This is a genomic window from Rhodoferax potami (assembly GCF_032193805.1).
Taxonomy (GTDB): Bacteria; Pseudomonadota; Gammaproteobacteria; order Burkholderiales; family Burkholderiaceae_C; genus Allorhodoferax; species Allorhodoferax potami_A.
Window position 1 is genome coordinate 2,625,040 of record NZ_JAVBIK010000001.1, and the last position, 111,734, is coordinate 2,736,773.

The following is a 111,734-nucleotide window of genomic DNA, read 5'->3' on the forward strand; positions in this document are numbered from 1 at the left end:
GTTCACCAGCACCCAGGATCTAGCTTTGCGCTGCGCCCTCGATGCAGGCGACCTCAAGGCGCTCGCCAGCGCCGATGCCCTCATCAGCCTCAGCGGTCACCGTCGCCAGCAGGTGTGGGACGCCTCCGCCCTGCGCCCCGCGCCCGTACTGCTGCAGGGCGTGCCGATTGAAGAAGATGTGTTGGCGCTGCCCCCGGCCGACGAGGGTGAAGAAGTGACCTTTGACTACGCCGCCACCGGCCTCACTTTGCGCTCCCACCCCTTGCAGCTATTGCGCGAGCAGCTATCAAAACAGAAGCTGCTCACTGCTGCTCAGATGCGCGATTACCCCAGCGGCCGGCTGGTGCGTGCCTGCGGCATCGTCACCGCGCGGCAGCAACCGGGCACCGCCAAAGGCGTGGTGTTTGTCACGCTGGAGGATGAGACGGGCAGCGTGAACGTCATCGTCTGGAAAGCGGTGAAAGAGCAGTTCCGCGACGCGGTTTACCGCGCCCGGCTGATGGCGGTCTACGGCGTGTGGCAGCGCGATGAGGCCACCGGCGGCCAAGTCCGCCATGTGATTGCCAAGCGCGTGGTGGACATGACGCACCTGCTGGGTGAACTGGCCACGACTAGCCGGGACTTTCATTGAGGGTGGGGGAGGGGTACAACGACATATCCACCCCGCAAGTGCCAGTGTCGGCCAGCCTGCGGCGGCTCCGATCAAGCCCAAGCTCTACAACCATCCCCACCCCGAGTGCACGCTGCTCTATCAAAACATGGCCAAGCACTTTGAGACTTGCTTGGAGTTGGCCAGCGCGGGCCAGTTCGACGGCCAAGGCAACCAGCGCACCCCCAAGCCCTACGTGCGCCAAGCATTCCGTAAATATCTGGACTGCGGCATTTTGCCAATGGCTTTGCCCGCGCCCGCTGTGGTGATTGCGGACACGACTACTTTGTCGCTTTCTCCTGCAAGGGCCGGGGAGTCTGCCCCGCGTGCAACACCCGGCGTATGGTGGAGGCGGCGCACCTGACGGATCACATTTTCCCGAGCCTGCCGGTGCGTCAGTGGGTGTTGTCAGTACCGAAGCGACTGCGTTGCTTAATGTAACGTGATGGGCCAGTACTCAATATGGTGCTGCGCCTCTTTGTAGGTCAGTTCGCCTTTTTCTACCTGATCAACCACACTGAGCTTAAAAGCCAGCGTGTAGTCGCGCTGCGTGCGCTTGATGCCTGATTCCATTTGTCTTGCCCTTTCTGAGATGAAAAGGTGTCAACTCATTTCAGGATGGGTCATGGACATAAAAAAAACCCGCTTCCGCGGGCATTTTTTTGCCGGATCGAAACGCGATCAGGCGGCTTGCTTCTGCTTGCGGTGACGGGCAGCAGCACCGAGCAGACCGAGTCCAGCCAGCATCATGGCGTAGGTTTCGGGTTCTGGAACCGGAGCGACATTGACCGAGAACACGACGTCGCCGCCATTGAACGACTGACCCTGCCAGTTGACATACAGGTTGTCGGCATCGAAGCTCAGGGTCGGCGTGCCACCGAGGCCGGTGTTGGAAACCAACGAGAAGGAGGTGAATGCGCCGATCGTCCCACTGATGTCAGTGATGCGGAAGCCGTTGAAGCTACCATTCGAAAAGCCCCCATCCCTCGTGAAGTGGGCGGTGAAACCGTCGTCCGAAATATCAAGCGTGCCGATGCCATCGACCACATTCGCAACTTCGACGCCTGCGCCGACGGCGAAAGTGCCGTTGCTGGCACCGCCATACGGGGTGGACAGATTCGGGTAGAAGTATTGGAACTCAACAGACTGGCCGGTAAATACGCCGGCATTGGCGGTCGATGCAAGGACAGCAAGGGCTGCGGCGATTGCGAGTTTCTTCATGATAGGACTCCCAGAAAAGTGGTTTTTAAATTGATTTTGCTTCGAGGCGCCGCTCGAGCATCCCTTGGTCGTGAACCTTTGGGTAAAGGCAATGTAGCGTAACGAATTGCACTGACCAATAGTCCAATCGGACTTTAGCGAGCAAATGATCTGTCCGGTGCTGTAGCAAGTAACCTGTCCGGTTTTAGGAGGTGCCATTGGAAGCACCGAACCTGAGCCGGGCGCACTTGATACAAGGAACCCGGATCATGCGATTTCAAAAAGTTTATGAAGGCTGGTGCAGCCGCCGTCTCAGTTAATCGGAGGCAGCAGAAATCCTGGGCGTGTGCGAGCGTAGTTTTCGTCGCTACAGCGCAAGCTATGAGGACAGCGAGGGCGACCTCAACAGTTTGGCCGACAGGCGCCTGAGCCAAGCCTCCAAACGCAAAGCAGCAAACACAGAGATAGATGAGCTCATCTCCTTGTACCAGCGCCGCTTTATCGGCTGGAACGTCAAGCACTTCTTCAACCACTACGCCCGCCACCAAGAATCAACGGGCCAGTCCGCGCGAAGCTACACCTGGGTCAAGAGCGCCTTGCAGGGTGCGGGCTTGGTGCCCAAGGTGGCAGGGCGTGGCAAACACCACAAGAAGCGCGACCCCAAACCGCTGGTGGGCATGATGATCCATCAAGATTCCTCCACCCACGCCTGGGTGCCTAGCGCGCACTGGGACTTGGTAGTCACCATGGAGGACGAGACGGGCAGTGTGAATATCTTCGTCTGGAAGGCGGTGAAAGAGCAGTTTCGTGACGCGGTCTACCGCGCCCGGCTGATGGCGGTGAACGGCGTGTCGCAGCGTGACGAGGCTACTGGCGGCCAGGTCCGCCATGTGATTGCCAAGCGGGTGGTGGATATGACGCACCTGCTGGGCGAGCTGGCGACGACTAGCCGGGACTTTCATTAGCAAATTTGATCCAGCGCAATGTGCCACAAGCTACAGGGCCTCTGGTGTACGAATCGCGCCGAAGTCGATAGCCTCGGGCTTTTGTACACCTTGAAAGGCGGCTGAAATGAAGATTCTCCTGGCGGTTGATGGAAGTGCTTACAGCAAGAAAATGTTGGCCTATCTGGTGAATCACGACACCTTGTTCACCCCTTCCAATGAGTACACCGTGCTCACCGTACCGTTTGCAGTACCCCCGAGGGCGCGTGCTGCAGTGGGCAAGGCGATCGTCGAAAAATACTATGCCGACGAGGCAGAGAAGGTTATTGCCCCGATCGACAAGTTCTTGCAACGCCACAACATAAGCGCCAAGAGCGTGTGGAAGGCGGGTTCGCCGGGCGAGGTGATTTCCAAGATCGCAACCGAGGGCAAATATGACCTCGTCATCATGGGTTCTCACGGCAATGGCGCGGTTGCCAGTTTGGTGATGGGTTCTGTCGCCACCCAGGTGCTGGCGCATTGCAAAGTGCCTGTGTTGTTGGTGCGCTGATACCGTCAAGCGGAAGCCGAATCCGGGGCTGAATCCAAAAGCCATTGGCGTGCGTATCCGGTGGATGAACCACCGGATCAGCCTCTTCTTTGCACTCTTGACCACCCTGGCGAACCCCGCAGCCCTGGCTGCCGGCTTTCGCCCGTGGATGTGTTGAATTTTTTAACCCCCTCACGGACCCACACCTTGCACGAGGGCGTGACTTACGGCCCATTGCACCGCCAACGCCTTGATGTGTATGTGCCACGCGCCGCACAGCCGCCCAAGGGGTGGCCTGTGGTTGTGTTCTATTACGGTGGCTCATGGAACCGCGGCGAGCGGGCGCAGTACCGATTTGTGGGGGAGGCGCTGGCCTCGCGCGGAATACTCACTCTGGTGGCCGACTACCGGCTGTACCCCGAGGTGCGCTACCCCGATTTTTTGCGGGACAGCGCGGCCGCCTTGTCATACGGGTTGGACCATGCCGCTGACTGGGGCGGCAACCCGGACAAGGTGTATGTGATGGGGCACAGTGCGGGCGCCTACAACGCCGCCATGATGGCGTTGGATCCCCGTTGGTTGGCAGCCCACGGGCGCTCACCCCAGCAATTGGCCGGCTGGATTGGCCTGGCCGGCCCGTATGACTTTTTGCCCCTGACCAATGTAGACGCGATGCCGGTGTTCCACCACCCGAACTACCCCGCGAACTCCCAGCCACTCGACCATGTACAGCCGGGCGCCCCTCGTGCCTTGCTGCTGGCCGCCCTGGAGGACGATTTGGTCAATCCCCAGCGCAATACCGCAGGTATTGCCGAGCGCCTGGGCGCTGCTCAGGTGCCAGTGCTGGTAAAAATGCACACCCGGGTGAACCACATCACGCTGGTGGCTGCTTTGTCACGCCCCTTGCGGTGGATGGCGCCGGTGCTGAACGATGTGGTGCAGTTCATTCAGGGGCCGGCCAGCCCTTAAAACTTGTGGCGGTAGCCAAAGCTCAGAAAGTCTTCGCCGTTGGCCCCGTAATTGTTGAGCAGGTCGTAAATCGCACAACGGTGGTGCAAGCGCACAAAAAACTCATGTGCGGTAGCCTTCGGGCTCGAGAAAGCCGCCTCTACAAACAAGTAGTTCAGGGTGCGGCTGCCGCGCCCGTCCGGCCCCGTCTCCATGGGGCCGACCCGGCTGGTGTACGACACGCCCAGGGGCGCCAGCCGGATGTCGGTGCGCAAAACATCCCGCCATGGAAAGCCACTCCAGCGCAAAGCGGGTGCAAAGGCAACCTCTGTCAGGTTGGCCAAGCCGCTTTGCTGGCCCGCCATCGCATCCAACTCGATAGCGATAGGCCACTCTTTGTGGCGCCATACGGTTTTGGTGCCGGTGACAGCGAGCATGTAATGCTCGGCGTAATTTGCGCGACCTGCCAAAGCACCTGCAGGCTCCGCGTCGTGGTATTTGCCAACATACGTGCCGATGCTCCAGTCGAACTCGTCAGCGTTTGCCGGGCTGATAGCCCCCACGCCGACAGCCAAGCTCCACATGAGCCAAGCGGCGGCGTGCTTAGCCCGCCTGAAGTGGGGCAGCCTTGTGGGAACAGGCAGGTGGAGGCGTGGCATGGGCTAGAAACTCGAAGGATTGGTTGGGCAGCTGCGAATGGTAGCCACCGCTCCCAGATTGCCGCAAGCACGACCGAAAATCCCTGAGAACGCAAAGTCTTCAGCAAGAGCCCGTGTGCTTCTAGCCCCGGGCATAGCCCGAATGGATAGCCACTGCGTACGGTGGCGCACCGAGTGGAATCGGCCCACGCAAAACAATGGCTTTGAGCGCTCAGGATGTCATCTTGATGCAGGCTCAACCAACCTATGCACGGGAGCTCCCATGAAACTAAAAGCCCTTTCCATTGCCACTTTGCTGTGCCTGTCTGCTGGCGCACAAGCTGGAACCATGAGTGTGTTTTTGAACGAAACTGCACCAGGCTACTGGCAAGCGGACTATGACTCCGACTTCCTCACCGGCCCCCTGCTGGGTGGCGCGGCCAATGTGGCCGGCACCGATACCATCACCTTTCAAAGCGCCAGTGGTCCCTGGGCAGAGGGCGCGTACTATGTAGAGCTGAACTTCATGGAACAGGCCAGCGGCAACGTTGGGACCCGTGACCCGATCACCGTCACATCCGCCACGCTGAACCAGATCCCGATCAGCTACATGGCCACGCGCTCTTTTGATATTGATGGCACCACCAACCCCACCTTTGTATTCAAGGTGAATGGTTACAGCAATATTGCCAGTACCGGTTATCACGGCTCCATTTCGGTGACAGCGGTTCCCGAGCCTGAGACCTACGCCATGTTGCTGGCCGGTTTGGGGCTGATGGGCGCCATTGCCCGCCGCCGCAAGGATAAGGCTGCCTGATCAAAGCCCCACAGGCCGGCGCATGCCGGTCTGTGGTCGGGGCGATCGCTGGAGCTACAACCCCCAATGGATGTACTTAGGCTTGCGTTTTTTTGCGGCGTGCCGCAGCGCCGAGCAAACCGAGCCCAGCCAACAGCATGGCGTAGGTTTCCGGTTCCGGTACGGCTGGGATCACAGGTGCACCACCCACGCCGGAGAATCCGAAAATGTAGGTAGCCGGGCTACCTGTCATTTCACCGCCCGAACTTGACTGGCCCAAAGAAAAAACCTCAGCACCCACAGTGCCCAGCGCGCTCAAAGCGGAGGCTTCTGAAGCTGTTGCGCCGTAAAAAATGTTGAAGGTCTTAGATTCGCCGGCTGCCAACGAGCCAAATCCGAAAGTAAAAAACGCGCCGTGGTCATTTGGGCCGGAATCTACAAAACTGACGTTGCGCGTACCGGAAGCGATATCACTTGGATTTTCCAAAGGGTTGGGTGTGCCAAAACCGTTGTCATTAGAAAAGATCAGGTTGCTGGATGTACCACGGTTGATGGTCACATACTCGCTGAAAGTGGTCGGAGGAATATCCCAATCCATCGAGCGCGAGTAGCGAACGTCCGACACTGTGGATCCGCCAGTGTTGGTGAGTGTGACGGTATTTTTGAACAAACCGGCGCTGGCAGAAGGCGCATAGGCTTGGGTCACGCTCAGGCTCGACCCCACAAGTACTGATGACACCGCAGTTGACGCTGTAGACGAGAAGCTCAATGCGGTCACATTGATGTCGCCGCCATTTTCGTTGCCGGAGTGGCCAAATACTGAGTCGTACGAGGCACCCCATCCCTCGCACAGGCAACCCGGCATGATGGCGTCGCCCACGCCGGCAAACGAAATACCTACCCCGTTGCCTCCTAGGGCTCCCAAGCTCTGCACACCAATTCGGACATCACCGAAGGTCAATGTGGCGTTGGCAGAGGCCTGTTGTGCGAATGACATGAGCGCCATGCTGGCAATAAGTGCGGATTTTTTAAAACTGACCATAAGACTCCCCTTGGTTGAAATGATTGGGCTACTAAGAAAGGCCCCAGAGGATCTTAGGGACCTGAGGTCTGATGCGCATTAGTCTCTTCAGACTAAGAACTGACCCTAGGCTCTCTCTGATTAGCTGCACGACGGCGTTTTGTGTAACTTCTTGCAACACGCCCGCTCTTGATGTACTTTTTCACTGCATTGCCCACAGTGCGGAGTCAGGTTTTTTTGACCCAAATAGCCTGAGCGACGGTGTAGGATGAAGTGCCGATAAAGCCCAAGCCAGAGTCCTATCCATGACAGAAACTACCCACCTGGAAGCCAAAGTACTGTTGCTGGAGCACGATGCCCACCAGTGCAAGTTGCTCTCTGATTTTTGCGATTCTGTAGGCTTGCTCCCCTTGCTGCGCACCTCCCATGACTCCTTGGGCTGCCTCGAACAAAACAAAGACTTGGCGGGTGTGCTGCTGGCAGAGGACTTGCCTTGCGGCACCCATGATGCGCTGCATCTTGCAGAGTCGATCCACCGCTTGCGCCCCGAGCTCCCGATTTTCTTGCGCAGGACCACCACCGGCGACTTGAACGCGCTGTACCGGGAGTTCATCCGGTACCCCTGGGCTACGGGGGAGATCGAGCAGTTGCGCCTCGGCGTCGAGCGCTCCATCTTTAGCCTCCGCTACCCTACGGCGTTGGTGGAGGGGATTGTGGATCTGACCTTGTCTTCCATGCGCTCCATGTTTCCTAACGCGACCGTGACGGCCGAGCCCCCGTATGTGGTGCACGACCGCATCATCCATGGCGAGGTCTCTACGATCATCCCGCTGGAGAGCTCATGGTGTCGCGGGTACATGATGCTGCAGACCGAAGAGAGCGCTCTGCGGCAGGGCATGCTCAAAGGCTTTAGTTATGACGGCGTGGGCGGTGAGCTCAACTTCCGGGATCTCAACAACATGTTGGGTGAGACCACCAACCTGATCTGGGGTGCGTTCAAGAACCGCTACATTGCCCCCATCAGCGTCTCGACCCAGTTGGCCCAAGTGCCGATCGTGATCAATCACGCCCACAAATACATCTCTTTCGGCTCACCCGATCCTCAGCTCTGTGTGCGTTACTCGCTCTGCGAGAGCACCCGCCGGGGCGGCCAGCCGCTGGTGATCGTGCAGCGGTTTATATTCAACCTCCATTGGTCACCGGAGCAATTTGCGGAATATGCAGCCTCCAACTCCAGCGAGGCGGGTGAACTTGATTTGTTTTAAATGGCGCCAAGCGCCACTGACAGTGCGGACAGGAAGTAGGTAGAGATGGCGAATGTTTTGGTAGTGGACGACTCCAGCACGATGCGGGAGATCGTCTCCAGCTACTTACAGCAACACGGATTCGAGGTCACACTGGCCACCGACGGGCGCGATGGGCTCTTGCAGCTAAAAGCAGACCCCGGCATCAAACTGGTCATCAGCGATGTGAACATGCCCAATATGGATGGCTTGGCCATGGCAGAAAAAATCCGGACCGAGCAAGGCAACAAGCAGGTGCACATCATCATGCTGACCACCGAGGACAACCCCGTGATGCGCGCGCGCGGCCGCGCCATTGGCGTGACCGGCTGGATCGTCAAACCCTTCCGCGGCGACGCGGTGCTCGGGCCCTTCAAGAAGTTTTGCGGCTTGGTGTGACCCGGTTTCAGGCTGCTACCAGCTTTTGGTAGCGCCGGTGGGTAAACCAGACTGCGGCACCCAAGGCCAAAGTGGCAGGTAGTGTCCACCAGGCGCCGTGGAGAGCCTCCAGCATCAAGAAGCGGATTTGGTGCCCGCCATCAGTGAACGACGTAATTTGACCCAGACCTGTGGCATCAAAAGAAGGTGTGCCTTTGGCCAGCTCTGTGTAAAGCGGCGCCATTTTGGATGAAATCAGGAGAAAGCTCACCACTACCGGGATACCTGCCAATACTGCGCGGATCACATTACCCCTGAACACCAGCACGGACATGGACATCACCGAGATGAGGTTGGACAGGTCCCCCAGCGGCAGAACCTGATTGCCCGGTAACACCAGTGCAATCACGATCGCCAGTGCCATCAGCAACAGCCCGGTGATAACGACTGATTTGTGGTGCATGAGAAACCCCGTATCCATGGCCACGACCAATTGACCACGCGATGGAAAACGCCTCTCCACCTGTTCCCGCAGCGCGGTCGTGATCGGGATCATGGCCTCGCCAATCAGACCCGCGCTCTTGGGCAATATGAACATCACAGCAGCAATGTGGACTGCCAGTTCCAGGGTATTTTTCACGTCATAGCCAGCGGCTAGGGCTAATGCAAGGCCCATCAGCAGCCCGATCATCATCGGTTCACCCGCAAACGCAAGGAAAACACTACCTTGCCCGTCGCGGGCAGCCTGGTGTTCTTTCTGCGGGTTATAGGTCCAGCGCTTGAGTCCGGGGACCTTATTCATCACAGCATCTGCACAAGCGAAATAGGGCAACAAGCCATTCACCGACACGGGCGACACCGCAATACCTTTGAGCCCGGTTTCGCGTTCAACCTCAGGTGCGTTCCATTCGGTCATTTTGAAGCAGTACACCGCCAGTGCCAGCGTTGCCGCAAGCCCTACCCACCACTGGTTGCTCACTGTCATGGCCAAGGCACCCATCAGTGCGAAGTGCCAGTAATTCCAGATGTCGATATAGATCGCCCGTGTCCAGCCCAAGCCCAGCATGGCGATATTGAGCGACAGCACGACCGGGATAGAAATAGCCGCCAAGGGAGATGCCCATGTGATCGCGGCCAAGGGTAACCAGCCGACGTCCAGCACTTGAAAATCAAGTCCGCGCGCTTGGGACAGTTGCTGTACGGCTGGGCTGATGTTGGCCACAAAAAAGTTAAAAGCAATAAACACCCCCGCAAAACCCGCAGCGAGGCTGACGGTGCTGAGCACCGCCCGCCGTGCGGGTACTCGCGCTACAAGCGCAATGACCAGCATCAGGATGGGCAGCATCACATACGCTTTGAAGCTGAAAAACGCGGCAATAGATGTTTGCAGGGTAGTCATGAGACGAGGGTAAAGAGCCGCCATCTGCTTTGGATGGGCAAGCAAAAATAAAGGATAAAACGACGATTTGCGATAGAACACCGCGCTGATTGCCTTAGCGCTATTGAGCCAGACGATAGCGCAATCCGGTTTCAGTCAAAAGGTGAAATTGTTGTGGGAGAGTTTGCGCCCAATTTCTGGGGCAAGTGGTTCTGTGGCTTGTCTGCCATCGGCATTGTGCGCGCCGATACGGCCTTTGTGCGTATCGACAACTGCCTTGCGAATTGGTAAGCCAATGGCCATACCGAGCATGAATAATTCGCTGCGGCAGCGGGTGAGTTTTTCAAGCAACGTACCCGCAGCTTCAAGGTGCTTACAGTCGCGATAACTGGGATCCCCACCAATGGGTTGTGGGGCAGAGTGCTGTCCCCGTGCTTGACGACGTTTTCCAGCTGATGGACAAACACCCTTTTCACTAGCCCGACATCAAATGTCACCACGGGAATCTCATGCCACATACGCGGGCCTCTGTTCACTGCGCACGAGGCGTGTCGCCCCAGGGGCTCTTGCTAGACTCGCGGCCCGGTTTTTATTCTTTGCCTTCATGTCTTCTACACCGCCCAAACATGCCTACGACTGGCGCACCATTACCGCGCTGAACGCGGTGTCTACCCTGGCCCAGATCGGTCAGTTCGGCATCATCTTTGTCATCGTGCCGGTGTGGCTGGCTCTGCAGGGCCTGAGTGCTGCGCAGCTTGGTTTTTTTGCGGCTTCGTTGTGGATGGGGCAAATGCCCGGCCTGGGCTTGGCGCCTTGGCTGTGCCGCCACTGGGGCGCACGCACCGTGGTGGTGGTGGGGCTGGCCTGCTCGGTGCTGGCGCTGCTGGGCATTGCATGGGTGCCTATGGCGGTTTTGCCGTGGCCCGCGTATTTGGCTTGCGGCCTGCTGGCCGGCCTGGGCATGGGCCTGCGCTGGGTGGGGCTGGAGCCCTGGCTCTACAACATTGCCCCCGCCCACGCGCGCGGGCGTCTGGTGGGTTTTCATGAAACGCTGATTGCCGCCGCCCCCGTGGTGGCCCCGGCCATTGCCGCTTGGGTGGGCGTGCAGGGCCACACCATTTTGTGGGTGGGCGTGGGCTTTACCGTGTCAGCCCTGGTGCCGTTGGCATTTGCCCGCACACCGCCGGTGGAGGAGGCACACCGCGTCAACAGTTGGCGCCAGTCCGCCCAAGCGGCGTGGCCGCACCGCATCTTCCGGCAGGGGCTGCTGATCGCGCTGTGCGGCGGCATGCTGGAGTCGGCGCTGGCCGGTTTGTTTGCCGTGTTCGCCGGCGACCGCGGGTTTGAGGCCGAAGGCATCGCCCATTTGCTCACGGCCTTCGGGCTGGGTGGCCTGCTGCTGCAATACCCCGTAGGCTGGATGGCCGACCACTGGGGCCTGCGCGCCGCCGGCGCACTGGCCGCGCTGGGCACCGCCTTGGCCGCGGCATTGCTGGCCTGCGTGCCCGGTGTGACTGTGGCGTTTGCCACCATGTTTGTGCTGGGCGGGCTGATCACCGCCTTCCTCACCCTGGCACTCATTGCCGCCACCAAGACCCCCACACCTGACATGGCCTGGAACGTCAGCAGCCTATCGATGGCCTATTCGCTCAGCGCCGTCGTCGGCCCGGTGGTGGCAGGTGGCGCCATGACCGCGACCAGCAGCGTGGCGCTGATGTGGTTTGCGGTGGCGGTGGGTGTGGTGATGATCGGGTTGCTATTGAAAAGATAGCTGGTTGCGCATGCTCTATGGGCGCTGGAGGTACGTCGCGATCCACTTTCGAAGAATTGTTTTCTATTCATTCGACTTGCTTCGTAGTTGCTCAATTGTTGCGCCCTCTTAGCAGTGCTTTCTCCGTCCGGTTCTGTCTTTCGTATAACTTGGCTTGTTTTCGTGCAACCTGAAATCGCATCTCATTTGCACTCATGGGCGAGCTACACTTTTCAAGATAAATAGACTGTCCAGAAAGTACAAATAAGGGGGTATCTATGCAATTGAGTCGGCCAGTAATCGCGTTTGCTCTTCTCCGACAGTGCAGTGAGCTCATTAGAACTGATCTTCTCAGCGGAGTTTCTGTTCTCATAAGGCCGCTTGTTTCTGACTTGGCGGGGCAACTTTTTGATTCCAGAGTTCTTTCTGAGCGATTGGCTGGAGCCTATGGTGTTTCTATTCCAGCTGCAGCTCTCGAAGGTATGACCGAGCGCCTTGCTGCAGCAAACGTCCTTTTGATCGAGAGGTTACCCTCAGGCTTACATAAAGTTGTTTATGCGGATACGTACGAAGCTTCACAGATAGAGCCAGATGCTGAAAGAGACTTTCAAGAGGTCCTTGATGAGTTTCTTCAACATGCACATCAACGGTTGGCCGCAGTAGGCAAGAACATTCAGGACGATGAACTAATTAAAGGATTTCTTCATCATTTAGCTACTCTTGACTTCTCGGCAATAAAGGCAAAGCCGCAAGTAGTTGCAGAAACTAAGCCAACTATTGTTGGACCTGCAGCGAGAGAGCAGTTGGCGCTAAGCGCTGAGCTAGAGAACCAAGCAGCCTTAGATTCACTTGTCGCTTCCTACATAGCTCTGCTTCAAGAACATCAACCGGCGAGGTTGAGTCTGTTGGCGAAAGTGGCGGATGGTGCATTGGCAGCAGAACTGGTCTTCGACCTCCAAGCACCGACAGCCGTAACGAGACTAAACAACACAATAGTCGTAGTTGATACACCTCTGGTACTTTCTTTTCTCGATTTGTCATCAAGCCAAGACACAACCGATACGAAAAACTTATTCGAACAGATAAGGGAGACAGGTGCGAAGATTGCGGCCCATCAACATTCAATTGAAGAGGCTGAAGGAGTACTACGTGCAATCCAGAACGCGAGGAATGCAGGTGAAGCCTATGGGCCATCCGTCCACCGACTTTCAAATTCAATGTTCCGAGCGTATTTCGACTCCATGATCGGTTCAATCGGTCGAGCATGGTCAACCATCAATCATTTGGAAATCATTCCTGAGACCTCTACGCACTTCTATAAAAACTTCACGCAAGTTGATGAGGAAGAGCTTTTGGGGGCCATTCGATTGAGTGCGGTTGACCGTGTTCTCACGAGAGAGCGCGATGCCAAATCAGTGGCCGAGACGATGCGCCGGTTGGGCGGTGCGCACATACCCATTGGCGGTGTTGCAAGCTGTCGTTATATCTTTGCAACCTCAAATTCGGCGCTTCAACGCCGAGCTGCCGCGTTTTTAACCCGAAAGAAGTACGTTCTGGAAGGTGAATTCACTCCCATTGTTACAAGTCGGTATTTGGCAGGCCTCTGTTGGTTGATGTGCGGGGGGCGGTCTGATCAAAGTCCCACTATGGCTAGACTTCTTGCGAACTGTGCAACTGCACTAAGGGTGAAGCCAGAGATCGCCGAACGGACCAAGCGATTTCTCGCTGATATTGATCCTGAGAAAGCAAAACATTTCGAAGCGTTGATGACAAACGAGCGCGCTTCTCAGTATTTGGTTGAGGCAACGTTGGGAGATATCAATGCAGTGACAGCAAACAATGCCGAAGACATATTCGAAGAAGTGCAACGCCGGGCAGCTGAGAAGGTCGCCATCGAGAAGGACCAACACTACTCTGGACAAATCGCTGCAATTCAGGAGTCCGCTCGAGCGGTCGAGGAAGAGGCGGAGCGTCTTAGAGCATCTCTACAAGAAACACAACATGATGTAGATGCTAGGAAGATGGAAAACCTCAATCTCGCACAAACGGCTTCGAAATTGCGCTCTAAACATGATGAAAATGAGGCAAAACTAGCGCAACAGAGCGAACAGTTAAAAGAGTTGACGGTAATTGCTACAGAGGCGACCGCTAAGGCGTCAGATGCACAGAGATTGCTCACGGAGCAATGGGCGCGAAGCCGAAATGTAGCGAGAGAATTCTCTGATCGCCGCATAAAGCAGATTCGTGGCTTGGGCGTGTTCCTGATGTTCTCTATTGCCCTCGGTTTAGGTTATGTTGACAAGTTCATCATTCCATCATTTCCAGCAGAACATCAAGCAACTGGAAACCTCGCCTTTGTTTTTTTTCAGGCGCTATTTGCGATTTCAGGTTTTGGTTTATTGGTAGACCGTTGGGTGAGTACACCATTGGAACTATGTCGCAAAAAGATATATCTCGGGCGGCTCACAGAGCTAGGGATACCGGAGGACCCAGTGGAGTGAACAAGTATTTCGAGTAAGCATAGTCCCTAGCTCAATTTGATCTAAATGAGTAACGGTATGGATTCCAACTTAAATCCCGTTGCAGTTTTTTAGTACCAGAGGTTGTCGACTGCTTTGGTGCGAGGTTTTTTCTTGACTATGCCTTAGCGGTTAAATAAGCAAAAGCCCCGCAGGCATTCACCTGCGGGGCCTTTGTCTTTCCGCTGTTTAGCGGCTCAACTCAGATGTAGCTGTTCAGCAAGTTCTCAACCCGCTCCTGGCGGCCGGAGACTGGTTGCACGTCCACGTTCTGGTCTAGCACGCGTTGGGCCACGGCGTCCAGGCCGAGCTTGCCGGTCAGCACGTCCTGGCCGAAGCTGCCTTTCCAGCCGGCGTAGCGGTCTTCGGTCACTTGGGCGAACTTGCCGTCGGTGATCATCTTCTCGGCAATCAGCAAGGCGCGGGCCGATACGTCCATGCCGCCGATGTGGCCGTGGAAGATGTCTTCGGGGTCGATGCTCTGGCGGCGCACTTTGGCGTCAAAGTTCAGGCCGCCGGTGGTGAAGCCGCCGCCCTTCAAGATCAGGTACATCGCCAGCGCGGTCTCGGGGATGTTGTTGGGGAACTGGTCGGTGTCCCAGCCGCACTGCATGTCGCCGCGGTTCATGTCGATCGAGCCGAAGATGCCCAAGTCAATGGCCGTGGCAATTTCGTGCTCAAAGCTGTGGCCCGACAGGGTGGCGTGGTTGGCTTCGATGTTGACCTTGATTTCTTTCTCCAGGCCGTAGCGGCACAGGAAGCCGTAGACGGTGGCGGTGTCAAAGTCGTACTGGTGCTTGGAGGGTTCGCGGGGCTTGGGTTCGAGCAGGATGGTGCCCTTGAAGCCGATCTTGTGCTTGTACTCCACCACCATGTTCAGGAAGCGGCCCATCTGGTCCAGCTCGTGGCCCATGCGGGTGTTGAGCAGGGTCTCATAGCCTTCGCGGCCACCCCACAGCACGTAGTTTTCGCCGCCCAGTCTCAGGGTGGCGTCCAAGGCTTCTTTCACCTGCAGGGCGCCCATGGCAAAAATTTCAGGGTTGGGGTTGGTGGCCGCGCCTGACATGAAACGGCGGTGTGAAAAGAGGTTGGCCGTGCCCCACAGCAGCTTCATGCCGGTGGCTTGCTGCTTGGCGCCCAGGATGTCCACCATCTCGCGCAGGTTGTTCACGCTCTCACGCGGGGTAGCGCCTTCGGGGGCGACGTCGCGGTCGTGGAAGCAGTAATAGGGCGCGCCCAGCTTGTTAAAAAATTCAAACGCCACATCGGCCTTGGCCTTGGCAGCAGCCATGGGGTCGGGCATGGCGTGCCAGGGGCGCTGGAAGGTGTCGCCACCAAACGGGTCCAGCCCGTTCCAGCAGAAGGTGTGCCAGTAGCAGCTGGCAAAGCGCAGGTGCTCTTCCATGCGCTTACCCAAGACCATGCGGTCTTTGTCATACCACTTGAAGGCCAGCGGGTTGGTGGATTGCGGGCCTTCATAGGCAATGGGCGCCGCGACAGTAGAGAAGTAGTTACTCATGGTGGTCTCCTGGGTGGTTTAGTTGTGTGGTCGAATTAAATAGGCGGCCCAACACGTGGTTAGGCACTGGTTTTTAGGTGGTGTGGTAGAGCCTGCGGAAGGTCGCGTAGCGTTCCAGCAGCAGGGGTTGATCGGCAGGGTCGGGGTGGTAGGTGGCGTCTACCTCGGGGGTCAGGCACACAGCAGCCATGTCGGCACCGGTGGCCAGCCAGCCCAGGCGCGCTGCGCCCAGCGCGCCGCCCACTGCCGAGCTGCCGTGGGTGACGATTTCCACATCCAGTGCGGTGGCCAGTTGCTGTGCCCAGAAGGTGCTGCGCGCACCGCCGCCCACGAGCGACAGGCGTTGCACGCTGCTGCCTGCGGCGTTGAGCGCGGCCAGGCCGTCCTTCAGGCCGAAGGTCACGCCTTCAATGACGGCGTAGCCCAGGCGGGCGGCGTCGGTGTCAAAGCTCAGGCCATGAAAGCTGCCGCGCACATTCGCGTCGTTATGCGGCGTACGTTCACCGCCCAAGTAGGGCAAAAACAGGGGAGACGCGGCGCGCTGTGCCGCGCTCAGGGCACCCGCTTTTTCGGCCACCACACCCGCGTTGGGCGCGCTTAGCAGGTCGGTCACCCACTGCAGGCTGCTGGCGGCAGACAGCATCACGCTCATTTGGTGCCAGCGGCCGGGCACCGCGTGGCAAAACGCGTGGGTAGCGCTGGCCGCGTTGGGCTGGTAGCTGGGGGTGACGACAAAGAGCACACCGCTGGTGCCTAGCGACAAAAAGCCTTGGCCGCTGTCCACCGCGCCCATACCCACGGCGCTTGCGGCGTTGTCGCCCGCGCCACCGGCCACTACGATGCCGGCTGTCAGGCCCAGCGCACTGGCCACATCTGCCTTGAGTGCGCCGCTCGGGGCACTGCCCTCTACCAAGCGGGGCATGTGGCTGCGGTTCAATCCGGTCAGCGCCAACAGGGCGTCTGACCAGTCGCGCTGCTGCACGTCCAGCCAGAGGGTGCCGCTGGCGTCCGACATGTCGCAAGCGTATTCACCGGTGAGCATCAGGCGCACATAGTCTTTGGGCAGCAGCACCTTGGCCACTTGCTTGAATATCTCGGGCTCGTGCTTGGCCACCCAGCGCAGCTTGGGCGCGGTAAAGCCGGGCATAGCCAGGCTGCCGGCCAGGTCGGTCAGGCCGGGCAAGTCAGCCATCATTTCGGTGCACTCGAGGGCGCAGCGGGTGTCGTTCCACAAAATGGCGGGGCGCAGCACGCGGTCTTGCGCGTCCAGCAGCACCGCGCCGTGCATCTGGCCCGACAGGCCAATGGCCCGGGCTGCTGCGTATTCGGTGGGGTGCGCGGCACGCAGCTTGCCCAAGGCGCTTTGGGTAGCGGCCCACCAGTCGGCGGGGGCTTGCTCGCTGTGGCCGGGGTGGGGGCGCTGCACCGTGAGTGCGGTGCCGGCCGAGCCGATGATGCGGTGGTCGTCCGAGAGCAGAAGTGCTTTGACTTCCGAAGTGCCGATATCAATACCTAAAAACATAGTTAAACCGTAGTGCTCGCTGTCATGGAAAGAGATTCATCCGGGGCTTCCAGCGCCTGGACAAGCGGTGCCTGCAAGCGGGTGTGCATCGGGCGCAATTCGTGGTGCAGTACCAAGGCCGCCGCGCCCACAGCAGAGGCCAGCAGGCCGTAGCGGGCTGCGCGGACCTGCGGGGGCGACATACCTGCGGCGTCTGCATAGGCTTGCAGGGTGGTTTGCGCGACTTTGACGATGCCGGGATAGGTGTCGCACGAGGGGCCGCCCACCACCAAGGTACTGGGGTTGAAGGTGGTCCACAGGTTTTGCAACACCACGCCCAAATAGCGGCCACCCTGGGCCGGGTCAGGCAACTTGGCCAGGGTGCGGGCACCAAAAAAGGTTTCTGCGCAGCCTTTGCGTCCACACGAGCACAGCGGCCCGTCGATCTGCAAAGTGCTGTGGCCGATTTCGCCGGCCATGCCCTGTTTGCCGGTGAACAAGCGGTCATTGATCACAATGCCTGCGCCCACACCGGCACCGCAGGTCACAAAAATCAGGGAGTCGTGGGCGTCGCCATCGGCAAACTCGTATTCGCTGAGCGCGGCCGTGTCGGCCTCGTTTTGCACATGCACCGGCACTTCGGGCACTTTGGCCTGGGCGAGTGCTTGGGTGATCATGGGCAAAAAGTCCACATTGCGCCAACCGAGGTTGGGGGCAAAGCGCAGCATGCCGGTGGCCTCGTCAAACGCGCCGGGCAGGCCCACGCCCACGCCGGTCAGGGCAATGCTGCGCTGCTGGAGCTGGGCATAAGTGCGGGCCACCAGCCGGGCCGTTTGGCGGCACACGTCTTCGGGTTTGGTGCCGATGAGCGCCTCTTCGGCCGCGCACAGCACCTGCCCGGTGAGCGAGACACCCACTAGCCGCAAGGCTTCGACCGCGACTTCCACCCCGATCAGTCCGCGCGAGCGGCCATCGATATGCAGGGGTGTGGAGGGGCGGCCCAGGCCTTGGGCGGCGGTGATGTCGGTTTCTGTGACCCAGCCTTCGTCAATGAGCTCGCGCACCAGCAGGCTCACGGTCGATTTGGTGAGCCCGCTGCCGGTGGCCAATTGGGCTCTGGAGTAACCCGGCTGTGCGCGCAACAACCGCAGCAGCACGCTGCGGTTGATACGTTTAACTAGCTGTTGATCGCCGGTGGTTTTCATGATGTCGCGGGTAAATGGCACAGGCCTACAGGGTGTGGGTCTGTGCTTTTCCTTCAGGTTGTTTGCCAGCGATGATCATGCCAAGAACTTCGTCCTCCGCCACGTCTGTCGTGCGATATGTACCTACTAATTTGCCGTTTTTCATGACCGAGAGGCGGTCGCTGAGCCCGAAAACGTCGGGCATGTCGTGGGTGATCAAAAAAATACCCACACCCTCGGCCTTGAGTTGGCGCACCAGGTTGCCCACCATCGCGGTTTCTTCAGGGCCCAGGGCGGCGGTGGGCTCGTCCATGATCAAAATCTTGGCGTTGAAATAAATCGCCCGCGAAATCGCCACCACCTGCCGTTGCCCGCCCGAGAGGCGGCGCACGGGTGTACGCACATTTTTGAAGTTTTTGTTGAGCCGGTGAAACACCTTGCGGGCGTCCGCGTCCATGCGGTGGTCGTCCAGGGTGTTCCAGCGGGTCAGCAGCTCACGACCCAAAAACAGGTTGGCAACGGCGTCCAGGTTGTCGGCCAGGGCCAGCGTTTGGTAGATCGACTCGATGCCGCAGTGCTGGGCGTCCACCGGGGTGCGGATGTTGGCTTTGTCGCCATTGATCAGCACTTCGCCGCTGTCAATCGGGTAGGCACCGGCCAGCATCTTCATGAGGGTTGATTTGCCTGCGCCGTTGTGGCCCAGCAGGGCCACCACTTCGCCGGGGTAGAGGTTGATGCTCACATCCTCGACCGCATGTACGCCACCAAAGGCTTTACGGATGTTGCGCATGGCAACCAAGGGAGTGCGTGGCTCGCTCATACGGTGTCTCCTGTCATGCGGCGATAAATCACATCAAACACCACCGCTGCAATCAGCACCTGCCCGATGATCACGTAACGCACCCCGATGGATACGTCCAGCAGCAGCATGCCGCTGTCAATGCTTTGCATGATGAGTGCCCCCAGCACCGAGCCCACGATGGACCCGCTGCCACCCGCAAGGGCGGTGCCCCCGATCACGGCAGCGGCAATCACATACAGCTCCATGCTGGTGCCCAGCGAGTTGGTGCCGGCATTCAGCCGTGCAATCGAGACCATGGCCGCAATCGTGATGAGCACACCCATCAGCGCAAACAGCATCAGCGTGACCTTGCGCACCGGGATACCCACCAGCGCCGCAGCCTCCGGGTTTCCACCCATGGCAAACACATAGCGCCCGAAGCGGGTACGGTGCACGATGAAAGACAGCACCAGCGCCACACTGGCCCAGATCAACACCGGAATCGGCACACCCTGGGGCGCGTCTTTGCTGGGGATCTGGTAGCTATTCATGGCGGCCACAAAGCCCACCACGAGGATGACCGGCACCAGCACCATGAGTGCGTCCAGCCACAGGGGGTTGTTGGGCACTTCGTAAGACGCTTTGGCGCGGCGCTTGGCCCACATCTGCAGTACCAGGGCCAACACAATCGCAACAGCCAGCGCCCAGCTGGCGCTCACACCGATGGCGCCATCAAAGCCGCCGCCCAAGCGCTGGAAGAACAAATCGTTCACTGGCTGGGTTTTGCCATCGGCCACCAGAAAGGCGGCGCCGCGAAACGACATCAGCCCGCCCAGCGTGACTACAAACGAGGGCACGCCCAGCTTGGCAGTCAGGGCGCCCTGGTACAGCGACACGGCAATGGCGACCGCCAGCCCGGCGAGCGAGGCCGGCACCCAGTGCCAGCCGCCGGTGTACATGAGGGTGGCAATCAGCACGCCCACAAAACCCATGACCGAGCCCACCGACAGGTCGATATGGCGCGCCACGATGACGAGCACCACCACGGTGGCGACCACGCCAACCACTGCGGTTTGCTGGGCAATGTTGTAAAGGTTCTCGGGGGACATAAACAGTCCGCCGGACAAGATGTTGAACACGATGGCAATCGCTGCCAACACGGTGCCCATCATCACCAGACGCCAATCGATGGACGCCTGTTTCAAGGAATTCATTACGGGGTTCACAACGCTTCTCCGCCAGACATAAAAAAACCGCAGGCTGCTACCAACCCGCGGTTGGGGGGCAAGTCAACTCCGCGCGCCAAGGTAGCGCTACCAGGGCGTCCGCGGAACTGGCTAAGCCAGGCCGCTGGGCGCGCCCCCCTTGAGGGGGGAGCCGCGTAGCGGCTCAGGGGGGGCCTACTATTTACAAGCTGCGGGAGCCTTGGCGGCGTCTACGCCCTTGCACAGGTCGTCCTTCTTGATCCAGCCGGCTTTCACCACCACATCGAGGTTCTTGGCGGTTATCGGCACGGGCTTCAAGAACTGGGCTTGCAGGGCCACTTTCTTCTCGCCACCGCTCCAGGTTTGGGCCGCTGCCACCTTCTGGCCCTTGGCCAAGACCACCGCAGCAGCGGCAGCGTCACGGCCCAGGTCGCGGGCGTCTTTCCAGACCGATACGGTCTGGCTGCCCAGAGCCACGCGGTTTAGCGCGGCATGGTCACCATCTTGGCCGGACACCGGAATGCCCTTGATGCCCTTGGCCGTCAAGGCCGCCACCACACCGCCGGCGGTGCCGTCGTTAGAGGCCACCACAGCGTCGATCTTGCCGCCGGTCTTGGTGATGATTTGCTCCATGTTTTTCTGGGCCACTTCGGGCTTCCAGCCGTCGGTGTATTCCTCGCCCACGATCTTGATGTCGCCTTTCTTCACCGCTGCATCAATGATTTCTTGCTGGCCACCGCGCAGGAAGTTGGCGTTGGGGTCGGTCGGCGAGCCCTTGATCATCACGTAGTTGCCCTTGGGCTTGGCTTCCAGAATGGCGCGGGCTTGCATGCGGCCCACTTCCACGTTATCGAAGGTGATGTAGAACACGCCGGGCGCTTCAATCAGGCGGTCATAGGCCACCACGGGGATCTTTTGCTGGGCCGCTTTGTTGATAGCGGGCAGGATGGCGTCTTTGTCCATCGCCAGAATGATCAGGGCCTTGGCGCCCTTGGCAATCAGGCTGTCGATGTCGGCCAATTGCTTCTCGGGGGAGCCACCAGCGTCTGCGCTGATGTAGCTGGCACCGTCTTTGGTGAGCTGGGCTTTGATCGCGGCTTCGTCCGTCTTCCAGCGCTCTTCCTGGAAGTTGGACCAGCTCACGCCCACCACTTGGGCAAAAGCACCCGCAGCGCCCAAGCTCAGGGCGAGTGCGGTCAGTGTTGTCTTCAATTTCATCGTTGTCTCCAGTGATTGGGTCTGTCCCAGACCTTTGGTTTTGGAAGGACTCTGCCGAGTCATCGCACCGATTTAAATGCGAAACCGGCATTTAGTAAGAGCGACAAACTAATTGTTTGAGACTTCGTTCTTTCCGCGAATAGGGATAAACCCGACATAGTTTATCGATCGAACTTAATAAGATTGGCTCGACTATTCATACTTCATAAAGGTTTGCGGCGTGCGACTTTCCCTCCCGTTTTTGCCCGGCTCGAGCCTGGGGCTGGCGCTCTTGTGTGGCGCGGCCGCTTGGGCTCAGGTGCCTGTGTCCGGCCCGCTGCCATCCATGCCCCGCTTTCAGGAAGAGACCGACACTGCCGGCCTGCAAAGCCGCTTTGAAGGCGAGGGCGAATACATGGTGGGTGGCGGTGTGGCCACCTTTGATTGCGATGGCGATGGCCTGCCCGAGGTGTATGTGACCGCTGGGGTCAACAAAGCCAAGTTTTACCGCAACCGCAGCGCGCGGGGCGGCGCACTCAAGCTGCAAGAAGACCGCTCGGGCTTGGAGCTCACCAATGCCGTGGGTGCCTACCCCCTCGATGTGGATGGCGATGGCCAAACTGATCTGGTGGTGCTGCGCGTGGGCGAGGTGCAGGTCTACAAAGGGCTGGGCCAGTGCAAGTTCGAGCGCGCTAACGAGGCCTGGAACATTCGCACCGACAACGGCTGGCACACCGCGTTCAGCGCTACATGGGAGGCGGGGCAACGCTGGCCCACACTGGCATTCGGCACGTACACCGACCGCAGCAAACCCGACTTTCCATGGGGTAGTTGCACGCCGGGCCTGTTGCTGCGCCCCCGCGAGGGAGGTGGCTATGGGGCGCCGCAGCCACTGCAACCGGGGCACTGCGCCTTGTCGATGTTGTTTTCGGACTGGAACCGCTCAGGCACCGCTGCACTGCGGGTGAGCAACGACCGCGAGTACTACAAAGGTGGGGAAGAGCAGCTGTGGCAACTGGCGCCGGGCCAGGCGCCTGCGCTGTACACCGCGGCCCAGGGCTGGAAGCCGCTGCAGATCTGGGGCATGGGTATTGCCAGCCATGACCTGACGGGCGATGGCTACCCCGAGGTGTTTTTGACCAGCATGTCCGACAACAAGCTGCAAACCCTGGAGGGCGGCGCTCAACAGCCCCGCTACACCGACATGGCTTACAAGCGCGGCGTCACTGCCCACCGCCCCTATGTGGGCGGCGATGTGCATCCCAGCACTGCGTGGCACGCCCAATTTGCCGACCTGAACAACGATGGCTTGGCGGACTTGTTCATCGTCAAAGGCAATGTCTCCACCATGCCCGACTTTGCCACCCTGGACCCCAACAACCTGCTGTTGCAAAAGGCCGATGGCAACTTTACTGAGGTGGGTAGCCAAGCGGGTCTGGCTAGCTTCAAGCGGGGCCGCGGCGGCATGGTGGTGGATTTGAATGGCGATGGCTTGCTCGATGTGTTGGTGGTCAACCGCTGGGACAAGGCCCAGGTCTGGCGCCAGTTGCCTGCTGCCACAGCAGGTAGCCCGGCCGTCGCGGGCCACTGGCTGCAGCTGCGCTTGCGCCAAGCTGCGGGCAACCGCGATGCGGTGGGCGCCTGGGTGGAACTGCGCTGGGGCGAGGGCGATGCGGCCCGCGTGATCCGGCAAGAGTTAACGGTGGGCGGCGGCCATGCCAGCGGCCACCTTGGGTGGATGCATTTCGGTGTGGGTGATGCCACCCGTGTGCAGGTCCGGGTGCAGTGGCCGCACAGCGCATGGAGCGAGTGGGCCAGTGCAGACACCAATGCGTTTTACCAATTCAGCGAGGCGGGCTTGCGCCCGGCAGGACAGCCATGAAAACCTTCTGGATTCGCTGGGTAGCTGCCATCTGCATCGCGTTGGCTGCGGTGCCGCTGGCAGCACAAGCACAGGTACAAGGGCAAGCACAAGCGACATTGCCTGCACCGGTGCAGCAACCGGCTGCGAGCTACGGCGCACAAGTGGCTACCGAATGGTTCAGCCTTGCCTTGCAACTGACACAGCAGACCCCGGGTTTCAGCCCGCCGGTGGCGTCGCGGGCTTTGGCCTATTTGGGCTTGACCCTGTACGAGTCGGTGGTGCCCGGTATGCCGCAGCACCGCAGCCTGGCGGGGCAGCTCAACGAGCTGCAATCGCTGCCATGGGTCCAGCCGGACGAGGTCTTGCACTGGCCTACCGTGGCCAATGCGGCGCTGGCCACCATGACGCGCATGATGTTTCCCAACGCGAGCGCTGAAAACAAAGCCCGGATCGACCTGCTGGAGCGCAGCCTGCCGCTCAAGCTGGCGCGGGACTTTGACCCGTCCCGCGTGACCCCCGAGATCACCAACCGCTCGGAGACTTTCGGCAAGCTCATGGCCATGGCGATCATGACCTGGGCGCGCACCGATGGCGGGCACGAGGCCTGGGGCCCCTTGCGCCGCCATCAGCTCAACTATGTGCCGCCCAGCGGCGAAGGCACCTGGAGTGCCACGCCCCCCGCATTTGCGCCGCCCCTGTTGCCGTGGTGGGGCGATGTGCGGCCGTTTGCGCTGCCCAGCGCCACCACCTGCCCGGCGCCGCCGATTCCGGCCTATTCCGAGGTGCCAGGCTCGGCGTTTTACAAGGAGGCGGAAGAGGTTTATCGCATCAGCAACCAGGCCACCCAGGCGCAGCGCCAGGTGGCGCTGTATTGGGCGGACGACCCGCTCAAAACCCCCACCCCCGCAGGCCACTGGGCCTTCATTGCGGGCGACCTGCTGCAGCAGCGCCAAGGCAACCTGGCACTGGCTGCGCAGACTTATGTGCAGCTCAACCTTGCGATGGCGGATGCCTTCATTGCCGGGTGGAAAACAAAATACACGGTAAACCTGCTGCGGCCTGTGACCTATGTGCAGCTGGTGCTGGACAGCAACTGGGTGCCGGGCTTGATGCACACGCCGCCGTTTCCCGAATACCCTTCGGGCCACTCGGTGCAGTCCAGCGCGGCAGCGGCGGTGCTGGACAAGGTATTTGGCGCGGGCCAACCCTTCACCGACAACACCCACAACGACAGGGGCTGGGGCCCGCGCACCTTCGCCAGCTTCCAGGCGGCTGCCAACGAGGCAGCCCTGTCCCGCCTGTATGCGGGTATCCATTTCCGAAGCGGCATCGAGGGTGGCAAAGTGCAGGGCCGCTGCGTAGCGCAGCAGGTGCTGGCGCTGAAGCTGCTGCGATAGCGCCTACGCGTCGCCTAAGCCTCGCCCACGCCGATTGGCGCAGGCGCTCGCATCACGATGCGGGTGAACAGCCGGTCGTACACCGGGTCGCGCCGGCCTTTTGTGGCCAGTGGGTCGCGGTTGGCCTCGAAGGCTGCGTCCAGCTCGGCCCAATCCTGGTCGGAGAGGGCGGTCTGGGCCACTGGCAGGATGGCGGTTTCTTCCAGCTGCATGTGGGCCATGTAAGACTGCACATAGCGGCGCACTGCGGTGTCAAAGGCGGCGCGCCGGCTCTCGCCAATCAGCTCCCAGCCCAGGAGCAGGTGCTGCAGGTCGCGTACCGCCGTCTCGCTGTGGGCGTGGTCGGCCTCAAGCTGGATGATGGCGTCCATCACCTGCGGTGCGACCCGAGCCACCCGGGGGAACAGCAGGTTGGACTCCTTGGGGTGGTGCAGTTTTTCAGGGAACTCATCGATATAAAACAGCATGGCGCGCACGACATCGAAAAACGACTCGGCCTCGTCGCCGGGGCCACGGTCCAGCATCATGGTGAGTGACTGCAGCATGGCCTTGAGCGCGGCATGCTCGTCCCTGATGATTTGCAGGCTGCTTTGTTTCACGGGTGTCTCCTCGGGTCTTTTGCCAGAGCTTCCCATGCCGGCGCGCTACAGGGGTTGATGCAAGTCAACAGAGGCGGCCATGGCTGCCGTGAATCGTGTGCTTGGGTACCATCAAGGGGCACGCTACTCCACGAATTCTTGTCATGACTCCACGCGCTCTTGTTTCTTCCCCCTGGTTTCGCCGTTTGGCGTGGGGGCTCGGTGCTTTGCTGGCCCTGTGGGCGCTGGCCTGGGCAGCGGTTCCGGCATTGGCCAAAAGCCAGGCCCAAAGCCGCCTGGGCGAGCTGCTGGGCCGGCAAGTCACTGTCGGGAGCATTGCGTTTTCACCCTGGTCGCTGGAGCTCACGGTGCGCGATCTTGCGGTGGCTACCGCGGATGGCAAGGGCGCACAGTTCTCGCTGGACCGGGTGTATGTGGATGCAGAGGCGCAGTCCCTGTTCCGGCTGGCGCCGGTGATTGATGCAGTCACGGTAGACGCGCCCAAAGTGCAGCTCACCCACCTGGGCGACGGCCGTTACGACATTGACGACATCCTCGAGCGACTGAGCAAACCCGACGACACCCCCGCCGGCCCCACCCCCAAATTTGCGGTCTACAACCTCACCCTGAACCAGGGCAGTGTGGATTACGCCGACCGCGCCGGTGGCGCAGAGCGCCAGCACACCCTGCGAGACTTGCAGATCAGCCTGCCGTTTTTGAGCAGCTTCGACTCCAAGCGCGATGTGCTGGTCGCGCCCCGCCTGGCCTTTGTGCTCAATGGCAGCCGCTTCGACTCCGAAGCCGAGGGCACGCCGTTTGCCCAAAGCCGTAAGGGCGATGCCGCACTCACCATCCGCCAGCTGGACTTGGCGCCTTATCTGCCCTACCTGCCCGCCAACTTGCAGGTCAAACCCCAAAGCGCAGTGGTAGATGCCGACATCCAACTGGGCTTTGTGCAGAGCCCGCAAACGGCGGTGACCTTGTCGGGCACGGTCACCGTGAGCCGCTTGGCAGTGCAAGACACCAAGGGCAAACCCCTCTTTTCTGCCGACAGCCTGCAAGTGGGGCTGGCCGATGTGCGCCCGCTGGAGCGCAGCGTGAAGCTCTCGGGCATCACGCTCAACGCGCCAGTGCTGAATCTGGTGCGCGCGGCCGATGGCAACTTGAACCTGCTGCCACCCGGCCCCGCCAAACCGAGTGCTCCTAAAAAGATAGCTGCTCGCGCAGATTCTGCGAGCGCTAGTGCCCCAAAAGATGCCGAAACATCAGCGCCTACCCCCTGGGCACTCCAGCTCGATACGCTGGCCCTGAAAGATGCATCGATAGACTGGACCGACCAAATCACCGCCCCCGCCACCCGCTTGGGGCTGCGGGATTTTCAGGCCACGGTCTCCAAGCTGCAGTGGCCCATGAAAGAAGCCGCTACCCTGGACTTGAAGGCCCGCTTGCAAAGCCTGGCTGCGGGCGCCAAGGCACCCGTGGCCCAACTCAGCCTGCAAGGCGAGGGTACGGTCGGTGCGGGCAAGGCCGAGGCTAGCGTGTCGGACTTTGGGCTGGGGCTGGTGTCGGGTTATGTGTCGCCCTACTTAGTGCCAACCTTGCGCGGGCAGGCGGACACCCGGGTGAACATCGCTTGGGATGGCGAGCGCCAGACTGCGGTCGTGCAAAAGTTGGCTTTGCGCGATGTAGCGCTGGTCGGCGACAAGCCGGCTGCGGAACCCCGCGTGAATGGCAACAACGACGGCCCCAGCTCAGGCGATATGCCGCAGTTCAAGCTGCTGGAGGTGAGCGATGTGCGGGTGGACACCCAAGCCCGCAGCGCGACGGTGGGCAAGGTACTGTTGCAAAAGCCCAGCACCGGCGTGCGCCGCGATGCAGAAGGCCGCTGGATGTTTGAAAGCTGGCTCAAACCCACCGAAGCTGCTGCACCGGTAGCCGATGTCATTGCCAACAAACCTGCAGCCCCGAAGGTCGCAGACACCAAAACCGTGGTGGTCAAGTCACCGGCCCCATGGAAACTGAGTCTGGGCGAACTCAAGCTCGAAGAGGGCCACGTGGTGTTCTCGGACCGCCTGCCCGCGCGCCCGGTGCGCCTGGAGCTCAGTGGCTTGCAAGTGCAAGCTAAAAACATCCAGCCCGACGGCAAAAAGCCCATGCCGCTGCAAGTGGCCGCCAAGCTCAAATCCGGCCAGGCCGATGCAGGCAGCCTGCGCTACACCGGCAATGTGATGTGGGACCCGGTAGTCGCCCAAGGCGAGGTGGATATTGCCGATCTGCCGGCCCATGCGCTGCTTGGCTATGCCGGCCTTGGTCTGAACCTGGACGTGCTGCGCGCCGACACTAGCTTCAAGGGGCAGGTGCGCTTTGCTGCGCTCGCCAACGGACCGCAGGTGAGCGTGAAAGGCGATGCCGCGCTGGAAGACTTTAGGGCCAACACGACCGGCAAAGGCGCAGAGAGCCTGGGCGAAGAGCTGCTGAGCTGGAAGGCCCTGAATGTGCCAGGCATCGACTTCACTATGGCCCCCGGCACTGCCACCCAGGTGCAGGTGCGTGAGGCGGCCCTGTCTGACTTTTATGCCCGCCTGATCGTGAACCCGCAAGGCCGTTTGAACCTGCAAGACCTGGGGCAGAGCGCACCGCCTGCGGCCGAAGGCGCCAAGCCGGCAACAACAGCTACAGCAGCAGCGGCCAGTGCCGCAGCACCTGCAGCAGTGGCGTCTGCCACCCGCTCCGCATCTGCGAGCCCGGCCGCCATCATCCAGATGGGGCCCGTCAGCATGGTCAATGGCCGGGTGCTGTTCTCCGACCGCTTCATTCAGCCCAACTACACCGCCAACCTTACTGATCTGACCGGCAAGCTCAGCCGCTTTTCCAACCAGCCCACCGGTGGCGTGGTGCAATTGGCCGACCTCGAGCTACGCGGCCGCGCAGAGGGCACAGCCTCTCTGGAAATTTTGGGCAAGCTCAACCCGCTGGCACAGCCACTGGCGTTGGATGTGAAAGGCCTGGTGCGCGACCTCGAGCTTTCGCCTCTGTCGCCCTACGCGGTCAAATACGCCGGCTACGGCATTGAGCGCGGCAAGCTGAGTGTGGACGTGCACTACACCGTACAGCCTGATGGGCAGCTCACCGCTGCCAACAAGCTTGTGCTCAACCAGCTGTCTTTCGGCGACAAGGTGGACGGTGCGCCCACCAGCCTGCCGGTCAAGCTGGCAGTGGCGCTGCTGGCCGACCGCAATGGCGTGATCAACCTTGACCTGCCGATCAGCGGCTCGCTCAACGACCCGCAGTTCCGTGTGGGACCTGTGATTTGGCAGGTGATTACCAACCTGGTGACCAAAGCCATTACCGCGCCTTTCAGCTTGCTGGCCAATGCCTTTGGGGGCGGTGGTGGCGCAGAGCTCAGCAGTGTGGTGTTTGCCCCGGGGAGTGCAGGCCTGAGCGATGCGGCCCGTGCTGGCTTGGACAAGGTGGCGCAGGCCCTGCAAGACCGGCCGGCCCTCAAGCTCACGGTAGTGGGGTCCGCCAACCTGGAAGCCGAGCGCGATGCGGCCAAGCGTGAAAAGCTCAAGGCGTTGCTGCTGGCCGAAAAGCGCCGCACCACCAGTGCGCAGGGCAAAGATGCCGCTACGGTCACCAGCTACAGCACTGAAGAAATGCCGGTGCTGTTGCGCGCGGTGTACCGCCGCTCTGACATCACCAAACCCCGCAATCTGGTAGGCCTGACCAAAGACATCGCAGTGGCCGACATGGAGTCCCTGTTGCTGGCCAACCTTAGCGCCAATGAAGACGACATCCGCAACCTTGCATTGCAGCGCGCAGTGGTGGTGAAAGAGTACCTGGCGGGCAAGAAGCTGGCCGCCGAGCGCCTGTTTTTGGGCGCGGTGAAAACCGGTGGCGCGGCGGCCGACGCCAAGCCGCAAGCCGAGTTGGAAATCGGGGGCTAAGCCGCCCGCATGAAAAAAGCCCCGGCAGCCGAAACTGCCGGGGCTTTTTTGCAAGTGCCTGTGAAGGGCTTACTTGGGCATGATCACGGAGTCGATCACGTGGATCACGCCGTTGTCGGCCACGATGTCGGTTTTGATCACGTTGGCGGCATCTACCTTCACGCCACCCATGGTGCTGACGGTGATGTCGCTGCCTTGCACGGTCTTGACCTTGCCGGCCTTCACATCTGCAGCCATGACTTTGCCGGGGACTACGTGGTAGGTCAGCACCGCTGTGAGCTTGGCTTTGTCTTTGAGCAGGGCTTCGAGGTCAGCCTTGGGAACCTTGGCGAATGCTTCGTCAGTCGGTGCGAAAACGGTGAACGGGCCCTTGCCCTTGAGTGTGTCGACCAGGCCGGCAGCGCCGAGCGCGGTAGCCAGGGTCTTGAAGTTGCCCGCGCCAACGGCGGTGTCCACGATGTCTTTGGCTTGTGCAGAAACAGCGACACCCAGTGCCAGAACGGAAGCAATCAACAATTTTTTCATCGGAATCTCCAAAGGGTTGAATTCGATAGTTCACACCGGAAAATACCGGCGCGAACGAAATATATCCGATTTAGTATCCCTTTGAATTGTGCGGTAATTAAATGAACTGATCGGTAACTTTTTTGATTCCGTTGGTTTTTCAATCGACCATGACCGGCCGCACCTGGCAGGTCAGCCGCTGCTACCGCTCTTCAATCTTGCCGTCCGCGTGCTTGGCGAAGCGGCCTTTGTCGCGCGGGTGCACGGGGTCATTGGCGCCCCAGGGCCAGCCGCCGAATTCGGTGCGACGGTAGTCGGCAAAGGCCTGGTGGATTTCAGCCTGGGTGTTCATCACAAACGGACCGTATTGCGCCACCGGCTCGCCGATGGGGCGGGCTTGCAGCACCAGCAACTCAGACTCCGCATCGCCATTCACCAAGGTGCAGTCGTGGTCGGCTTGCACCACCATCACCGACTTCACCGGCACGTCTTCCCCCGCTACTTGCAGGGCGCCACCTTTGAAGAAATACAGCACGCGGCGGGTGGCCGCACTCTCGGCTGCTGGCAGCGTCCACTGCGCGCCGGGACTGAGTTGGATGGTGTAAATCCCGAGGTCGCTGCCGGGCTCGCTGGCCCACGAATCCGGTGGCGGTGGCAGGCCTCGTTTGTCATTCAGCTTGCCGGCAATGCAGACCACTTCGGTGGTTTTGCCCTGCGCGTCGGTGGCCGTGATGCGAGGAATATCTTCGTGCCAGAACATGGTGAAGTGCGGCTCGGCCATTTTGTTTTTGGCCGGCAGGTTCACCCAGATCTGGAACAGCTCGGTAGGGTTGGGCGCGTCGGCGTGCAGCAGCGGAAACATCTCGCAGTGCACGATGCCTTTGCCGGCAGTGAGCCACTGCACATCACCACCGCCAAAGCGGGCAGTAGCACCCAGCGAGTCCGAGTGGTCGATGCGGCCGTTGCGCACGATGGTGACGGTCTCAAACCCCCGGTGCGGGTGCGAGGGAAAGCCCGGCACGGTGTCGCCGTGGTACATGCTCCAGCCGTCTTTACCCGCAAAGTCCTGGCCGATATTGCGGCCGGCCAGCAGGGCAGGGTCCGGCGCCATCTGCGCGTTGCCCGCGGGGTAGGCGTCGTTGTGGTGCACACAAAACAAAAACGGGTCCACGGTTTGCCAGGGGAAACCGAGGGGGGCAATGGAGAGCAGTGTTTTCATGGGCTCCATTGTCTTAGCTGTTTCAAGGCCTTGCTGGCGGCCACTAAGATCGCCCCATGTTGTTTTCTTCGTTATGGTCCCGGTGGGCAGTTGTGCTCGTGGGCGCGGCGGCAGTGCTGGCGCTGGATGATGTCGCCCGTCCGGCAGGGCCTCAGCCTGCCCAAGCCGTGTTGCCCGCAGTGTCGGTGCAGGGCAAGCCGGTGCAGGCCGCCAGCCTCCAGCGGGTTGCCATGGGCGACGTTCCGATGCCGCCCGGTACCGCAGCCGCCCATGCGAGCAGCTTGTTGCCGATGCCGGCCAGCAGCCCTGCGGCATTGAGTTTGTTTTGGTTCTCGGGCGAGCGCGAAAGCGGCCCGCTGGTGCAAATTGCGGCCACCCAATGGGACCGGGCGTCTGGCCGTTGGTTAGAGCCGCGCTTTGTGGTGAACCGCCACACCATGGGCGATCTGCTGGGCCACGGTATCCGCCGCTTGGGCAACCCGGTGGCGTGGGCCGATGCGAATGGCCGTATCCATTTGTTTGTGGTGGCGACCGGGTGGGGCGGCTGGGCGGCCAGCCGGGTGCTGCACTTGCGCCAGAGCGGCGCCTCTACCGACTTGCAGGATTTGGCGTTTGAACCGGTGCGGGTGCTGCCCTTGTCTTGGCTGTGGAACACCAGTTTTCTGGTGCGCAACGCGGTAGTGCCGCTGCAGGATGGTGGCACCGTGCTGCCGGTGCACTTTGAGTTGGGTTTGAAGTACCCCGCCGCGGTGCGCCTCGACGAGACCGGTGAGTTTGCGGGCTTGGTTCGCATGTCCAGCTTGGCCTATCAGTTGCAACCCAGTGTGGTGGTGCGCAGCCCCACTGATTGGGTCGCCCTGATGCGCGATGAACGGCACAACGGCAAGATCACCGCTGTCCGCACAAGCGATGGCGGTGCCCACTGGCAAGACCTGCCCGATTTGCCTTTGGGCAACCCGGATTCTGCGGTGGCTACCTTCGGTTTCGGGCCGGACCAGATACTGATGGCCCACAACCCCACGCCTGAAGGCCGGACCCGCCTCGACTTGAGCCGCAGCCGGGACGGGCTGGAGTGGACCTTGCAGCAAACCCTGCGCACCGGCGGAGGAGATGCCGAGTTTTCTTACCCCGCGATGGCGTGGGCAGACGATGCGCTGTGGTTGGCCTACACGGTAGACCGGGCCAGCTTGTCCTGGCAGCGCTTTACCCCCGGGGGTACACCATGAGCGCGCCCGCTTTGCCCGCCTTGGCGGTGATGCAGTGCTGGCTGCATATCGGCTGGGCCTTGGTGCTGGCTGGTGGCGCTGCGGGGCTGTTGGCCCGCCTGCCGGTGCCCCGGTGGGTCCGCCTGAGCGTGCCCGCGGTACTAGGTTTGTGGGCCTTGTGGCCCGGTGAACTGTCGGCCGCCTATGGGTTGGGGCTGGCGTTTCAGGCCCCTAGTGGCGTGCTGGCTTTGCTGAGCGCGTGGTGGGGTTGGACCGCACTGCGCCAGGTGCCGCCAGCAGGTGTTACTGCCCATGGCGCACGCGCTTTCCGTGGGGAAACCGCGCTGGTGCTGGCCGGCATTGTGGCGGGCTGGGTCTTGTTGCTGGATACGTTTGCGCAGCTGCCTTGGTCGGTGTATCCGCTGGGGTTTGGGCCGGCTGCACTGGCAGTGGTGCTGGCCATGGCTTTGGCTCCCTTGTTGCAAGCGGGTGCGATGCGCCGCGGCACGGCCTGGCTGGTTCCGGCAGCGCTGCTGTTGTTTGCGGTGTTTCGCATCCCGAGCGGCAATCTGTGGGACGCGGTGCTCGACCCGTGGCTCTGGCTTGTTTTGCACATCGTGGCAGTGCGCGGGTGGGTGCGCCGCAAGGGCGCGTGAAGCCTTAGAAGTATTAGGGTTAACCCTACTGTTGAACGCCACAGTAGGCGTTGCGGGGTGTGCGCCGTATCGTTGCGCCCTTTCGTAAATCATGGCGCGCACCGCGTGTCCATGGATTTGCGCTTTGCTTTTTTACGCACATTCCACACTCCACCATGTCTTTATCCACCGGGCGTACTCCGCTCTACAAGTCTCTTTACGTCCAAGTTTTGGCCGCCGTGATCTTCGGGGTGCTGCTCGGGCATTTCTTCCCGCAAACCGGCGCAGAGATGAAGCCCCTGGGCGACGCCTTCATCAAGTTGATCAAGATGATCATCGCCCCGATCATTTTCTGTACCGTGGTGGTCGGCATTGCCGGCATGGAGGACATGAAAAAGGTCGGCAAGACCGGCGGCTTGGCGCTGCTGTACTTTGAGATCGTGTCCACGCTGGCCTTGGTCATCGGTTTGGTGGTGGTGAACTTGTTGCAGCCGGGTGCCGGCATGCATGTGGATGCTGCTGCCTTGGACACCAAGAGCATTGCGGCCTACACCGCGCCCGGCAAGATGCAGGGCACGGTTGACTTCCTACTCAATGTGATTCCCAGCTCGGTGATTGATGCATTCGCCAAGGGGGAGATCCTGCAGGTGCTGTTGTTCTCGGTCTTGTTTGGCTTTGCGCTGCACAAGTTCGGCGGTCGCGGCACCATGGTGTTTGACATGATCGAAAAGACATCGCATGTGTTGTTCGACATCGTGGGCATCATCATGAAGGTCGCTCCCATCGGCGCATTCGGCGCGATGGCCTTCACCATCGGCAAATACGGTGTGGATTCGCTGTTCTCGCGGGCAAGCTGATGGGCGCGTTTTACGTGACCTGCCTGATTTTTGTGTTCGGCGTGTTGGGCTTGATCAGCCGCTTGCATGGCTTCAGCATTGTGAAGTTTGTGCGCTACATCAAGGAAGAGTTGCTGATCGTGTTGGGCACTTCGTCCTCGGAGTCGGTGCTGCCCCGCATGATGGAAAAGCTGGAGAACCTGGGCGCCCGCAAGTCGGTGGTTGGCTTGGTTATTCCCACCGGCTACTCGTTCAACCTGGACGGCACGTCGATCTACCTGACCATGGCGGCCGTGTTTATCGCCCAGGCGACCGACACCCCCATGGACCTGACCCAGCAGCTCACTTTGCTGGCGGTGTTGTTGCTCACCTCCAAGGGCGCGGCCGGTATCACCGGTAGCGGCTTCATCGTGTTAGCAGCGACTTTATCTGCCGTGGGCCATGTGCCGGTAGCCGGCTTGGCGCTGATTCTTGGTATTGACCGCTTCATGTCGGAAGCCCGCGCCCTGACCAATCTGGTGGGCAATGGTGTGGCGACCCTGGTGGTGGCCAAGTGGACGGGTGACCTGGATATGCAGCGCATGACTGAAGGCCTGAACAACCCCACGACCATCGAAGCCCAAGAGCCTGAAGTGCTGTTGGACCAGAAGGTGGCCACTATGGCAGTGTCTGCAGACGCGCGCTGAGTGCGATGCAACCCCCCAAAAAATAGGGCCTGCGGGCCCTTTTTTTATAGTGGTTTGCGGCCGTTGATTAGGTTCACCAGAACCATGATTACGGCAATGACCAGAAGGACGTGGATAAAGCCCCCCATCGTGTAGGTACTGACCAGCCCCAGGAGCCACAAGACAATAAGCACAAGTGCGATGGTGTAGAGCATGGGTAACTTTCAAAAAGGCGTGTGCTGGTGCACGGCATTCCAGTCTGCGTGCACCCGGGCTGCTTGGCTGTGTGGAAGGGCACACAGCTATTCGCTATGGGCCCTGCGCAATGGCGCAGGGCCGAACGAGACTTAAGACTGGGGCCGCGAGTTCGACACCGTGGTGCAGGACCAGATCAAAAAAGGCCAGCTCGACCAGCTGCCCAAGTTCCAGTCGCCAGGCGCGGTGCTGCCGGATGAGATGCCGCGCTTGTAACGGCGTTGCGCTCCCTCCTATACTGGCCGAATGAACGAGTTAGTGCATTCCAATAAAGAGACAGACAAACCCACCCGACGCAAAGCGGCCGCGGCCGGTAGCGCCAAGGCTGCGCCCACGCGCACCAACGACCCGGCCCGCACCATGGCCGGCATCCTGGAGGTGGCGACCAAAGAATTTGCCGACAAGGGTTTGAGCGGTGCACGCATCGACGCGATTGCCGAGGCCACCCACACCAGCAAGCGGATGATTTACTACTACTACGGCAGCAAAGAGGGCTTGTACCTCGCGGTGCTGGAGGAGTCGTACCGACGCATGCGGCAGATCGAGGGCGACTTGCACCTGGACGATCTGGAGCCCGAAGCCGCCTTGCGGCGCCTGGTGGAGTTCACCTTCGACCGCCATGCCGACAACGAAGATTTCATCCGCCTAGTGATGAACGAGAACATCCAGCAGGGCACTTTTCTGGCCCAGAGCACCTCGATCCAGCAGCTCAACGTGCCGGCGATCGAGTCGATACGCCGGCTCTACCAACGGGGCGTGGAGCAAGGCGTGTTCCGCGAGTGGCTGGACCCTGTGGACATTCACGCGTCCATTTCGGCGCTGACGTTTTTCAACGTGTCCAACCGCCACACCTTCGGGCTGATCTTCAAGGACAAGGCGCGCTCTGCCCAATCGGCCGACCGGCGCGCCAGCATCACCGACATGGTGGTGCGCTTCGTGCGCAAGTAATTCCTTTCCGGCATAACAGCTTTCCCGGTTATGCCCGGTTGCTTTAGAGAAAACCCGCAATATTAAAAACTAACTAGTTCGTACATTATTGGAAGTGAGACTTTCCGGAGATCTGTGTGCTCAAAAAATTTATCGATGGCTATTGCCGACTGCTGGGGTATGTCATCGCGGCCGCTCTTGCGCTGATGGTGGTGCTGGTGTTCGGCAACGTGTTCATGCGTTATGCCTTCAACTCGGGGCTGACCGTGTCGGAAGAGTTGTCCCGCTGGTTGTTTGTGTGGGTCACCTTCTTGGGCGCCGTGATCGCTTTGCGCGACAACGCCCATTTGGGTACCGACATGCTGGTCGGCAAGTTCGGCCCCAAGGGCAAGCGCTTTGCCATGGGCGTGTCTTTGCTCTTGATGATCTGGTGCCTGTGGCTGATCTTCAAAGGGACTTATGACCAATTCCTGGTCAACAAGGACTCCGACAGCCCGGTGATGGAGGTCTCCATGGGCTGGTTTTATGCCGGTGGCATGGTGTTCTCGGCCTTGAGTTTTCCGATCCTGGCGCTGGACCTGTTCCGCCTAGTGACCGGCCAAATTGCCGACAAGGACCTGATGCTGATTCAGGAATCCGAAGAAGCCCCCCACTAAGCCCCGGAGCCCATTGTCATGACGATCATTATTTTTCTGGGTTCTCTGCTGGCAGCCATGGCCATCGGTGTGCCCATCGCCTTTTCTTTGCTGTTGTGCGGTGCGGCCCTGATGTGGCACCTCAACATGTTCGATGCGCAAATCCTCGCGCAGAACCTGCTCGAGGGCTCCAACAGCTTCCCGCTGCTGGCAGTGCCTTTCTTCATGCTGGCCGGTGAAATCATGAATGCAGGCGGCTTGTCCCGCCGCATCGTGAACTTTGCGATGGCGCTGGTCGGCCACGTCAAAGGGGGTTTGGGCTATGTGACGATCGTGGCCGCGGTGATCATGGCCTCGCTATCCGGCTCTGCGGTGGCGGACGCCGCGGCCTTGACCGCCTTGCTACTGCCCATGATGGTGGCTGCGGGCCACGACAAAGGTCGCTCTGCGGGCCTGATTGCATCGGCCGGCATCATCGCGCCGGTCATACCGCCGAGCATCGGGTTTGTGATCTTCGGCGTGGCCGCCAACGTGTCCATTTCCAAGCTGTTCATGGCGGGTGTGTTTCCGGGCTTGATGCTGGCACTCTCGTTGGTGGTGACCTGGTGGTGGTTGGCTCGCAAAGAGCACATCACCCCGCCGCCTCGCAAAACCATGGCCGAAGTGCTGGACGCCATGCGCCTGGCCACCTGGGCGCTGGTGCTGCCCTTCATCATCGTGTTCGGGCTCAAGTTCGGCGTGTTCACCCCCACTGAGGCTGCGGTTGTGGCGGCGGTGTACTCCTTATTCATCTCGACGGTGATCTACCGCGAGCTGACCTTCGCCAAGCTAATTCCGCTGTTTATCTCTGCGGCCAAAACCAGCGCGGTGGTGATGTTCCTGGTGGCTGCTGCGATGGTCTCTGCCTGGCTGATTACCGTGGCAAACCTGCCGGCCCAGGTGGTGGAGTTGCTGCAGCCACTGCTGGACAGCCCGCGCCTGCTGATGTTCGCGATCATGGTGCTCGTCATTGTGGTGGGTACTGCCCTGGACATGACGCCCACCATCCTGCTGCTGACTCCGGTTTTGATGCCTGTCATCAAGGCTGCAGGCATTGACCCGGTGTACTTCGGTGTGCTGTTCATCATCAACAACGCGATCGGCCTGATCACACCGCCGGTAGGCACCGTGCTCAATGCCGTGGCCGGTGTGGGCAAGGTCCGGATGGATGAAGTCACCAAAGGCGTGGTGCCTTTCATGATTGCCCAGTTCGCCATCATGTTCTTGATGGTGCTGTTCCCGCAACTCGTGATGGTGCCGGCCCGCTGGTTCTATTGATGCGATTCCAAGCCTGTGCGTGATGGGTACGCCACGCACAGGATTCTTATTCACCGCGTACGCCTGCTTTTTATATTTCTAACTGTCCAGGAGACAACTCATGAAGCGACTGTTTATCAAATCCGTCTTGGCAACCGTGGCATTGGCCGCTTGTGGGCTGGCATCGGCCCAGGACATCAAAGAGCGCACCATCAAATTCGGCCTGAACAGCCCCGAAGGTCACCCCGCCGTGGCCGGTATGCGCAAATTCGCATCCGCGGTCGAAGCCAAGTCAGGTGGCAAGATCAAGGTGCAGTTGTTCTTGAACGGATCTTTGGGTAGCGACCAGGCCACCTTGTCCGCACTTAAGGGCGGCACCGTGGAAATGGCCGTGATGAACTCCGGCATTCTGGCCAGCGAAGTGAAAGCGCTGGAAATTTTTGACTTCCCCTTCCTGTTTGCCAACGAGAAAGAAGCGGACGCGATTGTGGACGGCCCCATTGGTCAGAAAATGCACGCCGCCTTGGCGGACCGTGGCATCGTTGGCCTGTCTTACTGGGAGCTGGGTTTCCGCAACATCACCACCGGTAAAAAGGTCATCACCAAGGTGGACGACATCGCCGGCCTGAAGCTGCGCGTGATCCCCAACGCCATCAACGTGGACTGGGTGAAGGCTTTGGGCGCGAACCCCACACCGCTGCCATTCCCTGAGGTGTATGCCGCCCTGGAGCAGGGCGCGATTGACGGCCAGGAAAACCCGATCGCCGTGATCGCCGCCAACAAGTTCTGGGAAGTGCAAAAGAACGTGGCCCTCACCAACCACCAGTACAACCCCCAGTCCGTGATCTTCAGCAAAAAGGTGTGGGACACCATGTCTGCTGTTGAAAAGAAAATCATCGACGAGTCCGCCGACGAAGCGGTGAAAGCCCAGCGTGAAGCCAACCGCGCCGCCTTGAACAACAACCTCGAGTTGCTCAAGAAAAACGGAATGAACGTGACGACTCTGCCAGCGGCAGAAATCGCCAAGCTGCGTGAGAAGATGAAGCCCGTGATCGACAAGCACAGCGCTGCCTTGGGCACCGTCGTGGCTGATGTGCAGGCCGAGTTGGCCAAGATGCGCAAGTAATCACGCCGTGCGGAGTGGCCTGCAAGGGCTGCTCCGCGTTTGATTCCATCTTCTCTAGAGGTTTGTATGAAAGTCCTGATGCTCCACGGCATTAACCACAACATGTTCGGCAAGCGCGATCCGGTGCAGTACGGCACCATCACGCTCGATGAAATCAACGCCGACCTGACGGCCTTGGGCCGCGAACTGGGTGTGGAGGTGGAGACCTTTCAAACCAACCATGAAGGCGCCATGTGCGAGCGCATTCACCAAGGTTTCATCGACGGTGTGGACGCAGTCCTCATCAACGCCGGCGCCTGGACGCACTACAGCTATGGCATCCGCGACGCGCTGGCCATCCTGACCTGCCCCATCGTCGAGTTGCACATGTCCAATATTCACGCCCGTGAGGAGTTCCGGCACAAATCCGTGTTCGCGGAAATCGTCAAGGGCCAGATCGCAGGCTTCGGCGCGGACAGCTACCTGCTGGCCCTGCGCGCCGGGGTGTCTGCGGCGAAAGCTGCGAAAAAATGATCATCAACGGCAATACAGAGCTCATTGTTCACCTCGGTTACCCGACCCACGCCTTCAAGGCGCCCATGATCTACAACCCCTGGTTTGAAAAAGCCGGGGTCAATGCGGTGGTGGTGCCCATGGGCTCCAAGCCAGAAGATTTCCCCGCCTTCTTGCGCAGCGTGTTCAAGCTCTCCAACATCCGGGGCGCCCTGATCACTATGCCGCACAAGGTGACCACCACCACGCTGGTGGACGAGCTCTCGCCCACCGCCCAGATTGCTGGTGCCTGCAACGCCGTGCGCCTAGGGCCTCAAGGCCAGTTGCAAGGCGACATGTTCGATGGCGCAGGCTTCGTGCGCGGGGTGCTGCGCAAAGGGCTGGTGCTCAAGGGCGCACGCGCTCTGGTAGTGGGGAGCGGTGGCGTGGGCTGTGCGATTGCCGCATCGCTGGCAGCCGAAGGCTTGTCGGCGTTGGCGCTGTTTGATGTGAATGCAGACGCCGCTGAGGGGCTGGCAGCACGGTTGCGCCAGCACTACCCGCAGATTGATGTCACCACCGGATCCACCGATCCGGCAGGTTTTGACCTGGTGGTGAACGCTACGCCGCTGGGCATGAACGAGGGTGACCCGATGCCCCTCGATGTGTCGCGCCTGTCAGCCCGCACCTTCGTGGGCGAAGTGGTCATGAAAACCGAGACCACCGCATTTCTGGCGGCAGCCATTGCACGTGGCTGCCAGGTGCAGGTGGGCTCGGACATGTTGTTTGAGCAGATTCCGGCGTATCTGGAGTACTTCGGCCTGCCCAGCACCCATGCCGACGAGCTACGCGCATTGGCTACTTTGCAGTACCAGTAAGCCTTTAACCAGGCCTTGTTCCGGGGCCTTTTACTAGGCGTTTACCGGGTGGCTGTGAGCAGCCACTCGCGACGGAACAGCCAGTCTTGCACCTGCCAGAGGTTGTCCAGCGTGACTTCGCCGTCCTTGTGGCGGCTCTTCACGTGCCAGCGCTGCGCCAACATAGTGCAATCAGGCAGGCAGGAGGGCAGCTCGTTCAAGTCCTCTTGTAGCCAGACCACGGCATCAAATTCATTCAGCAAGCGCGCTAGCCGTTCCTTGGGCGGCATCTCGGGGTAGAGCGCGCCGGTGTTGCGGCCTTCCGCGTCATAGGGCGTGATGCGCGCGCCATGTAGCTGGAAGTGATAGCGCTCATACTGCCCGGTAAAGCCGTTGGGCACGGCGACCCGCTGGCCCTTCATTTGCGCTTCAATGGCCGGGCTGTAGCCCGCTTCGTCTTTGGAGATCGGTTGCACCATGAGGGTGAAGCAGCCATACACCGCCAGCACTGCCACAAGGCTGGCATTGCCCGCCCATGATTTTCGGCAAAAACCGGCGATAGCCGCCGTAATGCCTGCGCCTGCAGCTATCAAAGTAATAGCGACTTCGCTGGTGGATGCCATCGACAAGTTCCCCATCACCCAGCTGATCCGACCGAGCATCACCAATGCCGGGACTGTGATCAGCAGGGTGAGCCAGAACCACAGACGGGGCAGCCGGTCCCACACCAGTGCCATGGCAATCGCCACCGCCGGCATGGCAGTAATCACATAGCGCTCCGAGCGCTGGTTGGGCACGGTGAACACCACCAGCCACACCACGATCCAGGCCAGCAAGACCCAGAGCGATGGGCTCAGGTTCGAGAGGCGGCGCAGCTGTCCCGTATGGCGCAGGGCCAGCAGGCAAAAACCCAGCACCGGCAGCGCCAACAAACCACCGTTTGACGGGTAGGCCAGCAGCTGCGTCCACATCGGGTAAGGGCCCGACAGCGCGGCCTGCCAGTAGCCCATGCTGCTGGACATCTTGCCCGCGTTTTCTGCCACCACGAACTCCTGCCAGACACTGGCGGGGTCCGGGTCCAACACAAACCACAGCGCAAAAATACCCAGGCCCAGCACAGCGCTCCAGCCGCAACCCAGCGTGGTGCGCAACGCGGTGCGCCAGCTCCAAGGCGTGTTCAGCAGCACCGCGCACCACAAGGCGGCAGCGGCCGGTGCCACCAGCGCAAAAGACTTGTAGGCCGCGCCCAGGCCCATGGCGATACCGAACAAGGTGTAGGCCACGGGGCCGGGAGTGGTGTCCGCACGGTGCATGCTGCCGTCGGCGCTTGCGCGCAGGCGCAGCCACAGCACCCACCACATGGGCAAGGCCAGCCAGAAGGTCTCAGGCGCAGAGGTGAGGTACACCCGCCCGTAACGGAAGGTAGAGAAAAACAACAGGTACAGCGCAGCGGCCACGCAAGCGGTGCGCACCCGGCTCGACGCTTCGCTCATCCGGTAAGCAAAAAACGCCAGCAGGGCGGTGGTGGCAAAGGTGTAGGCAATGCTGGGCAGGCGCAATGCGAACAAACTCCAGGTCTCCCCCCAACCGCCGGCCACCATGGCCTGCCAGATCAGCAGGGGCGGCTTGGTATTGCGGGTGCCCACCAGCTCGGACTGTAGCGGCAGCCAATGGTCGCTCTCGGCCGTCATGCGGGCGATATGGATGTAGACCATTTCGTCGCCATTGGTGGGGGCGTAGCTGCCGCCCAAACCCAAGAGATACAAAGCACTTGCTATAAAAACAAGAGCTAACCACGCAATATCGGCGGGGGCTATTTGCTTATTTGGCATAAAAAGAGCGGCGGGGTTGTAGGCCTGTGGATGCCGTGGGCACCCGAGCGGTCGTGCGCCGTGCCATGGCCTTGGCGCAGCGGATGGCCGTCAGTCGCGGTGACGCTTGAACGTCCACCGGTCGTTGGCCAGAAAGTTGCTGACACTGGCTGCCAGGATGGCAATGATGTTGGCCAGCCGGTAGTCCATGCTGCCGGACAGCAGCAAGGTCAATACATATTGCATGCCACTACCGAAAGCCGACGCAGTGACGTACTGCCCGAACTCCATGCCCAGCAAGCGCAGGCTGACGGGTTGCACTTCGCCGGCTTCCAGCGTTTTCACCCGGTCGGACCAAGTCCATAGCCGGTTCCAGGTGAAGTTGTTCAGGGTTGCCAGCGCAATCGCCAGCACCAATGAAAAGTAGGGCTTGTTGTAGCCGGATTCGATCTCGTTGAACAAAAACTCATGACCGAAATGCAGCACCGCCAGGTTCACCACGGTGCCGCTCGCACCCACAATGCCGAACTTGATGTACCGGTAGCGCTCCAGCAGCCCGAGGGCCCACAGCACGGTGCGTTGCAGCCCGTTCATGCAGCAGAGCTCTCGACAGCGGTGCCCAGGTACTGCAGGGCTTGCGCCAGCACCGGGTCAGGTGCAATCCGCTTGAGACACTGGTTGTCACCATCGCAGAAGGTGAGGCGGTGGTTGTAGGCTGTCAAACACGGCGAGCAGGCAATGCCGCTCTCCAGAATGATGGTTTTTTTGCCCAAGGGGCCGTACAGCTTGCCGGTCTCAGGGCCGAAAAACACCATGGTCTGGATGGGAGTGACCGTTGCAAAGTGGCTGGGGCCACCGTCGTTGGTGATCAGCAGGCGGCTGGCATGCATCAGCATCAGCAGCTCGCGGATGCTTTTGGTGTAGCCGGTCAGGTCAATACAGGCCTCGCTGCCGACCTGGGTTTTGAGGTCACGCGCCAGCACAGCATCGTCTTTCAAACCGATCAGGCCCACGGCGTATCCGGCATTGCACAAGCCCTGAACCACCCGGGCGTAATGGCTGGCAGGCCAAGCCCGCTCGGGCAGGATGCCGCCGCCCGCATAGACCAGCACCAAGGCGCGGTTTGCGGTCACGGGGTGATCCGCTTCCACCTTCTGGCGGTAGCTGCGCAGTTCATCGGCGCTGAACGGAACCGAGAGCTCGGGCTCGGAGGGAATCTCACGGATGGCACCTGCGCGGTTGCGGGGCATGGCCTCCGGCGACTGGAGTGCATCCACCAACGACAAAAACTGTTTGCTAATGTGCTGGTAGGGGTTGTAGGGAATGCTGTGGTTGATGAAGCTTCCGCGATACAGGCCCTCTTGGGTGTGCGGCGTGAAGCCCACCCGCACGGGGGCGCCGGTGCTGAACGACAGCAGGGCGCTTACCCGGGAAAATAGCTCGCAATCGATCACCGCGTCCAGCCCGATGCGGCGCATCTGCAGACTAACTCTGAGGATGTCGCTGATCAGCGATGCGCCCGAGCTGTCGTCCAAGGTGTGCATGTGGGCCACATCCGTCAATGACAGCAGCTTGGAGACTTCCTGGTTTTTTTTGAGTTGCAGGATGTGGATCGCAGCCCCAGGGTATTGGCGGCGCAATGCCGCAAACATCGGGCCTGCGAGCACGATGCTGCCCATCTCGGAGAGCAAGATCACCAGGATGTTTTTCGGTGCGGCCTGGCATGCGCGCCGGTGCACCGAACATGCCGGTCAACTTGACCCATCCTGACACCGCGCCGCACAGGAGCTGGCCTGCCCAGCGGTCAATGAAGCGTTGTGTCTGGATATTCATGGGTGCGGGGGATCGGGTTTACTTCAGGCCAGCGGCTGCGCGCAAAGCGGCGGCTTTGTCGGTGCGTTCCCAGGTGAATTCGGGCTCTTCGCGGCCGAAGTGGCCGTACGCCGCCGTCTTCTCGTAGATAGGGCGGAGCAGGTCCAGCATCTGGATGATGCCCTTGGGACGCAGGTCAAAATGTTCGTTCACCAGGGCGGCGATCTGCTCATCCGGGATCACGCCGGTACCTTCGGTGTACACGGTCACGTTCATCGGCTTGGCCACACCAATCGCATAGGCTACCTGGATCTGGCACTGCTTGGCCAGGCCGGCTTTCACAATGTTTTTCGCAACATAGCGGGCTGCATACGCCGCAGAGCGGTCCACTTTCGATGGGTCTTTGCCAGAGAACGCGCCACCACCGTGGGGGCAGGCGCCACCGTACGTGTCCACAATGATTTTGCGACCGGTCAGGCCGCAATCGCCTTGGGGGCCGCCGATCACAAAGCGGCCGGTGGGGTTGATCAGGTAGCGGGTGTTTTGCAGCCACTCTTTGGGCAGCACCGGCTTGATGATTTCTTCAATGATGGCTTCGGTGAACGAGGCCTTCATCTTGTGCTGGGTCTCCGACTGGTCAGGGCTGTGCTGGGTAGACAGCACCACGGTGTCGATGCTGTGGGGCTTGCCGTCTACATAGCGCATGGTCACCTGGCTCTTGGCGTCGGGGCGCAGGAAGGGCAGGCGGCCATCTTTGCGCAGCTGGGCTTGGCGCTCCACCAGGCGGTGCGCGTAGTAGATGGGTGCGGGCATCAGCTCGGGCGTTTCATCGCAGGCGTAACCGAACATCAAGCCTTGGTCACCGGCACCGATGTTGAGGTGATCGTCAGAGGCGTGGTCCACGCCCTGTGCGATGTCGTTGGACTGCTTGTCGTAGGCCACCAATACAGCGCAACCCTTGTAGTCGATGCCGTACTCGGTGTTGTCGTAGCCAATGCGCTTGATGGTGTCGCGCGCGACCTGGATGTAGTCCACATGTGCGTTGGTCGTGATTTCACCGGCCAAAACTACCAGACCGGTGTTGGTCAGCGTCTCAGCAGCTACGCGGGAGCGGGGGTCTTGTTTGAAAATTGCATCCAGGATCGCATCGGAAATCTGGTCTGCGACCTTGTCGGGGTGGCCTTCTGATACGGACTCAGAGGTAAAGAGGAAGTCGTTCGCCATAAAGTTTCTCCAAAAAAACATCAAGACGCGTTGCTTGAGCTTTGGGGCTTTCAGCGAACGCTTTAGCAGATCCGCCGGAATCGGCGAGGCACAATGGCTCCTTTTTGATCAGTTGCCCCTGTGAAGTCACCCTGCAAGTAGTTCTATAACTCGGTGACGTCGCGGATTTTAGCCCACCATGGCCTTTGTATTTCGATTCCTTTCCCGACAGCCGCTGGGTCTGTTACACCGCATCGGCTGGCTGTGTGGCTGGTTGGTGTATGGCTTGTCGCCGACCTATCGCCGTCGTTTGCAGGAGAACGCGCGTCTCGCCGGTGTGAAGCCGTCGTGTGTGCGCGCCTCGATCGAAGCGGCCGGGCAGATGGTGTTGGAGTTACCCCGTCTCTGGATTGGCCCTGAGGTGCCCGTGCAGTGGGATGGCGCGGAACTGATTGATACGGCCTTGGAGTCTCATCAAGGCGTGATTTTTTTGACGCCGCATTTGGGGAGTTTCGAAGTCACCGCCCGGGCCTATGCCCAGCGCTTCGGTGTTGCCCATGCTCCCATGACGGTGCTGTACCGGCCTGCGCGTCAGGTCTGGTTGCGAAGCATCATCGAAGCAAGCCGCCGGCGCCCGGGCTTGGCCACGGCCCCTGCCAATCTTGCGGGGGTAAAGCAGTTGATCAAAGCTTTGCGCTCGGGCCAAGCCGTGGGCTTACTGCCCGATCAGGTACCGCCCGAGGGGCAGGGCGCCTTGGTTTCGTTTTTTGGTAAACCGGCTTACACCATGACCTTGGCGGCACGCCTGGCCCAGCAGACCGGTGCCCGAGTGGTGCTGGCTTGGGGCGAACGATTGGAAGGTGGTAAGGGCTTTCGGGTGTGTGTCAGGCCGTTTGACGAAGCGCTTTCTGCAGATGTAGTGCAGGCCACTTTACAAATCAACCGCGCCATGGAGCGTGTCATCCACGAGCTGCCCGGTCAGTATTTGTGGGGCTATGCACGCTATAAACAACCGCGTCAGCCCGAAGGGGCCCCGGAACAAAAAGGTTGACAGGATGAGTCGTTGGATTTTGCGCGTGATGGAATGGCTGGGGCGGCTTCCGCTGCCTTGGCTGCGGGCGCTTGGCGTCGGGCTGGGAGTCGCCTTATTTTTGCTGGTAGGGTCCCGCCGCCGAGTGGTGCTGACCAACCTGCGGATCTGCTTCCCGAGACACACGCCTTGGCGGCGTGGGCGATTGGCCGTGGCAACTTTTGTGGCTTTCGCTCAGGCGTGGCTCGATCGCGGCTGGCTTTGGCACGCCTCTGACAAGATGTTGCGGACGCGATTGCAATTGACGGGTGCGCTCCATGAGCTGGCCGGTAATGCTCCGACGATTTTGTTCGCACCCCATTTCGTCGGGCTCGATGCGGGTTGGACCGCATTGACGCAGCAAGTTGATCGGTCTTTCACGACGATTTACACCGATCAGGCAAATAAAGTGGCCGACGATTGGATTCTGGCCGGGCGCAAACGCCTCGGTGGCCGATTGTTCGGGCGGATAGAGGGCGTCAAACCCATCATTGCCGGGTTGAAAGCGGGGGAGCCGTTGTACCTGTTGCCGGATATGAACTTTGGTCCGGAAGAGTCTGTTTACGTTCCGTTTTACGGGCGTCCTGCGGCTACGGTGCCTTCACTCTCACGGTTCGCGCGCCTGTCTCGCGCGAAGGTGGTCCCTATTGTTTGCAAGTTGGTGCCTTCCGGCTATGAAATCGAGGTATTGCCCGCTTGGACAGACTACCCCAGCACCGATTTACAGGCCGATACTGCCCGGATGAACCAGATGCTGGAGACTTACATCAATCGCATGCCGGCTCAATACTATTGGGTGCACAAGCGTTTCAAGGACCAGCCCGAGGGCTGGTATCCGCCTTATTGAGCAGCGGGGGCTTCGGCTGCGGTCGCGACGGGAGCTGGCAGATCGGGGTGTGCCCAGTCCCATAACAGGGTGGCAACGTCTTCAATCCCGGTGCGTTTGGTCGCCGAAAAGAGACGAACTTCGCCACCGCCCGCCTGAAGTTTGGTGATGGAGAGCACTTTGGCGCCCTCGCTGCGGGTGAGCTTGTCCGCTTTGGTCAGAATTACCAGGAATTTCAGGCCTTCCGCGACCCGGGGGCGGATGACGTCCAGCAAGATCTCGTCGAGCTCTGTCATGCCGTGACGCGGATCACACATCAGCACGATGGCTTTCAGGTTTTTGCGGGTAACCAAATAATTGGCCATGACTTGCTGCCAGCGGATTTTGTCCTGTTTGGGCACCGCGGCGTAGCCATATCCGGGCAAGTCGGTGAGAACTGCGTCAGTAACGCCTTGTTTACCCAGTGAAAACAGGTTGATGTGCTGGGTGCGGCCGGGCTTCTTGGAGGCGAAGGCCAGCTGTTTTTGCTGCGTCAGTGTGTTGATGCAGGTTGATTTGCCAGCGTTGGAGCGGCCAACGAAGGCGATTTCGGGTACATCCAATTCAGGAAGAAAGTGCAATTGCGGCGCGGTAGTCAGGAATCGCGCAGTGTGCAACCACCCCAAAGCAACCGCGGCGGCGCTTTTTTCCGGTGGGGTTGTTGGCTTTGGGGTTGGCGTTGTCGCCTTTGGGTTTTGTGTGTTGGTCATTGAAATTGAAGGTAAACCCAGACACGCATTGTAGAATGGCCCAGTTCCGGCTACCAGACACAACATTCCTATGAAGTTGATCGCTCAATTGATTATTGCGGCCTCCGTGGCCGTACTCGCCGTTTCTTCCCATGCGGAAGAGCCGAAAAAAGAGTCAGCCAAAGCTGCAAAGCCGGATCTGGCCAAGGGCGAGGCTGCCTTCGGTGCAGTTTGTGCTGCCTGCCACGGTGCAGACGGTAACTCTGCGATCGCGGGTAACCCCAAGCTTGCCCAGCAGCATCCTGAATACTTGGTGAAGCAGCTTCAAGAATTCAAGTCGGACAAGAGAAATAACGCCGTCATGAAAGGCTTCGCTGCAGGCCTGAGCGATGACGACATGAAAAACATCTCCTTCTGGTTGGCCACCAAGGCTGCAAAGCCCGGCTTTGCGAAGGACAAGGATCTGGTGAGCTTGGGTGAGCGGATTTATCGCGGTGGTATCGCGGATCGCCAAGTCCCAGCCTGTGCCGGATGCCACAGCCCAAATGGCGCAGGTATTCCTTCTCAATACCCACGCTTGAGTGGCCAGCACGCCGACTATTCGGTGGCGCAGCTGGTTGCCTTCCGTGATGGTGTTCGCAAAAACAGCCTGCAAATGACACAAGTGGCAGCCAAGCTGAATGACCGCGAAATCAAGGCGGTATCGGACTACATCGCTGGACTGCGCTGATTCGTCAGCTTTCGGAGGTTCAGGGGAACCAAAGAGAGCATTGACACCCCAACAGGCGGGACCATCCTCTAGATGGCCCGCTTTTTTTTCGATTGTTTTTCATGACCGTTTCCACCCAAGGTATTGAGGTAAAGGCAGGCTCCCGTGCATGGCGCACAAGCGTCGAGCTTTTGTCGTCCATGCGCTTTGCCATTTCTTTGCTGACGGTGATTTGTATTGCCTCAGTGATCGGTACGGTGCTGAAGCAGCACGAGCCGTTAGGGAATTACATCAATCAATTCGGTCCATTTTGGGCTGAAGTGTTCCAGCGTGCCAGTCTGTTCAATGTGTACAGCGCCTGGTGGTTTCTGCTGATCTTGGCATTCCTGGTGGTCAGTACTTCTTTGTGTGTGGCTAGAAACACGCCGAAAATTTTGGTGGATCTGCGCTCTTACAAGGAAAACATCCGCGAGCAAAGTTTGCGCGCCTTTGGGCACAAGGCGCAGGCTGAACTCGCAGAGTCGCCCGAGGCCGCAGCGCGACGACTGGGCGGGTTGCTGGCGGGCGGCGGCTGGAAGGTCAAGCTGCAGTCCCGCGAAACTACGCGGGGCACTGGTTGGATGCTGGCTGCTAAAACAGGTGCCAGCAATAAGCTGGGCTACATCGCTGCGCACAGCGCCATCGTGCTAGTGTGCTTGGGCGGGCTGCTGGATGGTGATTTGGTGGTGCGTGCCCAAATGCTGTTTGCTGATAAAACCCCCTTCAAGGGCGGCGGAATGATTGCCGATGTGCCCGCTCAGCACCGGCTTAGTGAACGCAATCCGACGTTCCGCGGCAACGTGATGGTGTCCGAAGGCACCCAATCCAGCACCGCGATTTTGAATCAGTCGGATGGCATTCTTTTGCAGGAACTGCCGTTTGCCATTGAGCTCAAGAAATTTATTGTGGAGTACTACTCCACGGGCATGCCCAAGCTATTTGCCAGTGATATCGTGATTCACGACAAAGCCACGGGAGAGCAGACTCCGGCCCGGGTGGAAGTGAATCATCCTGCCAGTTTCAAAGGGATTGAAATTTATCAATCTAGTTTTGATGATGGTGGCTCGACACTCAAGTTCAAAGGGGAGTCACTGCGCACCGCTGCGAAACCATTCGACGTGGACGGCGTAGTTGGCGGTAGCAGCGTTATTCAGGGTGACTCGTCTTCTGGTGCAGAGGCGCTGACCGTTGAGTTCACCGGTTTACGTGTCATCAATGTGGAGAATTTGACAGCCGATGCGGTTGGCAAGACTGATGTACGCGGGGTGGATTTGCGCACCTCCATCAATGCCCAACTCGGAGCTGCCAATAAATTGAAGGATGGCAAGACACTGCGCAACATCGGACCGAGCTACAGCTACAAACTCCGTGATAAGGCTGGGCAAGCCCGAGAGTTCAACAACTACATGTTGCCGGTAGATCTGGGTGATGGTCAGTCGGTGTTTTTGTTGGGCATGCGGGAAAGTCCTGCGGAGTCTTTCCGTTATTTGAGAGTGCCTGCTGACGCAGAGGGCAGTCTGGATGGGTTTTTGCGGGTGAGTCGTGCACTCGCGGACCCCGCGATGCGCCAGGAGGCCGTGCGACGTTACGCAAGCAAAGCGGTTGATAAGCAGCGAGATGATTTGATGGGGCAGTTGGCCGGGTCTGCGACTCGCGCGTTGACACTGTTTGCTGGTGCGGGGGGATCTGTGGCGGGTCTGCAAGCGATTTCTGACTTCATTGAGTCCAACGTGCCTGAAGCTGAGCGCAATAAAGCAGGTGAAGTGCTAGTCCGTATTTTGAATGGCGTTCTTTACGAACTGGTGCAGATGACCCGTGAGGCGGCGAAACTGAAGCCATTGCCAGCTGATGCAGAGACTCAACAATTTATGACGCAGTCGGTCTTGGCGCTGAGTGATTTGCCGCTTTATCCCGCCCCGTTTTTGTTGAATTTGACAGACTTCACGCAAGTGCAGGCCAGCGTTTTCCAGGTGGCTCGTGCTCCCGGAAAAACGGTGGTGTACCTCGGTTGTGCCTTGCTGATTCTGGGGATTTTCGCCATGTTGTATGTTCGAGAGCGTCGCTTGTGGATTTGGTTGGAGCCGTTAGATGGCAGATCAGATATCTCTGCGGCAACGATGGCTCTCTCTACCAACCGGAAAACGATGGACGGCGACAAAGAGTTCGAACATTTGAAGCGTCGACTGCTAGCTCTTGAGGAACAAGAAAAATGAGTGCTCTACCTGCCGAATCCGCGGTGATATCTGCCAAAAACATCACCCTGGAACTGAATGACAGCTATTTCCGCCGGACTTGGTGGGAATGGGTTTTTGCCGCTCTCGTGATAGCGGGTGGCGTTTTTGCCTTTACGCGTTATCACTCCGCGATGGATGTCTATGAAAAGGGCATCCTTTTGGGCGCAGTGCCTGCCGCGATCTGGTTGGGCTGGTTGTGGGCACCTTTGCAGCGTCTGATGCTGCTGGTGGCGGTGTTGTCGCTAACGGGCATTGCGGCGTACCAGGGCGATCTTGGCCGTGCTGAAACAGTGTTCGGGCTCAAGTATTTCTTATCCAGCCAGTCCGCGATTTTGTGGATGAGCATGCTGTTCTTTATGGCGACTGCTTTCTATTGGGTGGCTGTTTTCGCCAAGGGCCGCGCCGACGGTTTGGAGCTGGTCGCCTCGCGTTTGGTGTGGGTGGCCGTCACCATGGCGCTAACCGGAACGATGGTGCGCTGGTTTGAAAGCTACCTGCTGGGCGCAGATGTTGGGCACATCCCGGTCAGTAATCTGTATGAAGTGTTCATCATGTTTTGTTGGATGACGGCGCTTTTCTACCTGTATTTTGAAGCGCAGTACAAGACCAGATCGTTGGGCGCTTTTGTCATGCTGATCGTGAGCGCCGCAGTGGGTTTCTTGCTCTGGTACACCGTGGCGCGGCAAGCGCAGGAAATTCAACCTTTGGTGCCGGCGCTCAAAAGCTGGTGGATGAAGCTCCATGTACCCGCCAACTTCATCGGCTATGGCACTTTTGCTTTGGCTGCGATGGTGGCCTTTGCCTATTTGATTAAGCAGCAGGCCACCGAGACCAAGTGGTACCGTTTAGCGCCTCTCTGGTTGCTGGGTATTGTGTTGTGCTTCGAGCCGATTGTGTTTCGCAAGTCTTCGGCATCTGGCCTTAACGATTATTGGGCCGTCTATTTCGGCGTTTCGGCTTTGATCGTGGCTGGGATCCTTTTGGGGCGCCGTGCCATTGCTGAGAAACTACCCTCTTTCGAAGTCTTGGATGATGTGATGTACAAGTCCATCGCGGTGGGGTTCGCATTTTTCACGATCGCGACAGTGTTGGGCGCGCTATGGGCTGCCGAAGCGTGGGGTGGTTATTGGAGCTGGGATCCTAAGGAGACCTGGGCTTTGATCGTCTGGCTCAACTATGCAGCTTGGCTGCACATGCGTCTGATGAAAGGCCTGCGTGGCACGGTCGCCGCATGGTGGGCTTTGGCAGGCTTGGCGATCACCACTTTTGCCTTTATCGGCGTAAATATGTTTTTGAGCGGACTCCATAGCTACGGAACCCTGTAAGGAAACCCAAGCTCGACCGACCAAATCGGAAACAAGGAACACACTTATGCACTATCACTCCAAGTCTAGCGGTTTCCAGCATCCGGCGTCGAGCGAGATAACGCCGCAGGTGGTGTATCAAAACCGACGCAAGCTATTGCAAACCGTCGCGACGGGAGTGGCTGGTGCTGGCTTGGCAACCTGGGCTTCCAGGAATGCCATGGCGCAAGGTTCCGGCTGGGGCAGTCGCCCCGGCAAGTTGGCCGCCTTGACCACAAAGACCACGTCTGTCGATGGTGCCGTTACTGCGGAAAAAGTAACGCCCTACAAAGACGCCAGCACGTACAACAATTTTTACGAGTTCGGGACCGACAAAGCGGACCCGGCAGTGAATGCCCACACGCTCAAGACCTCGCCGTGGACAGTGGAAGTGGAAGGGCTCATCAAAAAGCCGGGCAAGTACGCGCTGGAAGACTTGCTGAAATTGAGTCCACTGGAAGAGCGCGTGTACAGGCTCCGCTGTGTGGAGGGGTGGTCGATGGTGATTCCGTGGGTGGGCTATTCCTTGTCGGAGCTCATCAAGCGAGTCGAGCCTCAGGGGAGTGCCAAGTATGTCGAATTCATCACCTTGGCAGACCCGAAGACGATGCCGTATGTTGGATCACGCGTCTTGGATTGGCCCTACGTGGAGGGCCTCCGGTTGGACGAGGCTCAGCATCCCTTGACCTTGTTAACTTTTGGCATGTATGGCGAGGTTTTGCCTAACCAAAGCGGTGCGCCTGTGAGACTGGTTGTTCCATGGAAATATGGATTCAAGAGTGGCAAGAGCGTTGTGAAAATCCGCTTTACTGAAAAGCCACCGGCCACAGCATGGAACAAAGCCGCAGCGAACGAGTACGGGTTTTATTCGAATGTGAATCCGAATGTGGACCATCCTCGCTGGAGTCAGGCTACGGAGCGCCGTATTGGTGAAGATGGCTTGTTTGCCAAGAAGCGCAAGACACTGATGTTCAACGGTTATGAGGCACAAGTGGGCCAGCTCTACGCAGGTATGGATTTGAAGAAGTTTTTCTAACTGCCCAGCCGATTCTTATGAACAAGTGGCTGCTGCATCGACTGGCCAAGCCATGCCTGTTGATTGTGTTGTGTCTTCCGCTAATTCATCTGGTGTTCTCTGCCTTTGCGGATCGCTTGGGGGCTAATCCTGCAGAGGCCCTGATACGGTCAACTGGCGATTGGACTTTGCGCTTGCTGTGCTTGACATTGGTCATCAGCCCTTTGCGGGAGATCAGCAAGTGGTCTGGCTTGGCACGATTCCGCCGCATGGTAGGGGTGTCCACCTTTTTTTACGGATTGCTGCATCTGCTCTCATACAGCTGGCTCGATATGGGCTTGGATGTGCCGGACATAGCCGCGGACTTTGTGAAGCGCCCCTTCATTCTGGTGGGCTTTGCGGCCATGTTGCTACTTAGCGCGTTGGCGGCTACCTCCTTTAACGTCGTGATCAAGGCTATGGGTGTCAAGCGGTGGCAAATGCTCCACCGTTCTGTGTACGCGATTGCCGTGCTCGCTATCTTGCATTTCTTCTGGATGCGCTCAGGCAAAAACGATTTCACCGAGGTTGGCGTTTACGCAGCCATCCTCGGAATTCTGTTGGGCTGGAGAGTCCGCAGGTATCTGCGGAAATAAGCCCTAAAGAAGCTTTTCGCCCCGAATCTGATCAGCAAACTCATCGCGCTGGCGAATGAGGTGGCTGTTTGTGCCATCTACCAAGATCTCTGCCGCTTTAGAGCGGGAGTTGTAATTGCTCGACATGCTCATGCAGTAGGCGCCGGCAGACAATACGGCCAACCGATCGCCCGCTTTGACCGCTAGTGCGCGGTCGTGTCCAATCCAGTCACCGCTCTCGCAAACTGGGCCAACAACATCAAAAACTTCAGTCGATGGTTGAGCTGGTGAATACTGAAGAGGGACGATCGTGTGAAAGGCTTGGTACATGGCCGGCCGGGGAAGGTCGTTCATCGCAGCGTCAACGATGCAGAAATTTTTCTGTTCACCTGGCTTCATGTACAAAACCTCGGTAACGCAGACTCCTGCGTTACCGACCAACGAACGCCCGGGCTCAATCATGAGCTGGCGCTGACCGAATCCTCGCGCATCCAGCTTGACCAGCAATTTGTGCCACAGAGCGTCTGCAGCGGGTGGTGTGTCACCGTTGTAGTTGATGCCCAAACCACCGCCAAAGTCGATGTGATGAATAGGTATGCCCGCTGCTTCGATGGACTCGACCAAGTCCAACATCCGGTCCATGGCGTCAAGGTACGGCGTTTCTTCAGTGATTTGAGATCCAATGTGGCAGTCTATGCCCACGACTTTCAATCCAGGCAAAGCAGCTGCACGTTGGTAAGTCATGAGCGTGCGCTCGTGTGCGATGCCGAATTTATTGCCTTTGAGTCCGGTCGAAATGTAGGGGTGCGTTTTGGGGTCTACATTCGGATTCACCCGGATGCTGATGGGCGCCTGCAAATTCAAACCGAGGGCGACTTCATTCAAGACATCGATTTCTGCCTCGCTTTCCACGTTGAAGCAGCCGATTCCGGCCTTGAGCGCTACGGCCATTTCTGTACGAGTTTTCCCGACACCAGAAAAAATGACTTTGTCCGCTTGCGCGCCTGCCGCAAGCACTCGTGCGAGCTCGCCGCCAGAGACGATGTCAAAACCACATCCGGCTTTGGCAAACAGTTGCAGGATGGCCAGCGAGGAGTTTGCTTTCATAGCGTAGCAAACGCGTGCATTACGGCCCGCAAAACCACGCTGATAAGCGGCCAGAGCGTCCAGCATGGAGGCTTTGGAATAGACAAACAAAGGTGTTCCGTGGAGCGAAGCCAATTCGCCTAAGTCGCATCCCTCAACCTGTAGTTGGTCTTGCTGGTAATGAACGTGGGGGTGTCCGGGGAGTTGGGGTGCGCTCATGGGGTAGAAATGTTGGGGCTGGCAATAGCAGCAGGTGCGGAGGGAGGAGCTTTGACACCTGCAGGAGGTACCGGGCGCTTAGGCAAATATAGCGCTCCGGTCTGGCCACAAGCGGTGAGTAACACACAAAGGCAAAGCGGGCTTAGGGTGCTGACTAGAATTCGGGTTCTATTGAACATGCGTAAATTGTAATGACCGACCCTGAATTCATGAGCCTTGCCGAATCTTTGTTGACGTCCATCGAACTCGCTTGTGACCGGATCAATGATGAGTCGGATGCCGATGTCGACAACCAAAGAGTGGGTAGCATGATCACTCTGACCTTTGCAAACCGCTCTCAGATCATCGTGAATCTTCAAAAACCACTCCACGAGGTTTGGCTCGCTGCGAAGTCAGGTGGGTATCACTACCGTTGGCATGAAGGTGCTTGGCAAGACACAAAGGGGGCCGGAGAGTTCTTTGCTGCACTCAGCGCGAACGCCAGCGCACAGGCCGGCTTTCCATTGACCTTCAGTGCTGCTTAGTTCTTAAAAAGATCCAAGATTTTTTGCTTCTCGTCAGCCGCAGTGCCATTTTCGTTTGCGCCCTCTGCTTTGTCGGCTAGGCCGAGATTACTGACGCCGGCGCCAGGGGTGAACTCTTCATAAAACCACTCGTTGCCTAGCCGTACGACCCCCTCTGGTGCTGTTGGTTCGCTTACGGGAATGCCTTTGAGTGCCGTCTCCATGAAGCTGATCCACACCGGCAGGCTGAGTCCTCCACCGGTCTCACGATCACCAAGTTTGCGGGGCGTGTCGTAGCCAATCCATGTCACTGCAGTGATGGTAGGTTGGTAGCCTGCAAACCAAGCATCCATTGAGTCATTGGTTGTACCTGTTTTGCCGTAAAGGTCCGGGCGTTTCAGCGTCGCTTGCGCGCGAGCGGCCGTGCCGGAGCGAGTGATCTCCTGAAGCAGGCTGCTCATCATGAACGCATTGCGCTCGTCGATAGCCCGTTCGGTGTTTTCAAGTGCGGGTGGCTTAGTCTCCACAAGTACTTTGCCCCTTTGTTCGCTGACCTTGGAAATAATCCACGGGTTGACGCGATAGCCTCCGTTTGCAAACACGGAGTAGGCGCTCGCCATTTGCAGCGGTGTTACCGCGCCTGCGCCCAGTGCCATCGTCAGGTAAGCGGGGTGTTTTTCGGCTTCAAAGCCGAAGCGAGTCACCCATTCCTGCGCGTATGGGGCGCCAATCGAGTTCAAGACCCGTATTGAAATCATATTTTTTGATTTGGCCAGACCCTTACGAAGGGTCATCGGTCCCTCAAAGGTGCCGTCGTAGTTCTTCGGCTCCCAAGGCTGCCCTCCCGTAACGCCGGCATCGAAAAACAACGGCGCGTCGTTCACCACGGTCGCTGGACCGAAGCCTTTTTCCAGGGCGGCTGAATAGATGAAGGGCTTGAAGCTTGAGCCGGGTTGGCGCCACGCCTGTGTTACGTGATTGAATTTGTTTTTTGCAAAGTCAAAGCCGCCTACGAGGGCCCGGATAGATCCGTCGCGCGGGTCCATGGCGACAAATGCGCCCTCGACTTCCGGCAGTTGGGTGACCTCCCACCCACCTTTGCCTGTTTTGGCCACCCGGATGACTGCGCCCTTTCGAAGCTTGATATTGGGTGGAGCCTTGTCTGACAGTCCGGATTGGGCAGGCTTCAAGCCGTCGCCGCTGATCTCTACCACCTCACCATTCTGGCGCTGGGCTTTGATTCGTTTGCTATCCGCTTGGAGAACGATGGCTGCCATGACATCTCCATTGTCCGGATGGTCGTCTAGCGCTTCGTCGATGGCGTCTTCCAGTTCCTGGCCTTTGGCGGGGAGCTCGACGAACTTTTCCGGTCCGCGATAAAACTGCCTGCGTTCGAAATCCATGATGCCGCGCCTAAGAGCGCGATATGCCGCGATCTGCTGGTCAGATTTGATCGTGGTGAACACGTTGAGGCCGCGCGTATATGTTTCGTCGCCGTACTGGCTGTACATCAATTGCCGCACCATTTCAGAAATGTATTCCGCATGGATCGGGTTGGCGTTGGGTCCCGTCTTGATGACCAACTGTTCAGCGTGTGCGGCTTCGGCTTCTTGCTCGGTAATGAATCCGTTTTCCAGCATGCGATCAATGATGTACCCCTGCCGCACTTTTGCACGCTTGGGGTTGCTGATCGGGTTGTAGGCGGAAGGCGCTTTTGGAAGGCCAGCCAACATCGCGGCTTCAGCGACCGAGACATCCTTCAAAGGCTTACCAAAGTAGATTTCTGAGGCAGCGGCGAAACCATACGCGCGGTTGCCCAAGAAAATCTGGTTCATATAGATTTCCAAGATCTGATCCTTGGAGAGCATGTGTTCCAGCTTGAAAGTGAGCAAAATTTCATAAATTTTGCGAGTGAACGTTTTCTCAGAAGTCAGGTAGACATTCCGCGCCACTTGCATGGTGATGGTCGAAGCACCTTGGCTTTTGGCTCGGCCGACATTTGCCAAACCGGCACGAATGACCCCGACATAGTCCACGCCGCCATGCTGGTAAAAACGCGCGTCTTCCACCGCAAGAATGGCGTTTGTCATGACCTTGGGTATTTCTCGAATAGGGGTGAGCTTTCGGCGCTCCTCCCCGAACTCCCCGATCAAATCACCGTCAGCAGAAAAGATCCGCAGCGGGAGCTTTGGGCGATAGTCAGCGATGTCGCTGATATCTGGCAAATTCGGATAAGCCAATGCAAGAGCCAATGCGACCAGGGTCAAAACCGAAAGAATGGCGGCAGCACTCAAGCCGGCTATCCAAGCCAGCGCGACCCATAACCAATGTGTTTGTTTTGAGGGGGAGTGCTTTGCAGTATCGGAGGATGTGGGCATGTAGGCGATCTGATGTTCATGCGATTATAAAAACGAGCGGCCCTATGCAGCTGACTGCGTTGATGGCGTTCTTAACGGACCTTTTGAAACGTCTTTTTAATGGGCTGCCAAAGCGCAAATAGGCTTTTCAAGCCACCTTCAGGCGTCGGGTTTTGACAACGTTATAAATTGTCAGAAAGTGAAAAATCCTTTGCCGCTCAATACCCTTGCTGATAGCATTGAAGTGATTTGTTAAGTCTGATCGACGCGTCGTCGTTCTGTTTCAGGGGACCATTTTGATATCAATAGGGGCGTTGTTTAGCCGTCAGCCAGCTCCAATGCTCGGGCTGGATATCAGCTCTTCGAGCGTGAAGCTGGTAGAGCTCGGCCGCGATAAGGCCGGTAATTTGGTGTTGGAGCGCTGTGCTATCGAGCCCTTGGAGCGAGGCTGGTTTGTTGACGGGAATGTTGAAAAGTTTGACGAAGTGGCTGAAGCTGTACGCAAACTGGTCAAGAAAAGCGGCACTAAAACCAAAAGCGTTGCGATGGCGCTTCCTCCCTCTGCAGTGATTACAAAAAAAATCATTTTGCAGGGCGGCATGTCGGACTTGGAGCTCGAGCAACAAGTAGAGGCCGAGGCCAACCAATACATTCCGTTTCCCTTGGATGAAGTAAGTTTGGACTTTTGCGTTGTCGGTCCCAGTGCTTCCAGTGTGGGGGATATAGAGGTGTTGATTGCAGCCTCCCGACGTGAGAAGGTGCAGGATATTCAAGGCTTGGCGGAAGCGGCTGGATTGACACCAGTAATTGTGGATGTGGAGTCCTATGCTGCTCGCTTGGCTGCCGGGCGGCTGATCGAGAATCTGCCCGGGCAAGGTGCAGGTTTGATCGTCGCGCTTTTTGAGATTGGCGCCATGACCACAAGTATGCAAGTCATGCGCGATGAAGAGGTTTTGTACGACCGTGATCAAGCGTTTGGCGGCGCGCAGCTAACCCAGCTCATTGTTCGCCAATATGGGTTCTCTCAAGAGGAGGCCGAGAGCAAGAAACGCAGCGGTGAGCTACCCGATGATTACGAGGCCACCGTACTTAAGCCGTTTATAGACACCATGGTGCAAGAGTTGGGTCGTGCCCTGCAGTTCTTTTTTACAAGTACGCCACACAACCGCGTGGATTACATCATGCTGGCAGGTGGTTCTGCTGCACTTCCTGCATTGACTAATGCAGTCACTCAGCACACATCTTTCCCTTGTAGCCTTCTTAATCCGTTTGATGGCATGGAGATTGGAGAAGGGGTTCGCTTGAAGCGAATGACGCGTGAAGCGCCTTCGTACCTGACCTCTTGTGGTCTTGCGTTGCGGAGGTTCTCCCAGTGATATTGATCAACCTTTTACCGCACCGAGAGGCGGCCCGAAAAAAGCGCAAAGACGTTTTCAACTTGGCACTTGCTGCCGCAGCTTTACTCGGTGGATTGATTGCCGGAACTGTTTATCTGTCGTATGAGGCTGCTATCTCTCAGCAGCAGAGCAACAACTTTGTGCTGGAAACAGAGATCAAAAAGCTCGAGGGCCAGATTAAAGACATCGCCGGACTGGAGACAGAGATTGCTGCTTTGCGCGCTCGGCAGCAGGCCGTTGAAGACTTGCAGTCTGATCGCAACTTGCCAGTGCATTTGCTTTCTGAACTAGTTCTCCAGTTGCCTGACGGTGTTTTTATTAACAAGATGGTTCAGCAGGACCAGCAAGTATTGATCACCGGAGTAGCGCAATCCAACGAGCGTGTATCGGAGTTACTGCGTAACTTGGCCAACAATACGCCTTGGTTTAGCAAGCCGGAATTGATTGAAATCAGCGCTGGATCAACAGCAATCTCACCGAAGGAGCAGCGTCGGACTTTTAACTTCAATGTAAAGGTCAAGCTAATGCGTGCTAGCGAGGCTGAGCAACTAGCCGCAAAACAGGCCGAGACGTCTGCCTCCAGTGCGAGCGCTTCCGCTGCAGTGGCCTCCGCCCCCAAGCTTTGATGTGAGCACACATGGCTAAAAATTTGAATCTTTCGATAAATTTTGCAGACTTACAAGAAAAGCTGACGTCGCAATTTCGTGATTTGGATCCAAAGGATCCATCGCTTTGGCCTTCCATTCCTCGATGTTTTTTGTTGATTGCAGTGGCCTCCTTCGTGGTGGGTCTCCTTTGGTTCGCTTGGTTGTCTGGATCTCAAGAGACCCTGCAAGCAGAGCAAGATAAAGAGATCGTGCTGCGCGAAGACTACAAAAAGAAGTTGACCAAGGCCGTGAATCTTGATGTGCTCCGGAAGCAGCGCGAGCAAGTTCAGCAATATGTGACACAACTTGAAAAGCAATTGCCAAGCAAGGCGGAAATGGATGCTTTGCTATCTGACATCAATCAAGCCGGCTTGGGTCGGAGTCTGCAGTTTGAACTTTTCAGGCCAGGACAGATTGCGGTTAAGGAATACTACGCAGAGTTACCCATAACGATCAAAGTTACTGGCAAATACCATGACATCGGGAGTTTCGCCTCTGACATAGCCAATCTGTCACGCATTGTGACGTTGAATAATTTATCGCTTTCCCCCCGTCCGGATGGTTCCTTGACCCTTGACGCTACAGCTAAGACTTTCAGGTATCTCGACCCAGATGAGGTCCTGGCACAGCGTGCTGCGACGGGAGCAAAGAAATGAAAGTTTTGCGAATTGCCGCCGTCGGAGCGCTTGGCTTGCTATTAGGTGCATGCGGCCCCAGTGGAGAGGATGATCTTCGAAATTGGATTGTCGAGGAACGCAATCAAACGCGACCTAAAGTGGCTCCGATTCCTGCTCCCAAGCAGTTCGTTCCAGAAAAATACGCCGATACCTCTGCCACAGAGCCCTTCAGCAGTGTGAAGTTGACACAGGCACTAAAGCGGGAGTCTTCTCAGGCGGTAACCAATGGAGCTTTGGTTGCACCTGAACTTGCGAGACGGAAAGAACCATTGGAGTCCTTTCCATTGGATACGATGTCGCTGGTCGGCAATCTGTCGAAATCAGGCCAGCCTGTGGCCTTGGTCCGTGTGGATAACCTGCTGTATCAGGTGCGGTCTGGGAACTATTTGGGGCAGAACTACGGGAAAGTCACCAAAATCACGGAAACCCAAGTCACCTTGCGTGAAATCGTTCAAGACGCTGCGGGCGAGTGGATTGAGCGTGTCGCAACACTTGAGTTGCAAGAGAGGGCGAGATGAGATGTCCGAACGATTTACTTGGAATGCGCATGTTTAAAAAAATTGCTTTTACCCTGTCTCTGTTGGTCGGACAGTTTGCGTTCGCGCAAGGAGCTATCGAGTCCGTGTCGGGGTCTCTGCAGGGCGGGAACGAGGTCGTCCGCATTGATTTGAGCGAGGCGCTTACCGCGTTGCCTACAGGCTTTGCTATTCAGTCGCCAGCGCGCATTGCGCTCGATTTTCCTGGTGTTGCAAATGCCATGGGGCGATCAACGGTCGAGATCAATCAAGGCAACTTGCGTTCCGTCAGCGTGGTTCAGGCGGGTGAACGTACTCGTGTGGTGCTCAACCTGAAACAAGCCGCCGCTTACAAGGCTGAAATTCTGGGGAAGTCTTTGATTGTTTCTTTGGGTGCTGCAGAGGTGGCCAATACGAAACCTGTCAGTGCTTTCGCTGAACCGATCGCGCGAGTGGCGGCACCGCTAAAAGACGTGGATTTCCGCCGAGGCGCTGATGGTGCGGGTCGTGTGATCGTGACCTTGCCCAATAGCCAAGTGGGAGTGGACATCCGTCAACAAGGGCAAGGACTGGTTGTTGAGTTCATGAAGTCCAGTCTGCCAGAAGGCTTGCGTCGCAAGTTGGATGTGGCCGATTTCGGAACGCCAGTGAAATCCGTAACCACTACGCAATCTGGGGACCGTGTGCGGATGGTGATCGAGCCCCAAGGGCAGTGGGAGCATAGTGCGTATCAAAGTGACGAGCAATTTGTGGTTGAGGTCAAAGAGATCAAGGTCGACCCCAAAAAGTTGACGCAAGGCCCCGGCTACAACGGACAAAAGCTGTCGCTGAACTTCCAAAGTATCGAAGTGCGTTCGCTGTTGCAAGTGATAGCCGACTTCACCAACTTCAACATCGTGACCTCTGATTCGGTAGCCGGCTCAGTCACGCTCCGTTTGCAAGATGTCCCTTGGGATCAGGCTCTGGACATCATCCTTCAGGCGAAGGGTTTGGGCATGCGCAAGACCGGAAATGTCTTGTGGGTTGCTCCGAAAGACGAAATCGCGGCCAAAGAAAAGCTCGATCTTGAGACTGTAGTGGCTGTGCAGAACTTGGAGCCCTTGCGCACCCAAGCTTTTCAGATCAACTACGGCAAAGCATCTGACATCGCAGCGGGCTTGATCGCCTCAAGTTCCGGTGTCGGGCAAGGCGTGACCGCGACGCGGATACTTTCCTCCCGCGGCAGCGTGATCTCTGAGAATCGCACTAACCAGTTGTTTGTGACAGATATTCCCAGCAAGTTGGAACAAGTGCAGCAACTGATCTCTAAGATTGACATTGCTGTGCGCCAAGTATTGATTGAAGCGCGGATTGTGGAGGCCTCCGATTCTTTCGGTAAGTCCTTGGGCGTGAAGCTCGGTGGCGGTGGGTCTGCTGGTGCTTCCGGCGACAAACCTGGCATCTCGCTGGGCTCAAGTTATGTGGCTGGCGCCGCAGCCACTACGTCGGGCAATTTTGTGAACTTGCCCTCGACAGGTGCACTGGGCAGCAACTCGCCGGGCCAGTTTGCTGTCTCTATTTTTGGTGCAGGTGCCGATCGTTTCTTGAACTTGGAAATCTCTGCGCTGGAGGCTGAAGGCAAGGGCAAAGTGGTGTCCAGCCCTAGGGTTGTAACGGCTGATCAGATCCGAGCGTTGATTGAGCAGGGTACGGAACTGCCGTACCAGGTAGCGTCATCGAGCGGTGCTACATCCATTGCGTTTCGTAAAGCTAACCTGAAACTCGAAGTGCTTCCGCAGATTACGCCTGAGGGCAACATTATCTTGACCTTGGACGTGACCAAAGACACCGTAGGTCAATCCACGCCTGCCGGCTTCGCGATTGACACCAAGCATGTTCAAACCCAAGTCTTGGTAGAAAACGGCGGTACGGTGGTGATTGGTGGTATTTTCACTGAGAGCTCGACGGACACAGAAACGAAGGTTCCCTTCTTTGGCGATCTGCCGGGCTTGGGAGTCCTCTTCCGCAATAAGGCCAAAGAGATCCAAAAAAGAGAGATGCTCGTGTTTATCACACCGAAAGTCATAGCTGACAAAGTGGTGGGACGTTGATCCCAGCATGGTGAGGTAGCTACGAATTGAGCATTAGTCTTGTCGGTCTTCCCGGCTCTGGGAAGACCACTGTCGGGCGGCAACTGGCGCGACGTCTGCGCCTTCCTTTCGTTGACTCAGACCACGCCATTGAGAGCCGTATCGGTTGCTCTATCCGTGAATTCTTCGATCGTGAAGGGGAGGAGCGCTTCCGCGATATCGAAGAGGATGTCCTGGATGAGCTGTCAAAAAATGCAAACTCCGTCTTGTCGACCGGTGGCGGTGCTGTGTTGCGCGCTAACAATCGTGGCAATTTGCATGCGCGTGGCAAGGTCGTGTATCTGAAGTCCACCCCAGAGGAGTTGTTTCGGCGGCTGCGCCACGACGTGAGCAGGCCTTTGTTGCAAGTGTCTGATCCTCTGGCGCGCATGCGCGAGTTGTTTGCGATTCGTGATCCTTTGTACCGAGAAACGGCCCATTTCGTCTTAGAGACCGGTCGCCCCTCGGTAGCAACCTTGGTCAATATGATCGTCATGCAGTTAGAGCTCTCTGGCGCCATTCCCTCGGTCGACTAAGCCGGTCTTTGTGCCCCATCACGGGTAGGCCCTAAACTATCGGGCTATGACTACGCAAGTGCTTCACACGGTTCACATTTCGCTTGAAGAGCGAAGCTACCCCATTCATATCGGCCACGATCTTTTGGCCGGTGAGTCCGTCTTCTCCGGCTTACCCAGTGCGCACACGGCACTGATTGTGAGTAACACGACGGTAGCGCCGTTGTATGTTGCCAAATTAAAGGCCGGGCTAGCACCGCATTACGCACGTGTTTTGACCTTGGAGCTCCCCGATGGTGAGGCCCATAAGCACTGGGAAACGTTGAATCTAATTTTCGACGTTCTGCTGGCGAACACAGCCGACCGAAAGACGACGCTGTTTGCATTGGGGGGCGGTGTGGTGGGAGACATGACGGGGTTCGCAGCAGCAAGTTATATGCGTGGTGTGCCCTTCGTGCAGGTGCCTACAACTTTGCTTGCTCAGGTGGATTCATCGGTGGGTGGCAAAACGGGCATCAACCATCCACTCGGCAAAAACATGGTGGGTGCTTTTTATCAGCCACAGATGGTGCTGTGTGACCTAGCGACCTTGGGCACATTGCCCCCTCGTGAGGTGAGCGCCGGTCTGGCCGAGGTCATCAAATACGGGCCCATCGCCGACATGGAGTTTTTCGATTGGATCGAAGCCAACATCGAGAAATTAGTCAGTCTGGACAGCGTCACACTGGCGCATGCGGTGAAGCGGAGTTGTGAAATCAAGGCTTGGGTCGTGGGCCAAGACGAGCGTGAGTCCGGGCTTCGCGCCATCTTGAACTTCGGCCACACCTTTGGCCACGCCATCGAGGCAGGCTTGGGGTATGGGGAGTGGTTGCACGGTGAGGCTGTCGGATGCGGAATGGTTATGGCGGCAACCTTGTCAGAGCGGCTGGGCTTGGTAGATGCGGCATTTGTCGCTCGACTGACGCGCTTGATCGCGGCCGCTGGGCTGCCCGTCAAAGCGCCGCTACTCCATGCCGCAGACAATGCCGGCGCCTATCTTGATTTGATGCGGCATGACAAGAAATCAGAAGCCGGTGAAATCCGGTTTGTAGTCATCGATGGCCCGGGGCGTGCAGCGCTTCGCAGTGCACCTGATGCGCTTGTGCGCGAAGTGATAGACGCCTGCAATTTGTGATTGCTATAAAAATAGTAGCTGCTCGCGCATATAAAAAAAGGGTGACGGCGTAATTTTATGGATCAGCTTCAGCCCTACGCCTGTTTGCCTGAGACCAGCAGGGGGCGACGCTTTCCTGAAGAGGCGGCGCCGACCCGGACCCCGTTTCAAAGGGATCGGGATCGGATTGTTCATTCCACCGCTTTTCGGCGATTGGTTTACAAGACACAGGTGTTCATCAACCACGAAGGCGACCTCTTTCGCACCCGCCTCACGCATTCGCTGGAGGTTGCGCAGCTGGGGCGATCGATGGCGCGGACCCTCGGCCTGAACGAAGACGTGGTCGAAACCATCGCCTTGGCCCATGATCTAGGGCACACCCCTTTCGGTCATGCGGGGCAAGATGCCCTTCATGAGTGCATGGCCGAATACGGTGGTTTTGAACATAACCTGCAAAGTCTGCGGGTCGTGGACCACCTGGAGGCGCGGTATCCCCAGTTTGATGGCCTCAATTTATGCTTTGAGTCTCGCGAAGGCATCTTGAAGCACTGCTCCCGTACGAATGCCCACGCGCTGGAGCAGGCCGAGGTCGACTTTCCTGCTGCAGCTGCCGGTGTCGCCCGCAGATTCCTGGATGGCGGGCAACCGAGTCTCGAGGCTCAGCTCTGCAACCTGGCCGATGAAATCGCCTACAACTGTCACGACATTGACGATGGTGTCCGATCCGGTCTGCTGCTGATGGAGCAAATGTTGGAGGTGCCCCTGTTTTCGCGCTATGCCCGGCAAGCCCTCACACAACATGCGCAACTGGCGCAGCCTCCACAGCAGCGGCGTTGGCTGTACGAGTCCATCCGCTTGATGTTGAGCGACATGGTCTACGACGTACTGAAAACCACCCAAGCGCAATTGGCAGAAAGCCAACCGGCAAGTGTGGTGGAAGTGCGTGCTACAAAGCCTTTGGTGTTGTTCAGCCCCGGCATGCGGGCGGAAACCCGCGAGCTGAAGAAATTTCTCTTTGACCACCTCTACCGCCACGACCAGGTGATGGACACGATGAACAGGGCCAAGCAGGTGGTTAGGGATCTTTTTGATGCTTATCTGGAGACGCCGGCTGAAATGCGCCAAGACAGCGAGCCTGCGGGCGACATTACGCTTCAGCGGCGGGTGAGTGACCATATTGCAGGTATGACCGACCGTTTCGCCTTGCGTGAGCACGCCCGCTTGACCGGAAAGACCTTGTTTCATGTCTGACCTCCCTCGCCTTGCCCCGCAAACAGACGATGTGGTGATCGCTCGCACCAGGCAGTGGCTGGAGCGCGCGGTCATCGGGCTCAATCTGTGCCCGTTTGCAAAGGCTGTTTACGTCAAGAACCAAGTGCACTATGTGGTGTGCCGGGAAGCCGCGCCGGCTGATGTGTTGGAGGTCTTGCAGACGGAGTTGCTCGACTTGCAAGCCAGTCCTGCCGAGACCAGAGATACCACGCTCCTGATATTGCCTGACGCACTGTCAGAGTTTTTGGCGTTCAATGACTTTTTGTACCCCGCCGATAAACTGCTGCGCAAGCTCAAGCTCAGCGGCGATTTACAGATCGCCAGTTTTCACCCGGATTTTCAGTTTGCCGATGCAGAGCCCGACGACATTGGCAACTTCACCAATCGCGCGCCTTATCCGATATTGCACCTGCTGCGCGAGGCCAGCATCGACAAAGCTGTTGAGGCTTTTCCCGACGCGGTGCAGATCTATGCCCGCAATATTGCCGCCCTCGAGGCGCTTGGCGCAGAGGGGTGGGCGGCGCTCGATGTGGCGGCTTACCCTGCTGCGGGCCCCCATCCCCAAGAAACTAAATGAAAAAAAACAAGATATCCTCCGGTCAAAGTGGTGCGCCAGCGTTGCCCGAGGGGCAGATCCCAGAAATCCGCCCCGGGCAATCGGTGGAGCTACTCAAAGAGCTTCACATCCTGACCCGTGACGGCAAGCTAAACCAAGATTCCCGTCGCAAACTCAAGCAGGTCTATCACCTCTACCAGTTCATCGAAAAGTTGATGAATGAGCTGCCGCAAGCCTCCGGCGGAAGCTTCACCCTCGCGGATCACGGTGCCGGTAAGTCGTATCTGGGCTTCATTCTTTACGACCTGTACTTCAAGCACCTCCCGCAGAGCCACCTGTATGGGATCGAAACCCGGGCCGAACTGGTCGATAAATCACGGGTTTTGGCTGACAAGCTGGGCTTTGACCGCATGAGCTTTTTGAACGTCAGCGTGGAGGCGGCGACACAGCTTGAAGAGTTACCCAAAACCTTTGACGTGGTCACCGCCCTGCACGCCTGCGACACCGCCACGGACGATGCGATTGCGTTCGGGTTGGAAAAGCGGGTGAAAGCGTTCGTGTTGGTGCCATGCTGCCAAGCAGAGTTGGCCCGCCATTTGAGCCAAAGCAAGGCGCTCAGCCTGACGCGCACACCCCTGGCCGAACTATGGCGCCACCCGTTGCACACCCGTGAAATGGGCAGCCAGCTCACGAATGTGTTGCGCTGCTTGTATTTGGAAGCCCATGGCTACCAAGTGACCGTCACAGAGCTGGTGGGTTGGGAGCACAGCATGAAAAACGAGTTGATTCTGGCGCGCTACACCGGCCAAAAGAAGCGGCAAGCGGCAGAGCGTTTGAAGTCCATTTTGCAAGAATTCGGTCTTCTGGCCCTGCTTAACACACGGTTTACATTGCCCATGGACAATCAGCCTGACAACGGATCCGGGGCCTGAGGCGTTAGCTGGTCTTGAGAGACATGTTTTGCAAATTGGAGATTGTTATGAAGCAGTGGTTGAAATGGGTTGGTATCGGTGCAACGGTGGCATTGTTGGGTGCATGTGCGAGCAGCAGCCCTGATGTGATTCAGCGTGGCGACTCCCAACGCTTGGCGCAAGTTCAGGATGGGGTCGTGTTGTCTATTCGCAATGTCGTGGTGGACGGTAACCAGTCCGGCGTGGGCGCCGCGGTAGGCGGAGTCGTAGGGGCCATTGGTGGCTTCAGCGGCAGTGGTGTGCAGCGCGAAGCGCAAGTACTTGGCGTGCTTGCAGGCGTAGCCGGCGCAGCCGCGGGTAATGCGATTGAGCGTTTCTCCACCAAGGAAGAAGCGGTAGAAATCCTGGTGCAACTGAAAAACGGCGACCGCCGCGCCATTGTTCAGGCCAAAGGCGGTGAACAATTGGTGGCGGGGGATCCTGTGGTGTTGGTCACCACCGGCTCCAAAGTCCGCGTTACCAAGGCGCCCAAGAATTGATTTGAATCAGAGCCTTCGCTGGCGATAGATTTCACAATGGGGTTTTGAATGGGCGCATCAGCGCCCATTTTTCATAGGGCACCCCCATGGCAATTGAACTCTTCAAAAGTCCGCAGCATTGCTGCATCATGTTTTCCGATCTGGTAACCGACGAGGCAGAGGCGGTACAGGCCAATCAGTTTCTCATTGTCAATCACGGGCAGGCAGCCATCATTGACCCCGGTGGCAACATGACCTTCAACGCGCTGAATCTCACGATGCGTGAATACGTGGCGCCTAAGCATCTGGACTACATCATTGCTTCGCATGCGGACCCAGACATCATCGCGTCCTTGGATCGATGGATGACTTCCACCTCTGCAAAGTTACTGATCTCCCAGCTATGGGCGCGGTTTGCCCCCCATTTCTGCAAGGTCGGGAAAACCGAAGATCGCATCACGCCGATCCCTGACGAGGGCGGCATCTTGCGCTTGGGCAACTCGGAGCTCTTGTTACTACCTGCCCACTTCATGCATGCTGAAGGAAATTTCCAGTTTTACGACCCGATCAGCAAAATCCTGTTTTCAGGTGATTTGGGCGTATCCATGGTGGGTGGGCAGGATGCCAAGCGCTCTATTGAGAGCTTGCAGCCCATGCCCGCGGGAATGGAGGCATTTCACCGGCGGTACATGGTGAGCAACAAAATTTTGAAGCTGTGGGTCAAGATGGTGCGCGCGTTGGATATCCGGATGATTGCCCCGCAGCACGGCGCTCCCTTGGTGGGGCCGGCGATACCGCAGTTGTTGGACTGGCTGGAGAACCTTTCCTGTGGCATTGATTTGATGGGCACTCCGCAGTACCAATTACCGGTTCGTGCTTTGTAGTTCGGATAGAGGGGCGGGTATCCGCTACGATCCTCCGCCATGGCACGACTTCCAAGACTATCGATTGCAGGGCACTTGCACCATGTGTTGCAGCGCGGGGCCCATGGCCAAGCGGTATGCCGAGATACGGAGGATTTTGAAGCGTTCCTGAGCGCGTTAGACAGCGCTGCCGAGGCGAATCACGTCGCAGTGCATGGCTATGTGGTCTTGGCAGATCATTTCCATTTGCTTGTGACGCCCGCGAGTGCAGAGGGCTTGCCGGGCTTGATGCAGGCCTTGGGCCGCAGCTATGTCAGGTACTTCAACAGAAGATACGAACGCCGTGGCACCCTGTGGGAAGGGCGGTTTAAATCGGCTGTGTTGCAGCCGCGCTATCTGCTGCCTGTGTTGACCTACTTCGATACCCATGCCCTGCGACACGGTGAGGGGGCCGCGCCGGCGGACTACGCGTGGTCGACCCATGCCCATTACAGCGGCGCCCGGGTGGACAAGCGCATTGCGACACATCCGGCGTATTGGGGTTTAGGCAACACCCCGTTTGCCCGGGAAGCGCAGTACCAAGCCGCGGTGCAAGAGGGCCTCAATTCAGTGCAATTGGGTGAAATCACCGAGGCTGTGATCGGTGGATGGGCCTTGGGCGATGCTGCATTTGTCGCAGATTTGCAAAAAAACAGCGCCCGTCGACTCACTAAAAAAGCTCCCGGTCGGCCAGCTCTCCACGTTAAAACTTAGTCAAATAGTGTCTTTGCTTAGGTAAATAAATCGCTGATTGCTATCAAATTGATGTGACCCCAATAAATTAAGACGTCATTTCGGGTTAATTTAAATGGGGTCAGACCCCATTTAAAAATCTTGGCACTTTTGTTGCGTTGCAGTATTCTCCAAACCCACTGCAATTTTCAGGAGTGCGCCATGACCACGGCAGCCGAAATCCAATATCTCAAAGACCACGGTTTGTATTCCAACGCGAATGAGCACGATGCCTGCGGCGTCGGTTTTGTCGCGCACATCCGGGGCGAGAAGAGCCATGACATCGTCAAAAATGCACTCAAGATCCTCGAAAACTTGGACCATCGCGGCGCAGTAGGCGCAGACGCACTGATGGGCGATGGCGCAGGTATCTTGATCCAGTTGCCTGATGCGCTGTACCGCGAAGAAATGGCCAAGCAAGGCGTGACCTTGCCGCCCCAAGGCGAATACGGCGTCGGCATGATCTTCTTGCCCAAAGAGCACGCCTCCCGCCTCGCTTGCGAGCAGGAAATGGAACGCGCCATCAAGGCCGAAGGCCAGGTGCTGTTGGGTTGGCGCGATGTGCCGGTGAACCGCGATATGCCCATGTCGCCCACCGTGCGCGCCAAAGAGCCTATCCTGCGTCAAGTCTTCATCGGCCGCGGCAACGACGTGATCGTGCAAGACGCGCTGGAGCGCAAGCTGTACGTGATCCGCAAGACCGCCAGCGCCAACATTCAAGCACTGGGCTTGACCCACTCCAAAGAGTATTACGTGCCCAGCATGTCCAGCCGAACCGTGGTCTACAAGGGCCTGCTGCTGGCCGACCAGGTGGGTGTGTACTTCAAGGATCTGGAAGACGCCCGTTGCGTGTCGGCTCTGGGGCTGGTGCACCAGCGCTTCTCCACCAACACCTTCCCCGAATGGCCATTGGCTCACCCCTACCGCTATGTGGCTCACAACGGTGAAATCAACACCGTTAAAGGCAACTACAACTGGATGAAGGCCCGCGAAGGCGTGATGTCTTCTCCCGTGTTGGCTGCCGATCTGCAAAAGCTCTACCCCATCAGCTTTGCGGACCAGTCCGACACCGCCACTTTCGACAACTGCCTTGAGCTGTTGACCATGGCGGGCTACCCCATCAGCCAAGCCGTGATGATGATGATCCCAGAGCCATGGGAGCAGCACACCACCATGGACGAGCGCCGCAAGGCCTTCTATGAATACCACGCAGCGATGATGGAGCCATGGGACGGCCCAGCCTCGATCGTGTTCACCGATGGTCGCCAGATCGGCGCCACGCTGGACCGCAACGGTCTGCGTCCTTCCCGCTACTGCATCACTGATGACGACTTGGTCATCATGGGCTCCGAGTCCGGCGTGTTGCCAGTGCCTGAGAACAAAATTGTGCGCAAGTGGCGCCTGCAGCCCGGCAAGATGTTCCTGATTGACTTGGAGCAAGGCCGCATGATCGATGACGAGGAGCTCAAAGCCAGCCTCGCCAACAGCAAGCCCTACAAGCAGTGGATTGAGAACCTGCGCATCAAGCTCGACAACGTCACCTTTGACGAGCGTCGTACCGACAGCGCTTTGTCGGCCGTGGTGGCGGGCGTTGAGCCCAAGCGCATCACGGACCAAGTGAGCTTGCTGGACCGCCAGCAAGCATTTGGTTTCACCCAGGAAGACTTGAAGTTCCTGATCGCGCCTATGGCGGCAGCCGGTGAAGAGGCGATCGGTTCCATGGGCAACGACAGCCCCTTGGCTGTGCTGTCCGACAAAAACAAGCCGCTCTACAGCTACTTCAAGCAGCTGTTTGCCCAGGTGACCAACCCGCCGATCGACCCGATCCGCGAAGCGATCGTGATGTCTTTGGTGTCCTTTATCGGACCCAAGCCCAACCTGTTGGACATCAACCAGGTGAACCCGCCGATGCGCTTGGAGGTGAGCCAGCCGGTGCTGGACTTTGCCGACATGGCCAAGGTGCGCAACATCGAGCACCATACCCAGGGCAAGTTCCGTAGCTACACCCTCGACATCACCTATCCTTTGGCCTGGGGCCATGAAGGTGTAGAAGCCAAGCTGGCCTCCTTGTGCGCCGAGGCGGTTGACGCCATCAAGAGCGGCAACAACATCCTGATCATCAGCGACCGCAGCATCAGCGCGACCCAGGTCGCTATCCCCGCGCTGCTGGCCTTGTCTTCCATTCACCAGCATCTGGTGCGTGAAGGCCTGCGCACTACAGCAGGTCTGGTGGTCGAAACCGGTACTGCCCGCGAGGTGCACCACTTCGCGGTGTTGGCGGGTTACGGCGCAGAAGCCGTGCACCCCTACCTCGCCATGGAAACCCTGCAAAGCATCCACAAAGAGTTGCCGGGCGACCTGAGCGCTGAAAAGGCCATCTACAACTACATCAAGGCGATCGGCAAGGGCCTGTCCAAGATCATGTCCAAGATGGGCGTGTCGACCTACATGTCGTACTGCGGTGCTCAGTTGTTCGAAGCCATCGGCCTGAACACCGAAACCATCGACAAGTACTTCACCCGCACCCCCAGCAAGGTGGAAGGTATCGGCGTGTTCGAGATCGCGGAAGAAGCCATCCGCATGCACAAGCTGGCCTTCGGCGACAGCCCCGTGTTGGCCAACGCCTTGGATGCCGGTGGCGAATACGCCTGGCGCACCCGTGGTGAAGAGCACATGTGGACCCCGGATGCGATTGCCAAGCTGCAGCACTCCACCCGCGCTAACAACTGGAATACCTACAAAGAGTACGCCCAGATCATCAACGACCAGTCCAAGCGCCACCTGACGCTGCGCGGCCTGTTCGAGTTCAAGGTGGATCCCGCCAAGGCGATTCCGCTCGAAGAAGTCGAGTCCGCCAAAGAAATCGTCAAGCGTTTTGCGACCGGCGCCATGTCTTTGGGCTCCATCTCCACCGAAGCTCACGCGACATTGGCGGTGGCCATGAACCGCATCGGCGGCAAGAGCAACACCGGTGAAGGTGGTGAAGACGCGGCGCGTTACCGCAACGAACTCAAGGGCATCCCGATCAAGCAGGGCGACAGCCTCAAGAGCGTGATCGGCGCCGAGAACGTGGAAGTGGACCTGCCCCTGTTGGCCGGTGACTCCCTGCGCAGCCGCATCAAGCAAGTGGCTTCGGGCCGCTTTGGTGTGACTGCCGAATACCTGCACAGCGCAGACCAGATCCAGATCAAGATGGCTCAGGGCGCCAAGCCCGGTGAAGGCGGCCAGTTGCCAGGCGGCAAAGTGTCTGACTACATCGGCAAGCTGCGTCACTCCGTGCCTGGTGTGGGCCTGATTTCGCCCCCTCCACACCACGATATCTACTCCATCGAGGACTTGGCCCAGCTGATCCACGATCTGAAGAACGTGGCGCCGCACTCCGGCATCAGCGTCAAGCTGGTGTCTGAAATCGGTGTGGGCACCATCGCTGCCGGCGTTGCCAAGTGCAAGGCCGACCACGTGGTGATCGCTGGCCACGATGGTGGTACTGGCGCTTCGCCATGGTCCTCCATCAAGCATTGCGGCAGCCCTTGGGAAATCGGTTTGGCCGAAACCCAGCAGACTTTGGTGCTGAACCGCTTGCGCAGCCGCATCCGCGTGCAGGCCGACGGCCAGATGAAGACCGGCCGTGACGTCGCGATCGGCGCCTTGTTGGGTGCGGACGAATTCGGCTTCGCTACCGCACCGCTGGTGGTGGAAGGCTGCATCATGATGCGCAAGTGCCACCTGAACACCTGCCCCGTGGGCGTGGCGACCCAAGACCCCGTGTTGCGCGCCAAGTTCTCCGGCAAGCCAGAGCACGTGGTGAACTACTTCTTCTTCATCGCGGAAGAAGTGCGCCAGATCATGGCCCAGCTGGGTATCCGCAAGTTCGACGACATGATCGGCCGCTCCGACCTGCTCGACACCCGCAAGAGCATCGAGCACTGGAAAGCACAGGGCTTGGACTTCAGCCGCCTGTTTGCCCAGCCCAATGTGCCGGCCGACGTCCCACGCTTCCAGACGCTGGAGCAAGACCACGGCTTGGAGAAGGCGCTGGACAACGTGTTGATCGCCAAGAGCCGCGCTGCTATCGACAAGGGTGAAAAAGTGCAATTCATGGAGCGTGCACGCAACGTGAACCGTTCGGTGGGCGCCATGCTCTCCGGTGCGGTGACCAAGGTGCACCCAGAAGGCTTGCCGGATGACACCATCCGCATCCAGCTAGAAGGCACAGGCGGCCAGTCCTTCGGCGCTTTCCTTGCCAAGGGCATCACCCTGTACCTGATTGGCGATGCCAACGACTACACCGGCAAGGGCCTGTCCGGCGGCCGCGTGGTCGTGCGTCCAAGCATCGACTTCCGCGGTGACGCCATCCGTAACACCATCGTGGGTAACACGGTGATGTACGGTGCGACTACCGGCGAAGCCTTCCTGAGCGGCGTGGCCGGTGAGCGCTTTGCGGTCCGCTTGTCTGGCGCCACTGCAGTGGTCGAAGGCACTGGCGACCACGGTTGCGAGTACATGACCGGCGGTACGGTGGCCGTGTTGGGTAAAACCGGCCGCAACTTTGCAGCCGGTATGAGCGGCGGTATCGCCTATGTGTACGACGAAGACGGCCAGTTCGCCAAGCGTTGCAACACTGCCATGGTCAGCCTCGAGAAGGTATTGACCGCGGCCGAGCAAGCTACGGCGGTGGACAAAGCGGTCTGGCACCGTGGTGAGTCGGATGAAGCCCAGCTGAAGAAGCTGCTCGAAGACCACAACCGTTGGACCGGTAGCAAGCGTGCACGCGAGTTGTTGGACAACTGGGACGTGTCCCGCGCCAAGTTCGTGAAGGTGTTCCCCAATGAGTACAAGCGTGCTTTGGGTGATATTCATGCACGTAAATCGGCTCCAGCGCCCGCCAAGTCTGCGGACGCTGCTACAAAAAAGAAGCAGCCGCAGCCAAGTAAGGCCGGTCTGATCTAACGTACAAGGACACACATCATGGGAAAAGTCACTGGCTTCATGGAGTTTGAGCGCATCGAGGAGGGCTACAAGCCCGTTGCCGAGCGCTTGAAGAACTACAAAGAGTTCGTCATCGGTCTGGACGATGCACAGGCCAACAAGCAAGCCGCGCGCTGCATGGACTGCGGTACGCCGTTCTGCAACAACGGCTGCCCGGTCAACAACATCATTCCGGACTTCAACGACCTCGTCTTCCGCAAGGACTGGAAGGCTGCAATCGACACCCTGCACAGCACCAACAACTTCCCCGAGTTCACCGGTCGCATCTGCCCCGCTCCTTGCGAGGCAGCCTGCACCTTGAACGTCAATGAAGAGGCGGTGGGCATCAAGTCGATCGAGCACGCCATCATCGACCGCGCCTGGCATGAAGGTTGGGTGAAGCCCCAGCCCTCTACCGTCAAGACCGGCAAAAAAGTGGCCGTGGTCGGCTCCGGCCCCGCGGGTATGGCCGCAGCCCAGCAGCTGGCCCGCGTGGGTCACGACGTCACGCTGTTCGAAAAGAACGACCGTATCGGCGGCCTGCTGCGCTACGGCATTCCTGACTTCAAGATGGAAAAGTCCCACATCGACCGCCGCGCTGAGCAGTTGGTCGCTGAAGGCGTGACCATCCGCACCGGCGTGTTGGTGGGTGAAATGCCCAAGGGCTCCAAAGTTACCAACTGGGCCAAGGAAACCATTTCCCCCGAGCAGCTCAAGAAGGATTTCGACGCTGTGCTTCTGACCGGCGGCTCCGAGCAGTCCCGCGATTTGCCTGTGCCCGGCCGCGATCTGGACGGTATCCATTTCGCCATGGAATTCCTGCCCCAGCAAAACAAGGTCAACGCCGGCGACAAGCTCAAGAACCAGTTGCGCGCTGACGGCAAGCATGTCATCGTCATCGGCGGTGGTGATACCGGCTCTGACTGCGTGGGCACCTCCAACCGCCATGGCGCGGTCAGCGTGACCCAATTCGAGGTGATGCCCGAGCCACCGGCTGAGGAAAACCGCCCCATGACCTGGCCTTACTGGCCACTGAAGCTGCGCACCAGCTCCAGCCACGAAGAAGGTTGCGAGCGTGTGTTCTCCATCTCGACCAAAGAGTTCATCGGCGAAAAGGGCAAGGTCACGGGTCTCAAGACCGTACAAGTCGAATTCAAAGACGGCAAGTTGATCGATGTGCCCGGCACAGAAAAAGTACTCAAGGCCGACCTCGTGCTGTTGGCCATGGGCTTTGTGAACCCGGTGGCGACCGTGCTGGAGTCCTTCGGCATAGATAAGGACGCACGTGGAAACGCCAAGGCAACGACCGATTTCACCGGTGGCTACGCGACCAATGTGCCCAAAGTGTTTGCCGCTGGCGACATCCGCCGCGGCCAGTCGTTGGTGGTATGGGCGATCCGTGAAGGCCGTCAAGCAGCCCGAGCGGTGGATGAGTTCCTGATGGGCTTTTCCGACCTGCCACGCTGATAAGGGTTTTCCCCCTTATCATTCCAAGGCCGGGCACATCCCGGCCTTCTTGCTTTATGGCTCCAACATCTTCTACAGCTCTGGTTGAATTGAACAACGTCTCCTTCGGGTACGGGGAGCGTCGCATTCTCGACGGCATCAGCCTGACCGTCCCTCGTGGCAAGGTCACTGCGCTAATGGGAGCCTCAGGAGGCGGAAAAACCACCGTGCTTCGCCTGATCGGCGGGCAATACCGCGCTCAAAGCGGACAAGTGCTTCTCCATGGTGCCCCGGGCGAGGGTGCCTGCCAGGACATCACCCGGATGAACACCGCGGAGCTGTATGCGGCCCGCCGGCGCATGGGCATGCTGTTTCAGTTTGGTGCCTTGTTCACCGACTTGAGCGTGTTTGACAACGTGGCCTTTCCGCTGCGTGAGCACACCGAATTGCCCGAGGCCTTGATCCGCGACATCGTGCTGATGAAGCTTAATGCCGTGGGCCTGCGGGGCGCCCGGGACTTGATGCCGTCCGAAGTGTCCGGCGGCATGGCACGCCGCGTCGCGCTGGCACGCGCCATCGCTTTGGATCCCGAGTTGGTGATGTATGACGAACCGTTTGCAGGTTTGGACCCGATTTCATTGGGTACCGCCGCCCGCCTGATCCGTCAACTCAACGATGCCATGGGCCTGACCAGCATTGTGGTGTCGCACGATCTGGAAGAAACCTTCCACATCGCGGACCAAGTCATTATTTTGGCCAACGGCAAAATTGCGGCACAAGGCACGCCCCAAGAGGTGCGTGACAGTGTCGATCCTTTGGTCCATCAGTTCGTGAATGCGCTCCCCGAAGGTCCGGTGCGCTTCCATTACCCTGCCGCCCCTGTGGATGCGGATTTTTCTGTCGGGGCCCCTTCATGAAGTTCTTGCAACCAGCTGAATTGGGCTATGCCGTGCGCAGCAAGCTGGCGGACGCGGGTGCGGGTGCCCGCTTGTTCTTCCGCTTGGTCGCCTCCTTGGGGGCGGTGTTGCGCCGTCCGGCGTTGTTGCGCGACCAGATTCACTTCATGGGCAACTACTCGCTGGCCATCATCGCGGTGTCGGGCGTTTTTGTGGGCTTCGTGATGGGCTTGCAGTACTACTATGGCTTGCAGCGCTTTGGTGCTGCAGACTCGGTGGGTATGCTGATCAGCCTGAGCTTGGTGCGGGAGTTTGGCCCGGTGTTGACGGCGCTGCTGTTTGCCGGCCGCGCGGGCACTTCGCTCACCGCAGAAATTGGCCTGATGAAGGCGGGTGAGCAGCTCAGCGCCATGGAGATGATGGCAGTCGACCCGGTGGCCCGTATTTTGGCGCCTCGCTTTTGGGGGGCTGTCATTGCCATGCCCATCCTTGCGGCCATATTCAGTGCCGTTGGCGTGCTGGGGGGCTGGGTGGTCAGCGTGCCGATGATCGGGATTGATTCCGGCGCATTCTGGAGCCAGATGCAAAGCGGTGTGGATGCCTGGGTTGACGTGGGTAACGGGGTGCTCAAGAGCGTAGTGTTCGGTTTTGCCGTGAGCTTTATCGCCTTGTTGCAGGGTTTTGAAGCGCAGCCGACACCTGAGGGAGTGGCCCGTGCCACGACCCGGACCGTGGTGGTGGCGTCGCTTACCGTGTTGGCCTTGGACTTTGTCCTGACGGCCATGATGTTCAGTATTTGAGGGGGGAAAATGCAGCGTTCAAAAAATGATGTATGGGTGGGCTTGTTTGTTTTGCTCGGCGCCTTGGCGCTGGTGTTTCTGGCACTGCAGTCCGCCAATTTGTTGAGCTTCAGTGTCGACAAAGGCTACCCCGTGACAGCCAAGTTCGACAACATCGGGGGCCTCAAGCCCAAAGCAGCCGTCAAAAGCGCCGGTGTGGTGGTCGGTCGGGTGGAGTCCATCGGGTTTGATGACAAAACCTTTCAGGCTAAAGTAAACCTGTCGATGGACAAGCAGTTCGTATTCCCCAAAGACAGTTCGCTCAAAATTTTGACCAGCGGTTTGCTCGGCGAGCAGTACATCGGCATTGAAGCCGGTGCTGACAGCGCCAACCTCGCGGCCGGCGATGTCATCAGCACCACCCAGAGCGCGGTGGTGTTGGAGAACCTGATCAGTCAGTTCCTGTACAGCAAAGCGGCGGACGGCCCATCCGCCAAAGAGGCACCATGATGCGCCCCTCGATCCGCTGGATGCTGGGTGTGGCCTTGGTGGCTTTGCTCCAAGGCTGCGCCACGGTTGCTAATCCTGACCCGCGCGACCCCTTGGAGTCCATCAATCGCACCGTGTTTGGCTTCAACGACGCGGTAGATCGCGCCGTGCTAAAGCCTGTGGCGACGGCTTATGTCAACACCGTGCCTGCCTTTGGGCGCAAGGGCATCAAGAATTTTTTCGCAAACCTGGATGACGTCTGGTCTACGGTTAACAACGCCCTGCAACTGCGCGGTCAAGCCTTCGGGGATAGCCTCGGGCGGGTGATGATCAACAGCACACTGGGCCTCGGCGGCTTGGTCGACGTGGCCAGTGACCTGAATATTGAAAAACATCCTGCAAACTTCAACATCACGCTAGGGCGATGGGGCGTCGGTGCCGGTCCTTATGTGGTGTTGCCCCTGCTGGGGCCCTACACATTGCGCGAGGTGGGCGCCTTGCCGATCGACAACCGCGGCAATCTGGTGAACCAATTGGGCGACGAAGCAACCCGCACCGGGCTCACCGTGGTCGATCTGGTGGATACACGCGCCGGTTTTTTGGGGGCTGAAGATGTGGTGAGTGGTGCCGCGCTTGATCGCTACTCGTTTACCCGTGATGCGTATTTGCAGCGCCAGCGTTATCAGGTGTATGACGGCAATCCGCCCGAAGAGGAACCCTCGGAGCCGTAAGGTCGTAGCCGTTTCTGTGGGTGACTTTCCGCAAAAACGATAATCTGGCACTGTTTGAGGAAAAGAGTGATGTTGAAAAAACGTGATTTTGTAAGCGGCGCATTGGTGGTGATGGCAGCCTTGGGTGGTTTGGTCAGCAGCCCGGTCCATGCGGATGACGAGGCTCCCGATGCCCTGATCAAACGCCTCTCGGTTGATGTGTTGGACACCATCAAAGCCGACAAGACATTGCGTGCGGGCGACACCAGCAAAATTGTGGCCTTGGTAGATTCGCGCATCATGCCCAATGTGAACTTCCAGCGCATGACAGCTTCCGCCGTCGGACCCGGTTGGCGCCAGGCGAGCCCCGAGCAGCAAAAGCGCTTGCAAGAGGAGTTTAAAACCCTGTTGGTCCGCACCTATGCCGGTGCATTGGCGCAAGTCAGCGACCAAAGTATTGCCATGAAACCTCTGCGCGCTGCGCCTGAGGATAAAGAAGTGGTGGTTCGTACCGAAATTAAAGGTAAGGGCGATCCTATTCAGCTGGACTACCGATTGGAGAAGACCCCGGGTGTTGGTGCCGGCTGGAAGATTTACAACCTGAACGTGCTGGGTGTGTGGCTGGTCGAAACGTATCGCAGTCAATTTGCCCAGCAGATCAATGCGAAAGGCGTCGATGGACTGATCGATGCCCTGGCTGAACAAAACAAGGCGAACGCCAAGAAAGGCTGATGTGCTTAAGCTGCCTGCCACGATGACCCACGAGGTCGCACCAGCCTGTTTGTCCGAACTGCGGGATGGGCTGCAGCACGAGGCCAGTACGGTGGTGGTCGATGGCGAGCGTTTGCAGCGCTTCGACTCATCTGCGCTGGCTGTCTTGCTGGAGCTGCGGCGCGAGTGCGCCAAGGCCGGCAAGATGTTTGCCGTGCAAAAGCTTCCGGCCCGTTTGCGCGATCTGGCCGCCCTGTATGGGATTGATGCGCTGCTCAAGCCCGCCTGAGACCGGCAGCGTAAAATCGCGGGTTCTTTATGCCCGCCATCTCTTTCCAATCCATCTCCAAGACGTATCCCTCGCCCAAGGGGCCGAAAGGCTCCACCTTCAAGGCAGTCGATAACGTCAGTCTCAACATCGAAGAGGGCGAATTTTTTGGTCTCCTCGGCCCCAATGGAGCGGGCAAAACCACCCTGATCAGCATGCTGGCCGGCTTGTCCCGCCCCACCAGTGGCCATGTGCAAGTGCTGGGCAGCGATGTACAGACCGACTACGCCGATGCCCGCCGCAAACTGGGCGTGGTGCCCCAAGAACTGGTCTTCGATCCGTTTTTCAATGTGCGCGAAATGCTGCGCATCCAGTCCGGCTACTTCGGTCTGCGAAACAACGACGCCTGGGTCGATGAGTTGCTGGAAGGCCTCGGCCTGGCCGACAAGGCCAATGCCAACATGCGCCAACTTTCCGGTGGCATGAAGCGCCGTGTGCTGGTGGCGCAGGCTTTGGTGCACAAACCCCCCGTTATCGTGTTGGACGAGCCCACTGCGGGTGTGGATGTGGAGTTGCGCCAGACGCTGTGGCAGTTTGTCGCCAACCTCAACAAACAGGGCAGCACGGTGCTGCTCACTACCCACTACCTGGAAGAGGCCGAAGCCTTGTGCGGGCGCATTGCCATGCTTAAGACCGGCCGTATTGTGGCGTTGGACAAAACCAGCGACCTGCTCAAGGCCGCCAGTAGCAATGTGCTGCGTTTCAAGACGGCCGATGCATTGCCGGCTGAGTTGGCCGCGCGTGCGCGTATCACCGGCCGTATCGTCCAGCTGCCTGCCAACAACGCACTCGAAATCGAAAACTACCTTGCAGCGGTGCGCCAAGCCGGCGTCGCCGTGGAAGATGTAGAGATCCGCAAAGCGGATCTGGAAGATGTGTTCCTTGACATCATGAACAAGCAAGGAGCACACGCATGAACGGCTGGCAAACCCTGCTCTACAAAGAGACCCTGCGCTTCTGGAAAGTTGCGGCACAAACGATCGCCGGGCCGGTGCTGACCGCCATGCTGTATCTGCTGATCTTCGGCCACGCGCTGGAGAGCCATGTGAAGGTGTACGACCAGGTCAGTTACACCGCCTTTCTGGTGCCCGGCTTGGCGATGATGAGCCTGCTGCAAAACGCGTTTGCCAACAGCTCGTCCTCGCTCATCATGAGCAAGGTCATGGGCAATCTGGTGTTCCTGTTGCTCACCCCGCTGTCGTATTTCAACTGGTTTGTGGCCTACGTGGGTGCCGCTGTGATTCGCGGTTTGGTGGTGGCGCTGGGCGTGTTTGTGGTGGCGGCTTTCTTCACCCCCATGAGCTATGCAGCGCCGGTGTGGATTTTGGTGTTCGCCATTCTGGGCGCTACCCTGATGGCTGCACTGGGGCTGATTGCCGGCTTGTGGGCCGAGAAGTTCGACCAGCTGGCCGCCTTCCAGAACTTTGTGGTCATGCCCATGACGTTCTTGAGCGGCGTGTTTTATTCCATCCATTCCTTGCCCGCGTTCTGGCAAGGGGTGAGCCACTTCAACCCGTTTTTCTACATGATTGACGGCTTCCGCTTCGGCTTCTTTGGCATCAGCGACGTGTCCCCGTGGATGAGCCTTGCTGTCGTCGGCGGCGCCACCGTGGTGGTGAGCCTGATTGCCCTTCAACTGCTGCGCAGCGGCTACAAAATCCGCAGCTGAGATTCTTATGACCGCAGACCAACTCCAAGCCCTTATCACCGCAGGCCTCGCCTGTGACCATTGCGCGCTCGAAGGCGATGGCCGCCACTGGTACGCCACCATCGTGTCGCCCGAATTCGAAGGCAAACGCCTCGTCCAGCGTCAGCGCTTGGTGTACGCCACCTTGGGCAACCGCATGCAAACCGACGAGGTGCACGCCTTGTCGATGAAAACTTTCTCGCCCACCGAATGGGCAGCCCAGTCCGCCTGAGGCGCACGCAACTCCGAGAGCCCGCCATGAGCGCAGACATGATCACCCTGGCCCTGTCCAAAGGCCGTATTTTTGAAGAAACCGTGCCGCTGCTCAAAGCCGCCGGCATTGAGGTGCTGGACGACCCTGAAAAGTCCCGCAAACTGATTCTGGACACCAACCAGCCCAACGTCCGCGTGCTCGTGGTGCGCGCGACTGACGTGCCCACCTATGTGCAATACGGCGGCGCCGACCTGGGCATCACCGGCAAAGACACTTTGCTGGAGCACGGCAGCCAAGGCCTTTACCAGCCGCTGGATTTGCAGATCGCCAAGTGCCGCATCAGCGTGGCGGTGCGTGCGGACTTTGACTATGCGTCTGCTGTCAAGCAGGGCTCCCGACTCAAGGTGGCTACCAAATACGTGGCGATTGCCCGCGAGTTTTTCGCCAGCAAGGGCGTGCACGTGGATTTGATCAAGCTCTACGGCAGCATGGAGCTGGCGCCCCTGGTCGGCCTGGCCGACGCGATTGTGGATCTGGTCTCCACCGGCAACACCCTCAAGGCCAATCACCTCGTCGAGGTGGAGCGCATCATGGACATCAGCTCCCGCTTGGTGGTGAACCAGGCCGCACTCAAGCTCAAACAAGAACCCATCCGCAAGATCATCGACGCCTTTGCCGGCGCCGTAGGCCAGTAACTCCGGAAACCCATTTGCTATGACTTTTGTAGCTGCTCCTGCACGTTTATCAAGCGCTAGCGCCACTTTTGAGGCTGAATTCAAGGCGCGCCTGCATTGGTCTGCCGACACCGATGCCGCCATCGAGCAGCGCGTGGCCGACATCCTGGCCGATGTGCAGCAGCGTGGCGATGCGGCAGTGCTGGAGTACACCGCCCGTTTTGATGGCCTGAACGCCGCCGACATGAAGGCGCTGGAGCTGACCCAAGCCGAGCTCAAAGCCGCGTTCGACAGCATCCCTGCAGACCAGCGCGCTGCGCTGGAGGCAGCCGCGAAGCGGGTGCGCAGCTACCACGAAGCACAAAAGAAGGCCTCCGGCGAGAGCTGGAGCTACCGTGACGAAGACGGCACGCTTTTGGGCCAAAAGGTCACACCCTTGGACCGCGTGGGCATCTATGTGCCTGGCGGCAAAGCGGCTTACCCCAGTAGCGTGCTGATGAACGCCATCCCCGCGCACGTGGCCGGGGTCGGCGAAATCATCATGGTCGTTCCAACCCCTAAGGGTGAGAAAAATGCCTTGGTGCTGGCAGCCGCCTACGTGGCGGGCGTGACCCGCGCCTTCACCATCGGCGGCGCGCAAGCGGTGGCCGCCTTGGCTTACGGCACCGCCACCATCCCCGCCGTGCACAAAATCACCGGCCCGGGCAACGCCTACGTGGCCGCTGCCAAGCGCCGCGTGTTCGGCACCGTGGGCATCGACATGATTGCCGGCCCCAGCGAGATTCTGGTGCTGGCCGATGGCACCACGCCGCCAGACTGGGTGGCGATGGACTTGTTCAGCCAGGCCGAGCACGACGAGCTGGCGCAAAGCATCTTGCTGTGCCCGGATGCGGCCTACATCGATCAGGTGCAAGCCTCGATCAATCGATTGCTCAATGAAATGCCGCGCGCCGAGATCATCGCCAAAAGCCTCACCGGCCGCGGTGCGCTGATTCAGACCCGCAGCATGGAAGAGGCCTGCGAGATCAGCAACCGCATCGCGCCCGAGCACCTGGAAGTCTCCAGCAACGACCCGCACAAATGGGAACCCCTGCTCAAGCACGCCGGTGCCATCTTTTTGGGCGCTTATACGTCTGAGAGCCTGGGCGACTATTGCGCTGGACCCAACCATGTGCTGCCCACCAGCGGTACCGCGCGTTTCAGCAGCCCGCTGGGGGTGTACGACTTCCAGAAGCGCAGCAGCCTTATCGAGGTGAGCGAGCAGGGCGCCCAAGCATTGGGGCAGATTGCCTCGGTGCTGGCCCATGGCGAGGGCCTGCAAGCCCATGCACGTGCGGCGGAAATGCGATTGAAGTAAGAATGGGCGCATCAGGACGACCAAGCCCTATGCGCACCACACTTCATACCCCCCACACCTTTTCCACGCTGCGGCAAGCCGCTGCGTGCCTCGCACTGTGCCTTGCCGCGGCCTCTGCGGCTCACGCCATGACCATCCGCGAAATGCGGGCCCTCGAGAAGATCGAGAAACAAGGCAGCACCTATACCGACTACTACCTGGTCGGTGTCATGGAAGGCGCGCTCGAGGCCCACACCCAAGCGGTGCGCGCAGGTGCCAGCGCCAGCATCTGCCTCAACGGCCGCCGCCTGGAGCCCAGCATGGCCAAGAGCCTGTACACCACCGAGCTCAAGCGCAATGCCGACCTCTACGAGGCCGACATGCCGGTGCAGCTGGTGGTGGTGAATGCGCTGGGGACGGTTTATCCCTGTTTGTGAAGTGCGTGGCCTTGGCGCTGGAAACCCGAGGCCACTGTACTGATGATGAGAGGCTTGCGTCGGATTAGAGCGCCGCGCAACTGCATAGCGTCGCGTGGCCTACGATTGGCCAAACGGGTTCCCCCATACTGATAGAGGCCATTGACGCTCCCCGTACATTTGCAGCCACTTTTAGCGACTGGCGCTTCGGTTCCGCAGATTCCATGTCGGCGCCGACCACAACAGAGTCCACTTTAGATGCCGGACATTTGAGCAGCAGGCGCTTCCCCAACAGCCAAGACATCGAGCAGTTTCTTCCGTTTGTGAGGGAGTCCGTATAGGACAAGTCAGGCATGTGTGGTGTGCCATAAGCGCAGAATGAATGTGACTATGGCGAGAAGCAAGATGATGCCGAGCACAACTGCAGCGACCTTGCCTGGCGCACCCGGGTAATGTTCAAGGTACCGGCGGGCTTCGCCACCAAGTGTAGGGACCTCTCCTTTCGGTAAAGGAGGCAACGGGTACTTCTTCTCGAACCAAGCCATGCCCCCCATAAAAAGGATAAAGCAAGCTAGACCACCAGCTGTAGCTGCCGCCCCGTAGTTTCCTCGGATCGCCATGCCCACAGCAATCGCCAAAAACATGAATGAGGAAACAGCTATGAGTGCACGGGTGAAAAAACTCATGTTTAACGTAATGTGGCAGAGTCAGAGACTCCTGCAATGGAGTCCACCAAAATAGCATCTAGCGCAGGTGGAATATGCGCAGGCTGCTCACATAAAGATAGCGGAAACTCCGGTATTTTCGGGGCGCGCTTTTTCGTTTGAGTTGCCATCATCTCTCTATCCTCCCGTTATTTACTTTTGCCGCACTATAGCGCGGGGCTCTCGGGTGTTGCACCTTTTCCTTGATCGAATAATCGCCATAAATTTACACGAAATTCGTGTAACACGAATTTCGTGTAAACTGCCCTCAAGATGAAAAACGTCACCATCACCGTCGAAGACGCCACCCTGGAATGGGTGCGGATCGAGGCGGCCCGCCGCAATACCAGCGTGTCGCGCTTGGTAGGCGAGATGTTGACCGAAAAGATGCAACATGACGATGCCTACGCCCGCGCCCAGCGCGATTGGGTGGCGGATACCTCCAGCTTCAGCTCGGGTGGCAAGGCTTATCCGGCGCGGGACCTGAACAATGGCTAGCCCGCTCGACACATCTGGCGCCATCGTCTTTGTGGACACCAACGTGCTGTTGGCTGCTGACGATGCGTTTGACGCCGCCCGCCAAACCCGCGTCCGCGAATGGCTCCAAGCCTTGTGGCAACGCAGGGCAGGGCGCTTGAGTACGCAGGTGCTCAACGCCTATTACGTGGGTGCCACCCGCCACTTTGCCATGCCGCAGGGCGACGCACGCGCCAAGCTGCGCCGCTACCAGCTCTGGCAGCCTTGGCAGATCGACCACCAGACGGTGGAAACCGCCTGGGGCGTGGAAGCCCGCTTCGGCCTGCCGTATTGGGATGCGCTCATCGTTGCCGCTGCTGCGCAGAGCGGCGCAAGTCATGTGCTGTCGTTTGACTTGCAGCACGGCCAACAGATCGACGGCATCACCATCCTGAACCCTTTGCAAGCCACGCCTGCCGATCTGGCGCTGGCCGACTAGTTTTTTGAAAGCCCTTGCATGACAACCTCTGCCGACTTTGCTGCTGACGTACAGGCGCTGATTGCGCGCCGCATCCGCCAGGACGTGCAGGGCATGCATGCCTACGCGGTCCAGGACTCCAAAGGCATGGTCAAGCTCGATGCCATGGAGAACCCGTTTTCCCTGCCACCCCACCTGCAAGCCGAGTTGGGCCAACGCCTGGGCGCGCTGGCGCTTAACCGCTACCCCGACGGTCGGGTCAATGACTTGCGAACCGCCTTGGCGCAGTACGTGGGCATGCCTGCGGATCACGACATCATGCTGGGCAATGGCTCGGACGAGCTGATTTCGCTGCTCTCCATGGCCTGCGACGTACCCGCTCAGCCCGGCGAGGCCCGCCCCGTGGTGTTGGCACCCACACCCGGCTTTGTGATGTACGCCATGAGCGCCCAGCTGCAGGGGCTGGACTTTGTGGGCGTGCCGCTGACCGAAGACTTTGCCCTCGATGTGCCCGCCATGGTGCAGGCTATTGCCGAGAAGCAGCCCGCCATCGTGTACCTGGCCTACCCCAACAACCCCACTGCCAATCTCTGGGACGCCGACGCCATGGCCACCGTGATCGCTGCCGCCAAGCAGGCGGGCAGCATCGTGGCGGTGGACGAGGCCTACCAGCCGTTCTCCAGCCGCACCTACATGGATGTGATCCGCGCGAACCCCGCCGCCCACCCCCATGTGGTGCTGATGCGCACCCTGAGCAAGTTCGGCTTGGCCGGAGTGCGCTTGGGCTACATGACCGGCCCCGCCGCCCTAATCGCCCAGGTCGACAAAGTCCGTCCGCCGTACAACATCAGTGTGCTGAACTACGAGTGCGCCTTGTTCGCCCTCGAGCATCAAGATGCTTTTGCCGTGCAAGCCCAAGAGATATGTGCGCAGCGCGCTATTCTTTTAGGAGCGTTGCGCGCCGTGCCCGGCGTGAAGGCCTGGGATAGCGATGCCAACATGGTGCTGGTGCGCTTCCCCGGCGCGGACGATGCTGCCCAAAAAATATTCGACGGTTTGAAGGCGCGCGGGGTGCTGGTCAAGAACGTTTCTAAAATGCACCCATTGCTGGCCCGCTGTTTGCGTTTGACCGTCGGCACCGCCGAAGAAAACGCCCGACTGATTCAGGCCTTGCAGGAAACCTTATGAGCACCAATTACCCGATCACCGAAGTCCCCGCCTCCATGCCCGCGCGCATTGCCGAAGTGTCCCGCAACACTGCGGAAACCAAGATCCGCGTGCGCGTGAACCTGGACGGCACGGGTGTGAGCCGCCTGTCCACGGGCATCGGCTTTTTCGACCACATGCTCGACCAGATCGCCCGCCACGGACTGATTGACCTCGACATTGAAGCCGAAGGCGACTTGCATATTGATGGGCACCACACGGTAGAAGACGTGGGCATTACCCTGGGCCAGGCCTTTGCCAAGGCTGTTGGCGACAAGAAAGGCATCCGCCGTTATGGCCACGCTTATGTGCCGCTGGACGAAGCCCTGAGCCGCGTCGTGATCGACTTTTCAGGCCGCCCGCAGTTGGAAATGCATGTGCCCTTCAAGAGCGGCATGATCGGCGCGTTTGACACCCAGCTCACGCACGAGTTCTTCCAAGGCTTTGTGAACCACGCCTCGGTGACCCTGCACATTGACAACCTCAAGGGTGAAAACTCCCACCACCAGGCCGAGACCGTGTTCAAGGCCTTTGCCCGTGCATTGCGCTCCGCATTGGAGTTCGATCCGCGCGCATTGGGTGTGATTCCCTCCACCAAAGGTTCGCTCTGATGAAAAAGGTCGCTGTCGTTGACTACGGCATGGGCAATTTGCGCTCCGTCACGCAGGCGGTGATGCATGTGGCTAAGGGCACCGGTGTCGAGGTTGTCTGGGCCCGCACCCCGCAAGAAGTGATGGACGCCGAGCGCGTGGTCTTGCCTGGTCAAGGCGGAATGCGCGATTGCATGCGCGAGCTGCACGAGTCCAGCATGTTCGACGCCGTGATGCACGCAGCGGCGCACAAGCCACTGATGGGCGTCTGCGTGGGCATGCAGATGCTGCTGGACCACTCGGCAGAGCTGGACACGCCGTGCCTGGGTTTGATTCCTGGTGAGGTGGTCAAGTTTGACCTCGCCGGCCAAACACAACCTGATGGCAGCCGTTACAAAGTGCCCCAGATGGGCTGGAACCAGGTCTGGCAAACCGGGGAAAGCCGGCATCCGGTGTGGGGTGGGGTGCCGGATGGCGCCTACTTCTACTTTGTGCACAGTTATTACGCACAACCGTCGGATGCACGCCACAGCGTGGGCGAGACCGACTACGGCCAGCGCTTCTCTTGCGCCATTGCGCGCGATAATATTTTTGCGACGCAATTCCACCCTGAGAAGAGCGCCGAACACGGTTTAGCCCTGTATCGCAATTTCCTGCACTGGAACCCTTGAATCTTTATCCTTGCCGCACTCCTGCATTTGGCAAAGCGACCTCTTTTTCCTCCAACCCTGAAGCACCATGCTTTTAATTCCTGCAATTGACCTCAAAGACGGCCACTGCGTTCGCCTCAAACAAGGCGATATGGACCAATCCACCACCTTTGGCGAAGACCCCGCGGTCATGGCCCGAAGCTGGGTCGACAAGGGCGCGCGCCGCCTGCATCTCGTAGATTTGAACGGCGCGTTTGCGGGCCATCCCAAGAACGAGGTGGCCATTCGCAAGATATTGAAGGAAGTGGGCGGCGAGATTGATGTGCAGCTGGGTGGCGGTATCCGCGATCTGGACACCATCGAGCGTTATCTGGATGCGGGCTTGCGCTACGTCATCATCGGTACAGCAGCGGTTAAGAACCCCGGCTTTTTGCAGGATGCTTGCACCGCGTTCGGCGGCCACATCATCGTGGGCCTGGACGCCCGCGACGGCAAAGTGGCCACCGACGGCTGGAGCAAGCTCACCCGCCACGACGTGATCGACCTCGGCAAAAAGTTTGAAGACTACGGCGTCGAAGGCATCATTTACACCGACATCGGCCGCGACGGCATGCTGTCCGGCATCAACATCGACGCCACCGTCAAGCTCGCACAAGCGCTCACGATCCCTGTTATCGCCTCTGGCGGCCTGTCCAACATGGCTGACATCGAAGCCCTGTGCGCTGTGGAAGACGAAGGCGTGGAAGGTGTGATCTGCGGCCGCGCCATTTATAGCGGCGACCTCGACTTTGAAAAAGCGCAGCTCCGCGCCGACGAGTTGAACGGCTAAGCAGTGTTAGCCAAGAGAATTATTCCTTGCTTGGACGTGACCGGCGGTCGCGTAGTCAAAGGCGTGAACTTTGTCGAACTGCGTGACGCCGGGGACCCGGTAGAAATTGCTGCGCGCTACAACGACCAGGGTGCTGACGAACTCACGTTTCTCGATATCACCGCTACTAGTGATGGGCGGGATTTGATTCTTCACATCATCGAGGCGGTGGCTTCGCAAGTGTTCATTCCGCTCACCGTGGGTGGCGGTGTGCGGGTGGTCGAGGACGTGCGCCGCTTGCTGAACGCAGGCGCCGACAAGGTGAGTTTCAACTCGGCGGCCTTGGCCAATCCGCAGGTGATTGAAGACGCATCGCTCAAATACGGCTCACAGGCGATTGTGGTGGCGATTGATGCCAAGCGCCGGTCCGCCGAAGACGCAGCCACCCGCGGCGCGGGCTGGGATGTGTACAGCCACGGCGGCCGTAAAAACACGGGGCTGGATGCAGTGGTATGGGCCACCGAGATGGCGCGCCGCGGTGCCGGCGAGATCTTGCTCACCAGCATGGACCGTGATGGCACCAAGAGTGGGTTTGATTTGGCCCTGACCCGCGCGGTGGCCGATGCGATCAGCGTGCCGGTGATTGCCAGTGGCGGCGTGGGCAACCTCGACCACTTGGCAGATGGCGTGCAGCAGGGCGGCGCCGATGCGGTGTTGGCAGCCAGCATCTTCCATTACGGCGAATACACGGTGGGCCAAGCGAAAGCGCGTATGGCGGAGCGGGGTATCCCGGTCAGAATTTAAGCCTTTTAGAGCACTGGCGCCCAATAATGCTGCGCGAGCAGCTATCAAAAAAATAGCAAATGGAATCTCAAATGACCCCCCCAGTGAGCTGGATCAAGCACATCCGTTGGGACTCCAAAGGCTTGGTCCCTGTCATTGCGCAAGAGCAAACCACGGGTGATGTGCTGATGTTTGCCTGGATGAACCGGGAGGCGCTGCAAAAAACCGTGGAGCTCGGTCAGGCGGTGTATTTCAGCCGTTCGCGCGACAAGCTCTGGTTCAAAGGCGAAGAGTCCGGCCATGTGCAGAAAGTCCATGAGATCCGCATGGACTGTGACAGTGACGTTATCTTGCTCAAAGTGACCCAGCTGGGCCATGAGCCCGGTATCGCTTGCCACACCGGGCGCCACAGCTGTTTCTTCAGTGTGCTGAAGGACGGTGTCTGGCAAGCGGTTGACCCGGTGCTCAAAGACCCTGAATCCATTTACAAGTAAAGCGCGTATTCACACCATGCAGGACACACTCACTTCTCAAGATGCGCTGGCCCATTTGGCAGCTGTCATCGAAAGTCGCAAAGCGGCCAACGGGGGCGACCCCGAGGCGAGCTATGTGGCGCGCCTGCTGCACAAAGGCCCTGACGCCTTTCTGAAGAAAATCGGCGAGGAGGCCACGGAAGTGGTGCTGGCCGCCAAAGACGCGGACCACGGCGGCGACAAGACAAAGATCGTTTACGAGATGGCTGACCTGTGGTTCCACAGCATGGTGGCGCTGGCCCATTACGGCCTGAGCCCCGCAGATGTCATCACCGAGTTGCAGCGTCGCTTGGGCACGAGTGGTCTGGAAGAAAAAGCCCTGCGCAAAGCGGTGGCGCGCGAAGCCGAGTCCAAATAAGGAGCCGCGCAATGAGCCAAGACTTCACCACTCCCGCTTCCTCAGGCCAAGCCCTGTTGCTCAAGCTGCAGGGGCTGAACACGGTGGGTACCATCAGCTATGTACTTCACCTCATCGTGGCGGTAGCGGCCTTGATTCCCGGCGCGCAGGTTGGCTTGACGCTGTTGCTGGTGGCCCTGATCATCGATTTGGTCAAGCGTGATGACGCAGCCGGTACTTGGCATGCTTCGCATTTCCGCTGGCGTATCCGCTCGGTGTTGTTTGCCGGGTTGGCGTATTTGCTGACTTCCCCTCTGTTTCTGCTCTTCTATATTCCGGGCGCTGTGGCCTGGGCTGTCACATCACTGTGGTTTCTCTACCGTATCGTGACGGGCTTTATGGCAATGAATAAAGGTCAGGAGATCGGTGCATGAGCGAGCACACCCATCACGCCCACGATGCGAATTGCATTTTTTGCAAGATCGTGGCCAAGCAGATTCCATCCAAGGCGGTGTATGAAGATGAGCATGTCTATGCCTTCCACGACATCAATCCTTGGGCGCCGGTGCATTTTTTGCTGATACCCAAGGCGCATATTCCCAGCATGGCGCACATCACTGCAGAGCATGGCACCCTGATGGCCCACATGATGGCCCTGGTGCCGCAGTTGGCTTTGAAGGAGGGATGCAACCCTTACCCCGAAGGAGGCTACCGTTTGGTTACCAATACCGGGTCAGAGGGTGGGCAGGAAGTCCATCATTTACATTTTCACATCATGGGTGGTTCTCGCCCCTGGCTGAAAGGTTAGTCGCTTCAAGTGGGCGACTAGAATTCAATTTATTGTTAGGAGTACATCATGGGTTCATTTTCTATTTGGCACTGGTTGATCGTTCTGCTGATCGTCGTCATGGTGTTCGGCACCAAGAAACTCAAGAACATCGGCTCTGACTTGGGCGGTGCGGTCAAAGGTTTCAAAGATGGCATGAAAGACGGCACTGCACCGGCTGCCGACGACAAGTCTGCTGCTCCTGCACAACAAGTGGCCAATGCCGCTGAGAAAACCACGATCGACGTGGAAGCCAAGCAAAAGTCCTGAGCTGAATCTGCGTGATTGATCTCGGAATTTCCAAAATGGCGCTGATCGGCGCGGTGGCGTTGATCGTCATCGGGCCTGAAAAGCTGCCCCGGGTTGCTCGCACAGTGGGTGCCTTGCTTGGCAAGGCGCAACGCTATGTGTCGGATGTGAAGGCTGAGGTCAACCGGTCGATGGACCTGGACGAGTTGAAGAAAATGCGCGAAACCGTAGAAGGTGCCGCGCGTGACGTAGAAAACTCCATCCAGACATCCGCCTCCGACTTTGAGAAGTCGTGGTCCGAGGTTGCTGATGCAGCGCTGGCGCCCGAGCCACCGAGCTACAAACATCCCAACAAAAACTGGCGTTTGAAGCAAGGTGCCATGCCGCAGTGGTACAAGGCCCGCAACGGGGTGCGTACCCGTGCTTTGTCGGGTGCTGCACGTGTAGCCCGGTTCCGTCCTCCCCGCGCCCGCTGAGCGGCGCTCAACACTCTACTCATGTCTACTGAAAATCAACCGCAAGACGAGCTTGCCGGCACAGAGCAACCCTTCGTCCAGCATTTGATGGAGTTGCGCGATCGCTTGGTCAAAGCTGCCATTGCGGTGGGTATCGCCATGGCGGTGTTGGCTTTGTACCCGGGGCCGGCCGCACTATATGACTTTTTGGCCCAACCGTTGATTGCCTCTCTGCCTGAGGGCGGCAAGCTGATTGCCACCTCGGTGATTTCGCCCTTCTTGGTGCCGCTCAAGATCATGCTGATGACCGCATTCTTGATTGCGCTTCCGGTGGTTCTTTGGCAGTTGTGGGCTTTTGTGGCGCCGGGCCTCTACAGCCACGAGAAGAAGCTGGTGCTCCCTTTGGTGGTTTCGAGCACAGTGCTGTTTTTTGTCGGCGTGGCGTTTTGTTACTTCTTTGTTTTTGGGCAGGTGTTCAAGTTCATCCAAAGCTTCGCACCCAAGAGCATTGCCGCGACTCCAGACATTGAGGCCTATTTGGACTTTGTCCTGTCCATGTTCTTGGCCTTCGGCTTGGCGTTTGAGGTGCCCATCGTGGTGGTCGTGCTGGCGCGTATGGGGATCGTGTCCATAGAAAAGCTCAAGGCTTTCCGCAGCTACTTCATCGTGCTCGCGTTCGTGATCGCTGCGATCGTGACTCCGCCGGATGTGGTGTCTCAGCTTGCGTTAGCGATCCCGATGTGTATCTTGTATGAAATCGGTATCTGGGCTGCGCAGATATTTATCAAGCACACCCAAGCCCCTGCGGAAGAGTCAAAGTCCGCCTGAGTCGGACACCGCTTTTAGATCCAGCCCCCGCCTTTGTGCGGGGGTTTTGCTTTCAGCGCTTGACCGCCTTGGGCTTGGGCCGTACGCCAGGGGTGAGCTTCAGGTTTACCTGAGCTTCTTTGCGCTGAACCACAAAAGCAGATTCGATACCGGGCTTGAGCGATGACACCAGAGCCAGCAACTGGGTGACATCTCGAACGGGCGTCCCGCCTATGCTTACGATCACATCACCCGGGCGGATGCCCGCTTGAGCGGCAGGCCCGTTTTGCAGCACGCCAGTGATGATGACACCCTCTTGGGCCTTCACATCAAAGGTTTCAGCCAGCTCGGGAGAGAGGTCGTTGGGTTCCACACCGATCCAGCCACGGGTAACTTTGCCGTCTTTCACAATGTCTTCGAGCACTTGCTTGGCGGTCGTCACCGGTATGGCAAAACCGATGCCCATGCTGCCACCCGAGCGGGAGTAGATGGCGGTGTTGATGCCCAGCAAGTTGCCGTTGGTATCCACCAAGGCGCCGCCCGAGTTGCCAGGGTTGATCGCTGCATCGGTTTGGATAAAGTTTTCAAAGGTGTTGATGCCCAACTGGTTGCGCCCCAGTGCGCTCACAATCCCGCTGGTCACCGTCTGCCCGACGCCAAACGGGTTGCCGATGGCCAAAACCTGGTCGCCTACACGCAGGGCATCTGCATTGCCCAGCACGATGGTGGGCAACTTGTCTAGCTCGACTTTCAGTACTGCGAGGTCGCTATCGGGATCCGTGCCAATGACTTTGGCGACGGATTTGCGCCCGTCGTTGAGGACGACTTCGATCTCGTCTGCCTCTTCGATCACATGGTTGTTGGTGAGGATGTAGCCTTGCGGGCTGACAATCACGCCGCTACCCAAGCCGCCCTGAGGCTCATCGCTCTGGTCGCCGTAGAAGAACTTGAACCACGGGTCATCAGCATTGGGGTGCTGCGCCGCTGCTTTGCTGGTGGCGATGCTGACTACTGCGGACGAAGCCACTTGCGCTGCCATTCGCAAGCTGCCGGGAGGAATTTCCCCCGCTGGCGGAGCCGGTGACTCAAACATCGAGATGACACCGCGACTGCTGGTGCCGGCGCTGATCCACTGGGGTTTTAACGTCGCAACTACAAAATACGAAGCCAGCAATACGGTGCACGTTTGAGAGAACAGCAACCAAAGTCTTTTCATGAAATCACTCTGCAAAGGGCACACACCAGCGGGCGCCACGTGCAAATTGTAGGCTGCTAAGCTGTGTGCTGCTGCACGGACTATGACCGATTCTTACCGCACCATTCTCATCGAGCCGGACGCGCCTCTCAAACCGAATTGGGGGGCTGCGTGCAATGGTTGCGGCGTTTGCTGCTTGGCGGAGCCGTGCCCTGTGGGTATTGTGCTCAGTCGGCGCCGCAATGGGGCTTGCGTGGCCTTGCAATGGGACAGCGTGTCGCGGCAGTACCGCTGTGGTGCGGTAGCAAACCCACAGGCGATGCTTGCGCGGGTGTGGCCTGCGGTCTGGTGGCCAGTGCGCAGTGGGTTTGCTTTCTTGCTTGGCAAGATGGCCTTGCGCTGGATCGCCGCTGGGCAGGGGTGCGACAGTAGCCTGGAGCCGGTATCGCCCTCAGAGACAATAGTGAATAAAAACGAGAGCCCGACTCACCATGATTGATCGCCAACAGCTCATCCAAACTCTACAAACACTGCTTGAACCGGAGCGCTTCAAGGACTATTGCCATAACGGATTGCAGGTCGAAGGGCGCACCGGTATCGGACACTTGGTCAGCGGGGTGACAGCCAGCGAGGCGTTCATTCAAGCAGCGATCGATCAAAAGGCGGACGCAGTTTTGGTGCACCACGGTTTGTTCTGGAAAGGGTTTGATGGCCAGGTAAGTGGTTGGATGCGAAAACGCCTGGGCTTGTTAATTGCCCACAACATCAACCTGCTGGCATACCACCTGCCGCTGGATGCCCACCCCGAACTCGGAAACAACGCCCAGCTGGGTAAGCTGCTCGGACTGGAAACGCAGGCCACCTTTGGAGAGCAAGCGTTAGGGCATTTGGGCGCTGCGTCAACTGCCTGGGAGAGTGATGCAGCGCTCTCAGCGCATATCGAAAACGTATTGGGTCGCAGCGTGACTTGTGTTTCCGGATTTTCGGGGCCTGTCAGCAAGGTGGCGTGGTGTACTGGAGGGGCGCAGAGTTACTTTGAGCCTGCCATTGCCACCGGGGCGCAGGTGTTCATTACAGGCGAAATTTCAGAGCCTCAGGCCCACTATGCACGCGAATGCGGTGTGTCTTACATCGCCTGCGGACACCATGCCAGCGAGCGCTATGGTGCTCGGGCGGTTGGGGCCTGGGTGGCTGAGCAACACGGTTTGACCCATACCTTCATTGATATCCCGAATCCCGCATGACAACTTCTTGGATAGCCATCACCCTCGGCGATGCGGCCGGAATCGGGCCCGAAATCATTGCCCGTTGTTACCAACAGGCGCCAGCATTGATGCGGGACTGTTTTGTTGCAGGGGACGTGCAAGCTATGCGGCGCGCCAGCCGTTTGGTAGCGGGCGGCGGATTGGTGGCGCCCGTGGCAGTCCTAACCGCTCTCGACGACATGGGCCGCATTCCGCCCGGGTGTATTCCTGTGCTCCAGGTCGGCCCGGCGCTTCCTGAGGTGCCCTATGGCATGGTGAGTGAGGCGGCGGGCGAGTTCGCCAGCCGATGCGTCGTCTGGGCGGCAGATGCGGCGTTGCGTGGAGATATCGCTGCGTTAGTGACGGCGCCCTTGCACAAAGAGGCGATGAGTGCTGCTGGTGCGCCTTACAACGGGTATCCCGGGCACACCGAGTTGCTGCAGGCGCGTGCCGCCCATGCCCAAGGTCTATCAGTTGAAGCGATGCCAGTGCGCATGATGCTGGCTAACCATGAGTTACGAACCGTGCTGGTCAGCATCCATGTGTCGCTCCGAAAGGCGCTGGAGGCGATCACTTTCGAAAACATCGTTGACACGCTGAGAATCACCCGTGTCGCCTTGCGCAATGCCTTGGGCCGTGAGCCTCGGATTGCGGTCGCTGGTTTGAACCCGCATGCGGGGGAGGGCGGGCTCTTTGGGCAAGAGGAGATCGAGACCATCGCACCGGCGATTGCAGCGGTCAGTTCTGAGGGGGCGGATGTCTATGGCCCTATTGCACCCGATACTGTTTTTATGCGCGCCAGGAATACCGAAAACCACCCCGGCGAATTTGATGTGGTGGTGGCGATGTACCACGACCAAGGGCTCATCCCGGTGAAATACTTCGGAGTGGAGCAGGGTGTAAATGTGACCCTAGGCTTGCCTTTGGTGCGCACCAGCCCGGATCATGGCACTGCTTTTGATATTGCGGGCCGCGGTGTTGCAGACTATCGAAGCCTGTTGGAGGCAGTTGATACTGCGAAGCGCCTCGTAAAAATCAACTAAATAAGCACCTAGCCCTTGTGCGTAAAGCAGGATTTGCTATTAAAACTGTAGCAAATCCTGCTGCCAAATTTACTTCTTCAGGCTGTCGCGGATTTCACGCAACAACAACACGTCTTCCGGAGTAACCACAGGCGCAGGTGCCGCAGCCGGGGCTTCTTTCTTCAAGCGGTTGATTTGCTTGATCATCAGGAAGATGATGAAAGCCAAGATCGCAAAGTTGACTGCGACGGTGATGAAGTTGCCATAAGCAAACACCGGCACGCCTGCTTTTTTGAGTGCATCCAGAGTGGTGCCAGTGCCGGGGGGAATGCTTCCCAAGACTACAAAGAGGTTGGAGAAATCAAGTTTGCCAACGACAGCACCGATCAAAGGCATGATCAAGTCGCCCACTACCGAGTCGACAATTTTGCCGAACGCGCCACCAATGATCACACCGACTGCCAAGTCGACCACATTACCTTTGACGGCGAATTCTTTGAATTCTTGCAACATGCCCATGGGGTAACTCTCCTTAATTGATAAAAGCGCTAGTATCCCCGAAATCACAAGGGCATTGCGAAGGTGACTTGCGCAAGTCCCTGTTCATTGAATAACCCTACATCCGTCAGCTACAATTCTTGTCTAATCTACTAGCGACGTTCGTTGAGGATTCTCATGAGTGAAACACTTGTCGACAGCAAAAAGATCGACGCCAGCAAGCGGACTTGGCTGATTGCCTCCGGTTGTGCTGGTGCGGTAGGTGGTGTTGCAACCGCCATTCCCTTTGTGAGTACTTTTCAGCCGTCTGAGCGCGCGAAGGCTGCAGGAGCAGCAGTTGAGGTAGACATCGCTGAACTCAAACCTGGCGAGAAGGTCACTGTTGAATGGCGCGGCAAGCCTGTGTGGATTGTTCGACGTACACCAGAGCAGGTAGCCGCTTTGGCGGGTATCGATAGCCAACTGGCAGATCCCAAGTCAGAGCGCAAGCCTGACGAGCTGACCCCGGAATACGCCCGCAATGAAGCGCGCTCCATCAAGCCGGAGTTCTTTGTGGCAGTGGGTATTTGCTCCCACCTTGGTTGCTCTCCCTCTGACAAATTCCAGACCGGCGCTCAGCCTTCGCTTCCAGATGATTGGAAGGGCGGCTTCTTGTGCCCATGCCATGGTTCGACATTCGATATGGCTGGCCGGGTCTTCAAGAACAAGCCGGCGCCTGACAACCTTGAAGTCCCCCCCCACATGTTCCTGTCCGACAGCAAGCTGCTTATCGGCGAAGACAAGAAAGCCTGAGGAATAAGACATGGCCCGAGCATTCAAGGACATTTCGCCTAACGCCTCTTCCGGGGAAAAGGTGACCAATTGGTTCGAGAACCGTTTTCCCACGGCTTTTGATGCCTACAAAGTTCACATGTCGGAGTACTACGCTCCGAAGAACTTTAACTTCTGGTACATCTTCGGGTCGTTGGCGTTGTTGGTGCTGGTGATTCAAATCGTCACCGGGATTTTTTTGGTCATGCACTACAAGCCTGACGCCAATTTGGCGTTTGCCTCTGTGGAGTACATCATGCGTGATGTGCCTTGGGGCTGGCTGATCCGCTACATGCACTCGACCGGTGCTTCAGCATTCTTTGTCGTTGTGTACCTGCACATGTTCCGCGGCTTGATCTACGGAAGCTACCGCAAGCCTCGCGAGTTGGTGTGGATTTTTGGTTGTGCGATTTTCTTGTGCCTGATGGCAGAAGCCTTCATGGGCTATCTGCTGCCTTGGGGTCAAATGTCTTATTGGGGTGCACAAGTTATCGTGAACTTGTTCGCCGCGGTCCCCTTGGTCGGGCCTGACCTCGCGCTGCTGATTCGCGGAGATTTTGTGGTGGGTGATGCCACGTTGAACCGCTTCTTCAGCTTCCACGTGATTGCTGTTCCATTGGTGTTGTTGGGTCTGGTGGTTGCGCACTTGCTTGCGTTGCACGATGTGGGCTCTAACAACCCAGACGGCGTCGAAATCAAAGGGCCCAACGCCCCGCGCGATGCCCAAGGCCACCCCTTGGACGGAGTTCCCTTTCATCCTTACTACACCGTGCATGACATCTTTGCGGTGAGCATGTTCTTGATGGTGTTCACTGCCATCATCTTCTTCGCACCAGAATTCGGCGGGTATTTCTTGGAGTACAACAACTTCATCCCCGCTGATCCACTAAAGACTCCAGCTCACATTGCTCCAGTCTGGTACTTCACGCCCTTCTATTCCATGCTGCGAGCCATCACTAGTGAGATGATGTACGCGTTGATCGCCTGTGTGATTGGTGCTGCTGCCTTCGGTGTGATCAAGGCGAAGTTGCCCAATATCTTCAAGGCTGCCATCGTGGGTGCTGCAGTGCTCGTCTCTGTAGCCATGCTGTCGATCGACGCTAAGTTCTGGGGAGTGGTGGTCATGGGTGGCGCGGTTGTGATCTTGTTCTTCTTGCCATGGCTGGACAACAGTCCTGTGAAGTCCATTCGCTACCGTCCGGATTGGCACAAGTATTTGTACGGCATTTTTGTGATCAATTTTGTGATCTTGGCTTACCTTGGCGTGCAGCCCCCTTCTCCGATTGGCGAGCGTGTTTCCCAAGTAGGTACCTTGTTTTACTTCGGCTTTTTCTTGCTGATGCCATGGTGGAGCACTGTGGGTGAAAGCAAGCCTGTGCCAGCCCGTGTGACATTTGCAGCCCACTGAGTGCTGGAGATTAAAGTATGAAAAAAATCATTTTCGGCTTGGCTCTTGTTGTGAGTTTGGTGGGCGGAGCCAATGCTGCGTCCGGAGGCATTGCCTGGGATAAGGCGCCATCTAAAACCAACGATTTAGTTTCTTTACAGAATGGCGCAAAAGTCTTCGTCAATTACTGTCTGAATTGCCATTCGGCAGCGTTCATGCGGTTTAACCGTCTCAAAGATATTGGTCTGACGGATCAGCAGATCAAAGACAATCTGCTGTTTACAACCGATAAAGTCGGCGAGACCATGAAGGCGGCAATTGATCCGCGGCAGGCTAAAGAGTGGTTTGGTGCAAACCCGCCTGACTTGACCGTGATTGCACGCTCACGTGCAGGCGCAGGTGGTTCAGGTGCTGACTACCTTTACACTTATATGCGGACCTACTACGCCGATGACACCAAGGCGACGGGATGGAACAACTTGGCGTTCCCGAACGTAGGTATGCCTCACGTGTTGTGGGAGCTTCAGGGTAAGCGCGTTCCCATCTTTGAGACGGTTGTAAATCACGGGCATGAAGAAAAAGTCTTCAAGGGCTGGCAGCAAGTAACGCCAGGGACTATGTCTCCCGCTCAATACGATCAAACGGTTGGTGACTTGGTCAACTACCTTCAGTGGATGGGCGAGCCCGCTCAAAACACCCGCGTTCGTGTGGGCGTTTGGGTGTTACTTTTCCTTGCAGTCTTAACCTTGTTTGCGTGGCGTTTGAATGCTGCCTTCTGGAAAGACGTGAAATAGAGTTTTCGACTGTCCTGCTCCCGGCGAGGGTGGCTAGTGACAGATTCAGAGTGGGCCCGCTGACGCGTCCCACTCTTTTTGCATTTTTTAGGAGTCTTTCGCCATGATGGTGCTGTATTCAGGAACAACCTGCCCCTTTTCCCATCGGTGTCGTTTCGTTTTGTTCGAGAAGGGCATGGATTTTGAGATCCGCGACGTAGATCTCTACAACAAGCCTGAAGACATCAGCGTGATGAATCCTTACGGTCAAGTGCCAATCCTCGTTGAGCGGGACCTGATTTTGTATGAGTCGAACATTATCAATGAGTACATTGATGAGCGTTTTCCACATCCACAGTTGATGCCCGGAGACCCCGTGGATCGTGCACGCGTACGCCTGTTCCTTTTGAATTTTGAGAAGGAATTGTTTGTGCACGTAAATACCTTGGAAGCACGTGCGACCAAAGGCAATGAAAAGGCCTTGGAGAAGGCTCGCGCGCACATCCGCGACCGCTTGACACAGCTCGCCCCGGTGTTTTTGAAGAACAAATACATGTTGGGTGAAAGCTTCTCGATGTTGGACGTGGCCATCGCCCCCTTGTTGTGGCGTCTGGATTACTACGGTATCGAACTCAGCAAAAACGCTGCTCCGCTGTTGAAGTACGCAGAGCGCATTTTTTCGCGCCCCGCTTACATTGAAGCATTGACCCCCTCTGAAAAGGTCATGCGTAAATAACGCAGGATGGATCTATGCTTGACTCCATGGACGCTCCTTCCACTCGCCCTTATTTGATCCGTGCTTTGTACGAATGGTGCACTGATAGCGGCTTTACGCCTTTCATTGCCGTGCAGGTGGATGAGGCAGTGCGGGTTCCCATGGAGTTTGTGAAGGACGGAGAAATCGTCCTCAATGTCAGCTTCGATGCCACCAGCGCCTTAAAGCTTGGAAACGAATACATCGAATTCAAGGGCCGGTTTGGAGGTGTGGCTCGCGACATCCTGGTGCCTGTCGATCATGTTCTGGCTATTTATGCCCGTGAGAATGGCCAGGGCATGGCGTTTCCACTCTCGACGAAGACCCCCAAAGCGCAGTCACTTGATGTCGAGGGAGTTAACAAGGCACCGGGTGCGGCGTTGACGGCAGTGGATGCAGCTCAAGAGGCTGACTCAGAGCCTACTCCGCCCAAGTCTCCAACACCAGCATCGCGCCCTGCGCTCACGCGAATTAAATAGTGCTTTCTCTCGAGAAGCGCTAAATTGCTGGTGTAGAATTTAGCCCGTGCCGGTTTAGCTCAGTTGGTAGAGCAACCGCCTTGTAAGCGGTAGGTCATCAGTTCGAATCCGATAACCGGCACCATTTCTTTCTCGCTTATTTACCGAGTAAGCGACGACATTTGTACCTTGAGTCGAATTGAGGTAACCTCCCACCCCTTTGATCGTAAGTGCGCTTGCAGTGCAGGCATGAGCTGGCGTAGTTTTGCCGCTACGGCGTTATTGTCTAGCAGTAAGCACCAGGTAGAGCCTTCAATCGGCCCCGGTTTGATGTTCTTCAACAATCCACCCGGAAGGAGTCCCTCCAGACTTTTAAGGCGCGCGCTGGACTCCTTGGTGAGGGCTGCAAGGTGTGACAAGGTGGGCGACTCGTGGGCCGCCTGTAGTGCTGAAACAGAGCGGTGGTTTCTGATCATGTTTGCGAGATGCAATAAGGGGTTCGCTGGATGCAGGTGATTATCACGGATGCGTGGATGGCAAGGTCCCGCGCTTTTCATCTCAATGGCTTTAAATTGATCCTGGCGATACTGCTGGCTTCATTGGTGTTGATGCTGGTGTCCGCGGGGCTTTACCACTGGGTATTCATGAAGGGTGCGCGAGAGGGTTGGCCTGTGATTGGATCGCTGGTACGCCTCGTCTCCAAAGACGAAATTGCCCAGCGCGATCGATACGTGAAAGAGAATATCGAGGTACTTGCCAAGCGCCTTGGCGAGATGCAGGCCAAGATGTTGCAGCTAGAGTCGCTCGGCGAACGTGTTTCCGGGCTCGCTGGTATCAATCCGGCTGAAATTACAGTCGCACCAGGGCGCGGCGGAGCGCTGATCGCCGGTCGTGACCTTTCCATCGAAGAGCTTGACGCAACTTTGGCTTCTTTGGATGGCGCTGCCACTAAAAATGCTGACGTGATGACAGTCATTGAGTCCCGTCTCTTCGAGCAAAAGATAAAGAAAATGATGGTGCCTACGCAGCAACCAGTGTTGGATGCCAATCTGGGGTCCATCTTTGGGTGGCGGATCGATCCCATCACAGGCCGTTCGGCTCTGCATACAGGGCTTGATTTCCCGGCGGGTGTCGGTACCCCCATCTACGCTGCGGCCGGCGGTATGGTGGTGACGCAGGAATACCACCCGCAATACGGAAACATGCTCGAGGTGGATCATGGTAACGACCTCATCACAAGATACGCGCACGCCTCTAAAGTCCATGTGAATAAGGGCGATCTGATCAAGCGTGGACAGCGCATCGCGGATGTCGGCAACACCGGGCGATCTACAGGCGCACACCTCCACTTTGAAGTCTTGGTTCAGGGCGTTCCTCAAGATCCACAGAAGTTTCTGAATGCCGGAAAAGGTTTGGGCACTGAGCGGTCTGCCTCTTCCAAGGCGTCTGTTCTACAGCGCTAAAATCAGCTGATTGACTCGATGCTGAGCGCTGGCCATTAGTCTGGCTTGACTTCCCGCAAAGAGCCTCCACTTTCTCAAGATAAACAAAGGACTGTGCAGTCCGGTGAGCCCATGGTGGGTCCGTCGGGCAGCGCTCGCATTGATGGCTATTAACTTCCTTACCAAAATTTTTGGCAGCCGCAACGATCGTTTGCTCAAGCAGTATCGGGTCGTAGTAACTCGCATCAATGCACTGGAGCCTGAGTTCGAGGCCCTTACCGACGACGGGCTCCGTGCCAAGACGCAAGAGTTCAAAGACCGTGTCGCTAAAGGCGAAACACTCGATGCCATCCTTCCGGAAGCTTTTGCGCTAGTCCGTGAAGGCTCAAAGCGCGTCATGAAAATGCGCCACTTCGACGTGCAAATGCTGGGTGGGATGGCACTGCATTACGGGAAAATTTCGGAAATGCGCACCGGTGAGGGCAAAACGCTCACCGCGACGTTGCCGGTGTTTCTGAATGCACTGAGCGGTAAAGGTGTTCACGTTGTTACCGTCAACGATTACCTTGCCAGCCGCGATGCGCGATGGATGGGCCGCCTCTATAACTTCTTGGGTCTGACCGTCGGCATCAACATGCCCCAAGCCCCACGTGAAGACAAGCAGCAGGCCTACAACTCTGACATCACCTACGGTACGAACAACGAGTACGGTTTCGACTACCTCCGCGACAACATGGTCTACGAAGCGGCTGATCGGGTGCAACGCGGACTGAACTTTGCCATCGTGGATGAAGTTGATTCCATTTTGATCGACGAGGCCCGCACACCACTCATTATCAGTGGTCAAGCTGAAGACCACACCGAACTCTATCTCGCCATTAACAAAGCAATTCCGCGCTTGGTCAAGCAAGAGGGGGAGGCTGATCCCATCACTGGGCAAGGCATTACCAAGCCTGGCGACTTCACTCTAGATGAGAAGAGTCACCAAGTTTTCTTGACGGAACAAGGGCACGAAGTAGCCGAGACCATTTTTGCAGAGCTGGGCTTGATACCTGCGGGCTCTTCTTTGTACGACCCGGCAAACATCACGTTGATGCATCACCTGTACGCAGCGTTGCGCGCCAATCATCTGTATCACCGCGACCAGCACTACGTTGTGCAAAACGGTGAAATTGTCATTGTCGACGAGTACACCGGCCGTCTGATGACGGGTCGCCGTTGGAGCGACGGCTTGCACCAAGCGGTAGAAGCCAAAGAGGGGGTACAGATCCAGGCAGAGAATCAGACCCTCGCATCCATTACCTTCCAGAATTATTTCCGCCTCTACAGCAAGCTGGCGGGTATGACCGGCACCGCAGACACCGAGGCATACGAGTTCCAGGAGATCTATGGTCTCGAAACTGTAGTTATCCCGCCAAACCGCATCAGCCGCCGGGACGACCAGTTGGACCGTGTATACAAGACAACCCGCGAAAAGTACGATGCGGCAATCAAAGACATCCGCGAATGCTATGACAGGGGCCAGCCTGTTCTGGTGGGAACCACATCGATTGAAAACTCAGAAATCATTGCCGAGCTCCTCGATAAAGAAAAGTTGCCTCACCAGGTCTTGAACGCGAAGCAACACGCGCGCGAAGCAGACATCGTGGCTCAGGCCGGTCGTGCAAAGATGATCACCATCGCGACCAACATGGCCGGCCGTGGTACCGATATTGTTCTTGGCGGCAACATGGACAAGCTGCTGGAGGCGATTGAGGGCGATGCCTCTTTGGACGAAGCTGCCAAGCAAGCCAAAGTCGCGGAGTTGAAAAGCCAGTGGCAAAAAGACCACGAAGCCATCAAGGCGCTGGGTGGCCTGCGCATCATTGCGACCGAACGCCACGAGTCTCGCCGGATCGACAACCAACTCCGTGGTCGCTCAGGGCGCCAAGGTGATCCCGGTTCATCCCGTTTCTATCTGAGTCTTGATGACTCTTTGATGCGGATCTTTGCCGGAGACCGGGTGAAATCCATCATGGATCGCCTCAAAATGCCAGAGGGTGAGGCCATTGAAGCCGGTATCGTGACCCGTAGCATTGAAAGCGCGCAGCGCAAAGTAGAAGCGCGTAACTTCGACATGCGCAAGCAGCTGTTGGAATACGACGATGTGTCCAACGATCAGCGCAAGGTCATCTACCAACAACGCAACGCAATTTTGGATGCCTCCGATCTGGAGGCCCAGATTGCGGGTCTGCGCGAAGGTGCGTTTGAAGACATGGTGCGTCAGTTCGTCCCGGCAGAGTCGGTAGAAGAGCAATGGGACATTCCAGCGCTCCAGAAGATGCTGTCAGAAGAATGGCAACTGAACCTCGACCTTCAGAAGCAAGTCAGCAGCGCCAGCTCTATTACCGATGAAGAAATCGTGACCACCGTTACTACGGCTGCGAACGAGGCTTTCGAGAGCAAAGTGAACCTGGTCGGCAAAGACAACTTCACCCAGTTCGAGCGCATGGTGCTTTTGCAGAGTATCGATAGCCACTGGCGTGACCATCTGAGCGCCTTGGACTACCTGCGCCAAGGTATCCATCTGCGGGGTTACGCGCAAAAGCAACCCAAACAAGAATACAAGCGCGAAGCGTTTGAACTATTCGGGCAGTTGCTCGACTCCGTCAAAAATGACGTTACCAAAATCTTGATGACTGTCAAGATCCAATCCAACGAACAGTTGGAGCAGGCAGCCGACGCGATTGAATCGCGCGGGGAAAGCATCGCCAACGTCACCTACACCGCTCCCACAGAGACTGGTGAAGTCGAAACGACGACTGATGCCACTACCGTAAAAACTGCCGAGTCCGATGTCCCGCGCGTCGGTCGCAACGATCCTTGTCCTTGCGGCAGCGGTAAAAAATATAAACAGTGCCACGGCAAACTCTCTTGAAGGTCTTTGTATGCCAGTGAATCTCCCGCTGCCTGCTGCAGCTGACCTGTTGCCGGTGCCCGGTGTCCGTATCGGGGTTACCGAGGCAGGCGTTCGCAAGCCCGGCCGTAAAGATGTGACCGTGATGCTGCTGGACCCCGGCTGCACTGTTGGCGGCGTGTTTACGACGAACCGCTTTTGTGCAGCCCCGGTACAAATTTGTCGCGAGCATCTCGCAGCCAGTGACATTCGCGCAGTCGTGATCAACACCGGCAATGCCAACGCCGGCACTGGAGCCGATGGGCTGGCGCGCGCCAAGGAAACCTGCTCCGCTCTGGCGGGCAAACTCAGCCTCAAGGCCACGCAAGTCCTGCCATTCTCCACTGGCGTGATCATGGAGCCACTACCAGTGGACCGGATTGTGGCCGGCTTGGACGCGGCAATTTTGGATGCCCGGGAAAGCAACTGGCTCAAGGCGGCCGAGGGCATCATGACCACGGACACCCAGCCCAAAGCTTTCAGCGCAACGGCCATGGTGGACGGCTTCCTGATCACGGTCACGGGTATCAGCAAAGGCGCGGGCATGATTCGCCCGAACATGGCCACGATGTTGGGGTTCATTGCTACCGACGCCTGTATTGACGCCTCCGTGATGCCCGCCCTCGCACGCGAACTTGCCGAGGGCTCGTTCAACCGGGTGACGGTAGATGGCGATACCTCTACAAATGATTCGTTGTTGGTGATTGCTTCCAACAAGGCGGGCAATCCAACTGTCACTGATCTGGATGCGGCCTCTGCCGCCCCTCTAAAGCGCGCAATGCTGGAGGTTGCTCGCAAGTTGGCGCAAGCCATCGTGCGGGACGGCGAGGGCGCAACCAAGTTCATTGCCGTGCAAGTTGAGGGTGGCGGAACCGAAGCGGAGTGCCGTCTTGTGGCCTATGCCATTGCGCACTCACCCTTGGTGAAAACCGCATTTTTTGCCAGCGACCCCAACCTCGGCCGTATTCTTGCTGCTGTGGGTTACGCAGGTATCCAGGATTTGGACCAGTCACTCATCGAGCTGTTCTTGGACGATGTGCACGTCGCAACCCGCGGTGGTAGAAATCCCGCCTACCGTGAGGAGGATGGTCAGCGTGTCATGAAGCAAAGCGAGATTACCGTGCGCGTCCATTTGGGGCGGGGCGCTGCCAGCCAGACGGTCTGGACTTGCGACTTCAGCCACGACTACGTGACGATCAACGCCGACTATCGCTCCTAAACGGGATTGCTTGATGTCTGATGCACTAGAGCGCTTCTTCGCGCGGGCTGAATTGTTCATGCAGCGTGTGGAGGCCTCACTTCCGCACTCATTGACAGCGCCAGATTGGAATGCGTCGATCGCCTTCCGTTATCGTCGCCGGTCCGGTGGCCAAGGTGTTATTTCCCCGGTGCAGCATGTGGGTGCCATGTCATTGGACTCACTGCGCGAGATTGACGACCAAAAGGAAAAAATCCAACGCAATACAGCGCAGTTTGTGCGCGGTGGCTTGGCAAACAATGTCTTGTTAACCGGTGCCCGCGGTACCGGAAAGTCATCTCTTATTCGGGCATGCCTTCAAACCTATGCACCTTCAGGCTTGCGCCTGATCGAGGTGGACAAGGCAGACCTGATAGATCTCCAGGACATCATTGAACTGATCGCAGCAAGGCCGGAAAAATTCATCATCTTTTGTGATGATTTGAGCTTTGATGAAGGCGAGCCAGGCTACAAAGCACTGAAGTCGGTGCTGGACGGTTCCGTTGCAGCCTCCACCCCGAATGTGTTGATCTATGCGACCAGTAATCGGCGGCATCTTTTGCCCGAATACATGTCCGACAACCTGAGCTACAAGCACACCGAAGATGGAGAAGTGCATCCCGGCGAAGGGGTAGAGGAGAAAATCTCCTTGTCTGAGCGCTTTGGCCTGTGGGTAAGCTTTTACCCATTCAGCCAAGATGAGTATCTATCGATCGTCAACCAGTGGTTGAGCGCCTTGGGTTTCGACTCAGCAGCCATTGAGGCTGCCCGTTCTGAGGCCCTCTTGTGGGCACTCGAGCGCGGAGCGCGGAGCGGCCGTGTCGCCTATCAGTTTGCACGCGATTATTCGGGGCGGGCCGCATCTTGACGGCATCCACCCCATTGGTCGCAGATCCTCAAGCCCAACGCACGGGCAGTTCAGACCGTCCTGCTGTGGACGTTGCGGTGGGCGTATTGGTTCGCCCAGACGGTGCGTTTTTGTTGACATCTAGGCCCCAAGGCAAGCCCTACACAGGCTATTGGGAGTTCCCCGGCGGTAAGGTCGAGGCCGGTGAAACCATTGAGCAGGCACTGCGTCGTGAGCTCATAGAAGAAATCGGTATTCACATTGGCCACGCCTTAGCTTGGCGGGTTGAAATGGTCGACTACCCACACGCGCTGGTGCGTCTGCACTTTTGCAAAGTCTTGGAGTGGAGTGGCGAGCTGGAAATGCGCGAGTCCCAGAGTTTTGCATGGCAACAGCTCCCGGTAGCTGTTGAACCTGTTTTGCCAGGTACCATCCCGGTGCTTGACTGGTTCGCCGCAGAGCGGAATCACTCGGGTGCTACTATTTCAGGAGCTACCAGCGCAGATTCTGCGGCGGTGATTGGCTGATTCACTGTAGTTTCGGGTCGCCGAAGGGCGCCTCGTCGGGTGGTGCCTCAGTGGGCACTCTGAACGACTCACTCGCCCAAGCGCCCAAGTCCAAGTTCTTGCAGCGCTCGCTGCAAAAAGGGCGAAACAGATTGCGCGGTCCGTAAACGCTATCGCCACCACAAGCGGGGCAGCGCACTAGCTTTTCCAATATCGGAGAGTCCATCGTCATTCGGCCCGGCGTCTATCAAGAGCACAAGGTCAATTCAAAGCCCGTATCTTGCGCACTGGAGTGCAGGCGGTCGTCGGCTTCGTGCCGCATAAAGCGGATAGATACCATCAGCCGGTTGCCGCTGATCTCAGGGATCACCTGGAGGGCAGGGTCCACCGCCAAGCGTAGCAGCTGGAAAGTGCGGCCCTGGGGCAGATTTTGCTGGAATTGCCCCGCGACTGCCATCACCTTCTGGGGGGCACCCGAGTCGCGCAGCATCTTCAAGAGCAGGTGAATCGAGGCTGCCAAAGGCGCTAGTGTCGAGGCCCAGCGCTGCAAATCTTGCTGTCGAGCAGCCGCATCGCGGTGCTGCCATGCATAGTACGCGGGCAAATCAAATTCGCAGGTGCCTCCCGGGATACCCACCCGGCTCCGGATACTCATCAGCCAGTCGTTCTCGGTGAGCGATTGGCCCGACTTGCCGGCCAGTGCATTCAAGTCAGCAAAGCACTGGTCGAGTTGGTTCACAATTTTGTCGAGTGCCGCCTCGGAGATCGCGGGGTTGCCCCGATAACCGTTCAACACCTGCTTTTGCTTGTCCAGGTCCTTCAGTACATCGGACTTCAGGTCAGCCCGCGCACCCACGTCCATGACCTCAAAAATGGTGGTCAACGCGAAGTGGTGGTCCAGGGGATCAGGTCGCCCCATCAACTCGGCCAGACGCAGAAACAAGTGTTCCAGCCGCAAATACGTGCGGATGCGTTCGTTGAAGGGGTATTCGTAAAGGATCACGCTGGTATTTCCGGTCGGCGGTCGATCATAGCCCGAAGTGTGCGCCCATTTGCCTCGTCACCGCTTCAAGTTGCAGCAAAGACAGGTCTTCGTTCGAGATCACACAGTCGGCAGCCGCAAGCCTGGTGAGGCGTGGGGCTTGACTGTCAATGACAGCCTGAACTTCGCGGGCTTGAAGCGCGTTTCTCTGCACGACCCTGCGGATCTGCGTCTCGGTGGAGCAGTCCACCACGAGCACCTTATCGAGCCGCTTTCGCCAGTGCGCAGACTCGACCAACAGGGGAATGTCCAGCACTACACATCGCGCACCACCGGCCCGAGCCTCCTGGGTGGCAGCCTCAATAGCGGCGCCGACCAGTGGGTGAATGATGGACTCCAGCAGCTTGCGGGCCTCAATATCTTGGAACACTTTCGCCCGCATTTTTACGCGGTCCAGTGCACCCCTGGCATCGATCATGTGCGTTCCGAATGCGGCGCTGATGGGGGCAATTGCGCTTCCACCCGTGGCAGTTGCTGCACGCGAAATTGCATCAGCATCCACGACTGCTGCACCGCACTGCTCCAAGAAGGCGGCAACCGTACTTTTCCCGCTGCCGATACCACCTGTGAGCCCTACCCGCATCTTGTGGGCCCTACTTACAAGTTGGCCATCTGGCGCAAGGTGTCGGGCCCAATGATTAACGCAGCAAAGCCCGCGCCAGCCAGAAACGGCCCAAAGGGCACATAGCCCCCTTCCCGCAAACCGCTTGTGAACTTCATCGCAATACCCACGATCGCGCCGATTACGGACGCCAGCAAGATCATGGGGATCAGCACCGGCCAGCCAAACCATGCACCCAGCGCGGCAAACAGCTTGAAGTCACCATAGCCCATGCCTTCTTTGCCAGTCACCAACTTGAACAGCCAGTAAATCGACCACAATGACAAATACCCCGCAACCGCACCCCACAGAGCAGTATTCAAGGGCACCGCGGTCCATCCAAGGGCAGAGGCCACCAAGCCAAGCCATACCAGGGGCAGCGTGATGTCATCCGGCAGCAGGGTGGTGTCCCAGTCAATCATGGCCAGACTCACCAGCGCCGCGCAAAAGACACACCAAATCAAGGCTGTAACAGACAAGCCCCATTGCCATGCGCAGAATCCAAAGAGACCGCCAGTCACCAGCTCGACAAGCGGGTAGCGTACGCTGATCGGCTTTTTGCATTCAGCGCAACGGCCGCGCAAACCCGCATAACTGACGACCGGGATGTTCTCGTACCAAGCGATCAGGTGGCCGCAGTGCGGACAGCGCGACCGTGGCACCATCAAGTTAAACGGGGCTTGTGCAGGCGGCTCTTTGCCTTCCATTTCGGCATATTCCGCAGCCCATTGTTGTTCCATCATCTTGGGCAGCCTGTGGATCACTACATTCAAAAAGCTGCCGATCAGTAGTCCCAGCAAACCCAATACACCCACGTCCAACCATTGCAAACCGGTGCTCATCAAACCACTTGTCCTAACTTGAAGATCGGGAGATACATCGACACCACAATCCCGCCGATCAGTGTGCCTAGCACCACAATAATGATGGGCTCCATCAGGCTGGAGATGCCTGCCACCATGTCATCGACTTCCGCTTCAAAGAAGTCGGCCGCCTTGCCCAGCATATGGTCAATAGAGCCCGACTCTTCCCCGATGGCACACATCTGTAACACCATCGACGGAAACAAATTCACATTCGCCATGGCTGCAGTCAGTGAGGTGCCGGTAGACACTTCCTGCTGTATCTTTTGGGTCGCATTCAGGTACACCACGTTGCCAGAGGCCCCTCCAACCGAATCCAGAGCTTCCACTAGGGGCACCCCGGCCGCAAACATGGTGGACAGCGTACGGGTCCAGCGGGCCACACAGCTCTTTTCCACCATGACACCGAAGATGGGCAGTTTCAGCATGACGCGGTCCATGAAGGCCTGCACTTTCTCGTTGCGGCGCCACGCCTGCATGAAAAAGTACAACCCACCGCCAATCCCGCCGAATATCAGCCACCAGTACTCGATAAAGATCTCACTCAGGGCGATCACAAACAAGGTGGGCGCAGGCAGCTCTCCACCAAAAGAGCTGAAGACCTGCTTGAACGACGGGATCACAAAAATCATGATCACCGAGACCACCACAAAAGCCACCACCAGCACCGCAATCGGGTACATCAGCGCAGACTTGATCTTGGATTTGATGGCCTCTGTCTTCTCCATATAGACCGCCAGGCGGTCCAGCAACTGATCCAGAATACCGGCCGACTCGCCGGCCTCAACCAAGTTGCAATACAGGTTGTCAAAGTACAGCGGGTACTTGCGGAAGGCTGCACTCAGTGAGGTACCGGTTTCCACATCCGCGCGGATGTCGCTCAGCAACTTGGTCACACTGGGGTTCGGGTTACCGCGGCCGACAATGTCAAAGGCTTGCAGCAGGGGCACACCAGCCTTCATCATCGTAGCTAGCTGCCGGGTAAAGATCGCCATGTCTTTGGGCTTGATCGATTTGCCCGAGCGCATGCGCCGCTTTTTGATTTTGGTCGGCGTCACGCCTTGTCGGCGCAACATGGACTTCACCTGGTTTTCGCCCACGGCACGCGACTCGCCCCGGACTTGCTTGCCGTTGCGGTCTTTGCCTTCCCATTCAAAAACCACGTCTTTGGTGGGCGCAGATTTTCCTGTTGCCATAGATCTCCCGGGGTTGCCCTTTTACTCGTTGGTCACAGCAAGCACTTCTTCCAACGAAGTCAGCCCTTGTTTCACTTTGT

General features: G+C 58.3%; 113 protein-coding genes, 1 tRNA gene and 4 pseudogenes (2 of these 118 only partly in view). 84 read left to right on the forward strand and 34 right to left on the reverse strand.

The features are described 5' to 3' along the window. Positions 1 to 631, forward strand: partial view of an error-prone DNA polymerase gene (locus tag RAE19_RS12625; protein ID WP_313875219.1) — the final stretch only. 2,813 nt of this gene lie to the left of the window's left edge; the window shows 631 of its 3,444 coding nt (coding positions 2,814-3,444); its start codon lies off the left edge, out of view; the stop codon is at positions 629 to 631. Between the two features lie 25 nt (positions 632 to 656). Beyond that, positions 657 to 1,087: pseudogene (locus RAE19_RS12630) on the forward strand (transposase zinc-binding domain-containing protein); the annotation flags it as partial. On the opposite strand, the gene RAE19_RS12635 reads toward RAE19_RS12630, so the two are convergent. Both RAE19_RS12635 and RAE19_RS12640 read right to left on the reverse strand, forming a co-directional pair. Then, positions 1,082 to 1,222, reverse strand: coding sequence for a hypothetical protein (locus RAE19_RS12635; protein ID WP_313876284.1), 141 nt, complete (start codon positions 1,220 to 1,222; stop codon positions 1,082 to 1,084). The pseudogene RAE19_RS12630 and the gene RAE19_RS12635 overlap by 6 nt on opposite strands. Before the next feature lie 108 nt (positions 1,223 to 1,330). Next, positions 1,331 to 1,870 carry an FxDxF family PEP-CTERM protein gene (locus RAE19_RS12640; protein WP_313875220.1) on the reverse strand — a complete coding sequence of 180 codons (540 nt, stop codon included), beginning with the start codon at positions 1,868 to 1,870 and terminating at the stop codon, positions 1,331 to 1,333. A 323-nt stretch (positions 1,871 to 2,193) separates the two neighbouring features. Between RAE19_RS12640 and RAE19_RS12645 the strand changes: the two genes are divergently transcribed. The 3 genes from RAE19_RS12645 to RAE19_RS12655 all read left to right on the forward strand — a co-directional run bounded on the left by RAE19_RS12645 (position 2,194) and on the right by RAE19_RS12655 (position 4,291). Next, positions 2,194 to 2,814 carry a hypothetical protein gene (locus RAE19_RS12645; RefSeq protein ID WP_313875221.1) on the forward strand — a complete coding sequence of 207 codons (621 nt, stop codon included), beginning with the start codon at positions 2,194 to 2,196 and terminating at the stop codon, positions 2,812 to 2,814. A gap of 106 nt (positions 2,815 to 2,920) precedes the next feature. Further along, positions 2,921 to 3,343 carry a universal stress protein gene (locus RAE19_RS12650; RefSeq protein WP_313875222.1) on the forward strand — a complete coding sequence of 141 codons (423 nt, stop codon included), beginning with the start codon at positions 2,921 to 2,923 and terminating at the stop codon, positions 3,341 to 3,343. Between the two features lie 186 nt (positions 3,344 to 3,529). Next, positions 3,530 to 4,291 (forward strand): alpha/beta hydrolase, encoded by a 762-nt coding sequence (locus RAE19_RS12655; protein ID WP_313875223.1) that lies wholly within the window; start codon positions 3,530 to 3,532, stop codon positions 4,289 to 4,291. Here RAE19_RS12655 and RAE19_RS12660 read toward each other — a convergent pair. Continuing rightward, positions 4,288 to 4,929, reverse strand: a complete 642-nt coding sequence (locus tag RAE19_RS12660; protein ID WP_313875224.1) for a hypothetical protein — start codon at positions 4,927 to 4,929, stop codon at positions 4,288 to 4,290. The genes RAE19_RS12655 and RAE19_RS12660 overlap by 4 nt on opposite strands. 298 nt (positions 4,930 to 5,227) lie before the next feature. On the opposite strand from RAE19_RS12660, the pseudogene RAE19_RS12665 reads away from it, so the two are divergent. Next, positions 5,228 to 5,725 (forward strand): annotated as a pseudogene (locus RAE19_RS12665) (FxDxF family PEP-CTERM protein); the annotation flags it as partial. 76 nt (positions 5,726 to 5,801) lie between these two features. On the opposite strand, the pseudogene RAE19_RS19450 reads toward RAE19_RS12665, so the two are convergent. Next, a pseudogene (locus RAE19_RS19450) lies at positions 5,802 to 5,900 on the reverse strand (PEP-CTERM sorting domain-containing protein); the annotation flags it as partial. Between the two features lie 1,130 nt (positions 5,901 to 7,030). Between RAE19_RS19450 and RAE19_RS12675 the strand changes: the two are divergent. After that, positions 7,031 to 7,990, forward strand: coding sequence for a chemotaxis protein CheX (locus tag RAE19_RS12675; protein ID WP_313875227.1), 960 nt, complete (start codon positions 7,031 to 7,033; stop codon positions 7,988 to 7,990). Positions 7,991 to 8,035: 45 nt separating this feature from the next. After that, positions 8,036 to 8,407 carry a response regulator gene (locus RAE19_RS12680; protein ID WP_313875228.1) on the forward strand — a complete coding sequence of 124 codons (372 nt, stop codon included), beginning with the start codon at positions 8,036 to 8,038 and terminating at the stop codon, positions 8,405 to 8,407. A gap of 7 nt (positions 8,408 to 8,414) precedes the next feature. Here the strand turns inward: RAE19_RS12680 and RAE19_RS12685 are convergent, their stop codons facing one another. Together RAE19_RS12685 and RAE19_RS12690 are read right to left on the reverse strand one after the other, a co-directional pair. Then, positions 8,415 to 9,785 (reverse strand): PTS transporter subunit IIC, encoded by a 1,371-nt coding sequence (locus tag RAE19_RS12685; protein WP_313875229.1) that lies wholly within the window; start codon positions 9,783 to 9,785, stop codon positions 8,415 to 8,417. A gap of 135 nt (positions 9,786 to 9,920) precedes the next feature. Next, entirely contained in the window at positions 9,921 to 10,115 is a 195-nt protein-coding gene (locus RAE19_RS12690; protein WP_313875230.1) for a hypothetical protein, read from the reverse strand. 253 nt (positions 10,116 to 10,368) lie between these two features. Here RAE19_RS12690 and RAE19_RS12695 point away from each other — a divergent pair, with 253 nt between their 5' ends. Together RAE19_RS12695 and RAE19_RS12700 are read left to right on the forward strand one after the other, a co-directional pair. After that, on the forward strand, positions 10,369 to 11,535 hold the full coding sequence (locus tag RAE19_RS12695) for an MFS transporter (RefSeq protein WP_313875231.1): 1,167 nt from the start codon (positions 10,369 to 10,371) through the stop codon (positions 11,533 to 11,535). Between the two features lie 257 nt (positions 11,536 to 11,792). Then, positions 11,793 to 14,015 (forward strand): hypothetical protein, encoded by a 2,223-nt coding sequence (locus tag RAE19_RS12700; protein WP_313875232.1) that lies wholly within the window; start codon positions 11,793 to 11,795, stop codon positions 14,013 to 14,015. 220 nt (positions 14,016 to 14,235) lie between these two features. Here the strand turns inward: RAE19_RS12700 and xylA are convergent, their stop codons facing one another. From xylA to xylF, 6 genes are all read right to left on the reverse strand, one after another. Next, on the reverse strand, positions 14,236 to 15,552 hold the full coding sequence (gene xylA / locus RAE19_RS12705; protein ID WP_313875233.1) for a xylose isomerase: 1,317 nt from the start codon (positions 15,550 to 15,552) through the stop codon (positions 14,236 to 14,238). Positions 15,553 to 15,625: 73 nt separating this feature from the next. After that, complete coding sequence (xylB, locus tag RAE19_RS12710; RefSeq protein WP_313875234.1) at positions 15,626 to 17,074, reverse strand: xylulokinase; 1,449 nt, start codon at positions 17,072 to 17,074, stop codon at positions 15,626 to 15,628. A 2-nt stretch (positions 17,075 to 17,076) separates the two neighbouring features. Continuing rightward, on the reverse strand, positions 17,077 to 18,279 hold the full coding sequence (locus RAE19_RS12715) for an ROK family transcriptional regulator (RefSeq protein ID WP_313875235.1): 1,203 nt from the start codon (positions 18,277 to 18,279) through the stop codon (positions 17,077 to 17,079). Positions 18,280 to 18,283: 4 nt separating this feature from the next. Then, a complete protein-coding gene (locus RAE19_RS12720) occupies positions 18,284 to 19,057 on the reverse strand; it encodes an ATP-binding cassette domain-containing protein (protein ID WP_313875236.1) in 774 nt (257 codons plus the stop codon). Beyond that, positions 19,054 to 20,232 carry a sugar ABC transporter permease gene (locus RAE19_RS12725; protein ID WP_313875237.1) on the reverse strand — a complete coding sequence of 393 codons (1,179 nt, stop codon included), beginning with the start codon at positions 20,230 to 20,232 and terminating at the stop codon, positions 19,054 to 19,056. The genes RAE19_RS12720 and RAE19_RS12725 overlap by 4 nt, the downstream gene beginning before the upstream one ends. Positions 20,233 to 20,421: 189 nt before the next feature. Then, positions 20,422 to 21,441: a D-xylose ABC transporter substrate-binding protein gene (xylF, locus tag RAE19_RS12730; RefSeq protein ID WP_313875238.1), complete on the reverse strand. Its 1,020-nt coding sequence runs from the start codon at positions 21,439 to 21,441 to the stop codon at positions 20,422 to 20,424. A gap of 220 nt (positions 21,442 to 21,661) precedes the next feature. Between xylF and RAE19_RS12735 the strand changes: the two genes are divergently transcribed. Then, on the forward strand, positions 21,662 to 23,302 hold the full coding sequence (locus RAE19_RS12735; protein ID WP_313875239.1) for a CRTAC1 family protein: 1,641 nt from the start codon (positions 21,662 to 21,664) through the stop codon (positions 23,300 to 23,302). Continuing rightward, positions 23,299 to 24,681: a vanadium-dependent haloperoxidase gene (locus RAE19_RS12740; protein WP_313875240.1), complete on the forward strand. Its 1,383-nt coding sequence runs from the start codon at positions 23,299 to 23,301 to the stop codon at positions 24,679 to 24,681. The genes RAE19_RS12735 and RAE19_RS12740 overlap by 4 nt, the downstream gene beginning before the upstream one ends. 14 nt (positions 24,682 to 24,695) lie before the next feature. On the opposite strand, the gene RAE19_RS12745 is transcribed toward RAE19_RS12740, so the two are convergent. Further along, entirely contained in the window at positions 24,696 to 25,280 is a 585-nt protein-coding gene (locus RAE19_RS12745; protein ID WP_313875241.1) for a hemerythrin domain-containing protein, read from the reverse strand. Between the two features lie 143 nt (positions 25,281 to 25,423). Here RAE19_RS12745 and RAE19_RS12750 point away from each other — a divergent pair, with 143 nt between their 5' ends. Continuing rightward, positions 25,424 to 29,206: a DUF748 domain-containing protein gene (locus RAE19_RS12750; RefSeq protein ID WP_313875242.1), complete on the forward strand. Its 3,783-nt coding sequence runs from the start codon at positions 25,424 to 25,426 to the stop codon at positions 29,204 to 29,206. Between the two features lie 69 nt (positions 29,207 to 29,275). Here the strand turns inward: RAE19_RS12750 and RAE19_RS12755 are convergent, their stop codons facing one another. Beyond that, a complete protein-coding gene (locus RAE19_RS12755; RefSeq protein WP_313875243.1) occupies positions 29,276 to 29,731 on the reverse strand; it encodes a fasciclin domain-containing protein in 456 nt (151 codons plus the stop codon). A 181-nt stretch (positions 29,732 to 29,912) separates the two neighbouring features. After that, positions 29,913 to 30,929 carry a pirin family protein gene (locus RAE19_RS12760; RefSeq protein WP_313875244.1) on the reverse strand — a complete coding sequence of 339 codons (1,017 nt, stop codon included), beginning with the start codon at positions 30,927 to 30,929 and terminating at the stop codon, positions 29,913 to 29,915. Positions 30,930 to 30,985: 56 nt separating this feature from the next. On the opposite strand from RAE19_RS12760, the gene RAE19_RS12765 reads away from it, so the two are divergent. The 3 genes and pseudogenes from RAE19_RS12765 to RAE19_RS12775 all read left to right on the forward strand — a co-directional run bounded on the left by RAE19_RS12765 (position 30,986) and on the right by RAE19_RS12775 (position 34,291). Further along, the gene (locus tag RAE19_RS12765) at positions 30,986 to 32,155 is read left to right on the forward strand and encodes a sialidase family protein (protein ID WP_313875245.1); all 1,170 of its coding nucleotides are present in this window, start codon (positions 30,986 to 30,988) and stop codon (positions 32,153 to 32,155) included. Next, entirely contained in the window at positions 32,152 to 32,790 is a 639-nt protein-coding gene (locus RAE19_RS12770) for a hypothetical protein (RefSeq protein WP_313875246.1), read from the forward strand. The genes RAE19_RS12765 and RAE19_RS12770 overlap by 4 nt, the downstream gene beginning before the upstream one ends. A 155-nt stretch (positions 32,791 to 32,945) precedes the next feature. Then, a pseudogene (locus tag RAE19_RS12775) lies at positions 32,946 to 34,291 on the forward strand (dicarboxylate/amino acid:cation symporter). A gap of 44 nt (positions 34,292 to 34,335) precedes the next feature. On the opposite strand, the gene RAE19_RS12780 reads toward RAE19_RS12775, so the two are convergent. Further along, on the reverse strand, positions 34,336 to 34,485 hold the full coding sequence (locus RAE19_RS12780) for a lmo0937 family membrane protein (RefSeq protein WP_313875247.1): 150 nt from the start codon (positions 34,483 to 34,485) through the stop codon (positions 34,336 to 34,338). A gap of 286 nt (positions 34,486 to 34,771) precedes the next feature. Between RAE19_RS12780 and RAE19_RS12785 the strand changes: the two genes are divergently transcribed. The 6 genes from RAE19_RS12785 (at position 34,772) to RAE19_RS12810 (ending at position 39,858) form a co-directional block, all read left to right on the forward strand. Then, positions 34,772 to 35,473, forward strand: a complete 702-nt coding sequence (locus RAE19_RS12785; protein ID WP_313875248.1) for a TetR/AcrR family transcriptional regulator — start codon at positions 34,772 to 34,774, stop codon at positions 35,471 to 35,473. Positions 35,474 to 35,589: 116 nt separating this feature from the next. Then, positions 35,590 to 36,108, forward strand: a complete 519-nt coding sequence (locus RAE19_RS12790) for a TRAP transporter small permease (protein ID WP_313875249.1) — start codon at positions 35,590 to 35,592, stop codon at positions 36,106 to 36,108. A gap of 18 nt (positions 36,109 to 36,126) precedes the next feature. Next, positions 36,127 to 37,404: a TRAP transporter large permease subunit gene (locus RAE19_RS12795; RefSeq protein WP_313875250.1), complete on the forward strand. Its 1,278-nt coding sequence runs from the start codon at positions 36,127 to 36,129 to the stop codon at positions 37,402 to 37,404. Positions 37,405 to 37,504: 100 nt separating this feature from the next. Next, positions 37,505 to 38,509, forward strand: coding sequence for a TRAP transporter substrate-binding protein (locus RAE19_RS12800; protein ID WP_313875251.1), 1,005 nt, complete (start codon positions 37,505 to 37,507; stop codon positions 38,507 to 38,509). A 66-nt stretch (positions 38,510 to 38,575) separates the two neighbouring features. Continuing rightward, positions 38,576 to 39,022, forward strand: a complete 447-nt coding sequence (gene aroQ / locus RAE19_RS12805; RefSeq protein WP_313875252.1) for a type II 3-dehydroquinate dehydratase — start codon at positions 38,576 to 38,578, stop codon at positions 39,020 to 39,022. Beyond that, the gene (locus RAE19_RS12810; RefSeq protein WP_313876233.1) at positions 39,022 to 39,858 is read left to right on the forward strand and encodes a shikimate dehydrogenase family protein; all 837 of its coding nucleotides are present in this window, start codon (positions 39,022 to 39,024) and stop codon (positions 39,856 to 39,858) included. The genes aroQ and RAE19_RS12810 overlap by 1 nt, the downstream gene beginning before the upstream one ends. A 41-nt stretch (positions 39,859 to 39,899) precedes the next feature. On the opposite strand, the gene RAE19_RS12815 is transcribed toward RAE19_RS12810, so the two are convergent. The 4 genes from RAE19_RS12815 to metK all read right to left on the reverse strand — a co-directional run bounded on the left by RAE19_RS12815 (position 39,900) and on the right by metK (position 44,684). Beyond that, positions 39,900 to 41,669, reverse strand: coding sequence for an ArnT family glycosyltransferase (locus tag RAE19_RS12815; RefSeq protein WP_313875253.1), 1,770 nt, complete (start codon positions 41,667 to 41,669; stop codon positions 39,900 to 39,902). A 90-nt stretch (positions 41,670 to 41,759) separates the two neighbouring features. Continuing rightward, positions 41,760 to 42,242, reverse strand: coding sequence for a GtrA family protein (locus RAE19_RS12820; RefSeq protein WP_313875254.1), 483 nt, complete (start codon positions 42,240 to 42,242; stop codon positions 41,760 to 41,762). After that, positions 42,239 to 43,345, reverse strand: coding sequence for a glycosyltransferase family 9 protein (locus tag RAE19_RS12825; RefSeq protein ID WP_313875255.1), 1,107 nt, complete (start codon positions 43,343 to 43,345; stop codon positions 42,239 to 42,241). Before RAE19_RS12825 ends, RAE19_RS12820 begins: the two co-directional genes overlap by 4 nt. Before the next feature lie 154 nt (positions 43,346 to 43,499). Beyond that, on the reverse strand, positions 43,500 to 44,684 hold the full coding sequence (gene metK, locus RAE19_RS12830; RefSeq protein ID WP_313875256.1) for a methionine adenosyltransferase: 1,185 nt from the start codon (positions 44,682 to 44,684) through the stop codon (positions 43,500 to 43,502). A 178-nt stretch (positions 44,685 to 44,862) separates the two neighbouring features. Between metK and RAE19_RS12835 the strand changes: the two genes are divergently transcribed. Beyond that, positions 44,863 to 45,714: a lysophospholipid acyltransferase family protein gene (locus RAE19_RS12835; RefSeq protein ID WP_313875257.1), complete on the forward strand. Its 852-nt coding sequence runs from the start codon at positions 44,863 to 44,865 to the stop codon at positions 45,712 to 45,714. 4 nt (positions 45,715 to 45,718) lie between these two features. After that, positions 45,719 to 46,579, forward strand: coding sequence for a lysophospholipid acyltransferase family protein (locus tag RAE19_RS12840; RefSeq protein ID WP_313875258.1), 861 nt, complete (start codon positions 45,719 to 45,721; stop codon positions 46,577 to 46,579). Here the strand turns inward: RAE19_RS12840 and yihA are convergent. Then, on the reverse strand, positions 46,573 to 47,307 hold the full coding sequence (gene yihA, locus RAE19_RS12845) for a ribosome biogenesis GTP-binding protein YihA/YsxC (RefSeq protein WP_313876234.1): 735 nt from the start codon (positions 47,305 to 47,307) through the stop codon (positions 46,573 to 46,575). The two genes, RAE19_RS12840 and yihA, sit on opposite strands and share 7 nt — an antisense overlap. A 70-nt stretch (positions 47,308 to 47,377) precedes the next feature. On the opposite strand from yihA, the gene RAE19_RS12850 reads away from it, so the two are divergent. From RAE19_RS12850 to RAE19_RS12870, 5 genes are all read left to right on the forward strand, one after another. Then, on the forward strand, positions 47,378 to 48,016 hold the full coding sequence (locus RAE19_RS12850; RefSeq protein WP_313875259.1) for a c-type cytochrome: 639 nt from the start codon (positions 47,378 to 47,380) through the stop codon (positions 48,014 to 48,016). Positions 48,017 to 48,117: 101 nt separating this feature from the next. After that, on the forward strand, positions 48,118 to 50,247 hold the full coding sequence (locus RAE19_RS12855) for a cytochrome c biogenesis protein ResB (protein WP_313875260.1): 2,130 nt from the start codon (positions 48,118 to 48,120) through the stop codon (positions 50,245 to 50,247). Beyond that, positions 50,244 to 51,593: a c-type cytochrome biogenesis protein CcsB gene (ccsB, locus tag RAE19_RS12860; protein WP_313875261.1), complete on the forward strand. Its 1,350-nt coding sequence runs from the start codon at positions 50,244 to 50,246 to the stop codon at positions 51,591 to 51,593. Before RAE19_RS12855 ends, ccsB begins: the two co-directional genes overlap by 4 nt. 46 nt (positions 51,594 to 51,639) lie before the next feature. Then, positions 51,640 to 52,647 (forward strand): protein-methionine-sulfoxide reductase catalytic subunit MsrP, encoded by a 1,008-nt coding sequence (msrP, locus tag RAE19_RS12865; RefSeq protein ID WP_313875262.1) that lies wholly within the window; start codon positions 51,640 to 51,642, stop codon positions 52,645 to 52,647. A 17-nt stretch (positions 52,648 to 52,664) separates the two neighbouring features. Continuing rightward, a complete protein-coding gene (locus tag RAE19_RS12870) occupies positions 52,665 to 53,261 on the forward strand; it encodes a sulfite oxidase heme-binding subunit YedZ (RefSeq protein ID WP_313875263.1) in 597 nt (198 codons plus the stop codon). Between the two features lie 3 nt (positions 53,262 to 53,264). On the opposite strand, the gene lysA is transcribed toward RAE19_RS12870, so the two are convergent. Continuing rightward, complete coding sequence (gene lysA / locus RAE19_RS12875) at positions 53,265 to 54,545, reverse strand: diaminopimelate decarboxylase (RefSeq protein ID WP_313875264.1); 1,281 nt, start codon at positions 54,543 to 54,545, stop codon at positions 53,265 to 53,267. After that, positions 54,542 to 54,724 carry an LPS translocon maturation chaperone LptM gene (lptM, locus tag RAE19_RS19455; protein WP_430962536.1) on the reverse strand — a complete coding sequence of 61 codons (183 nt, stop codon included), beginning with the start codon at positions 54,722 to 54,724 and terminating at the stop codon, positions 54,542 to 54,544. Before lptM ends, lysA begins: the two co-directional genes overlap by 4 nt. 12 nt (positions 54,725 to 54,736) lie before the next feature. Here lptM and cyaY point away from each other — a divergent pair, with 12 nt between their 5' ends. Further along, complete coding sequence (gene cyaY, locus RAE19_RS12880) at positions 54,737 to 55,069, forward strand: iron donor protein CyaY (protein WP_313875265.1); 333 nt, start codon at positions 54,737 to 54,739, stop codon at positions 55,067 to 55,069. Here the strand turns inward: cyaY and RAE19_RS12885 are convergent. Beyond that, positions 55,066 to 57,426, reverse strand: coding sequence for a penicillin-binding protein 1A (locus tag RAE19_RS12885; RefSeq protein ID WP_313875266.1), 2,361 nt, complete (start codon positions 57,424 to 57,426; stop codon positions 55,066 to 55,068). The two genes, cyaY and RAE19_RS12885, sit on opposite strands and share 4 nt — an antisense overlap. Positions 57,427 to 57,701: 275 nt before the next feature. Here RAE19_RS12885 and RAE19_RS12890 point away from each other — a divergent pair, with 275 nt between their 5' ends. The 27 genes from RAE19_RS12890 (at position 57,702) to RAE19_RS13020 (ending at position 83,983) form a co-directional block, all read left to right on the forward strand. After that, positions 57,702 to 58,781, forward strand: coding sequence for a pilus assembly protein PilM (locus RAE19_RS12890; RefSeq protein WP_313875267.1), 1,080 nt, complete (start codon positions 57,702 to 57,704; stop codon positions 58,779 to 58,781). Continuing rightward, positions 58,778 to 59,428: a PilN domain-containing protein gene (locus tag RAE19_RS12895; RefSeq protein ID WP_313875268.1), complete on the forward strand. Its 651-nt coding sequence runs from the start codon at positions 58,778 to 58,780 to the stop codon at positions 59,426 to 59,428. The genes RAE19_RS12890 and RAE19_RS12895 overlap by 4 nt, the downstream gene beginning before the upstream one ends. 11 nt (positions 59,429 to 59,439) lie before the next feature. After that, a complete protein-coding gene (locus RAE19_RS12900) occupies positions 59,440 to 60,105 on the forward strand; it encodes a type 4a pilus biogenesis protein PilO (RefSeq protein ID WP_313875269.1) in 666 nt (221 codons plus the stop codon). Next, the gene (locus tag RAE19_RS12905) at positions 60,102 to 60,644 is read left to right on the forward strand and encodes a pilus assembly protein PilP (RefSeq protein WP_313875270.1); all 543 of its coding nucleotides are present in this window, start codon (positions 60,102 to 60,104) and stop codon (positions 60,642 to 60,644) included. The genes RAE19_RS12900 and RAE19_RS12905 overlap by 4 nt, the downstream gene beginning before the upstream one ends. Positions 60,645 to 60,673: 29 nt before the next feature. Next, on the forward strand, positions 60,674 to 62,731 hold the full coding sequence (gene pilQ / locus RAE19_RS12910) for a type IV pilus secretin PilQ (protein WP_313875271.1): 2,058 nt from the start codon (positions 60,674 to 60,676) through the stop codon (positions 62,729 to 62,731). 26 nt (positions 62,732 to 62,757) lie between these two features. Further along, positions 62,758 to 63,285, forward strand: coding sequence for a shikimate kinase (locus tag RAE19_RS12915; RefSeq protein ID WP_313875272.1), 528 nt, complete (start codon positions 62,758 to 62,760; stop codon positions 63,283 to 63,285). Between the two features lie 46 nt (positions 63,286 to 63,331). Continuing rightward, positions 63,332 to 64,438: a 3-dehydroquinate synthase gene (gene aroB, locus RAE19_RS12920; protein WP_313875273.1), complete on the forward strand. Its 1,107-nt coding sequence runs from the start codon at positions 63,332 to 63,334 to the stop codon at positions 64,436 to 64,438. Positions 64,439 to 64,495: 57 nt separating this feature from the next. Further along, on the forward strand, positions 64,496 to 65,668 hold the full coding sequence (locus RAE19_RS12925; protein ID WP_313875274.1) for a deoxyguanosinetriphosphate triphosphohydrolase: 1,173 nt from the start codon (positions 64,496 to 64,498) through the stop codon (positions 65,666 to 65,668). Further along, complete coding sequence (locus RAE19_RS12930) at positions 65,661 to 66,266, forward strand: DUF1415 domain-containing protein (RefSeq protein WP_313875275.1); 606 nt, start codon at positions 65,661 to 65,663, stop codon at positions 66,264 to 66,266. Before RAE19_RS12925 ends, RAE19_RS12930 begins: the two co-directional genes overlap by 8 nt. Continuing rightward, positions 66,263 to 67,177 carry a class I SAM-dependent methyltransferase gene (locus RAE19_RS12935; protein WP_313875276.1) on the forward strand — a complete coding sequence of 305 codons (915 nt, stop codon included), beginning with the start codon at positions 66,263 to 66,265 and terminating at the stop codon, positions 67,175 to 67,177. The genes RAE19_RS12930 and RAE19_RS12935 overlap by 4 nt, the downstream gene beginning before the upstream one ends. 47 nt (positions 67,178 to 67,224) lie before the next feature. Further along, a complete protein-coding gene (locus tag RAE19_RS12940; protein WP_313875277.1) occupies positions 67,225 to 67,695 on the forward strand; it encodes a hypothetical protein in 471 nt (156 codons plus the stop codon). Between the two features lie 86 nt (positions 67,696 to 67,781). Next, on the forward strand, positions 67,782 to 68,558 hold the full coding sequence (locus tag RAE19_RS12945; protein ID WP_313875278.1) for an MBL fold metallo-hydrolase: 777 nt from the start codon (positions 67,782 to 67,784) through the stop codon (positions 68,556 to 68,558). A gap of 39 nt (positions 68,559 to 68,597) precedes the next feature. Further along, positions 68,598 to 69,290 carry a transposase gene (locus RAE19_RS12950; protein WP_313875279.1) on the forward strand — a complete coding sequence of 231 codons (693 nt, stop codon included), beginning with the start codon at positions 68,598 to 68,600 and terminating at the stop codon, positions 69,288 to 69,290. Positions 69,291 to 69,470: 180 nt separating this feature from the next. Further along, the gene (locus RAE19_RS12955; protein ID WP_313875280.1) at positions 69,471 to 74,258 is read left to right on the forward strand and encodes a glutamate synthase-related protein; all 4,788 of its coding nucleotides are present in this window, start codon (positions 69,471 to 69,473) and stop codon (positions 74,256 to 74,258) included. An 18-nt stretch (positions 74,259 to 74,276) separates the two neighbouring features. Then, positions 74,277 to 75,743, forward strand: coding sequence for a glutamate synthase subunit beta (locus tag RAE19_RS12960; RefSeq protein ID WP_313875281.1), 1,467 nt, complete (start codon positions 74,277 to 74,279; stop codon positions 75,741 to 75,743). Between the two features lie 56 nt (positions 75,744 to 75,799). Beyond that, positions 75,800 to 76,639 (forward strand): ABC transporter ATP-binding protein, encoded by an 840-nt coding sequence (locus RAE19_RS12965; RefSeq protein WP_313875282.1) that lies wholly within the window; start codon positions 75,800 to 75,802, stop codon positions 76,637 to 76,639. Next, entirely contained in the window at positions 76,636 to 77,418 is a 783-nt protein-coding gene (gene mlaE / locus RAE19_RS12970; RefSeq protein WP_313875283.1) for a lipid asymmetry maintenance ABC transporter permease subunit MlaE, read from the forward strand. The genes RAE19_RS12965 and mlaE overlap by 4 nt, the downstream gene beginning before the upstream one ends. Before the next feature lie 9 nt (positions 77,419 to 77,427). Continuing rightward, a complete protein-coding gene (gene mlaD / locus RAE19_RS12975; protein WP_313875284.1) occupies positions 77,428 to 77,907 on the forward strand; it encodes an outer membrane lipid asymmetry maintenance protein MlaD in 480 nt (159 codons plus the stop codon). Next, positions 77,904 to 78,617 (forward strand): MlaA family lipoprotein, encoded by a 714-nt coding sequence (locus tag RAE19_RS12980; RefSeq protein ID WP_313875285.1) that lies wholly within the window; start codon positions 77,904 to 77,906, stop codon positions 78,615 to 78,617. Before mlaD ends, RAE19_RS12980 begins: the two co-directional genes overlap by 4 nt. Positions 78,618 to 78,728: 111 nt before the next feature. Continuing rightward, positions 78,729 to 79,328: an MlaC/ttg2D family ABC transporter substrate-binding protein gene (locus RAE19_RS12985; protein ID WP_313876235.1), complete on the forward strand. Its 600-nt coding sequence runs from the start codon at positions 78,729 to 78,731 to the stop codon at positions 79,326 to 79,328. Between the two features lies 1 nt (position 79,329). Beyond that, complete coding sequence (locus RAE19_RS12990; protein ID WP_313875286.1) at positions 79,330 to 79,596, forward strand: STAS domain-containing protein; 267 nt, start codon at positions 79,330 to 79,332, stop codon at positions 79,594 to 79,596. 29 nt (positions 79,597 to 79,625) lie between these two features. Next, a complete protein-coding gene (locus tag RAE19_RS12995; RefSeq protein ID WP_313875287.1) occupies positions 79,626 to 80,552 on the forward strand; it encodes an ABC transporter ATP-binding protein in 927 nt (308 codons plus the stop codon). Beyond that, positions 80,549 to 81,304, forward strand: coding sequence for an ABC transporter permease (locus tag RAE19_RS13000; RefSeq protein WP_313875288.1), 756 nt, complete (start codon positions 80,549 to 80,551; stop codon positions 81,302 to 81,304). Before RAE19_RS12995 ends, RAE19_RS13000 begins: the two co-directional genes overlap by 4 nt. A 7-nt stretch (positions 81,305 to 81,311) precedes the next feature. Next, positions 81,312 to 81,554: a BolA family protein gene (locus RAE19_RS13005; protein WP_313875289.1), complete on the forward strand. Its 243-nt coding sequence runs from the start codon at positions 81,312 to 81,314 to the stop codon at positions 81,552 to 81,554. A 38-nt stretch (positions 81,555 to 81,592) separates the two neighbouring features. Further along, positions 81,593 to 82,231 (forward strand): ATP phosphoribosyltransferase, encoded by a 639-nt coding sequence (gene hisG / locus RAE19_RS13010; RefSeq protein ID WP_105262764.1) that lies wholly within the window; start codon positions 81,593 to 81,595, stop codon positions 82,229 to 82,231. A 19-nt stretch (positions 82,232 to 82,250) separates the two neighbouring features. Further along, positions 82,251 to 83,567, forward strand: coding sequence for a histidinol dehydrogenase (gene hisD / locus RAE19_RS13015; protein WP_313875290.1), 1,317 nt, complete (start codon positions 82,251 to 82,253; stop codon positions 83,565 to 83,567). A gap of 29 nt (positions 83,568 to 83,596) precedes the next feature. Next, positions 83,597 to 83,983: a hypothetical protein gene (locus RAE19_RS13020; protein WP_313875291.1), complete on the forward strand. Its 387-nt coding sequence runs from the start codon at positions 83,597 to 83,599 to the stop codon at positions 83,981 to 83,983. Positions 83,984 to 84,309: 326 nt separating this feature from the next. On the opposite strand, the gene RAE19_RS13025 is transcribed toward RAE19_RS13020, so the two are convergent. Further along, positions 84,310 to 84,648, reverse strand: coding sequence for a hypothetical protein (locus RAE19_RS13025; protein WP_313875292.1), 339 nt, complete (start codon positions 84,646 to 84,648; stop codon positions 84,310 to 84,312). Positions 84,649 to 84,939: 291 nt separating this feature from the next. On the opposite strand from RAE19_RS13025, the gene RAE19_RS13030 reads away from it, so the two are divergent. The 14 genes from RAE19_RS13030 (at position 84,940) to tatC (ending at position 92,865) form a co-directional block, all read left to right on the forward strand. Next, positions 84,940 to 85,164: a CopG family transcriptional regulator gene (locus tag RAE19_RS13030; RefSeq protein WP_313875293.1), complete on the forward strand. Its 225-nt coding sequence runs from the start codon at positions 84,940 to 84,942 to the stop codon at positions 85,162 to 85,164. Beyond that, on the forward strand, positions 85,157 to 85,621 hold the full coding sequence (locus tag RAE19_RS13035) for a PIN domain-containing protein (protein WP_313875294.1): 465 nt from the start codon (positions 85,157 to 85,159) through the stop codon (positions 85,619 to 85,621). The genes RAE19_RS13030 and RAE19_RS13035 overlap by 8 nt, the downstream gene beginning before the upstream one ends. 18 nt (positions 85,622 to 85,639) lie before the next feature. Next, positions 85,640 to 86,788, forward strand: coding sequence for a histidinol-phosphate transaminase (gene hisC / locus RAE19_RS13040; protein ID WP_313875295.1), 1,149 nt, complete (start codon positions 85,640 to 85,642; stop codon positions 86,786 to 86,788). After that, positions 86,785 to 87,417: an imidazoleglycerol-phosphate dehydratase HisB gene (gene hisB / locus RAE19_RS13045; RefSeq protein ID WP_430962537.1), complete on the forward strand. Its 633-nt coding sequence runs from the start codon at positions 86,785 to 86,787 to the stop codon at positions 87,415 to 87,417. Before hisC ends, hisB begins: the two co-directional genes overlap by 4 nt. Continuing rightward, positions 87,417 to 88,067, forward strand: coding sequence for an imidazole glycerol phosphate synthase subunit HisH (gene hisH, locus RAE19_RS13050; RefSeq protein ID WP_313875296.1), 651 nt, complete (start codon positions 87,417 to 87,419; stop codon positions 88,065 to 88,067). Before hisB ends, hisH begins: the two co-directional genes overlap by 1 nt. Positions 88,068 to 88,134: 67 nt before the next feature. After that, on the forward strand, positions 88,135 to 88,875 hold the full coding sequence (gene hisA, locus RAE19_RS13055) for a 1-(5-phosphoribosyl)-5-[(5-phosphoribosylamino)methylideneamino]imidazole-4-carboxamide isomerase (protein WP_313875297.1): 741 nt from the start codon (positions 88,135 to 88,137) through the stop codon (positions 88,873 to 88,875). Positions 88,876 to 88,878: 3 nt separating this feature from the next. Then, positions 88,879 to 89,658 (forward strand): imidazole glycerol phosphate synthase subunit HisF, encoded by a 780-nt coding sequence (gene hisF / locus RAE19_RS13060; protein ID WP_313875298.1) that lies wholly within the window; start codon positions 88,879 to 88,881, stop codon positions 89,656 to 89,658. A 71-nt stretch (positions 89,659 to 89,729) separates the two neighbouring features. After that, complete coding sequence (gene hisI / locus RAE19_RS13065; protein ID WP_428984021.1) at positions 89,730 to 90,131, forward strand: phosphoribosyl-AMP cyclohydrolase; 402 nt, start codon at positions 89,730 to 89,732, stop codon at positions 90,129 to 90,131. A gap of 16 nt (positions 90,132 to 90,147) precedes the next feature. Further along, positions 90,148 to 90,528 carry a phosphoribosyl-ATP diphosphatase gene (locus RAE19_RS13070; protein ID WP_313875299.1) on the forward strand — a complete coding sequence of 127 codons (381 nt, stop codon included), beginning with the start codon at positions 90,148 to 90,150 and terminating at the stop codon, positions 90,526 to 90,528. Positions 90,529 to 90,539: 11 nt separating this feature from the next. Then, positions 90,540 to 90,941 carry a DUF4870 family protein gene (locus RAE19_RS13075; RefSeq protein ID WP_313875300.1) on the forward strand — a complete coding sequence of 134 codons (402 nt, stop codon included), beginning with the start codon at positions 90,540 to 90,542 and terminating at the stop codon, positions 90,939 to 90,941. After that, positions 90,938 to 91,315, forward strand: a complete 378-nt coding sequence (locus tag RAE19_RS13080) for a histidine triad nucleotide-binding protein (protein WP_313875301.1) — start codon at positions 90,938 to 90,940, stop codon at positions 91,313 to 91,315. The genes RAE19_RS13075 and RAE19_RS13080 overlap by 4 nt, the downstream gene beginning before the upstream one ends. A 48-nt stretch (positions 91,316 to 91,363) precedes the next feature. After that, on the forward strand, positions 91,364 to 91,603 hold the full coding sequence (gene tatA, locus RAE19_RS13085; protein ID WP_313875302.1) for a Sec-independent protein translocase subunit TatA: 240 nt from the start codon (positions 91,364 to 91,366) through the stop codon (positions 91,601 to 91,603). 11 nt (positions 91,604 to 91,614) lie between these two features. Continuing rightward, the gene (gene tatB, locus RAE19_RS13090) at positions 91,615 to 92,058 is read left to right on the forward strand and encodes a Sec-independent protein translocase protein TatB (RefSeq protein ID WP_313875303.1); all 444 of its coding nucleotides are present in this window, start codon (positions 91,615 to 91,617) and stop codon (positions 92,056 to 92,058) included. 21 nt (positions 92,059 to 92,079) lie between these two features. Further along, positions 92,080 to 92,865, forward strand: a complete 786-nt coding sequence (gene tatC / locus RAE19_RS13095) for a twin-arginine translocase subunit TatC (protein ID WP_313875304.1) — start codon at positions 92,080 to 92,082, stop codon at positions 92,863 to 92,865. 52 nt (positions 92,866 to 92,917) lie between these two features. Here tatC and RAE19_RS13100 read toward each other — a convergent pair whose 3' ends face one another. Then, positions 92,918 to 94,060, reverse strand: coding sequence for a S1C family serine protease (locus RAE19_RS13100; RefSeq protein ID WP_313875305.1), 1,143 nt, complete (start codon positions 94,058 to 94,060; stop codon positions 92,918 to 92,920). Positions 94,061 to 94,530: 470 nt separating this feature from the next. On the opposite strand from RAE19_RS13100, the gene RAE19_RS13105 reads away from it, so the two are divergent. Further along, positions 94,531 to 95,283, forward strand: a complete 753-nt coding sequence (locus tag RAE19_RS13105; protein ID WP_313875306.1) for a Nif3-like dinuclear metal center hexameric protein — start codon at positions 94,531 to 94,533, stop codon at positions 95,281 to 95,283. Continuing rightward, positions 95,280 to 96,326, forward strand: coding sequence for a 4-hydroxythreonine-4-phosphate dehydrogenase PdxA (gene pdxA, locus RAE19_RS13110; RefSeq protein ID WP_313875307.1), 1,047 nt, complete (start codon positions 95,280 to 95,282; stop codon positions 96,324 to 96,326). The genes RAE19_RS13105 and pdxA overlap by 4 nt, the downstream gene beginning before the upstream one ends. Positions 96,327 to 96,395: 69 nt before the next feature. Here pdxA and mscL read toward each other — a convergent pair whose 3' ends face one another. Beyond that, positions 96,396 to 96,824 (reverse strand): large conductance mechanosensitive channel protein MscL, encoded by a 429-nt coding sequence (gene mscL, locus RAE19_RS13115; protein ID WP_313875308.1) that lies wholly within the window; start codon positions 96,822 to 96,824, stop codon positions 96,396 to 96,398. A 156-nt stretch (positions 96,825 to 96,980) separates the two neighbouring features. On the opposite strand from mscL, the gene petA reads away from it, so the two are divergent. From petA to RAE19_RS13145, 6 genes are all read left to right on the forward strand, one after another. Further along, positions 96,981 to 97,595, forward strand: coding sequence for a ubiquinol-cytochrome c reductase iron-sulfur subunit (gene petA / locus RAE19_RS13120; RefSeq protein ID WP_313875309.1), 615 nt, complete (start codon positions 96,981 to 96,983; stop codon positions 97,593 to 97,595). Between the two features lie 10 nt (positions 97,596 to 97,605). Continuing rightward, positions 97,606 to 99,021 carry a cytochrome b gene (locus RAE19_RS13125; RefSeq protein ID WP_313875310.1) on the forward strand — a complete coding sequence of 472 codons (1,416 nt, stop codon included), beginning with the start codon at positions 97,606 to 97,608 and terminating at the stop codon, positions 99,019 to 99,021. A gap of 17 nt (positions 99,022 to 99,038) precedes the next feature. Further along, positions 99,039 to 99,794: a cytochrome c1 gene (locus RAE19_RS13130; RefSeq protein ID WP_313875311.1), complete on the forward strand. Its 756-nt coding sequence runs from the start codon at positions 99,039 to 99,041 to the stop codon at positions 99,792 to 99,794. 103 nt (positions 99,795 to 99,897) lie between these two features. Then, entirely contained in the window at positions 99,898 to 100,509 is a 612-nt protein-coding gene (locus RAE19_RS13135; RefSeq protein WP_313875312.1) for a glutathione S-transferase N-terminal domain-containing protein, read from the forward strand. A gap of 14 nt (positions 100,510 to 100,523) precedes the next feature. Then, positions 100,524 to 101,006, forward strand: coding sequence for a ClpXP protease specificity-enhancing factor (locus RAE19_RS13140; protein ID WP_313875313.1), 483 nt, complete (start codon positions 100,524 to 100,526; stop codon positions 101,004 to 101,006). Between the two features lie 48 nt (positions 101,007 to 101,054). Beyond that, a tRNA-Thr gene (locus RAE19_RS13145) sits at positions 101,055 to 101,130 on the forward strand. Between the two features lie 16 nt (positions 101,131 to 101,146). On the opposite strand, the gene RAE19_RS13150 is transcribed toward RAE19_RS13145, so the two are convergent. Further along, positions 101,147 to 101,461, reverse strand: a complete 315-nt coding sequence (locus tag RAE19_RS13150) for a hypothetical protein (protein ID WP_313875314.1) — start codon at positions 101,459 to 101,461, stop codon at positions 101,147 to 101,149. A 30-nt stretch (positions 101,462 to 101,491) separates the two neighbouring features. Between RAE19_RS13150 and RAE19_RS13155 the strand changes: the two genes are divergently transcribed. The 5 genes from RAE19_RS13155 to RAE19_RS13175 all read left to right on the forward strand — a co-directional run bounded on the left by RAE19_RS13155 (position 101,492) and on the right by RAE19_RS13175 (position 107,973). After that, complete coding sequence (locus RAE19_RS13155) at positions 101,492 to 102,448, forward strand: M23 family metallopeptidase (RefSeq protein ID WP_313875315.1); 957 nt, start codon at positions 101,492 to 101,494, stop codon at positions 102,446 to 102,448. Positions 102,449 to 102,590: 142 nt separating this feature from the next. Next, positions 102,591 to 105,344 (forward strand): preprotein translocase subunit SecA, encoded by a 2,754-nt coding sequence (gene secA / locus RAE19_RS13160; protein WP_313875316.1) that lies wholly within the window; start codon positions 102,591 to 102,593, stop codon positions 105,342 to 105,344. A 10-nt stretch (positions 105,345 to 105,354) separates the two neighbouring features. Beyond that, positions 105,355 to 106,581: a bifunctional glutamate N-acetyltransferase/amino-acid acetyltransferase ArgJ gene (argJ, locus tag RAE19_RS13165; protein WP_313875317.1), complete on the forward strand. Its 1,227-nt coding sequence runs from the start codon at positions 105,355 to 105,357 to the stop codon at positions 106,579 to 106,581. 13 nt (positions 106,582 to 106,594) lie between these two features. Beyond that, positions 106,595 to 107,467, forward strand: a complete 873-nt coding sequence (locus tag RAE19_RS13170) for an ATP-binding protein (protein ID WP_313875318.1) — start codon at positions 106,595 to 106,597, stop codon at positions 107,465 to 107,467. Then, entirely contained in the window at positions 107,464 to 107,973 is a 510-nt protein-coding gene (locus tag RAE19_RS13175; RefSeq protein WP_313875319.1) for an NUDIX domain-containing protein, read from the forward strand. Before RAE19_RS13170 ends, RAE19_RS13175 begins: the two co-directional genes overlap by 4 nt. Before the next feature lies 1 nt (position 107,974). On the opposite strand, the gene RAE19_RS13180 is transcribed toward RAE19_RS13175, so the two are convergent. The 6 genes in view from RAE19_RS13180 to pilB are tightly spaced (at most 25 nt apart) and all read right to left on the reverse strand, a layout consistent with a single transcriptional unit that may run on beyond the window. Continuing rightward, the gene (locus tag RAE19_RS13180) at positions 107,975 to 108,184 is read right to left on the reverse strand and encodes a DNA gyrase inhibitor YacG (RefSeq protein WP_313875320.1); all 210 of its coding nucleotides are present in this window, start codon (positions 108,182 to 108,184) and stop codon (positions 107,975 to 107,977) included. Positions 108,185 to 108,199: 15 nt separating this feature from the next. Further along, entirely contained in the window at positions 108,200 to 108,955 is a 756-nt protein-coding gene (gene zapD, locus RAE19_RS13185) for a cell division protein ZapD (protein ID WP_313875321.1), read from the reverse strand. 25 nt (positions 108,956 to 108,980) lie between these two features. Then, a complete protein-coding gene (coaE, locus tag RAE19_RS13190) occupies positions 108,981 to 109,577 on the reverse strand; it encodes a dephospho-CoA kinase (RefSeq protein ID WP_313875322.1) in 597 nt (198 codons plus the stop codon). 14 nt (positions 109,578 to 109,591) lie between these two features. Next, positions 109,592 to 110,437 carry a prepilin peptidase gene (locus RAE19_RS13195; protein ID WP_313875323.1) on the reverse strand — a complete coding sequence of 282 codons (846 nt, stop codon included), beginning with the start codon at positions 110,435 to 110,437 and terminating at the stop codon, positions 109,592 to 109,594. Beyond that, complete coding sequence (locus tag RAE19_RS13200) at positions 110,437 to 111,654, reverse strand: type II secretion system F family protein (RefSeq protein ID WP_313875324.1); 1,218 nt, start codon at positions 111,652 to 111,654, stop codon at positions 110,437 to 110,439. The genes RAE19_RS13195 and RAE19_RS13200 overlap by 1 nt, the downstream gene beginning before the upstream one ends. Before the next feature lie 21 nt (positions 111,655 to 111,675). Continuing rightward, positions 111,676 to 111,734: the 3' portion of a type IV-A pilus assembly ATPase PilB gene (pilB, locus tag RAE19_RS13205; RefSeq protein WP_313875325.1), read on the reverse strand. The gene runs 1,675 nt beyond the window's last position; only the last 59 of its 1,734 coding nucleotides appear in the window; the start codon falls outside the window, past its right edge; it ends in the stop codon at positions 111,676 to 111,678.

Excerpts from the sequence above, each read along its gene's own strand:
- RAE19_RS12635 (WP_313876284.1), bottom strand. The coding sequence starts at position 1,222 with ATGGAATCAGGCATCAAGCGCACGCAGCGCGACTACACGCTGGCTTTT.
- RAE19_RS12640 (WP_313875220.1), bottom strand. The coding sequence starts at position 1,870 with ATGAAGAAACTCGCAATCGCCGCAGCCCTTGCTGTCCTTGCATCGACC.
- RAE19_RS12650 (WP_313875222.1), top strand. The coding sequence starts at position 2,921 with ATGAAGATTCTCCTGGCGGTTGATGGAAGTGCTTACAGCAAGAAAATG.
- RAE19_RS12660 (WP_313875224.1), bottom strand. The coding sequence starts at position 4,929 with ATGCCACGCCTCCACCTGCCTGTTCCCACAAGGCTGCCCCACTTCAGG.
- RAE19_RS12675 (WP_313875227.1), top strand. The coding sequence starts at position 7,031 with ATGACAGAAACTACCCACCTGGAAGCCAAAGTACTGTTGCTGGAGCAC.
- RAE19_RS12680 (WP_313875228.1), top strand. The coding sequence starts at position 8,036 with ATGGCGAATGTTTTGGTAGTGGACGACTCCAGCACGATGCGGGAGATC.
- RAE19_RS12685 (WP_313875229.1), bottom strand. The coding sequence starts at position 9,785 with ATGACTACCCTGCAAACATCTATTGCCGCGTTTTTCAGCTTCAAAGCG.
- RAE19_RS12695 (WP_313875231.1), top strand. The coding sequence starts at position 10,369 with ATGTCTTCTACACCGCCCAAACATGCCTACGACTGGCGCACCATTACC.
- RAE19_RS12700 (WP_313875232.1), top strand. The coding sequence starts at position 11,793 with ATGCAATTGAGTCGGCCAGTAATCGCGTTTGCTCTTCTCCGACAGTGC.
- xylA (WP_313875233.1), bottom strand. The coding sequence starts at position 15,552 with ATGAGTAACTACTTCTCTACTGTCGCGGCGCCCATTGCCTATGAAGGC.
- xylB (WP_313875234.1), bottom strand. The coding sequence starts at position 17,074 with ATGTTTTTAGGTATTGATATCGGCACTTCGGAAGTCAAAGCACTTCTG.
- RAE19_RS12720 (WP_313875236.1), bottom strand. The coding sequence starts at position 19,057 with ATGAGCGAGCCACGCACTCCCTTGGTTGCCATGCGCAACATCCGTAAA.
- RAE19_RS12725 (WP_313875237.1), bottom strand. The coding sequence starts at position 20,232 with ATGAATTCCTTGAAACAGGCGTCCATCGATTGGCGTCTGGTGATGATG.
- xylF (WP_313875238.1), bottom strand. The coding sequence starts at position 21,441 with ATGAAATTGAAGACAACACTGACCGCACTCGCCCTGAGCTTGGGCGCT.
- RAE19_RS12740 (WP_313875240.1), top strand. The coding sequence starts at position 23,299 with ATGAAAACCTTCTGGATTCGCTGGGTAGCTGCCATCTGCATCGCGTTG.
- RAE19_RS12750 (WP_313875242.1), top strand. The coding sequence starts at position 25,424 with ATGACTCCACGCGCTCTTGTTTCTTCCCCCTGGTTTCGCCGTTTGGCG.
- RAE19_RS12755 (WP_313875243.1), bottom strand. The coding sequence starts at position 29,731 with ATGAAAAAATTGTTGATTGCTTCCGTTCTGGCACTGGGTGTCGCTGTT.
- RAE19_RS12760 (WP_313875244.1), bottom strand. The coding sequence starts at position 30,929 with ATGAAAACACTGCTCTCCATTGCCCCCCTCGGTTTCCCCTGGCAAACC.
- RAE19_RS12765 (WP_313875245.1), top strand. The coding sequence starts at position 30,986 with ATGTTGTTTTCTTCGTTATGGTCCCGGTGGGCAGTTGTGCTCGTGGGC.
- RAE19_RS12770 (WP_313875246.1), top strand. The coding sequence starts at position 32,152 with ATGAGCGCGCCCGCTTTGCCCGCCTTGGCGGTGATGCAGTGCTGGCTG.
- RAE19_RS12780 (WP_313875247.1), bottom strand. The coding sequence starts at position 34,485 with ATGCTCTACACCATCGCACTTGTGCTTATTGTCTTGTGGCTCCTGGGG.
- RAE19_RS12785 (WP_313875248.1), top strand. The coding sequence starts at position 34,772 with ATGAACGAGTTAGTGCATTCCAATAAAGAGACAGACAAACCCACCCGA.
- RAE19_RS12795 (WP_313875250.1), top strand. The coding sequence starts at position 36,127 with ATGACGATCATTATTTTTCTGGGTTCTCTGCTGGCAGCCATGGCCATC.
- RAE19_RS12800 (WP_313875251.1), top strand. The coding sequence starts at position 37,505 with ATGAAGCGACTGTTTATCAAATCCGTCTTGGCAACCGTGGCATTGGCC.
- aroQ (WP_313875252.1), top strand. The coding sequence starts at position 38,576 with ATGAAAGTCCTGATGCTCCACGGCATTAACCACAACATGTTCGGCAAG.
- RAE19_RS12815 (WP_313875253.1), bottom strand. The coding sequence starts at position 41,669 with ATGCCAAATAAGCAAATAGCCCCCGCCGATATTGCGTGGTTAGCTCTT.
- RAE19_RS12820 (WP_313875254.1), bottom strand. The coding sequence starts at position 42,242 with ATGAACGGGCTGCAACGCACCGTGCTGTGGGCCCTCGGGCTGCTGGAG.
- metK (WP_313875256.1), bottom strand. The coding sequence starts at position 44,684 with ATGGCGAACGACTTCCTCTTTACCTCTGAGTCCGTATCAGAAGGCCAC.
- RAE19_RS12835 (WP_313875257.1), top strand. The coding sequence starts at position 44,863 with ATGGCCTTTGTATTTCGATTCCTTTCCCGACAGCCGCTGGGTCTGTTA.
- RAE19_RS12840 (WP_313875258.1), top strand. The coding sequence starts at position 45,719 with ATGAGTCGTTGGATTTTGCGCGTGATGGAATGGCTGGGGCGGCTTCCG.
- yihA (WP_313876234.1), bottom strand. The coding sequence starts at position 47,307 with ATGACCAACACACAAAACCCAAAGGCGACAACGCCAACCCCAAAGCCA.
- RAE19_RS12850 (WP_313875259.1), top strand. The coding sequence starts at position 47,378 with ATGAAGTTGATCGCTCAATTGATTATTGCGGCCTCCGTGGCCGTACTC.
- RAE19_RS12855 (WP_313875260.1), top strand. The coding sequence starts at position 48,118 with ATGACCGTTTCCACCCAAGGTATTGAGGTAAAGGCAGGCTCCCGTGCA.
- ccsB (WP_313875261.1), top strand. The coding sequence starts at position 50,244 with ATGAGTGCTCTACCTGCCGAATCCGCGGTGATATCTGCCAAAAACATC.
- msrP (WP_313875262.1), top strand. The coding sequence starts at position 51,640 with ATGCACTATCACTCCAAGTCTAGCGGTTTCCAGCATCCGGCGTCGAGC.
- RAE19_RS12870 (WP_313875263.1), top strand. The coding sequence starts at position 52,665 with ATGAACAAGTGGCTGCTGCATCGACTGGCCAAGCCATGCCTGTTGATT.
- lysA (WP_313875264.1), bottom strand. The coding sequence starts at position 54,545 with ATGAGCGCACCCCAACTCCCCGGACACCCCCACGTTCATTACCAGCAA.
- lptM (WP_430962536.1), bottom strand. The coding sequence starts at position 54,724 with ATGTTCAATAGAACCCGAATTCTAGTCAGCACCCTAAGCCCGCTTTGC.
- cyaY (WP_313875265.1), top strand. The coding sequence starts at position 54,737 with ATGACCGACCCTGAATTCATGAGCCTTGCCGAATCTTTGTTGACGTCC.
- RAE19_RS12885 (WP_313875266.1), bottom strand. The coding sequence starts at position 57,426 with ATGCCCACATCCTCCGATACTGCAAAGCACTCCCCCTCAAAACAAACA.
- RAE19_RS12900 (WP_313875269.1), top strand. The coding sequence starts at position 59,440 with ATGGCTAAAAATTTGAATCTTTCGATAAATTTTGCAGACTTACAAGAA.
- RAE19_RS12905 (WP_313875270.1), top strand. The coding sequence starts at position 60,102 with ATGAAAGTTTTGCGAATTGCCGCCGTCGGAGCGCTTGGCTTGCTATTA.
- pilQ (WP_313875271.1), top strand. The coding sequence starts at position 60,674 with ATGTTTAAAAAAATTGCTTTTACCCTGTCTCTGTTGGTCGGACAGTTT.
- aroB (WP_313875273.1), top strand. The coding sequence starts at position 63,332 with ATGACTACGCAAGTGCTTCACACGGTTCACATTTCGCTTGAAGAGCGA.
- RAE19_RS12925 (WP_313875274.1), top strand. The coding sequence starts at position 64,496 with ATGGATCAGCTTCAGCCCTACGCCTGTTTGCCTGAGACCAGCAGGGGG.
- RAE19_RS12930 (WP_313875275.1), top strand. The coding sequence starts at position 65,661 with ATGTCTGACCTCCCTCGCCTTGCCCCGCAAACAGACGATGTGGTGATC.
- RAE19_RS12935 (WP_313875276.1), top strand. The coding sequence starts at position 66,263 with ATGAAAAAAAACAAGATATCCTCCGGTCAAAGTGGTGCGCCAGCGTTG.
- RAE19_RS12940 (WP_313875277.1), top strand. The coding sequence starts at position 67,225 with ATGAAGCAGTGGTTGAAATGGGTTGGTATCGGTGCAACGGTGGCATTG.
- RAE19_RS12945 (WP_313875278.1), top strand. The coding sequence starts at position 67,782 with ATGGCAATTGAACTCTTCAAAAGTCCGCAGCATTGCTGCATCATGTTT.
- RAE19_RS12950 (WP_313875279.1), top strand. The coding sequence starts at position 68,598 with ATGGCACGACTTCCAAGACTATCGATTGCAGGGCACTTGCACCATGTG.
- RAE19_RS12955 (WP_313875280.1), top strand. The coding sequence starts at position 69,471 with ATGACCACGGCAGCCGAAATCCAATATCTCAAAGACCACGGTTTGTAT.
- RAE19_RS12960 (WP_313875281.1), top strand. The coding sequence starts at position 74,277 with ATGGGAAAAGTCACTGGCTTCATGGAGTTTGAGCGCATCGAGGAGGGC.
- RAE19_RS12965 (WP_313875282.1), top strand. The coding sequence starts at position 75,800 with ATGGCTCCAACATCTTCTACAGCTCTGGTTGAATTGAACAACGTCTCC.
- mlaE (WP_313875283.1), top strand. The coding sequence starts at position 76,636 with ATGAAGTTCTTGCAACCAGCTGAATTGGGCTATGCCGTGCGCAGCAAG.
- mlaD (WP_313875284.1), top strand. The coding sequence starts at position 77,428 with ATGCAGCGTTCAAAAAATGATGTATGGGTGGGCTTGTTTGTTTTGCTC.
- RAE19_RS12980 (WP_313875285.1), top strand. The coding sequence starts at position 77,904 with ATGATGCGCCCCTCGATCCGCTGGATGCTGGGTGTGGCCTTGGTGGCT.
- RAE19_RS12985 (WP_313876235.1), top strand. The coding sequence starts at position 78,729 with ATGGCAGCCTTGGGTGGTTTGGTCAGCAGCCCGGTCCATGCGGATGAC.
- RAE19_RS12995 (WP_313875287.1), top strand. The coding sequence starts at position 79,626 with ATGCCCGCCATCTCTTTCCAATCCATCTCCAAGACGTATCCCTCGCCC.
- RAE19_RS13000 (WP_313875288.1), top strand. The coding sequence starts at position 80,549 with ATGAACGGCTGGCAAACCCTGCTCTACAAAGAGACCCTGCGCTTCTGG.
- RAE19_RS13005 (WP_313875289.1), top strand. The coding sequence starts at position 81,312 with ATGACCGCAGACCAACTCCAAGCCCTTATCACCGCAGGCCTCGCCTGT.
- hisG (WP_105262764.1), top strand. The coding sequence starts at position 81,593 with ATGATCACCCTGGCCCTGTCCAAAGGCCGTATTTTTGAAGAAACCGTG.
- hisD (WP_313875290.1), top strand. The coding sequence starts at position 82,251 with ATGACTTTTGTAGCTGCTCCTGCACGTTTATCAAGCGCTAGCGCCACT.
- RAE19_RS13020 (WP_313875291.1), top strand. The coding sequence starts at position 83,597 with ATGCGCACCACACTTCATACCCCCCACACCTTTTCCACGCTGCGGCAA.
- RAE19_RS13025 (WP_313875292.1), bottom strand. The coding sequence starts at position 84,648 with ATGAGTTTTTTCACCCGTGCACTCATAGCTGTTTCCTCATTCATGTTT.
- RAE19_RS13030 (WP_313875293.1), top strand. The coding sequence starts at position 84,940 with ATGAAAAACGTCACCATCACCGTCGAAGACGCCACCCTGGAATGGGTG.
- RAE19_RS13035 (WP_313875294.1), top strand. The coding sequence starts at position 85,157 with ATGGCTAGCCCGCTCGACACATCTGGCGCCATCGTCTTTGTGGACACC.
- hisC (WP_313875295.1), top strand. The coding sequence starts at position 85,640 with ATGACAACCTCTGCCGACTTTGCTGCTGACGTACAGGCGCTGATTGCG.
- hisB (WP_430962537.1), top strand. The coding sequence starts at position 86,785 with ATGAGCACCAATTACCCGATCACCGAAGTCCCCGCCTCCATGCCCGCG.
- hisH (WP_313875296.1), top strand. The coding sequence starts at position 87,417 with ATGAAAAAGGTCGCTGTCGTTGACTACGGCATGGGCAATTTGCGCTCC.
- hisA (WP_313875297.1), top strand. The coding sequence starts at position 88,135 with ATGCTTTTAATTCCTGCAATTGACCTCAAAGACGGCCACTGCGTTCGC.
- hisI (WP_428984021.1), top strand. The coding sequence starts at position 89,730 with ATGACCCCCCCAGTGAGCTGGATCAAGCACATCCGTTGGGACTCCAAA.
- RAE19_RS13070 (WP_313875299.1), top strand. The coding sequence starts at position 90,148 with ATGCAGGACACACTCACTTCTCAAGATGCGCTGGCCCATTTGGCAGCT.
- RAE19_RS13075 (WP_313875300.1), top strand. The coding sequence starts at position 90,540 with ATGAGCCAAGACTTCACCACTCCCGCTTCCTCAGGCCAAGCCCTGTTG.
- RAE19_RS13080 (WP_313875301.1), top strand. The coding sequence starts at position 90,938 with ATGAGCGAGCACACCCATCACGCCCACGATGCGAATTGCATTTTTTGC.
- tatA (WP_313875302.1), top strand. The coding sequence starts at position 91,364 with ATGGGTTCATTTTCTATTTGGCACTGGTTGATCGTTCTGCTGATCGTC.
- tatC (WP_313875304.1), top strand. The coding sequence starts at position 92,080 with ATGTCTACTGAAAATCAACCGCAAGACGAGCTTGCCGGCACAGAGCAA.
- RAE19_RS13100 (WP_313875305.1), bottom strand. The coding sequence starts at position 94,060 with ATGAAAAGACTTTGGTTGCTGTTCTCTCAAACGTGCACCGTATTGCTG.
- RAE19_RS13105 (WP_313875306.1), top strand. The coding sequence starts at position 94,531 with ATGATTGATCGCCAACAGCTCATCCAAACTCTACAAACACTGCTTGAA.
- pdxA (WP_313875307.1), top strand. The coding sequence starts at position 95,280 with ATGACAACTTCTTGGATAGCCATCACCCTCGGCGATGCGGCCGGAATC.
- mscL (WP_313875308.1), bottom strand. The coding sequence starts at position 96,824 with ATGGGCATGTTGCAAGAATTCAAAGAATTCGCCGTCAAAGGTAATGTG.
- petA (WP_313875309.1), top strand. The coding sequence starts at position 96,981 with ATGAGTGAAACACTTGTCGACAGCAAAAAGATCGACGCCAGCAAGCGG.
- RAE19_RS13125 (WP_313875310.1), top strand. The coding sequence starts at position 97,606 with ATGGCCCGAGCATTCAAGGACATTTCGCCTAACGCCTCTTCCGGGGAA.
- RAE19_RS13130 (WP_313875311.1), top strand. The coding sequence starts at position 99,039 with ATGAAAAAAATCATTTTCGGCTTGGCTCTTGTTGTGAGTTTGGTGGGC.
- RAE19_RS13135 (WP_313875312.1), top strand. The coding sequence starts at position 99,898 with ATGATGGTGCTGTATTCAGGAACAACCTGCCCCTTTTCCCATCGGTGT.
- RAE19_RS13140 (WP_313875313.1), top strand. The coding sequence starts at position 100,524 with ATGCTTGACTCCATGGACGCTCCTTCCACTCGCCCTTATTTGATCCGT.
- RAE19_RS13150 (WP_313875314.1), bottom strand. The coding sequence starts at position 101,461 with ATGATCAGAAACCACCGCTCTGTTTCAGCACTACAGGCGGCCCACGAG.
- RAE19_RS13155 (WP_313875315.1), top strand. The coding sequence starts at position 101,492 with ATGCAGGTGATTATCACGGATGCGTGGATGGCAAGGTCCCGCGCTTTT.
- secA (WP_313875316.1), top strand. The coding sequence starts at position 102,591 with ATGGCTATTAACTTCCTTACCAAAATTTTTGGCAGCCGCAACGATCGT.
- argJ (WP_313875317.1), top strand. The coding sequence starts at position 105,355 with ATGCCAGTGAATCTCCCGCTGCCTGCTGCAGCTGACCTGTTGCCGGTG.
- RAE19_RS13170 (WP_313875318.1), top strand. The coding sequence starts at position 106,595 with ATGTCTGATGCACTAGAGCGCTTCTTCGCGCGGGCTGAATTGTTCATG.
- RAE19_RS13180 (WP_313875320.1), bottom strand. The coding sequence starts at position 108,184 with ATGACGATGGACTCTCCGATATTGGAAAAGCTAGTGCGCTGCCCCGCT.
- coaE (WP_313875322.1), bottom strand. The coding sequence starts at position 109,577 with ATGCGGGTAGGGCTCACAGGTGGTATCGGCAGCGGGAAAAGTACGGTT.
- RAE19_RS13195 (WP_313875323.1), bottom strand. The coding sequence starts at position 110,437 with ATGAGCACCGGTTTGCAATGGTTGGACGTGGGTGTATTGGGTTTGCTG.
- RAE19_RS13200 (WP_313875324.1), bottom strand. The coding sequence starts at position 111,654 with ATGGCAACAGGAAAATCTGCGCCCACCAAAGACGTGGTTTTTGAATGG.